90 protein-coding genes, 2 tRNA genes and 1 rRNA gene are annotated in these 90362 nt (G+C 41.4%); 52 read left to right on the top strand and 41 right to left on the bottom strand.

Annotation, left to right across the window (positions count from 1 at the left end; all coding sequences use genetic code 11):
- The 3 genes from L1272_RS10525 to rhlB all read right to left on the bottom strand — a co-directional run.
- Positions 1–225: ribosomal RNA gene (locus tag L1272_RS10525) — 16S ribosomal RNA — on the bottom strand; the annotation flags it as partial.
- A gap of 519 nt (positions 226–744) precedes the next feature.
- Entirely contained in the window at positions 745–2238 is a 1494-nt protein-coding gene (gene gppA / locus L1272_RS10520; RefSeq protein ID WP_199529894.1) for a guanosine-5'-triphosphate,3'-diphosphate diphosphatase, read from the bottom strand.
- Positions 2239–2286: 48 nt separating this feature from the next.
- Positions 2287–3561, bottom strand: a complete 1275-nt coding sequence (rhlB, locus tag L1272_RS10515) for an ATP-dependent RNA helicase RhlB (protein ID WP_054554680.1) — start codon at positions 3559–3561, stop codon at positions 2287–2289.
- 90 nt (positions 3562–3651) lie between these two features.
- On the opposite strand from rhlB, the gene trxA reads away from it, so the two are divergent.
- The 3 genes from trxA (at position 3652) to L1272_RS10500 (ending at position 6832) form a co-directional block, all read left to right on the top strand.
- A complete protein-coding gene (gene trxA / locus L1272_RS10510) occupies positions 3652–3978 on the top strand; it encodes a thioredoxin TrxA (protein WP_054554679.1) in 327 nt (108 codons plus the stop codon).
- A 181-nt stretch (positions 3979–4159) separates the two neighbouring features.
- Entirely contained in the window at positions 4160–5419 is a 1260-nt protein-coding gene (rho, locus tag L1272_RS10505; RefSeq protein WP_054554678.1) for a transcription termination factor Rho, read from the top strand.
- Positions 5420–5581: 162 nt separating this feature from the next.
- Complete coding sequence (locus L1272_RS10500) at positions 5582–6832, top strand: methyl-accepting chemotaxis protein (protein WP_138598975.1); 1251 nt, start codon at positions 5582–5584, stop codon at positions 6830–6832.
- Here L1272_RS10500 and L1272_RS10495 read toward each other — a convergent pair.
- Positions 6805–9564: a tetratricopeptide repeat protein gene (locus tag L1272_RS10495; protein ID WP_235373333.1), complete on the bottom strand. Its 2760-nt coding sequence runs from the start codon at positions 9562–9564 to the stop codon at positions 6805–6807. The two genes, L1272_RS10500 and L1272_RS10495, sit on opposite strands and share 28 nt — an antisense overlap.
- A gap of 219 nt (positions 9565–9783) precedes the next feature.
- Here L1272_RS10495 and L1272_RS10490 point away from each other — a divergent pair, with 219 nt between their 5' ends.
- Positions 9784–10365, top strand: coding sequence for a DNA-J related domain-containing protein (locus L1272_RS10490; RefSeq protein ID WP_166341463.1), 582 nt, complete (start codon positions 9784–9786; stop codon positions 10363–10365).
- 9 nt (positions 10366–10374) lie between these two features.
- On the opposite strand, the gene dbpA is transcribed toward L1272_RS10490, so the two are convergent.
- A complete protein-coding gene (dbpA, locus tag L1272_RS10485) occupies positions 10375–11763 on the bottom strand; it encodes an ATP-dependent RNA helicase DbpA (RefSeq protein WP_054554675.1) in 1389 nt (462 codons plus the stop codon).
- A 187-nt stretch (positions 11764–11950) separates the two neighbouring features.
- On the opposite strand from dbpA, the gene L1272_RS10480 reads away from it, so the two are divergent.
- Positions 11951–12907, top strand: coding sequence for a tetratricopeptide repeat protein (locus L1272_RS10480; protein ID WP_138598971.1), 957 nt, complete (start codon positions 11951–11953; stop codon positions 12905–12907).
- Positions 12908–13217: 310 nt separating this feature from the next.
- Here the strand turns inward: L1272_RS10480 and L1272_RS10475 are convergent, their stop codons facing one another.
- Together L1272_RS10475 and L1272_RS10470 are read right to left on the bottom strand one after the other, a co-directional pair.
- Positions 13218–15170 (bottom strand): alpha/beta hydrolase family protein, encoded by a 1953-nt coding sequence (locus L1272_RS10475; RefSeq protein ID WP_199529892.1) that lies wholly within the window; start codon positions 15168–15170, stop codon positions 13218–13220.
- 77 nt (positions 15171–15247) lie between these two features.
- Positions 15248–16153, bottom strand: coding sequence for a DUF808 domain-containing protein (locus tag L1272_RS10470; RefSeq protein WP_199529891.1), 906 nt, complete (start codon positions 16151–16153; stop codon positions 15248–15250).
- A 113-nt stretch (positions 16154–16266) separates the two neighbouring features.
- Between L1272_RS10470 and L1272_RS10465 the strand changes: the two genes are divergently transcribed.
- The 4 genes from L1272_RS10465 to L1272_RS10450 all read left to right on the top strand — a co-directional run bounded on the left by L1272_RS10465 (position 16267) and on the right by L1272_RS10450 (position 19469).
- On the top strand, positions 16267–16554 hold the full coding sequence (locus tag L1272_RS10465; protein WP_054554672.1) for an MliC family protein: 288 nt from the start codon (positions 16267–16269) through the stop codon (positions 16552–16554).
- Positions 16555–16639: 85 nt separating this feature from the next.
- Complete coding sequence (gene ubiD, locus L1272_RS10460; protein WP_138618737.1) at positions 16640–18106, top strand: 4-hydroxy-3-polyprenylbenzoate decarboxylase; 1467 nt, start codon at positions 16640–16642, stop codon at positions 18104–18106.
- Between the two features lie 87 nt (positions 18107–18193).
- Positions 18194–18907, top strand: coding sequence for an NAD(P)H-flavin reductase (gene fre / locus L1272_RS10455; protein ID WP_138598968.1), 714 nt, complete (start codon positions 18194–18196; stop codon positions 18905–18907).
- Positions 18908–19052: 145 nt separating this feature from the next.
- Positions 19053–19469: a CBS domain-containing protein gene (locus L1272_RS10450; RefSeq protein WP_054554669.1), complete on the top strand. Its 417-nt coding sequence runs from the start codon at positions 19053–19055 to the stop codon at positions 19467–19469.
- 9 nt (positions 19470–19478) lie between these two features.
- On the opposite strand, the gene add is transcribed toward L1272_RS10450, so the two are convergent.
- The 8 genes from add to cyaY form a co-directional block, all read right to left on the bottom strand.
- Complete coding sequence (gene add / locus L1272_RS10445; RefSeq protein WP_054554668.1) at positions 19479–20480, bottom strand: adenosine deaminase; 1002 nt, start codon at positions 20478–20480, stop codon at positions 19479–19481.
- 103 nt (positions 20481–20583) lie between these two features.
- Positions 20584–23280: a CHASE domain-containing protein gene (locus tag L1272_RS10440; RefSeq protein ID WP_199529889.1), complete on the bottom strand. Its 2697-nt coding sequence runs from the start codon at positions 23278–23280 to the stop codon at positions 20584–20586.
- Positions 23281–23310: 30 nt separating this feature from the next.
- Positions 23311–24420 carry a heme biosynthesis HemY N-terminal domain-containing protein gene (locus L1272_RS10435; protein WP_235373331.1) on the bottom strand — a complete coding sequence of 370 codons (1110 nt, stop codon included), beginning with the start codon at positions 24418–24420 and terminating at the stop codon, positions 23311–23313.
- A complete protein-coding gene (locus tag L1272_RS10430; RefSeq protein WP_235373330.1) occupies positions 24417–26237 on the bottom strand; it encodes a uroporphyrinogen-III synthase in 1821 nt (606 codons plus the stop codon). Before L1272_RS10430 ends, L1272_RS10435 begins: the two co-directional genes overlap by 4 nt.
- A 1-nt stretch (position 26238) precedes the next feature.
- On the bottom strand, positions 26239–27177 hold the full coding sequence (hemC, locus tag L1272_RS10425; RefSeq protein WP_054554664.1) for a hydroxymethylbilane synthase: 939 nt from the start codon (positions 27175–27177) through the stop codon (positions 26239–26241).
- A gap of 36 nt (positions 27178–27213) precedes the next feature.
- Positions 27214–28101 (bottom strand): DUF2914 domain-containing protein, encoded by an 888-nt coding sequence (locus L1272_RS10420; protein WP_235373329.1) that lies wholly within the window; start codon positions 28099–28101, stop codon positions 27214–27216.
- A 21-nt stretch (positions 28102–28122) separates the two neighbouring features.
- Entirely contained in the window at positions 28123–28779 is a 657-nt protein-coding gene (locus L1272_RS10415; protein WP_235373327.1) for an alpha/beta hydrolase, read from the bottom strand.
- The gene (gene cyaY / locus L1272_RS10410) at positions 28776–29099 is read right to left on the bottom strand and encodes an iron donor protein CyaY (RefSeq protein WP_054554661.1); all 324 of its coding nucleotides are present in this window, start codon (positions 29097–29099) and stop codon (positions 28776–28778) included. Before cyaY ends, L1272_RS10415 begins: the two co-directional genes overlap by 4 nt.
- A 148-nt stretch (positions 29100–29247) precedes the next feature.
- Here cyaY and lptM point away from each other — a divergent pair, with 148 nt between their 5' ends.
- The 8 genes from lptM to L1272_RS10370 all read left to right on the top strand — a co-directional run bounded on the left by lptM (position 29248) and on the right by L1272_RS10370 (position 35406).
- A complete protein-coding gene (lptM, locus tag L1272_RS10405) occupies positions 29248–29427 on the top strand; it encodes an LPS translocon maturation chaperone LptM (RefSeq protein ID WP_138598962.1) in 180 nt (59 codons plus the stop codon).
- Complete coding sequence (gene lysA, locus L1272_RS10400) at positions 29428–30681, top strand: diaminopimelate decarboxylase (RefSeq protein WP_199529883.1); 1254 nt, start codon at positions 29428–29430, stop codon at positions 30679–30681.
- A gap of 64 nt (positions 30682–30745) precedes the next feature.
- A complete protein-coding gene (gene dapF, locus L1272_RS10395; protein ID WP_054554658.1) occupies positions 30746–31576 on the top strand; it encodes a diaminopimelate epimerase in 831 nt (276 codons plus the stop codon).
- Positions 31573–32184 (top strand): DUF484 family protein, encoded by a 612-nt coding sequence (locus tag L1272_RS10390; RefSeq protein WP_063700662.1) that lies wholly within the window; start codon positions 31573–31575, stop codon positions 32182–32184. The genes dapF and L1272_RS10390 overlap by 4 nt, the downstream gene beginning before the upstream one ends.
- Positions 32181–33134, top strand: a complete 954-nt coding sequence (locus tag L1272_RS10385; RefSeq protein ID WP_119854057.1) for a tyrosine recombinase XerC — start codon at positions 32181–32183, stop codon at positions 33132–33134. Before L1272_RS10390 ends, L1272_RS10385 begins: the two co-directional genes overlap by 4 nt.
- A gap of 12 nt (positions 33135–33146) precedes the next feature.
- Positions 33147–33857, top strand: a complete 711-nt coding sequence (locus L1272_RS10380; protein WP_235373325.1) for an HAD-IA family hydrolase — start codon at positions 33147–33149, stop codon at positions 33855–33857.
- A 67-nt stretch (positions 33858–33924) separates the two neighbouring features.
- A complete protein-coding gene (locus L1272_RS10375; protein WP_235373323.1) occupies positions 33925–35037 on the top strand; it encodes a retropepsin-like aspartic protease family protein in 1113 nt (370 codons plus the stop codon).
- 9 nt (positions 35038–35046) lie between these two features.
- Positions 35047–35406, top strand: coding sequence for a HopJ type III effector protein (locus L1272_RS10370; protein ID WP_138618766.1), 360 nt, complete (start codon positions 35047–35049; stop codon positions 35404–35406).
- A gap of 14 nt (positions 35407–35420) precedes the next feature.
- On the opposite strand, the gene L1272_RS10365 is transcribed toward L1272_RS10370, so the two are convergent.
- On the bottom strand, positions 35421–35828 hold the full coding sequence (locus L1272_RS10365) for a GNAT family N-acetyltransferase (protein WP_235373322.1): 408 nt from the start codon (positions 35826–35828) through the stop codon (positions 35421–35423).
- Positions 35829–35855: 27 nt separating this feature from the next.
- Positions 35856–36161 (bottom strand): DUF6482 family protein, encoded by a 306-nt coding sequence (locus L1272_RS10360; protein ID WP_054554651.1) that lies wholly within the window; start codon positions 36159–36161, stop codon positions 35856–35858.
- Positions 36162–36241: 80 nt separating this feature from the next.
- Between L1272_RS10360 and L1272_RS10355 the strand changes: the two genes are divergently transcribed.
- The 3 genes from L1272_RS10355 to L1272_RS10345 all read left to right on the top strand — a co-directional run bounded on the left by L1272_RS10355 (position 36242) and on the right by L1272_RS10345 (position 38586).
- A complete protein-coding gene (locus L1272_RS10355; protein WP_187490998.1) occupies positions 36242–36928 on the top strand; it encodes a pseudouridine synthase in 687 nt (228 codons plus the stop codon).
- Positions 36929–36996: 68 nt separating this feature from the next.
- The gene (locus L1272_RS10350) at positions 36997–37371 is read left to right on the top strand and encodes a BlaI/MecI/CopY family transcriptional regulator (RefSeq protein WP_054554650.1); all 375 of its coding nucleotides are present in this window, start codon (positions 36997–36999) and stop codon (positions 37369–37371) included.
- A 9-nt stretch (positions 37372–37380) separates the two neighbouring features.
- Positions 37381–38586, top strand: coding sequence for a M56 family metallopeptidase (locus L1272_RS10345; protein WP_187491284.1), 1206 nt, complete (start codon positions 37381–37383; stop codon positions 38584–38586).
- A 78-nt stretch (positions 38587–38664) separates the two neighbouring features.
- On the opposite strand, the gene L1272_RS10340 is transcribed toward L1272_RS10345, so the two are convergent.
- The gene (locus L1272_RS10340) at positions 38665–39048 is read right to left on the bottom strand and encodes an MAPEG family protein (protein ID WP_166341435.1); all 384 of its coding nucleotides are present in this window, start codon (positions 39046–39048) and stop codon (positions 38665–38667) included.
- 234 nt (positions 39049–39282) lie between these two features.
- On the opposite strand from L1272_RS10340, the gene L1272_RS10335 reads away from it, so the two are divergent.
- A complete protein-coding gene (locus L1272_RS10335; protein ID WP_138598955.1) occupies positions 39283–40161 on the top strand; it encodes a DMT family transporter in 879 nt (292 codons plus the stop codon).
- A gap of 40 nt (positions 40162–40201) precedes the next feature.
- Here the strand turns inward: L1272_RS10335 and L1272_RS10330 are convergent, their stop codons facing one another.
- Together L1272_RS10330 and L1272_RS10325 are read right to left on the bottom strand one after the other, a co-directional pair.
- Positions 40202–40519, bottom strand: coding sequence for a DMT family transporter (locus L1272_RS10330; protein ID WP_054554646.1), 318 nt, complete (start codon positions 40517–40519; stop codon positions 40202–40204).
- On the bottom strand, positions 40519–42051 hold the full coding sequence (locus L1272_RS10325; RefSeq protein WP_166341431.1) for a carbon-nitrogen hydrolase family protein: 1533 nt from the start codon (positions 42049–42051) through the stop codon (positions 40519–40521). The genes L1272_RS10330 and L1272_RS10325 overlap by 1 nt, the downstream gene beginning before the upstream one ends.
- Positions 42052–42294: 243 nt before the next feature.
- Between L1272_RS10325 and L1272_RS10320 the strand changes: the two genes are divergently transcribed.
- Positions 42295–43386, top strand: a complete 1092-nt coding sequence (locus tag L1272_RS10320) for a GGDEF domain-containing protein (RefSeq protein ID WP_235373320.1) — start codon at positions 42295–42297, stop codon at positions 43384–43386.
- On the opposite strand, the gene L1272_RS10315 is transcribed toward L1272_RS10320, so the two are convergent.
- The gene (locus L1272_RS10315) at positions 43383–45665 is read right to left on the bottom strand and encodes a penicillin acylase family protein (protein ID WP_235373319.1); all 2283 of its coding nucleotides are present in this window, start codon (positions 45663–45665) and stop codon (positions 43383–43385) included. The two genes, L1272_RS10320 and L1272_RS10315, sit on opposite strands and share 4 nt — an antisense overlap.
- A 178-nt stretch (positions 45666–45843) precedes the next feature.
- Between L1272_RS10315 and L1272_RS10310 the strand changes: the two genes are divergently transcribed.
- The 6 genes from L1272_RS10310 (at position 45844) to folX (ending at position 52655) form a co-directional block, all read left to right on the top strand.
- A complete protein-coding gene (locus L1272_RS10310) occupies positions 45844–49209 on the top strand; it encodes an ATP-binding protein (protein ID WP_235373317.1) in 3366 nt (1121 codons plus the stop codon).
- 14 nt (positions 49210–49223) lie between these two features.
- Positions 49224–49850: a YceH family protein gene (locus L1272_RS10305; RefSeq protein WP_235373316.1), complete on the top strand. Its 627-nt coding sequence runs from the start codon at positions 49224–49226 to the stop codon at positions 49848–49850.
- Positions 49851–49917: 67 nt separating this feature from the next.
- Entirely contained in the window at positions 49918–50754 is an 837-nt protein-coding gene (gene nadE / locus L1272_RS10300) for an ammonia-dependent NAD(+) synthetase (RefSeq protein ID WP_054554640.1), read from the top strand.
- 246 nt (positions 50755–51000) lie between these two features.
- Positions 51001–51720: a dihydromonapterin reductase gene (folM, locus tag L1272_RS10295; RefSeq protein ID WP_199529874.1), complete on the top strand. Its 720-nt coding sequence runs from the start codon at positions 51001–51003 to the stop codon at positions 51718–51720.
- Positions 51721–51738: 18 nt separating this feature from the next.
- Complete coding sequence (gene folE / locus L1272_RS10290) at positions 51739–52293, top strand: GTP cyclohydrolase I FolE (RefSeq protein ID WP_054554638.1); 555 nt, start codon at positions 51739–51741, stop codon at positions 52291–52293.
- A 2-nt stretch (positions 52294–52295) separates the two neighbouring features.
- Complete coding sequence (folX, locus tag L1272_RS10285; RefSeq protein WP_054554637.1) at positions 52296–52655, top strand: dihydroneopterin triphosphate 2'-epimerase; 360 nt, start codon at positions 52296–52298, stop codon at positions 52653–52655.
- On the opposite strand, the gene L1272_RS10280 is transcribed toward folX, so the two are convergent.
- A complete protein-coding gene (locus tag L1272_RS10280; RefSeq protein ID WP_166341417.1) occupies positions 52652–53089 on the bottom strand; it encodes a YqaA family protein in 438 nt (145 codons plus the stop codon). The two genes, folX and L1272_RS10280, sit on opposite strands and share 4 nt — an antisense overlap.
- A gap of 57 nt (positions 53090–53146) precedes the next feature.
- Positions 53147–53518 carry a DUF4870 domain-containing protein gene (locus L1272_RS10275; RefSeq protein ID WP_054554635.1) on the bottom strand — a complete coding sequence of 124 codons (372 nt, stop codon included), beginning with the start codon at positions 53516–53518 and terminating at the stop codon, positions 53147–53149.
- Positions 53519–53723: 205 nt separating this feature from the next.
- On the opposite strand from L1272_RS10275, the gene L1272_RS10270 reads away from it, so the two are divergent.
- The 4 genes from L1272_RS10270 to L1272_RS10255 are packed head-to-tail and all read left to right on the top strand — an operon-like array spanning position 53724 to position 57398.
- Positions 53724–54425, top strand: a complete 702-nt coding sequence (locus L1272_RS10270; protein WP_235373314.1) for a spondin domain-containing protein — start codon at positions 53724–53726, stop codon at positions 54423–54425.
- A 9-nt stretch (positions 54426–54434) separates the two neighbouring features.
- Positions 54435–55139 carry a spondin domain-containing protein gene (locus L1272_RS10265; protein WP_199529872.1) on the top strand — a complete coding sequence of 235 codons (705 nt, stop codon included), beginning with the start codon at positions 54435–54437 and terminating at the stop codon, positions 55137–55139.
- Positions 55140–55197: 58 nt separating this feature from the next.
- Positions 55198–55923, top strand: coding sequence for a response regulator transcription factor (locus tag L1272_RS10260; protein WP_138618792.1), 726 nt, complete (start codon positions 55198–55200; stop codon positions 55921–55923).
- Entirely contained in the window at positions 55923–57398 is a 1476-nt protein-coding gene (locus tag L1272_RS10255; RefSeq protein WP_199529871.1) for a sensor histidine kinase, read from the top strand. Before L1272_RS10260 ends, L1272_RS10255 begins: the two co-directional genes overlap by 1 nt.
- Before the next feature lie 21 nt (positions 57399–57419).
- On the opposite strand, the gene L1272_RS10250 is transcribed toward L1272_RS10255, so the two are convergent.
- Positions 57420–59603: a S9 family peptidase gene (locus L1272_RS10250; protein WP_199529870.1), complete on the bottom strand. Its 2184-nt coding sequence runs from the start codon at positions 59601–59603 to the stop codon at positions 57420–57422.
- Positions 59604–59733: 130 nt separating this feature from the next.
- Positions 59734–63438: a S8 family serine peptidase gene (locus L1272_RS10245; RefSeq protein ID WP_235373313.1), complete on the bottom strand. Its 3705-nt coding sequence runs from the start codon at positions 63436–63438 to the stop codon at positions 59734–59736.
- Positions 63439–63664: 226 nt separating this feature from the next.
- On the opposite strand from L1272_RS10245, the gene L1272_RS10240 reads away from it, so the two are divergent.
- Entirely contained in the window at positions 63665–64135 is a 471-nt protein-coding gene (locus L1272_RS10240) for a DUF2721 domain-containing protein (RefSeq protein WP_054554628.1), read from the top strand.
- Between the two features lie 103 nt (positions 64136–64238).
- Positions 64239–64691 carry a c-type cytochrome gene (locus tag L1272_RS10235; RefSeq protein ID WP_058585373.1) on the top strand — a complete coding sequence of 151 codons (453 nt, stop codon included), beginning with the start codon at positions 64239–64241 and terminating at the stop codon, positions 64689–64691.
- 221 nt (positions 64692–64912) lie between these two features.
- Here L1272_RS10235 and L1272_RS10230 read toward each other — a convergent pair whose 3' ends face one another.
- Positions 64913–65563, bottom strand: a complete 651-nt coding sequence (locus tag L1272_RS10230; protein WP_054554626.1) for a cytochrome b/b6 domain-containing protein — start codon at positions 65561–65563, stop codon at positions 64913–64915.
- Positions 65564–65700: 137 nt separating this feature from the next.
- Between L1272_RS10230 and L1272_RS10225 the strand changes: the two genes are divergently transcribed.
- The 3 genes from L1272_RS10225 (at position 65701) to L1272_RS10215 (ending at position 67294) form a co-directional block, all read left to right on the top strand.
- On the top strand, positions 65701–66408 hold the full coding sequence (locus L1272_RS10225; protein ID WP_290440857.1) for an AzlC family ABC transporter permease: 708 nt from the start codon (positions 65701–65703) through the stop codon (positions 66406–66408).
- Positions 66405–66704, top strand: coding sequence for an AzlD domain-containing protein (locus L1272_RS10220; protein WP_235373310.1), 300 nt, complete (start codon positions 66405–66407; stop codon positions 66702–66704). The genes L1272_RS10225 and L1272_RS10220 overlap by 4 nt, the downstream gene beginning before the upstream one ends.
- 107 nt (positions 66705–66811) lie before the next feature.
- Positions 66812–67294 (top strand): glutathione peroxidase, encoded by a 483-nt coding sequence (locus L1272_RS10215; protein WP_235373308.1) that lies wholly within the window; start codon positions 66812–66814, stop codon positions 67292–67294.
- A 52-nt stretch (positions 67295–67346) separates the two neighbouring features.
- Here L1272_RS10215 and L1272_RS10210 read toward each other — a convergent pair whose 3' ends face one another.
- Positions 67347–67535, bottom strand: a complete 189-nt coding sequence (locus L1272_RS10210) for a PA3496 family putative envelope integrity protein (protein ID WP_082389337.1) — start codon at positions 67533–67535, stop codon at positions 67347–67349.
- Between the two features lie 391 nt (positions 67536–67926).
- Here L1272_RS10210 and L1272_RS10205 point away from each other — a divergent pair, with 391 nt between their 5' ends.
- A complete protein-coding gene (locus tag L1272_RS10205; protein WP_235373307.1) occupies positions 67927–68727 on the top strand; it encodes a YggN family protein in 801 nt (266 codons plus the stop codon).
- Between the two features lie 62 nt (positions 68728–68789).
- Here L1272_RS10205 and L1272_RS10200 read toward each other — a convergent pair whose 3' ends face one another.
- Positions 68790–70232: an aminotransferase-like domain-containing protein gene (locus tag L1272_RS10200; protein WP_054563711.1), complete on the bottom strand. Its 1443-nt coding sequence runs from the start codon at positions 70230–70232 to the stop codon at positions 68790–68792.
- Positions 70233–70333: 101 nt separating this feature from the next.
- Here L1272_RS10200 and L1272_RS10195 point away from each other — a divergent pair, with 101 nt between their 5' ends.
- Positions 70334–71263: a DMT family transporter gene (locus L1272_RS10195; RefSeq protein WP_235373306.1), complete on the top strand. Its 930-nt coding sequence runs from the start codon at positions 70334–70336 to the stop codon at positions 71261–71263.
- 54 nt (positions 71264–71317) lie between these two features.
- On the opposite strand, the gene L1272_RS10190 is transcribed toward L1272_RS10195, so the two are convergent.
- Positions 71318–72166: a diacylglycerol/lipid kinase family protein gene (locus tag L1272_RS10190; protein ID WP_235373305.1), complete on the bottom strand. Its 849-nt coding sequence runs from the start codon at positions 72164–72166 to the stop codon at positions 71318–71320.
- 324 nt (positions 72167–72490) lie between these two features.
- On the opposite strand from L1272_RS10190, the gene L1272_RS10185 reads away from it, so the two are divergent.
- The 5 genes from L1272_RS10185 to L1272_RS10165 all read left to right on the top strand — a co-directional run bounded on the left by L1272_RS10185 (position 72491) and on the right by L1272_RS10165 (position 74541).
- Positions 72491–72631 (top strand): hypothetical protein, encoded by a 141-nt coding sequence (locus tag L1272_RS10185; RefSeq protein ID WP_166341396.1) that lies wholly within the window; start codon positions 72491–72493, stop codon positions 72629–72631.
- A 227-nt stretch (positions 72632–72858) separates the two neighbouring features.
- A tRNA-Ser gene (locus L1272_RS10180) sits at positions 72859–72949 on the top strand.
- Positions 72950–73002: 53 nt separating this feature from the next.
- Positions 73003–73095, top strand: a tRNA-Ser gene (locus tag L1272_RS10175).
- 108 nt (positions 73096–73203) lie between these two features.
- Positions 73204–73704, top strand: coding sequence for a DUF4124 domain-containing protein (locus L1272_RS10170; RefSeq protein ID WP_235373304.1), 501 nt, complete (start codon positions 73204–73206; stop codon positions 73702–73704).
- 69 nt (positions 73705–73773) lie between these two features.
- On the top strand, positions 73774–74541 hold the full coding sequence (locus tag L1272_RS10165; RefSeq protein WP_235373303.1) for an MBL fold metallo-hydrolase: 768 nt from the start codon (positions 73774–73776) through the stop codon (positions 74539–74541).
- A 134-nt stretch (positions 74542–74675) separates the two neighbouring features.
- On the opposite strand, the gene L1272_RS10160 is transcribed toward L1272_RS10165, so the two are convergent.
- Positions 74676–75791 carry an aminotransferase class V-fold PLP-dependent enzyme gene (locus tag L1272_RS10160; protein WP_235373301.1) on the bottom strand — a complete coding sequence of 372 codons (1116 nt, stop codon included), beginning with the start codon at positions 75789–75791 and terminating at the stop codon, positions 74676–74678.
- Entirely contained in the window at positions 75791–76960 is a 1170-nt protein-coding gene (locus tag L1272_RS10155; RefSeq protein ID WP_138598932.1) for a PrnB family protein, read from the bottom strand. Before L1272_RS10155 ends, L1272_RS10160 begins: the two co-directional genes overlap by 1 nt.
- Positions 76961–77073: 113 nt before the next feature.
- Here L1272_RS10155 and L1272_RS10150 point away from each other — a divergent pair, with 113 nt between their 5' ends.
- The 3 genes from L1272_RS10150 to L1272_RS10140 all read left to right on the top strand — a co-directional run bounded on the left by L1272_RS10150 (position 77074) and on the right by L1272_RS10140 (position 80107).
- Positions 77074–77535 carry an Lrp/AsnC family transcriptional regulator gene (locus L1272_RS10150; protein ID WP_235373300.1) on the top strand — a complete coding sequence of 154 codons (462 nt, stop codon included), beginning with the start codon at positions 77074–77076 and terminating at the stop codon, positions 77533–77535.
- A 68-nt stretch (positions 77536–77603) separates the two neighbouring features.
- Positions 77604–78971 carry an alpha/beta hydrolase gene (locus L1272_RS10145; protein ID WP_235373299.1) on the top strand — a complete coding sequence of 456 codons (1368 nt, stop codon included), beginning with the start codon at positions 77604–77606 and terminating at the stop codon, positions 78969–78971.
- Positions 78968–80107 carry a GNAT family N-acetyltransferase gene (locus L1272_RS10140; RefSeq protein WP_138618816.1) on the top strand — a complete coding sequence of 380 codons (1140 nt, stop codon included), beginning with the start codon at positions 78968–78970 and terminating at the stop codon, positions 80105–80107. The genes L1272_RS10145 and L1272_RS10140 overlap by 4 nt, the downstream gene beginning before the upstream one ends.
- On the opposite strand, the gene L1272_RS10135 is transcribed toward L1272_RS10140, so the two are convergent.
- The gene (locus L1272_RS10135; protein WP_054554611.1) at positions 80084–80674 is read right to left on the bottom strand and encodes a DUF938 domain-containing protein; all 591 of its coding nucleotides are present in this window, start codon (positions 80672–80674) and stop codon (positions 80084–80086) included. The genes L1272_RS10140 and L1272_RS10135 overlap by 24 nt on opposite strands.
- Before the next feature lie 183 nt (positions 80675–80857).
- Here L1272_RS10135 and L1272_RS10130 point away from each other — a divergent pair, with 183 nt between their 5' ends.
- The 5 genes from L1272_RS10130 (at position 80858) to L1272_RS10110 (ending at position 83957) form a co-directional block, all read left to right on the top strand.
- Positions 80858–81052 carry a hypothetical protein gene (locus L1272_RS10130; RefSeq protein ID WP_054554610.1) on the top strand — a complete coding sequence of 65 codons (195 nt, stop codon included), beginning with the start codon at positions 80858–80860 and terminating at the stop codon, positions 81050–81052.
- A 144-nt stretch (positions 81053–81196) separates the two neighbouring features.
- A complete protein-coding gene (locus tag L1272_RS10125) occupies positions 81197–81523 on the top strand; it encodes a hypothetical protein (protein WP_058585360.1) in 327 nt (108 codons plus the stop codon).
- 8 nt (positions 81524–81531) lie between these two features.
- Positions 81532–82908 carry a class II fumarate hydratase gene (locus L1272_RS10120; RefSeq protein WP_138618818.1) on the top strand — a complete coding sequence of 459 codons (1377 nt, stop codon included), beginning with the start codon at positions 81532–81534 and terminating at the stop codon, positions 82906–82908.
- Between the two features lie 148 nt (positions 82909–83056).
- Entirely contained in the window at positions 83057–83542 is a 486-nt protein-coding gene (locus L1272_RS10115; RefSeq protein ID WP_138618820.1) for a hypothetical protein, read from the top strand.
- A 13-nt stretch (positions 83543–83555) separates the two neighbouring features.
- Positions 83556–83957 (top strand): hypothetical protein, encoded by a 402-nt coding sequence (locus L1272_RS10110; protein ID WP_058585357.1) that lies wholly within the window; start codon positions 83556–83558, stop codon positions 83955–83957.
- On the opposite strand, the gene L1272_RS10105 is transcribed toward L1272_RS10110, so the two are convergent.
- The 9 genes from L1272_RS10105 to L1272_RS23230 all read right to left on the bottom strand — a co-directional run bounded on the left by L1272_RS10105 (position 83950) and on the right by L1272_RS23230 (position 90347).
- Positions 83950–84135 carry a hypothetical protein gene (locus tag L1272_RS10105; protein ID WP_054554683.1) on the bottom strand — a complete coding sequence of 62 codons (186 nt, stop codon included), beginning with the start codon at positions 84133–84135 and terminating at the stop codon, positions 83950–83952. The two genes, L1272_RS10110 and L1272_RS10105, sit on opposite strands and share 8 nt — an antisense overlap.
- Before the next feature lie 65 nt (positions 84136–84200).
- Positions 84201–84518, bottom strand: coding sequence for a hypothetical protein (locus L1272_RS10100; RefSeq protein ID WP_054554605.1), 318 nt, complete (start codon positions 84516–84518; stop codon positions 84201–84203).
- The gene (locus L1272_RS10095) at positions 84515–85153 is read right to left on the bottom strand and encodes a hypothetical protein (protein ID WP_055199258.1); all 639 of its coding nucleotides are present in this window, start codon (positions 85151–85153) and stop codon (positions 84515–84517) included. The genes L1272_RS10100 and L1272_RS10095 overlap by 4 nt, the downstream gene beginning before the upstream one ends.
- A 71-nt stretch (positions 85154–85224) precedes the next feature.
- Complete coding sequence (locus L1272_RS10090) at positions 85225–85917, bottom strand: PspA/IM30 family protein (RefSeq protein ID WP_054554603.1); 693 nt, start codon at positions 85915–85917, stop codon at positions 85225–85227.
- 24 nt (positions 85918–85941) lie between these two features.
- Positions 85942–86355 carry a YjfI family protein gene (locus L1272_RS10085; protein WP_063700564.1) on the bottom strand — a complete coding sequence of 138 codons (414 nt, stop codon included), beginning with the start codon at positions 86353–86355 and terminating at the stop codon, positions 85942–85944.
- 79 nt (positions 86356–86434) lie between these two features.
- Complete coding sequence (locus L1272_RS10080) at positions 86435–88087, bottom strand: polyamine aminopropyltransferase (protein ID WP_442961827.1); 1653 nt, start codon at positions 88085–88087, stop codon at positions 86435–86437.
- Between the two features lie 73 nt (positions 88088–88160).
- The gene (locus tag L1272_RS10075; protein ID WP_199529855.1) at positions 88161–89060 is read right to left on the bottom strand and encodes a DUF350 domain-containing protein; all 900 of its coding nucleotides are present in this window, start codon (positions 89058–89060) and stop codon (positions 88161–88163) included.
- 30 nt (positions 89061–89090) lie between these two features.
- A complete protein-coding gene (locus tag L1272_RS10070) occupies positions 89091–90023 on the bottom strand; it encodes a hypothetical protein (RefSeq protein ID WP_054554600.1) in 933 nt (310 codons plus the stop codon).
- 243 nt (positions 90024–90266) lie between these two features.
- Entirely contained in the window at positions 90267–90347 is an 81-nt protein-coding gene (locus tag L1272_RS23230) for an IS3 family transposase (protein WP_366035313.1), read from the bottom strand.
- Between the last annotated feature and the right edge of the window lie 15 nt (positions 90348–90362).

The raw sequence follows: 90362 nt of genomic DNA, 5'->3' as shown, positions 1-90362 counted from the left end.
TATGGCGTGAGGCCCGAAGGTCCCCCACTTTGGTCCGTAGACATCATGCGGTATTAGCAGTCGTTTCCAACTGTTGTCCCCCACCATAAGGCATATTCCCAAGCATTACTCACCCGTCCGCCGCTCGACGCCAGAGGTGCAAGCACCTCTTCGTTTCCGCTCGACTTGCATGTGTTAGGCCTGCCGCCAGCGTTCAATCTGAGCCATGATCAAACTCTTCAATTAAAAGTTTTTTGTTTGAAGTAAACTTCAAACCATGCTCAATGAATTCTGATTGTTTGTTTCTACTTTTTAAAAAAGTAAAATCAAAACGAATTGACTATATAGTCACTCAGTTACATTTGAGACTCTAAATTTGTTTGCGTCACTTAGTAAACTAAGCTTCGCTGTTAGAACTCAATCTGTACGAGTGCCCACACAGATGATTGCTTTATATTGTTAAAGAACATTTGAGATACTTTTGCGTCTCAAGGGCTGTGCATTCTACGCAAGCCGTTATTTTTGTCAACACTTAATTTTGAGAAAAGTTTATTTTTTCAAAACTCAGTCTTACTTGACTCAACCAACTCGTCGTTTTGCTTTTTTGTAAGCAGTCCGCCGTGTCGGTGGATGCGCATTATAGGGAGATCCGAATTGAGATCAACTGTTTTTTGAAGTTTTTATGAAAAAAATGACTGTTCGCGCAAAATACGAACGAAACGCGTAAAAATAGCACTAAAAAAGGCCCCAAAGGGCCTTTTAACGTTATTTTACTATAAGCTTCCAACCTACTTTTGCTTGTAGCTTGGACTCTAGTTGTAGTTCACTGGCCATTAATGGGTGATATTTTAACCAATCGCCATCAAATGTCAGTGTGAGGGTGTTTTCATTAACACTAAGATCTATTGCTGGCAGTACATCATCTTGGCGACGCATTGATAAGATCACGGCGATCCGAACAACTCTTGTTAAACATTCTGCGAGCACTTGATGACAACCTAAGTGAGCAAAGCTGTTTTTAACAAGATCAGCACGATGCTCATTAGCAACAGCTGTGATCAGTTTATGCTCAGATTGTGAGAATCCTGGCATATCTGTGTTTTCTATAATGTAAGCTGTGTGTTTATGATAAAGCTTATACTCTATCAGTAAGCCAATCTCGTGCAGTTTTGCAACCGTTCTTAATAATGCGATTGCGTTATCATCGATTGACTGCCATTGCCCCATGACGCTTTTTGCCAATTGCTCTGCTAGTTGCGCAACACGGCACGCTTGTTTTTGATCAACATGATAGCGATTCATTAAGCCATCAACAGTTCGTTTTCGAATGTCGTGGTTATGAAGCTCTGGCACCATGCTGTATAAAACACCTTCGCGTAATGCGCCGCGAGCAAGACCCATTTGTTTTATATCTAACGATTCAAACAATGCGATCAAAATAGCGAGGCCAGAAACAAACACTAAACGGCGCTCTTCGCTCAAGCCTGCAAGCTCAAGATCAGCAATAGTGTCAAATTGTACTGATTGCTCTTTAATAGCGAGAAGTTTATCAAGCGTTAAAAGCTCATCTTGGTTTTGTGCAACCATGATTTCTTGGATCGCTTGCACTGTGCCTGACGCACCGCTCGCAATTTGCCATCCGGTTGCTTGGTATTCATCGACAATTTCTGCAACCACTTCACTTGCAGCTTTAATTGCAGCAGCAAAGTTTTCGTTACTGAGCTTTTGATCTTTGAAGTAGCGTTCTAGGAAGGTAACACAGCCCATGTGTAGGCTTTTATAATGCAGTGCATCAAAACCCTGACCGATAACAACTTCGGTACTGGCTCCGCCAATATCGATAACCAGTTGTTTACCGCTACAAGCAGAGGTGTGCGCCACGCCTTTATAGATTGTCTTAGCTTCTAACTCACCGCTGATGACATTGATTTTATGACCAAGGATCTGTTCAGCTTTATGCTTGAATACATCAGCATTAGTAGCAAGACGTAAAGTTGCGGTCGCAACAATTGTGATGTTTTTCTTTGGTATGTCTTGTAGACGTTCAGCAAACAAGGCTAGGCATTCCCAACCTCGTTGCATGGCTTCAGTGCTAAGGACGTTGTTTTCATCAAGCCCTGCAGCAAGCCTTACTTTACGTTTTACTCGACCGATCGTTTGCAGACCGCCAGCAATCGATTTAGCGATCAGCATATGAAAGCTATTTGATCCTAAGTCGATTACTGCATACACATTTTTTTGCGGTTGAAGTTGCCCCACCGTTCAAAAACCTCTAGTTACTACTAAGTCTTCAATAACGGTCGTTTATCACGACCGCGATTTCTGGTAACTATTATTTGGTCGACGTCCGTTGTTATTACGATTACGTGGGCCTGTAGAATAGTTCCGCTTTTTCTGAATAGTAGGCTTAGTTAAATCATCAAGCAATGCACTTTTATCATAATGTGATAATGGAATGCTGTGTTCTATATATTGCTCAATTTCGTGGAGATTATAGGCATACTGTTCACAGGCAAAGCTAATAGCGTGTCCTGATGCACCTGCACGTCCGGTACGACCAATACGGTGTACATAGTCTTCACAATCATCTGGCAAATCAAAATTAAATACATGACTTACTTCTGGGATATGCAAACCACGAGCTGCAACGTCTGTTGCTACTAAAAAGTCTAAATCGCCTTTGGTAAATTGAGCCAAAATTGATTGACGCTTTTTCTGGTTTACATCACCGGTTAATAAACCAACTCGGTGACCATCGGCTTTCATCCATGCATAAACATTCTCACAACTGTGTTTCGTATTTGCAAACACAATCGCTTTATCTGGCCATTCTTCTTCAATTAAAGTTAACAGTAACTTAATTTTGTCATCTTGCGATGGATGGAATAGCTCTTCTTGAATACGCTTACCTGTTTTTACATCAGGCTCGACTTGTACGTGCTCAGGGTTAGTCATATGTTCAAACGCTAATTCCTGCACACGATATGACAAGGTTGCAGAGAATAATAGGTTTAATCGCTCAGACGTTTCTGGCATACGTCTAAACATATAACGAATATCTTTTATAAAGCCTAAATCGAACATACGATCTGCTTCATCAAGCACTACAACCTCGATTTCATTGAGGGTATAACAGCCCTGCTTGTATAAATCGATAAGGCGTCCAGTAGTCCCAATTAAAATATCAACGCCTTTTTCTAGTTGTGCACGTTGTTTTTCGTAATCTTCGCCACCATATACTAATCCTAAGTTAAGATTACAGTGTGGCGCTAAAATTTTTGCATCTTTGTGTATCTGAATCGCCAGCTCCCTTGTTGGGGCCATGATCAGGGCTCTTGGATGTTTACTAGATGCTTTGCTAGATTGTAATAACCGATGGCACGTGGCGGTTAAAAACGCCAACGTTTTGCCCGTACCTGTTTGTGCTTGGCCCGCAATATCGCGGCCTTCACAAATAAAAGGTAGGCATTTTGCTTGAATGGGTGTGCAATATTCAAACCCATTTTCGGTTAAACCGGCAACCACTTCCGGTGCGATAGCAAAGTCTGAAAACTTTTTATCGGTCAAATGTGTCTTAGTCATAGCGTTTAAGCATAACGTTTAAACTTGCAATAAGAAACAAGAGTGTTTAAATACGCATTAAATATTTCGCCTAACTAATCGGAGATCGCAATGAGCGAGAAAATTATTCAATTAACTGACGATAGCTTTGAAGCTGACGTACTACAATCAGACAAACCTGTACTTGTTGATTTTTGGGCTGAATGGTGCGGACCTTGTAAAATGATCGCCCCTATTCTTGACGAAGTAGCTGGCGAGTTTGATGGCCGAGTTACCGTTGGTAAACTTAACATCGACCAGAATGCAGGCACACCACCAAAGTTCGGTATCCGTGGTATCCCTACATTACTTCTTTTCAAAGATGGCCAAGTTGCAGCAACTAAAGTTGGTGCTCTTTCTAAGACTCAATTAGTAGAGTTTTTAGAAAACAACATCTAATGAAAATATAAAAAAAGGGCTTTTTGCCCTTTTTTTAGCTTTATTTTGTTTAAAGACTGGACGCCTTGCTAGTGACCTGCTAGTTTATAAAGCCAACTAATCCTTAGTTATACCAACAAACCTCACTCATGTATCAAACGATGATTTTGAGTATGACAATTGTAATAAAGAACCCACCAATATGCATTTACGCGAATTAAAAGACAAGTCTATAAAAGAGCTTGTAAACTTAGCTGAGTCCATGGGGCTCGAAAACGTAGCCCGTTTAAGAAAACAAGACATCATTTTCGCCATCCTTAAAGCGCACGCTAAAAGCGGTGAAAACATCTATGGCGGCGGTGTACTAGAGATCTTACAAGATGGTTTTGGTTTCTTAAGATCATCAGAAGCATCTTACTTAGCCGGCCCAGATGATATTTATGTATCACCGAGTCAAATCCGTCGATTCAGCATGCGTACTGGTGACTCAATTTCAGGCCTTATTCGTCCACCTAAAGACGGGGAACGTTACTTCGCACTATTAAAAGTAAATGAAGTAAACTTCGACAAACCTGAAAACTCTCGCACAAAAATCCTATTTGAAAACCTTACCCCACTACACGCAAACGAACGTTTACGTATGGAGCGTGGTAACGGTAGCACTGAAGACATCACAGCACGTGTACTTGATTTAGCCTCTCCAATTGGTAAAGGTCAACGTGCGCTTATCGTTGCTCCGCCGAAAGCGGGTAAAACCATGCTACTGCAAAACATTGCGCAATCGATCAGCTACAACCAGCCTGATTGTGAACTGATGGTTCTTCTTATCGACGAACGTCCAGAGGAAGTTACAGAGATGCAGCGCCTTGTAAAAGGTGAAGTAGTTGCCTCAACGTTCGATGAACCAGCGAGTCGTCACGTTCAAGTTGCCGAGATGGTAATTGAAAAAGCAAAACGCCTTGTTGAGCATAAAAAAGACGTGGTTATCTTACTTGATTCAATCACACGTCTTGCTCGTGCCTACAATACGGTGATCCCATCATCAGGTAAGGTATTAACCGGTGGTGTTGATGCAAACGCATTACACAAACCAAAGCGTTTCTTTGGTGCAGCTCGTAACGTAGAAGAAGGCGGTAGCTTAACAATTATCGCAACGGCTCTTATCGATACTGGTTCGAAGATGGACGAAGTTATCTACGAAGAGTTCAAAGGTACAGGTAACATGGAATTACACTTAAATCGTAAGATTGCCGAAAAGCGTGTATTCCCAGCGATTGACTTTAACCGCTCAGGTACGCGTCGCGAAGAGTTACTTACTAAACCTGATGAACTACAGAAGATGTGGATCTTACGTAAGATCGTTCATGAGATGTCAGAAATTGACGCAATGGAATTCTTAATTGATAAGCTTTCGATGAGCAAAACCAATGATGAATTCTTTGACTCAATGAAACGACAGTAACGATTACTAAGTTTTTAAAAAATGCCTGTTTAATACAGGCATTTTCTTTGCGTAAAACTAAGGACATAACACTTTAAAAGTTATACTTTTACAGAATAAGTTTATTGGTATTTGAAGAATAATTGTTCTATAAATGATTAGATATAAAGGTAAGGATCCTCTATGTCGCATTTAAAAATTGCAATTATTCTATTTGTAGTTAGCTTAATTGGCAGTATTACCAGCTTTATCATTTTCAACTCATCTATGAAAGAAATAGTCATTTTTGGCTTAGTTTCAGTCATTCCTTGGTCGCTATTAATCATTTATCTACATAAAGATAATGACAAACAAAAGGACTACCTTAAATATTTTGTATCTTGTATAACAACGAAAGATGGCATCGACTTCACTTTTCGGTTTAATGAAAGTGACAGCCAATTACCTGAGGTCTGTCACGCATTAAATGCAAGTCTAACCATGGTCGAGCATTTACTTAGTGAAGTTTCAGCTTCATCTGCGCGGCTTCTTCCTATGGCAGATGCTCTGCGAGACACCTATGCCTCAATGACTCAGAAAGCCACAATACAAAATGCACATGGAATTGATTTAGCCAATACAATAAATCGAACGATTGAAGTGTCAAGAAAGCTTGATCATAGCTTGAAAGAAATCTTTCAATCGGTTTTGGCTGCGACAGAATCAGTTCAACAAACTCGTTCTGATTCAGATAAAAGCCAAGCAAGCCTTATTAAACTTGCTGATAATATAAATCTCACAAGCGAACAAATTTTATTACTTAAACAAGACAGTGATGCCATAGGCTCAATTATTGATGTAATAAATGGCATCGCAGATCAAACCAACCTCTTGGCATTAAACGCGGCAATTGAAGCAGCCCGCGCTGGTGAGCAAGGTCGAGGCTTTGCAGTTGTCGCAGATGAAGTAAGAAACTTAGCTGCACGAACGAGTAAATCGACCCAAGAAGTGCGTGAAATGGTAGCTAAAATTCAACACAGCACCAAACTTGCAAATCAACTGATGCAAACAGCTCTCAAGGAAGCTGAAAATACAGTACAGTTATCTGATGCAACGACAAAAGAAACAAATAAAATAGAGCAGGCTATGTTAGCTATCAGCAACTACTCAGAGGGCGTTCATGAGCAAGTCGCAATACAAAGTACTATGTCTGACGAAGCCCAGGCTAGTATTGATGCAATGGTAGAATTAAACTCAGACGCACTTTCAAGTTCGCAAATTCAAGCTGTGTCCAGTAAGGATTTAGTTAGCTTAGCTCACGCTATAGATGACAAACTGTCTTTGTTTCATATTGCTCACCCCGATATCGATACTAATCAGCGTATAAATCGCGATCGTATCCAAACTAGCGACTCTTCTAAAAATCATCAAGATGGAGAGATTGAGTTATTTTGACTTACAGCAGCACAATGTAGCTGCTCAAGCAACTGAGCAACTAGGCTAGTTAAGTCTGATAATTTTTGCTGTTTTAGTGCAGACTCAAGCGCCATTGCACTCACTGCCACCTCATCTAACGCAAACATTTTTGCAGCACCACCAATGCGGTGCGCATCCTGCTGCAAATCGAAGTATTTATCAGCAGCAAAGTGTTGTTGTATTAAGGCGCTTTCGTGCTCGAAACTTGCAATAAAACTTGCGACTAAGTCGCTCATATCATGCTGAGACTTAATTGTAACGGCGTCCTTCTTACAATGCTTAGCAAGTTGCGTGTAAAACACCTTTTTATCAATTGGCTTAGCAAGATAACCTGTAAATCCCGCTTGAAGATAACCGTCGATTTCGTGACTAATAGCATTAGCCGTTAACGCATATACGGGCTGTGTAAACCCACATTCATGTAATAGTTTAAGCGCACTTAAACCATCAAGCACTGGCATCTGAATATCAAGCAACACAACATCGGGAAACTCCTTTAAACACTGCTCAACGGCTTGCTCACCATTTTCTACAGCAATCACTTCAAGTCCCATAGATTCTAAATAGCGAGAAATTAAACGGCGGTTATCTGGATGATCTTCAGCTAGCAGCACTTTGCCAGATAAGCCATTGGCAGCATGTTGTTCGAGTTTTGCAGGCTCAATGATGTCAGAGCTTGGTATATACTCTTTACAAGGTAAGTAAAATGAGAACACGCTACCTTGGTTCAGCTCACTTTCAACACTTATATAACCACCCATCATCATTGCAAGCTGTTGCGATAAACTTAATCCAAGTCCAGTACCACCGAAACGGCGACTAATACTATTGTCACCTTGGCTAAAGCAGTCAAATATTTGCTTCAGTTGCTCGGCATTCATGCCAATACCAGTGTCGGTAACATAAAACCACACACCTTGCTCAACACGCGAAACCTTTAACTCAACTTCGCCTTGGTTTGTAAACTTAATTGCATTTGCACACAGGTTAATAAGGATTTGTTTAATGCGGGTAAAGTCGAGCAAGCTATAATATTGCTCACCAAGTTCATTATGAAATGCAAAGTTCAACCCTTTATCTTTAGCCTGACCACTAAGCATAGAATGGACATCTGTAAGCAACCGAACTAAATCCCCCTCTTTTAGGCTAAGCTCTAGCTTGTTAGCTTCAATTTTACTGATATCTAGCACGTCATTTATTAGCTCTTTTAAATGATCACTTTGTTTTTGGATAACAGCAAGTTCATCATTTAAGTGTTCTGGTTTATAATAACCATTAATTAAATTATCTGTTTGCCCTAAAATTGCAGTTAGCGGCGTACGAATTTCGTGACTAATATTTGCTAAAAATTGACTCTTTATTTCGTTAGCTCTGCGCAATTTTTCTGCTGTTTCTTCAAGTTCTTTTGTTCGTTTTGCCACCATTAAAGAAAGCTGCTCTTTAGCGCCTTTTTCAATACTACGACGGTATACAGTAATACCTGTTACCACCAGCATAACGAATAAGATGAATAGCATAATGCCCAACTGTCGTTGTTTGGACATTTCGAGATCTTGTACTTGTTGACGTTGCTTTAGTTCGATTATTTCTTGATTGAGCTGAGTTGCTTGTATCTGGCTTTGTAACTCTCCCATCGACTTTAATAATTTGGCATTTTGAACCGAGTTAAATGAACGAACAAACTTATCAAAATTCGCAACGGCTGTAGCAAAATCACCTTGACCTGCTTTAATTAAAGCCATCATTCCCATACCATCTTGAACACGTAAATCGTCTTTGTACTCCTTTGCCATCTGTACTGAAGTAGTTAAAGTGGATTCAGCTTTTGTTAATTTATTCTGTAACAATTCAATTTTTGCTTGTGACAACACGCCGGCCAACTCTAAGGCTTTGTTGTCAATTTTTTTTGCAAACTCAATTGCTTTTTCGGCATGGCTTAAGGCAAGCTCTAAATCACCGGTGCGCAAATAAACATTAGCAATGTTGCCATGGCGAGAAGACAAGAAATAGGCGTTATTTGTTTCTTGATAATAGCGCAAAGCACGCTGATAATAATGCAAAGAGAGTTGATACTGCCCAAGCTCAGAATAAGCTACCCCCATATTTCCATAGGATTGAGCGACACCATCCATATCACCTAAACTTTGGAATATATTTAATGTTTCTCTGTACATTTCAAGAGCAACTTCGTAACTTGAAAGTCGAATATATATTCCGGCAATGTTATGCAAAATATCAGCTTTATCTTGCTCACTACCATGTTGCTCATAAATATCTTTGGCCTGTTTGTAGTAATTTAAAGCTTGATTCAAATTAAACATATCAAAATAAGCGAGACCAATATTGCTCATTAAATTGGCTTTAGCTAGTGGGTCAGGCATTTTTTCAGCAAAAGGTATCGCTTTTAAGTACGCTATTAGCGCCTGTTGCATCAAACCTTGATAATAGTAGGTCACTCCTTGCATTTTTATTGCACGAAAGAAACGCTCCGGATTGGTATCAAATGATGTAGATAACTCAACTTTTTGGTAATTTTCAATTGCTTTAGAAAATAAGTCTTTCTCTAATGCTAAATCGGCTAATTGCATATAAACATCAAGAGTTTGCTCATTACTCAGTGAACCTTCTGAAATTAACTGTAACCCTAGTTGATGCTTATCTTCCCACTGTTCTTGTTGTGTGAATTGCTCAAATAATGAATTTGCAGCCAAATTGAAGGGCATAACGAAAAAACAGCAAAAAAACGCTGAACAAAGTATGCTTAAACGTGTAGGTGCGAGCATATATTTAATATCCCTAATCTTATACTTGGCTTTTTATGCTAATTTTATAATGCTAAATATTTATCTCAGAGCAACTTTGTAGTTTCAATTGTTTAGCTGTGATAGCGTACACACATTTAGATTACACCAAAGTCAGGCTTGCGAACAATGGTTAACCCACTGATTGATGAGATTTTTTACCTCCTTTTGGAACAGCCTGTTTGGAAGGTTCATACGCTTGCCAGCGCACTTAGTGAATCTGGAAAAATAGAATCATTAGACGCAGACCCACAAAAAGATCTGTTTAAACGCAACTTTTTAGTTATGAATGGCTTGTATCAACTGCAAGCACAACTTGCGCCAGAGCAACAGCTAGAGATTGCCTCTTTACATATTGAACTTATTAGTAAGCAAACAAGTAACGCATTAGAAAGTCATGACCCGCTACGGGGTTATTATTTAGATTGGCAAAACTTTGATACAACAAGCGATGAAATTGATGCGTTGTTAACTGATTTTTGGCAGCGCTTTTCGTCATTTAGCCCAAAAAAGGCCATTCACTCATTACCTCAGCAGCAGCTAATACAATTACAACAGGCGTGGCAGCTACCTACTGATTTTTCGGAAAAACAGTTACAAAAGCGTTGGCGACAACTAGCGTTAAAACACCACCCAGACCGCCAAGGCTGTGCAATTGAGTTTAAGAGAATACAACTCGAATATGAGCAACTTAAAGCTAGCTGCTCATAATTAACCAGATTACCGACTCAAACGTCGCGCACGGATCTTGCGCTTTTTAATATTACCTTCGGTCAATTTGCGTAATGCAGGTTTTGCAGCTGCTCGCTCAACAGCAATAAAGGCCACATTATCAAGTACGTTAATTTTACCTACCTGATGACCAGCAATTCCCTCTTTACCAGTTAATGCACCTAAAATATCACCGGCACGAATTTTTTGCTTCTTGCCAGCATCAATCATAATTGTCGCCATGGTTGGCTTATAAGCAGGCTTTTCGAGCAAGCTAAATGGCGGAATTGGTTCAGGGTCAAAGTCGCGCTCATAGTGGTCGCCAATTTGTGCCACTTTAAATTGCTCTGCTTCACCATAAATAGAACATGCAATACCCTTTTTACCTGCTCGACCAGTACGACCAACACGGTGTACATGGGTTTGAGGGTCATGCGCGAGGTGGTAGTTCACTACCATGTCCATATCGTTGATATCTAAGCCACGCGCAGCAACATCCGTTGCAACCAGAATACAGGCACTTTTATTAGCAAAGCGAATTAAAGTGCGCTCACGTTCACGTTGATCTAAATCACCGTGTAAGGCAACCGCACTAAACCCTTCAGCATAAAGGTCATCACAAATCTGTTGAGTTTCAACCTTGGTGTTACAAAAAACCACACAGCTTTCTGGCTGGAACTTTAATAACAACAGCTTCAATGTATTAAAGCGCTGTTTGTTGTTATCTAGCTTATAAAAGTATTGCTTGATTGTACTTTTTGTTTGCTCTTCTTCAACCTTAATCATTTCTGGATTGCTAAGCACTCGCTCAGCTATCGCAGCAATTGATTTTGGATAAGTCGCACTAAACAATAATGTTTGGCGTTGATTTGGAATACTCTCAACAATAGCATCAAGGGTATCTTGGAAACCCATATCTAGCATTTGATCAGCTTCATCTAACACCAAGGTTTCAACATCATTTAAGCGCAATGTGCCTTTGCGAATATGGTCATCAACACGACCTGGCGTGCCAACAATGATATGCGCACCATGCTCTAATGAGCCAATTTGTGGACCAATAGACACACCGCCACATAAGGTTAAAACTTTAATGTTATGAATACCACGGGCTAGCTTACGAACTTCTTCCGCTACCTGCTCTGCTAATTCTCGGGTTGGACATAAAATGAGAGACTGAATACGAAAGCGTTTCACATTTAACTTAGCCAGCACACCTAGACTAAATGCAGCCGTTTTACCCGACCCGGTTTTAGCTTGGGCAATAATATCTTTGCCTTGCAAGATCACTGGCAAGCTTTGCGCTTGCACAGGCGTCATTTGCGTATAACCTAAAGTTGATAAGTTATCGGTTAACTCTTGCGGCAAAGCCAAAGATGAAAAAGCAGTAGCGGTCACAGTAATATTCCAAACTTGATAATTGAGGGACATCCTCGAAGATGCTGTGGATCATAGCAGAGAATGTGCTGTTTCTCTAAACGAAAACATTGTTCAGCATATTTAATTCATATTTGCTTACAGTTTGGTGCTTTCTAACTCTCTGCATTTGTTCTAGTTTATTGATAGCAATATTCAGGAAGAAACGATGCTTCTATTTAATACCGCACCCGCTGATGTTTTTTATAAAAAACAAAAAACGTGTCCACATTGCCATAGTGAACATTATTCTTTAAGCAATCACAGTAAAGTTTTGCGCTTTACTATTTTGCCCATCATGCCACTTTCTATTAATTATCAAAGACAATGTGATGACTGTGGCTATGTTACTCCTGCACCTTGGTATTCATTGCCCGCCTTAGAGTTAGCGTCGTTTATAAAGTACTTTATTGGCCTATTCATCATCGCTTACCTATTAGCAAAAGCATTAATCGGGGCGAATGAACAAACTGAGAACGAGCAAACTTACCTAAACGAGCCAAAGTTGTTTGATACCTATTTTGTCTATTCAGATAAGTTTACTGGCAAACCAAAACGTATTAACAACCTAAAAGTAGCTCAGCTCGTTGAATTGGATGACAAGAACATGACTTTTAGAGTTGCTAACTACACTTACAAGTACAATAAAGACATCGAGATTGCGATGCGAACCAGCATGCTAGTTCAAGATGATTACTTTTCTAGTAAAACCCTGACTTTCAGTAAATCACAAATACAGCAGCTTTATGATGAAGGCAGCATATATAAGATTATGCGACCTGAGCTTTATAGTTTATTTGGTGGTTTTGTTATGCACCCGCCTAGACCTAAGCCTTTATATACGGGCGTTAAGCTCGATAAACATAATCAGGAGGGGATCACTTACTTCAAAGATGGCTTATACGAGGAAGCGTTGAAAAGTTTTACCCTGTCTGCGGAAGATGGTTATTCATGGGGACAATTAAACTTGGGTCAGATGTATCGCGATGGCCAAGGGACAGAAGTGAATAACGAAAAAGCAGCTTACTGGCTCAACAAAGCCACCTTACAAGGGAATCCTAAAGCAAAGGTTGAGCTCGCAGAGCTATGCTTGAGTTACGATTGTAGTAAGTTGAATACTCAATAATCTGTTACCCATAAATATCACGCAGAAGAAACCAGCCTAATAATATGACTCTCGCTATTTACTTTATTTTTGTTATGTTATAACATTTTTGTATGACACAGTATTTATATTACTTTGTTGGTTTTATAAATGCTTATTAGCAATAACAGAGTCACTCTCCTGCTCTGTTTTAAATTGCAACTAGGCTTCATTGCTTAATGAACGAATCATCTTTTGAGTTTGTACAACTTAAAGGAAGACCTTGCACACTAGCACGCTTACGTTCCCGTGCTAAATCCTTGCCGGCGAGCTTGCTCGCCGGCACTTTTCATTAAAGCTTTAAATGATCATCTAAAAAAGCCAATACTTTTTTATAGTAAAGAGTGCGGTGCTCTTCTTTATAAAAACCGTGACCTTCATCATCTAATAGCTCATAAATATAGGGATGATTCTCTTTCTTTAAAGCAGAAACTAACGACTCAGCTTGCTCGATAGGCGCCCTTCGATCTTCCCCACCATGAAAAATTAATACTGGAGCTTTTAACTTTTCTATATTGTAGCTTGGTGAAAAACGCTTTAGTTGCTCTTCATCCTCGCCTAATACCACTTTTAGAAAACGTTGCCCGCTATCACGCTCAGATACATCTCCCTCATCAAACATGAGTGGTAAATCATATACACCTACAACTCCAATCGCACACTGGAACATACCAGGTTCCAAGATCGCACTTTGTAACGCGGAATATCCACCAAAGCTGGCCCCCATAATGCAAATGTTACCTTTATCAGCAATACCGCTTGAAATAAGATATTTTACACCATCTATAATATCGTATTGTATTTCCTGTCCCCACTTGCGATGGCCGGCACGTTCAAAATTTCGTCCAAAGCCACCTGAGCCACGAAAGTTAACCTTTAGTACAGCAATTCCTCTACTCGCAAGAAGCTGAGCTGTTGAGTCATATCCCCACCAATCTCTTGGACCATGAGGACCCCCATGCGGCATTACTACTAATGGTAAGTTTTTTTCTTCAGCGTTATTTGGAATAGTTAAGTAACCGTAGATAGCTAGTCCATCACGTGCTGTAAAATTGATAGGCTTTGTAATCGCCATTTGACTAGGTTTAATCCAACTTCTGGATGAGAATAGAAAACCGAGATTATTAGTTTTAGCATCAAATAAGTAATAACTGCCAGGATTAGTGTCACTTGAGGCAAAAATGACGCTCTTATCACCATTTACGGTACTGCTGACTAATTGAACTTGCTGGCCCTCAAGCACTCTTAAAAGAGCTTTTAATTGCTGGCTTTTCTTAGTGTTATTATCTATAAAAGAATAGGTTGGGTAGCCTAACTCATGCTCGACAGCAAAAAGTTCTTTTGATACTTCATCCACCCACACCTGCTTTGGTGAAACACTTTTTTCTTTATGGATTAGATCAAATTGTTTAGTTTTAAGATTTAACTTATAAAGCCCTTTAGCTTCTCCGTTAACAGAAGCCGTCACATAAGCAGATTCATCCGTGCTATCAAAAGCATGCAACCCAACATCACTATACGAAATATCCTTTAAATTGAGCTCTTCCCACTCACCACCAGATTTAGGGCGGATATATATTTTTGGATTAATATAGTCATCAGTCGAGGCGGATACTCTTACGTTGCCTTCATGATCAGTCAGAAAACTAGCCATTCTTGAAGGTGAACGTGTGATCTTTTTTCTTGTCCCTCGATAGACATCTACTTCATACACAATCGTGTGAGGCTCTTTGGCAGCTGTCCATGGTATGGTTAAAACCAACATTTTACGCTTATTTTCTACCAATGGGTCAAGCACATAAGAGGTCCCTAATACAGGAGTTGCCTTTTTAATTCTCGTCCCAGTTTGCCTTTCACCTTGATAACCAACCAAATACTCCCCTTGACTGCCGTCTGCGTTTACACCAAACAACTCACCATGGTATTCAGGATGATCTTTCCAACCTTTTAGATACTCTTTAGCTAATACAATACGCTCTTCATTCACCCAGTAATAGTTGCCGACTTGAGCATTTTTTGGAAAGTTTATCGCATGCAATACCTTAAATGTATCAGTATCCAAAATCATTAAAGAATTCTTGCCGTTAGGCTGCGTCATTACGGCTAGGTATTTACCAGTAGGTGAAATCTTCACACTTCCAAACTCGCTAGCTTTACTGAAGGTTTCAATTGGTAAAGGTTTTGGTTTTGCATTACTAATAAAGCTAATAAGCAAACAAGATATAATTATGATTAATCTAGACATAAAATTCCCTTTTAAATTTAGAGTAAAATAAAAGGTAACAAATAACTCCCAACCAGTATACTTATAAATAACAATTGTTACCGAAAAAATCTCTTATAGATAATTGTCATTAAAACGACGATCCCCCCAGCCAAAACACCCAATAAACCATCAAATATAATCGGCGTAGCCAACTCCCCAGTTTTGCCAACTAAATCCGTTACAAACTCGATGCTACCTTGCTTGACGTGATGCAAAACAGGGATCCCATGTACCAATATGCCACCGCCAACTAAGAACATAGCAACCGTTCCTGCAAAGGCTAAAAAGCGCATTAACTTAGGCGCTGCAGCAAGTAAAAACTTACCTACAAGCTCTTTAAACTTACCGCCACTTTGCTGCGCTTTTTGCAGTAAATACAAACCAGCATCATCAAGTTTAACAATCCCAGCAACTAACCCATACACGCCAATGGTCATAATAATTGCGATTACACTGAGCACTAAAGCTTGATTAACCAGCGTTGCGCCAGCAACCGTACCTAGCGTTATCACTATAATTTCTGCAGAGAGGATAAAATCAGTACGGATTGCTCCTTTGATTTTTTGCTTTTCGTATTCTTGTAAGTCTTGTTGTTCAACCACACCTTCATCTTCTTGTTGAGCGTGACCAAACAGCTTTTCGATAATTTTCTCTGCACCTTCAAAACACAAAAACAGCCCGCCAACCATTAACAGCGGAGTGATTAACCAAGGCAACCAAACACTAATCAATAACGCTGCGGGCACTAAGATGGCTTTGTTGATAAACGAGCCTTTTGCCACAGCCCAAACCACTGGCAACTCTCTATCGGCAGTTACCCCTGTAACTTGCTGAGCATTAAGCGCGAGGTCATCACCTAACACCCCTGCTGTTTTTTTTGTTGCGACTTTACTCATCGTCGCAATGTCGTCTAAAAGTGTTGTAATATCATCAAGTAAGGTTAGTAAATTTGTGCCTGCCATGGTGGTTCCTTGCCCATTAAATACACTATCAACATAACTTATCCTGCCATTTTCACCAACGGTTAATTTTTCTTTGTTAGGCTTATAGCTCATTCAAAAATAGAGGTGTTTCTATGATTAAACCACTTCTCTCGGGGCTCGCTTTAGTTACCTTGTGCGCATGTGCTGAGCAAAGTGCACCGAGCAACTATCTGTGCGATGAGACCCTCAGCGCCAGTATCGTTGAGTACAATGATGAGGAAGCCAGACTGACATTTAAGGAGAGTGAATATTTACTCAATCGCCAAGTAAGCGGCTCTGGGGTTAAATACAGTGCCGATAATGTGCTGTTTTGGTCTAAAGGCGATGAAGCCATGCTGATTTTAAGAGGTAAAAAGTACCAATGTAGCTTAACCCAGTAATAGCAAAAGCTTTCGTGGCTAAATTAGCTTAATCAGTGGTTTTGAGTATAATAGCGACAGTTTATTCAGCGTTTAAGCGGCTATAATGAAATACAAAGATCTTCGCGAATTTATCGAGTTATTAGAACAAAAAGGTGAGTTAAAGCGGATCAAACAAGAAATTGATCCTTACCTTGAAATGACCGAAATTGCCGACCGTACGTTACGTGCAGAAGGCCCTGCTCTGTTATTCGAAAACCCTAAAGGTCACACCATTCCCGTTCTTGCTAACCTTTTTGGTACGCCCAAACGTGTAGCGATGGGTATGGGCCAAGATGATGTCAGTGAACTGCGCGAAGTTGGTAAGTTATTAGCTTTTCTAAAAGAGCCTGAGCCACCAAAAGGCATTAAAGAGGCACTAGGGCAAATCCCAGTATTCAAACAAGTACTGAATATGCCAGCTAAAGAAGTAAAAAAAGCGCCTTGTCAGCAAGTTATACTTGAAGGCGATAATGTTGACTTAACTAAGCTGCCTATCCAACATTGCTGGCCGGGTGATGCTGCTCCCTTGATCACATGGGGTCTAACGGTTACCAAAGGGCCTTATAAAAAGCGCCAAAACTTAGGCATTTACCGTCAGCAGCTATTGGGTAAAAACAAAATTATTATGCGTTGGCTATCGCACCGCGGTGGCGCATTAGATTTTCGTGAATGGTGTAAAGAGCACCCAGGCGAACCTTACCCTGTATCTGTCGCATTAGGTGCCGATCCTGCGACAATCTTAGGCGCTGTAACACCAGTACCAGACACCCTAAGCGAATATGCATTTGCTGGTTTACTACGCGGTAGTAAAACTGAAGTTGTTAAATCGGTTTCAAATGACCTACAAGTGCCTGCTACCGCAGAGTTCGTGCTTGAAGGTTATATTATGCCAGGTGAAACAGCACCAGAAGGCCCTTATGGCGACCACACAGGTTACTACAACGAAGTAGACGAGTTTCCGGTGATGACGGTCACTCACATTACACATCGTGAAAACCCAATTTATCACAGCACTTACACTGGCCGTCCACCAGATGAGCCAGCAGTACTCGGGGTTGCATTGAACGAAGTGTTCGTACCAATTCTGCAAAAGCAATTCCCTGAAATTGTAGATTTTTATCTACCACCTGAAGGCTGTTCTTATCGTATGGCTGTGGTCACGATGAAAAAACAATACCCAGGTCATGCCAAGCGCGTGATGATGGGGGTGTGGTCTTTCTTACGTCAATTCATGTATACCAAGTTCGTGATTGTTTGCGATGATGATGTAAACGCACGTGATTGGAACGACGTGATCTGGGCCATTACAACGCGTATGGACCCTGCTCGCGATACGACGATGATCGAAAACACGCCAATTGATTATTTAGATTTTGCATCGCCAGTTTCGGGCCTTGGCTCAAAAATGGGCATGGATGCAACCAATAAATGGCCAGGCGAAACAGATCGTGAATGGGGTGAGCCCATTGTTATGGATCCAAAAATCAAAGAACGTGTTGATGAATTATGGGACAGCTTAGATATTCTCTAAGCTGTGACTATGTTAAACTGCTCAAAATTTAACGGTTATGAGTGCGATTCATAACCGAATTTGCTTCTGTGCTTATAAAGGTAAACTATGCAAACATTACTCGCTGACGTTGTTGCGATCAGCCCGCTTACAGACCATGTACATAAGGTCATTTTGAAACCACAGCAACCTGTGTCATTCGAGGCAGGCCAATATATGCAACTTGTATTAGGCGAAAAAGATAAGCGTGCCTTTTCTATTGCAAGCCGCCCTTCACAAACTGACCAAATTGAACTACATATTGGTGCCGCAGGTGCTGATTCGTATGCAATGCAAGCGCTTGATCATTTACGTCAAGCACATACAGAGCAACAGCAAGTTAATGTTGAAGTGGGTTTAGGTGTATCACAGCTGCGAGTTGAGGGTGAGCGCCCAATTATTCTACTTGCTGGCGGTACTGGTTTTTCTTATGCCAAATCAATGGCTGATCACCTTGCTGAAATTGGCTGTGAGCGCCCTGTATTATTTTACTGGGGTGTTCGTGAGCAAGCTGCGCTTTATGCTCATGATGAAATGCAAGCATGGGCAAACAGCAACCCACATTTCCAATACATTCCAGTGGTTGAAAATGCGCCGCAAAGCTGGACTGGCAAAACCGGTTACGTCCACAAGGCCGTTATGGAAGATATAGTGTCTTTAGAACCATACGATATTTACATGGCAGGCCGCTTCGACATGATTGGCGTGGTTCGCGATGATTTTATTAACCATGGTGCGGTACGTGAGAACATGTACGCTGATGCATTTGCATTCATTAAATAACTAACTCATACCGGTTATTTTTAAGGCATCCAATTGGATGCCTTTTTTATTTGTTTTACCTATCGCCTTAATCCGTCTAAACGATTTCACAAACTGCATTTCCTTGACCATACTCTGTTTAGAATAACGATGGGGAGAGACCCAAATGCTAAATACAAAAGTACAAGACTTTATGCAACGTAAGTTGCCACACATTACGCCTGAAACTGAAATGACCACCGCGATTAGCGAGCTGCAAAAGTTTAAATTACTAGGCGCACCTGTATTCGATGACAACAAAAGTTTAGTTGGCTTTATTTCAGAACAAGAGCTGCTGCAACCGCTCATGCAAAACAGTTATTTCTGCGATGGCGTGGTAAAGGTAAAACAACTCATGCGCACCGATGTTGTTACCGTGAGTAGCGATCAAAATATCATTGAGTTGGCTGATGCCATGAAAACGGGTAAGCCAAAGAATTACCCAGTTATCGAGGGTGGTAAGGTTGTTGGCATGATCAGCCGAGGTGACGTGCTCAAGGCATTATATGAAAACTACGTTTCATGCCAAGAGCACCAAGTATAAGTTAGCTGCTTAACGATTAGCAGCTAACTGTTTTAAAGCCGCTTTATCTGCATCGCTTAAATAAGCAATTTCAAGCGCATTAGCTTGCGCTTTTTCCATATCGGCTTGGCTTAACCCTGCCGCAGGTGCTGCTACTTGATACTCATACGCTATTTCAATACCTTCAACGGCCGGATCATCAGTATTAATCGATGCCAAAATACCATGGTCTAAGAAGGTTTTTAGCGGGTGTTTTGCAAGCTCAGCAACAGTACTGGTTTGAATGTTACTGGTTAAGCAAGACTCAATACCAATGCGCTTATCACGTAAGTAATCCATTAGTGCAGCATCTTCAATTGCTTTTACACCATGACCAATACGCGTTGCACCAAGCTCGTTAATTGCTTGCCAAATGCTTTCGCTACCGCGTGCTTCACCGGCATGAATCGTGGCAGCTAAGTATGCATCATGAACTTGTTTAAAGTGATCAACAAATAGCTCACCCGGGAAACCAATTTCATCGCCAGCTAAATCAACCGCCACTAAATCATTTTTAAAAGCAAGTAGCGCATCAAGCTCTTGCTGACAGATTTTGGTGCCATATGTACGCGACATGATGCCGATTAAGTTAGCTTTAATTGGCGCGTTTTGGCACGCACTTTTTACACCATCAACCACCGCTTCGACAACTCCTTGCGGGTGTAAGCCTTGGCTTTGCGCCATATAATATGGACTAAAACGAAGCTCAACGTAATCGAGGTTTTGGGCAATCGCATCTTCAACGTTTTCGATAGCAATACGACGACAAGCATCGTAATCACCCAGTACTTTTACACCCCAATCAAGCTTTTGTAAAAATGCCACTAAATTTGGTTCAGGGTCGATAACCTGTACGTGCGGAATAAGCGCTTCAATGTTGTCAGCAGGTAATTCAAGATTAAACTGACGACCAAGGTCTAAGATCGTTTGTGGGCGAACATTACCATCTAGATGACGGTGAATATCAAGCAAAGGGAGTTTGTTATTGATCATAATTAGCACTCAGGTTCAGTAAATTTGCGCGGATCATACGTACCCACGGCGATATTTCAAGTTTAGATGATTTTATTTACTTTTTTGAGGTCAAATGTCTGCTTTAATGGCCGCTAGCATTATGCAAAAAATGCCACAAGGTTTTAAAAAGTTTATCAGCATCAATTGGTTTAGTTAAATAACCATTCATACCACTGGCTAAACCTTTCTTAAGATCATCATCGTGGGCATTTGCCGATAAGCCAATAATCGGTAAATCGGTGATCAGTAACTCGTTGCGAATAACCTTAGTCGCTTGTAAGCCATCCATATTCGGCATTTGAATATCCATGAGTACAAGGTCATAGCTTTTTTCACTGATCATCTTAATAGCCTCGTGGCCATCTTTAGCGATATCAGGTTGGCAACCTTTAGTTTTTAAAATCGAACTCGCCACATGTTGATTCAATGGGTTATCTTCAACCAATAGAATTGTATCGCCAGCAAATGAAACAGCTGTCACATCGATATCAGCTAACTCATCGTCGCTATGAATCACCTCTTCAAGAGGGGACTCAAATGGCAGCGAAATTGTAAACGTTGAACCTTGCCCCTCAGAGCTACTGAGGCTTATCTCGCCTCCCATCATAACAATGAGTTTTTGGCAAATACTCAAGCCTAAACCTGTGCCACCAAAGCGACGAGAGGTTGAGCTATCGGCTTGTGAGAATGGTTTAAACAGGCGCTGCTGCGCCTCTTTACTGATGCCGATGCCAGTATCAATAACACTAAAGTAAGTAAATTTACCCTGCTGCCAAATACGTAATGTAATCGTGCCTTCTTGAGTGAACTTCACCGCATTGTTTAACAGGTTTAATAATACTTGTTTTAAACGAATTGGGTCGGTGTGGATCAATAAGTGCGCAGATGCATCAAACTCAACCTTAAACTTTAAAGCACGGGAATTAAGTTCAAACTGCAATAAGTTAGTCAGTTCATTAACCAACGCATTCACATCGATGGGTTCTTGATGTAGCTCCAATCGCCCCGCTTCTATTTTAGAAAAATCTAAAACATCATTGATTACCCGTAATAGTACATTCAATGCACCATCGGCTTGATCAATATAACCACGGGCTTGTTGCCAGTCAGGCTCTTGCATTGCTAAATAATGCAAACCTTTTATACCATTAATAGGTGTGCGTATTTCATGGCTCATATTCGCCAAGAACTCACTTTTAATTTGGCTGGCTTTATCGGCTTTTAGTTTTTCTTCGCGAAGGCTTTGAGTTTGTTTCGCTACTTGCTGACGAATTTGAATATTAGTACCGGTTACTGAAATCAAAAATGTGATCAATAACCAAACAAACAGCATACCGACTATTTGCGCTAGCCAATAAGGCAGCCATGACGACTGCGCTACTGACTCCCATAATTTCACCTGCCAAACGCGCTCGCCAATAATAAAATTAAAGCTCGCAATAGCGGTTGTACCAACACGGTGTGGGCTGTAAATCTCGACAGGGTTAGTACCATCGGTAACATCAAAAAAACTGGTTTCAATCTCAGTATTTTGATTAAAATTTAGTGTTTGTGCCAGCAACTCTAAATTAACCACAGCAACAACATAACCCCGAAAGCCGACCTGATGATTAATGTCTGAATAAACAGGGTTAAAGAATAAAACGCCCTTTTCGTTACCATCACCTTGCATCAAAGTAATAGGCTCACTGACGGTGACATTTTTAATTAACCGAGAGTCAGTTAACGCTTGTTTACGTAACTCGTTTGAAGCCAAATCAAAGCCTTGCGCTGGTTCGTTCCCTACTAATGGATGAATATATTGCACCGGAAAATAGACTGCTCTCTTACTTACCGGCTGCCACTGTCCTGCAGCATTTTTTTCTTTCACGTAGTAATCAGCACCCAGTTCATCACGCAGTAGACTTTGATAGTTATTTAGTTGTGAGTGAATAACTTTAGGTGCCCACTCAAGGGCAAGGATTTCTTTGCTATATTGTAGTTGCCTTGTTGTAAAACGCTTAAATTCATCAAAATCAACCATGTCACTACTAGCAAAAAAAGTAGCTAATAAAGATAAATGCGATTTAATTTCATCAACTTGGTGTTCAAGATTAGTATGAATTGCACTGACTTTTGCTTGCTGGCGCTGTAAGTCTTTGTCTTTTTTTACACTGGCTGCACCATAAAAGCTGACACAAATAACCACATAAATTAATAACGACGGCACAATGATTTGCAGCCGTTGACGAGTGTGGTGGTAACTAAATGCCGCTAAAATTAATGGTGTGAAAATCAGCACCCCAATGCTGTCGCCAATCCACCATGCGATAAAATTATTAAGCGCCGCATAACTCGGAATAACATTATTAATGACCAATAAGCCGGTGCCAATTGATGCTGCAATCAAGCTACACAAAGGGCCGCCTATCATTAAACCAATCATACTTTGCTTTAATGACGATAACTCAATCGGGCGTTTAACTACATGAATTATAATGTAATAGGCAAGCCAAGCCTGAAATGTTGATGCACTTGTCACACCAATAGCTTGCAACATCATTTGCCAGTGAAAAATATCAGTAACTTTATCAAGGTGAATAAGGTTTACAAAGAACGCCCCTAGCAAAACTCCTAGCAGAGCACGATTTCGAAGCAGTAAGATACTGGCAAGCGCAATACCTGCAGGCGGCCACGCTGCAACCGCATAACCATCAATCGCCAGCAAAGAATTACTTAAATACCCTGTAAGAAAGTAAGCAAGTGCAATACTTATTGTCAGTGTAAATAAGTTTTTCAAGCCATTGCTCCTTTGCCGGCTGAAGTAAAATTATTGATAGAGTACCAATGCTTTTTCTGGTTGGGCACTCTTACTATAACTAAGAACCGCTTGCTGCAAATAGGCATGGCGGTTATCAGCATTAAGCGCTTTATCAAACACCCGCGCAGCTAAGTCATATTCACCATGCGCATTTGCTAAACATGCAAGGGCTAATAGTAAATCTGTATTTTCGGTATCTTTTTTTAATACATCCTGCAAACTTGATTGCAACTTGAGTGCATCGCCAGCGCTACTAGTACGTAAAATACGTGCTAAGTCTTTATGTTGCAGCGGTTTTTTTATCATTTTAATTAAGCTTAGCTCAATTTTGTTTAACTCACCTGCCTTCGCCATCGCCGTTAAATAGCTTACCTCAGCATGTGGTTTCAGGTTTTTGGCTAATTGCTCATAACGCTCAGTTAAATCTCCGTTTGATTGAGCTGCAAAGTAACTATCAAAAAGTTGTTGCCACTCTTGCTCTGAAAGTGTTTTCTTGCGCAATAAACGCGGCATAAAGTCATTCAATGACGCCCACTTTTGCTCTTTTACCAATACATGGGCATACATTTTAAGCTCTAAACTCGTGGCTTTTTTGCGCTCAGCTAACGCTTTAAGGTCAGCAAAAATGGTGCTGGTTTCACCGCTAGCAATCCATAAATTAGCCACTTTTAACTGCTTATCCTGGCTTATTTTATCAAGATAACTAACCGCTTTTTCGCTCTCATTGTTAGCTAATGCCGCTTTAGCAAGAAGCGCATAACGTATATCGCTCCACTTATCTGCAACACTATTGTTATCAAGTGTAAGCTCAAGCTGTGCATAATCGTTATTAATTAAGCTCCATACACCTTGCTCAATAGCCGCTTGTTTACGCTCTTCACTGCGCGCAAAAAAGCCATGGCGTGTATGGCTATATAAAGATATTACGTAACGGCAAAGCTTATAAAGTAAAAACAGTGCAGCGAATGCTAATATTAAAAGTGCTGTGATGCCCCAAATAGTCCCTTCAATGGTTGTTTTATTAAAGGCAATTAGTACATAACCCTTTTGATCTATAAAAAAAGGGGCAATCCCTAAGCAGACTGCTATTGCAATAATGATTAATAAAAAGCGGATCATTGTGCCCACTCCTTCACCTGCTCAGTACTTTGTAGTGACACTTTTGGACTAAAATCGAGCTGCTCTTTCGAAAGCTCAGCAAGACTTTTTAAGGCCGCTTTTGTTTGCGCATCATCTTGTTTAAAGTAATCTTTTACCAAGCTATGAGCAGCATCAACAGCACTAAAATACACACTACTTTGTTTACTTAATACCGCATCTTGCGCTTGAGCTAAATATAAACTCAGGCGCTGTTTTACTAGGTGACGCTCTTGCTCACTTAAAAATGGTGCGATAACCATATCTTCACGTGTGCGCACTTTAACAAAGAAGCCTTTAAACTGCTGCCACGACTTCGCAAGGTTTTGACGCCACTCACTGACATTTTCACTTAATTGATTTGGGTCTTCTTTAACGACCTCTTCAGGGAGTGAAATAGCATTAAATACCAGTTCATCAACTTTTTGATTAATGCCATGCAGTTTTAAATAAATTGCCTCAACAGCCACAGGTTCTATGGCATTCAAGGTTTGTAAATCTTGGTGAATTACTTGGCGAATAGCGCCTGTACCCGGGTGTTCTGCAAGCAAGCTATCTAAGCGAGATAGCACAGCAGCAGCCCCTTGGTAATCGTGCTCTGCCCACAATTTAAATTCGGCCATACGCTGCAAGCTTGTGACTTCTTGCGGATTAAGCGTGAAAGTTTGCTGCTCGGCGCGCTTTAAAGCCGCTTGTAATTGCTGCTGTGTTTGCTCAGCACTTTCGTTTAGTGCATCAGTGACCTTTTGTTCACTGTTATAAAGCGAGTGCTGCATTGTTTGTTGGGCACTTTTTAATGCATCAATTTGCTGCTGTAAGCGAAGGTTTTCATCTGTCAGTTCAGTCAATGCCACAGCCGATTGCTGATCGCTATTTAATTTTAGATAAAACTCATAGCCAACTGCACAGGCCACTAAAAGTGAAATAAGTAACGCTAAGCTACCTGTTTTGCTGATGCCTCTTTTAGCTTGTACAGGCGCTTTTGCCCCAGTATTTGCCGTTTGCGCTTTTTTCTCTGGCTGTGCAGTCACTGGCTTTGCGGGTTGTTTTGATTCTGCTTCACTCATTTTGCTACCTTGCTGATTAATGCAGGTGAACATAGCGTTGTCGCTCGCCCCTGCAGCAATATGTATCTGTGTTCTTACGACATTTTGTTGCTTTAAATAGTCAGCGATACGCTCACTGGCAACGAAAAACTGTCGCTCTTTCAACCATGCAAGCTGAGGCTCTTTTAGGCCATTAAAAATGGCATCCACCGCTGCATTACTGGTAATGACTATACCTTCTACATCAATTGTTTGCCAGTGGTCCATCCACTTGCCCGGTTCGCTCTCAATTGCGCTTCGCTTGTAAACAACCAATTGATTTAATAAAGCACCACGTTGTTTTAACGTTTTTGCTATGGTCGTGCGCCCACCTTCACCTTTCACTAAAACAATGTTACTTAGTTCAACATCTTGTAGTGTTTTTAATTCAAGCAGACCTTCTGAATCATGCTGTTTGGGCACTGCGGCTCGTCGCCCAAAGGCTTCATAAACCGCATCAGCCGTTTGCTGACCGACCGCATAAAGTTGCGCTGCTTTGTTGATTGTTGGTGTGAGTTTTAACAAGGCATGCACGGCATCTTGCGAGATAAAAATGATTTTATCGGCATTTTCTAGCGGCGCGAGCTCACTACTATTTACTGTGAGGTAATCTAAGGTAAGGACTGGGCACAGGGTTGTTTGATAACCCGCCTGCTGAAGCTCAAGAGCAAGCTCAGTGCCTTTTCCTTCTGGACGAGTTATCAAAATATGCATATTAAGCGTCTCTATATACTTCAGCTAAAATTTTATCAGCACCTTGCTCAAGTAGCTTTTCAGCAAGTGTAATACCTAACTGCTCTGCGTCAGCCACTGGGCCTGTCACTTCATCACGTAGCATTTGGCTACCATCAATAGCGCCCACTAAACCACGTAAATGCACTTGCTCACCATCGACCAATGCAAATGCACCAATAGGTACTTGGCAACCACCTTCTAAACGGCGATTCATAGCACGCTCGGCATTAACACGAATGCGTGTTTCATTATGTTCAAGTGGCGCTAACAGTGCTTTTGTTACTTCATCATCAATACGGCACTCAATACCCACAGCACCTTGACCATTTGCAGGTAATGATACCTCTGGCTCGATAAAAGCTGTAATACGCTCTGGCATTTCTAAACGAATTAGACCCGCTGCAGCTAGGATGATTGCATCATATTGACCATCATCTAGTTTTGCCAAACGCGTATTAACATTACCGCGCAAGTCACGAATGTCTAAATCAGGGCGCGCTTCGCGAATTTGGCATTGGCGGCGTAAGCTTGATGTACCAACAATAGCGCCTTGTGGTAACTCATCTAAGCTTTTGTAGTTGTTTGATACAAACGCATCGCGCGGGTCTTCACGCTCACAAATTGTGTGTAATGCTAAACCTTCAGGAAACTCAACAGGTACATCTTTCATCGAATGCACCGCAATATCTGCACGACCATCTAGCATGGCTTGCTCAAGCTCTTTTACGAATAAGCCTTTACCACCTATCTTGGCCAGTGGTGTATCAAGGATAATATCGCCTTGTGTCGACATAGGAACCAACTCTACCGTTACGTCGTCATGGAAGTGCTCTAGTTGAGCTTTTACAAATTCAGCCTGCCATAAAGCAAGTGCACTTTTACGGGTCGCGATACGAACTAGTTTTGTTGTCTGTGTCATGAAAAATCCAATTAATTATCAGGCTGATACTAAATATTACTCAGCTAAAATTCTAAATTCTTTTTGGGCCAGTAAGTTGCCATCTGCGTCAATAACTTCAACACGCCAATCACCCAGTTGCTCTGGCATGATGTTTTTCGTTGAATAAGTACGAAATCGCGGACTACTTACGGCCAATTCAATCGAAGCAAGCTGTTGGTCTTGGTAATACCATTGGTGACGAACAGTTTGTCCCTGCATATTTCTAAGCTCGCTAAAAAAGCTCAGGCTACTGCTAATTTGCGCTAATTTTACATCGTTTTTTAAAACGTTTACTGGTTCTCGATCAACAACATCGGTAGTTAATACTGCGCGGCTTACTTTATCTGTGTCTATTTTTGCGCCAATTGCAACACTGGCAATATGTGCTGACCGTGAAAACTGCTGCTGAGCATCAGGTGCTGCTGCATTTTCAACTTGCTGTTCAGTTTGTGATGCTTCTTCATCAGGAATAACGGCTAATGTTTCAGGTTGTTGCTCATCAATAACCTCTTCACTGTCGATCTCAGCCTCTACTGATGTAACGTCAGGTTCTACAATGTTTGAGCTCACGACCTCTGCTTTAGCTGTTTCTGTGTTATCAGCCAGCGGTGTTTGCTCATTCATTGGCGGTGCGACGATTTCTTTTGGCTCTTCTTGCTCAGCGTCATTCAAAGGCGCTTGTAGCTCAGCATTTGCAAACTCTGATTGCGGCTCATCTTGCGGTGATTGCTCTGCATTTACAGCGCCAATAAAGCTATACACTAATATAGCCAGCGCAACTAAGATAACACTGCTAACCATAAAGATGCGTCGCCAATGCCATTGATAAGTCACTGCCGTCGGCGCTGAATTAACTGGTTCAACGGTATTCATATTTGCTGTAATTACAAGTTTCTTTGTCATGTTGGCCTCTAAAACCAAAAATTAACTCAAGCGAGCAATTAACCACTCTCGAATAGCCATCAGTTCTTCACCACAAACTTGGTGCGCCATCGGATAGTCTTGCCAGCTTACTTCCATGTTATTTGCGCTAAGCACGTCAAATGCTTGTCTGCCTGCGCTATGCGGTACCACATCGTCAAATCGACCATGTGCCATAAAAATGTTTAACCCCTGCTGCTTGGCTTCATTGGCAAATTTTGCAGGCACACACATGTAGGTTGAAAGTGCCATTACACCCGCTAATTTAAAATCTAGACGTGGCGCTAAGTGCAGCGATACCACACCCCCTTGCGAAAAACCGGCAAGAATAATTTTGTTAGGAGCGATACCTTTTGCAATTTCTTGGTCAATAATTGCAGCCACTTTTGCAGCAGATTCACGCACTCCTTGCTCATCAGCACGCTTATCTAAATCCATCGATTTAATATCGTACCAAGAGCGCATTGCCATACCACCATTTAAGGTGACCGGTTGCACTGGCGCATGTGGAAACACAAAACGCACACCAAGCTCTTTTGGTAGAGCAAGTTGCGGTGCAACTGGGGCAAAACCATCACCTGAATCACCTAAACCATGTAGCCAGATAACCGTTGCTTTGTGATCACCTTGCGCTGGATATTCAACAAACTCTAAACTCATAGTTCAGAACGCCATTCAATTGTTTGACCTGCTTGGCGAGTTGCCGCATCACACATAAATTGCCAAAACTCTGCACCTGAGCGGTTATCAATCCACTTATCGTCGCGTAGTTCAAAATGGTGACCGTTAAATTTAGTCGCTACCCAAACTTGGTGTAATGGTGCTTGCTTGTTGATCACTATTTTACTGCGATCAGGAAAGATGATTTCTAAAATACCTGACGCTGATTCATAGTCTAAATCGGCATCACATTCATCGATTTGCTCTTCAATAGTTAGCATTAATGCATCGGCTAGTGTGTGGTATTCATGATCAGTCATTTTAGTGTCCTTTAACTGGCTTTAAGCCTAGATCTGGGGGCAGATTGTGTACATCAAGTGTAACAGGAATAAATTCATCCGCGAATAGCTGCATTTTTTAAATATTCTGTTACTCTGCGATTATAAAGCCAGCAACCGTATTAATCTAATGAAAGAGACTCATAGCCAAAAATTAAAAACCATTTTACCTCTAAGCGCCCTTCTAGTAACCCTAGCAGGTTGCGGACAAAGTGGTGCTCTTTATCTGCCAGATGATACTAAGCCGCCTGCAAAGTCTCAGCCACAAGCTGATCCATCCGAACAACCAGAGCAAAAACAGGACCAATAGATGGACTTTTTTAACTACAATAATAATCAGCTGTTCGCTGAAGACATCGCTGTCAAAGAGCTTGCCGAACAATATGGTACGCCTTGTTATATCTATTCTCGCAAAACCTTTGAACGTCATTATTTAGCATTTGCAGACGCTGCTAAGTCACATAATAGCTTGGTGTGCTATGCCGTAAAAGCCAACTCAAATATTGCCGTGCTGAATATTTTAGCGCGACTTGGCTCAGGTTTTGACATCGTTTCAAAAGGTGAGCTTGCACGCGTTATCCAAGCAGGCGGAGACGCAAGTAAGGTTGTGTTTTCTGGCGTTGCAAAAACCGCTGACGAAATTACTTATGCACTTGAATTGGGGATCAAGTGTTTTAACGTTGAGTCAGTGGCTGAGCTTGAACGAATTTCAAAAGTGGCAACGGATCTTAACTTAGTGGCACCGATTTCGATTCGCGTAAACCCAGATATAGATGCAAAAACGCACCCTTATATCTCAACCGGTTTAAAAGAGAATAAGTTTGGTATTGATATTCAAACTGCAGTGACTGTGTATCAACATGCAGCATCACTACCCGGTTTAAAAATTACCGGTGTAGATTGCCACATCGGTTCGCAGCTAACGGAAATAAAACCTTTCTTAGCAGCACTTGAAAAAGTACTGACTCTTATCGAAGAGTTAAAAGCGGTTGGCATCAAGCTAACTCACCTAGATATCGGTGGTGGTCTTGGCGTGCCTTATAATGGCGAAACGCCTCCTCATCCAAGCGAGTATGTTGATAAAATTACCGCTCGATTAGCAGACTACCAAGATTTAGAACTTATTTTTGAACCTGGTCGTGCGATTGCAGCCAACGCAGGTATTTTAGTTACTAAAGTTGAGTTTATTAAACAAAACCAAGATAAGTTCTTTGCTATTGTTGATGCTGGCATGAACGATATGTTGCGTCCATCGCTGTATCAAGCTTGGCAAAGTATTGTGCCAGTTGAACCTCGCGCAGATGATACACCTACTCACAACTACGATATTGTCGGCCCAGTTTGTGAAACCGGCGACTTTTTAGGCAAAGACCGTGAGCTTGCACTTCAAGCCGGTGACCTATTAGCGCAGCGCAGCGCTGGCGCGTATGGTTTTACCATGAGCTCAAATTACAACTCACGCCCGCGTGTTGCAGAGATTATGGTGGATGGTCAGCAAAGCCATTTAATTCGCCAACGCGAAACCTTAGAAAGCCTTTGGCAAGGTGAGAAAATTTTACCATAAACGTTTTTATAACCGCCCTGCTCTGTGGCATGATTAGCTCAGAGCAAACCCGAATTAGAGCGTTATGTTAGTTAATTTTTCAAAAATGCACGGCCTAGGTAATGACTTTGTCGTTATTGATAACATTACTCAAAATGTTTTTTTATCACGTGATCAAATAAAGAAGCTGGCAGATCGCCATTTCGGCATTGGCTTCGATCAACTGCTTATGGTTGAAGCCCCTTACTCGCCTGATCTCGATTTTCATTATCGAATTTTCAATGCCGATGGTAACGAAGTTGAACAATGCGGCAACGGCGCGCGCTGTTTCGCCCGCTTTGTACGTATGAAGGGCCTGACCAATAAGCATAAAATTTCGGTTTCAACAAAATCTGGTAACCTCACGCTTTATATAGAGAAAGATGGCCAAGTAACGGTAAATATGGGCCACCCTAATTTTGAACCGAACAAAATTCCATTAAAAGCCAGCAAGCGTGAGCTGACCTATATTCTTCGCACTGAAGAACACACAGTATTTAGTGGCGCAGTGTCGATGGGTAACCCACATTGCGTGTTAGAAGTTGATGACATTCATACCGCAGAAGTCACCACCTTAGGCCCACTCCTTGAAAATCATGAGCGTTTTCCACAACGTGCAAATGTTGGTTTTATGCAGGTAATTTCGCAAGATCACATTAAACTAAGAGTGTGGGAACGTGGCGTTAGTGAAACCTTAGCCTGTGGTACAGGTGCTTGTGCTGCGGTCGTGGTTGGACAAATTCAAAGTAAACTTGCTAATACCGTACAAGTTGACTTACCCGGCGGCAGTTTACAAGTACGTTGGCAAGGCGAAGGCCACCCTGTACGAATGACAGGCCCTGCTGAGCATGTTTTTGATGGACAAGTGGCACTATGAGCAAACTAACAGAACAACAAATTGCTGAATATTTAAAAGCACACCCTGATTTTTTTATTAAAAACCCTGATGTGCTCGCTGAAGTTGAACTACAACAGCAAACGGCTGGAGCAACGTCTTTGGTACATATTCAACAGCGCCAATTACGTGAACACAATACGTTATTAAAAAATAAGATTGAGCAGCTCGTTGAACAAGCAAAAGAAAACGAGTTAATTTACCGCTTATTTAGCGACTGTCATCGTCAGTTATGGACTAACTACGACTTTACGACACTGGCTAGCAATTTGCGCAATATTATCTGCACTAATCCATCCATTAACGAATGCCACTTAGTTAAGTACGATAAAAAGTTTGATGAATTAATTGCTCATCGCCTGCAAAACGACGGCATTTACTTGGGTCGAGTAAGCCAACAAGAAAGAGACTTACTGTTTTCAGACACGACTCAATCGACTGCCTTATATTTAATTGGTAACACAAAACACCCTGTGGCTATTTTGGCGTTTGGTAGTGATGACGTAAATCACTTCGAACCGGCAAAAGACAGCTTTTTTGTCCTTGAGTTTGTTCGCTCATTACAACTGCGCTTATTGGAACTTGCATGAGCGATGTGACGACGCCAGACATTGATGAATTAAGTGATGCTTGGCGAACACCAATCCAACTATTTGCAGACTACTTACGCTACGAAAAACAATACTCAGCGCACACAGTAAACCAATACACGAGCCAGCTAGGCTTCGCAGCTTTGTACTTTAGTAAACTATGTGAAGACTGGTTTGCTGTTCAAGGTGAGCATATTCGCCGTTACAGCATGCAAATGCGCAGCAAACAATTGAGTGGTCGCACAATCAGTTTAAAACTGAGTTGTATTCGCAGTTTATATAAATTCTTAAAAGCCAAAAATATAGCCAGTCAGGCATATTATCACAATCCGGCAGAGGCCATTAAAGGGCCAAAATTTTCCAAGCCTTTACCCAAAAATTTAGACGTAGATCAAATGGCTAAGCTACTAGAACTGCCAGATGATGAGCCTTTAGCTATTCGTGACAAAGCTATGATGGAATTAATGTACTCTTCGGGTCTGCGCATTAGCGAGTTAGTTGGCGCTAACATACAAGATATAAACCCGACTGAAGGCGAAATTTTAGTCCGTGGTAAAGGTAACAAAGAACGCTTATTACCTGTAGGCAGCAAAGCGCTCAGTGCATTAAAAGCATGGCTGAAAATTCGCCCTCAATTTGCACATCCTGATGAAATAGCCGTGTTTGTTAGCAGCCAAAAAAAGCGAATTTCCGTACGCCAAGTTCGCTTACGGATGCAAGAATGGGGCATTAAGCAAGGGATCAGCTCACAAGTGCATCCGCATAAATTGCGTCACTCATTTGCATCACATATTTTAGAATCATCAGGGGATCTGCGTGCCGTACAAGAACTGTTAGGACACAGTAGTTTGTCTGCAACTCAAGTTTATACGCATTTAGATTTTCAGCATTTAGCTAAAGTGTACGATAACACCCATCCACGCGCTAAAAAGCGCTCAACATCAGAGTAAACCCTTGTCATTATGATCCGATTTAACCGTGCCCTATCGCCAGTTTCTGTTTTAAGTTTTGATTTAGACGACACACTTTACAACAACCATCCGATCATAAAATCAGCCTTGCAAGCACAAGCTGATTACCTCGAGGCATTAGACCAATGGCCAGCCGATAGCATGAGCTACTGGTTAACATGCCGCGATAAAGCTTTAAAACATGATGCGACTTTAATTGATGACGTTACGCGCTGGCGACAAGCAGCATTACACTATGCCATGACCGATCTGGGTTTTTCAGCAGAGCAAGCTCAGTTGCATGCCGAAAATGCTTATCAGGCATTCGCTGATGCCCGCAGTCAAATAACCGTTACTGATGAAGTACTTGAATTACTTACTAATCTCAGTAAACACTACCGCCTCATCGCCATCACCAATGGTAATGTCGAAGTAGAAAAGTTTAACCTTAATGGTGTATTTGAGTTAGTTTTACAAGCAGGCCCACACGGAAAAGCGAAGCCGCACATCGCCTTGTTTGATAGCGCAGCAAAGCAGTTAGAGGTTAATCATAAAGAAATTTTGCACATTGGCGATAGCCTAGATACTGATGTACAAGGTGCCAATAATGCTGGCTGCCAAAGCGTTTGGCTTAATAACCAAGCAACGCAATATCGTTATCAAGGATTAGCAGATATTGAGATCAGTAATATCATGGCGCTCAATCATTTAGTTAAAAAGTAACGACTTTAAAAAATGTGTTTTATGCTGAGTAAGTAAATAACAAAGATTAAATGATTGGGCAAAACGGATGAATGCTTTTCTTAAATTAATATTGCTATGCTCTCTTAGCTTAAACGGATACTTTATTTGGCAACTGTTTAACCCCGCGAAGCCAAAACAAATTGAGACTGTAGCAACCACTCCCATAGTCAAGAAAAGCGCGGTTTTACCAGCCCACTTTCAACAAGCTGTTGCGCTATTTAGCAACCAATTATTCGACAAAGCGGTGGCCGAGTACACCCAATTGCTTGTTAATGAACCTCACTATGCAAGGCAACTTAAACAAATTTGGCAACAACAACTTGAGACATGGCTTTCCCATCAAAAATTCACCTTAAGTGAGCAATTTTTAACGGCTTTTTTAAATAGTCACCCTTACGATGTCACCATGCTTGAACTTGAGGCAAAGCGTTTAATAGCACAAGGTGATACCCAACAAGGTATTATCAATTTACTGGCGCTTAGCAACCAGTTAGACAGCAATGATAAGCAACAACTTAACAAACAAATAGACGAGCTAAGCAAATCCTATATTGATGAACTTATTGCAACGCAACAATGGCAAGCCCTACTTAATATTAGTCAACAATGGCTTGATTACGCGCCTGGCAACGCGCATTACTTATATAACAATGCATTAGCTAACTACCATTTAGAAGATTATGTCGCGAGCCAAATAACCCTAGATCAACTACCCGAAGATCATGACTATAAACAACAGGCTGAGCAATTACATCAGTTGATTCAACAAGCCCTCGCAGGTGTTGAAATTATAAAATTAACTGCTCGAGGTTCGCACTATTTGGTGAACAGTATTATCAACGATGATATCGAAACCGAGCTGATGATCGACACCGGCGCTAGCTTTACTGTAATTAACCAAACATTATTAAACTCGCTTAACACCCCAGCCAATTACCTTGGCACCTTACAAGTAAACACAGCTAATGGAATTGTTGAAGCAGAGCGTTATCAGCTCGAGTCGTTTCAAGTCGGTCAACAACGTATTCGTAATTTTGAAGTGCTGGTAATAGAAAATCATGCCGGGTATGGTTTACTAGGTATGAACTTTTTAGAGAATTTTGAGTTTAATATCAATCAGCAAGTGAATGAGTTAGAGTTGATAAAGAACAATTTTTAAGGACAAGCAATGACTCTTAACGAATTTCTTTCGAAATTAGCAAGCACACCGCAGCAAATTGAGTTTACCGATACCATGGCGGTCATAGACAACAATTATGACTTTACCCCAAGTGGTTTTAACAATCATGGCCTGCTAAGCGCGGCAAATGAAAATAATGGCTCGTGTAAAATTTTTGCCTTTGCTAAGCTAAATCAATTGAGTAAACAAAACACCCTAGATTGCTTTGGCGCGTTTTATCGTGATGACGTATTACACAATCCTGAAGGGCAAGACCACATGAACATCCGCACCTTTATGCTTGCCCCAGAAGCGACCCCTTTCTTAGGTGTTACTTTTACCGAGCAAGACGTGCTTAAAGCGAAGTGAGTAAAAGTTGATATTTAAAGGCTTTTTTCCATAAAATAACGGCAGCCGTCGAGTGGGTAGTTACGCATTTCATATTTAACTAGGTAGCCGTTGTTTTCGTAAAAGGGTTTAGCTTGGAAATCGAGCGTATCAAGTTGAGCAGTGCTTGCACCAAGTGCTTTAGCTTTGCTCTCTAATTCATTTAGTAATCGTGTCGCAAGTCCTTTACCACGCATATTGTCATCACACCAAAGCCAACTGATAAGCAGCCAATTGCCAAATACCTGACCATGAATACCAGCAACCACACTGTTTTGTTTATTAACGAACTTAAAACCAACGGGAATACGCTCGGCATTAAAATACGCGGCGTTGAAAGCCACAATATGTTCTCTAAGCTGGTTGTTTAAATCAGCTGAGTCATCACTTTTTAATTGATACATATACTCAGTATACGCTTATATCGTTAATCAGTATAAGTGGTTCTTACCATAGGGTACTTCAAGCATGTTGCTGGCCAGCTTTTCGGGCTGACCACACATCTCATCATAAGCACTAGTGTGGCGTAAAACCATATCACCATAACTTAGGTGATCGAGGCGCTTTTGAATGTGCAACGGGCTAATATCACGAATAAACTCACCTTGCTCATCAGTAACATAATACTCAACGTTATTGATCAGCACAGACACCTGATACAGCGCCATTTCTAATGAATGAAGGATAACCTTTTGCAGTGGTTGGTGAGCTGCAAGCTCTGATAATTTGATAGGCATGTGCATTCCTCTTTGGTGGTGGAACTATTCATACGTGATTTTGATATACTGTGATCAAATTAATTGTACAAAAATCACTCATGCCAGAAAAAGTACGACTTGCTAAATTTATTGCCCATGCGGGTGTTTGCTCTCGAAAGCAAGCATCGCGCTTGATAGATCAAGGTGAGGTAACAGTAAATGGCCGTGCCGCAAATCATATAGATCATGTTGATGAGCACGATGATGTGATTGTACTTGGCGAAAAAATTTTAGCTAAGGCACCACTCACCTACTTTGCTTATCACAAGCCTGTTGGTATAGATTGCAAATTAAATGCTGATGACCCAACAAGCCTTATTCATAGCCTGCCTAAAACCACTCGCGTTTACCCAATTGGCCGGCTCGACAAAGACTCCCGAGGTTTGTTGATTTTGACCAATGACGGTGAGTTTTGTAATCAACTGATCCACCCTGATTACCACCAACCCAAACGCTATTTAGTCACCGTTGATAAGTCCCTTGATAGCGATTTTTGTAAAAAAATGGCGGGCGGTGTGCCTGTCGATAAACAAATAACCCTCCCTTGCACGGTGACTCAAGTCAGCGAAACACAGTTTTGCATCGTCTTAAAACAAGGTTTAAATCGGCAAATACGTAAAATGGCTCGTTTTTGTGGCTACAAAGTCATCGACCTTTACCGCACAGATATCGCAAAACTGTCACTCACCACGCTGAATTTGCCCGAAGGGCAGATAGTCAGTATCAAAAAAAGTGACATTCTCTAACAAAAAAGTTTGCATTAATTGATTACACGTGTAATCTTTAATTAAAGATTACATCTGTAGGCATAAAAATGATTGAACTTTCTAAAGCTGAATTCGAAGTATTAGATGCAGTATGGCTTGGCTACCCAGCCACAGCTAGTGAAGTAATTGCGCGTTTAAGTGACGATAAAGAATGGCACGAAAAAACCATTAAAACGCTACTAAGCCGTTTAGTTAAAAAAGGCGCTCTTAGCTTCGAGAAACAAGGCCGCCAATATAACTACACCCCTTGCATCGCCCGTGAAGAATACACATTAAAAGAAAGCCAAAGCTTTATTGAACGTTTCTTTAATGGCCGTATTGCGCCACTGGTGAGTGGCTTTGCTAAATCAGAGCAACTCTCGCAACATGATATTGATGAGCTGAAAAAGGTCATTGATGATTGGGAAAAACAGCAAAAATAAGGCGTTGTTATGTTAGATGTATTTTTTAATTGGCTGTTAGATCAACAACTTTTGATCTCATCTGCAATTATGTTTTTATTGCTGTTAGAGCGAAAGTTACTAAGCCAGCTATCGGCACGCTTGGTTTATACACTCTGGGCGCTTTTACCAATTAGTTTATTGTTAGCGAACCTACCAGAGCACTTAAAGCCAATTCAAAACGACTTTATCAGTAAGCTGACTATCACGCCAAACACAGCAATAATGCCGCAGTTTACGCTCACTTGGTTTGCTATTTATGGCTTTATTAGTGCCGCACTGCTGATCACTGCCGTATATTTTCATTACCGTTTTCTAGCAAAACTGCAGTTAGCGCCAATTACGCTTGATCATCACAGCAATCAAAGTATGCGCTTATACCAAAGCAACCAAGTGAGCTCACCTATGGTTGTAGGGGTTTTAAATACCAAGCTAGTGCTGCCTACAAACTATCAAAGTCACTACGATAACCATGCTTTAGCGCTTATTTTAGAGCATGAATCAGTGCACATTAAACGCAAAGACAACCTAATTAATGCCATCGCTTTAAGTGCCACTATTTTGTTGTGGTTTAACCCTGTCGCTTGGCTTGGTTATGCAAGTCTGCGCCGTATTCAAGAGCTTTCATGTGATGAGCAAGTACTCAAAAATAAATCAACTGAACAACGAATTTTATACAGTAAGGCATTAGTGCACTGTGCAAGCTTTAGCAGAACAGGCTTAATGGCTTATTCACAATACGGAGATAAAAACACCATGTTACAACGTCTAAACCAAATAAAGCAGATCGACAACAGCTCATTTATCGCAAAAACAGCGTTAGTTATTTTTACAGCGGGCATGCTTAGCAGCTTTGCGATTGCAAAACAGCCGATGTCAGTTGAAAAGACAAAAGACTATCAAGCGGTTATGCGTGTAGAGCCGATATACCCTATTCAAGCTGCAGAGCAAGGTATTAGCGGTTCAGTCGTTTTGAAATACGATATTTTACCAAGCGGCGCCACCAGCAATGTAAGTGTGGTAAGTGCAGAGCCTGAAGGTGTTTTCAATCGAGAAGCGAAAAGAGCCTTAAAAAAATGGCAGTATGCGCCGTCTGAATCCGGCTTTAAAAACGCATTAGTACAACTCGATTTCGCCTTAGACGAAAACTACCAAGCAAAGGATTTAATAGAGAAAATTAAAGTTAGCTCTAAGTAAAAGCAATCACTTAAGACCCTAAAGCAAGCGCCTTATTTAAGCCGCTTGCTTTGTGGTTTTTGACTACTAGCTCTATCGCTAAAGACAAAGAGCAATCATAGCCACAGCACAAACATAGCCAACAAGCCAAACTAATGAACGTAAAATATCCTGGTTTATGTAGTAGAAAATACAATACAACACACGGGCAATAACATGCACAATCGCAAGGGTCTCAGTTACCTGATAGACATTATTGCTACCTATTACGACTGCCAGAGCGACAGCAAAAATAATCAGCGATTCAAAGCTATTTTGATGTGCTGCCAACGCACGAGCACCAAAGCCGGTTAGTTTAGCTTGTTGTTCGCGTGGGTGCTTATTGTCGTAGCCTGACAACTTATTTTGTGCAAAAGCCACAGGCGCTTTGGCCAAATAGGGGATGAGTACTGCGATGAGTGCGCAGATAATCAGTATGGTCATGATATTTCCTTATTTTTTAACTGTTTTAGCTTACCCTAACGCAAACAAAAAAAGCCGCTACATATAACAGCAGCGGCCAGCAATAGCATCATTGTCACTATAGTCTAAAGTCAGCATAAAAGCCCTGCGGCATATTGTCACAGCTGAGTTTTTCTCAAGTTGGTCGATAAGCTGATGCTCTAACACTTTGGTTTTGTTACTCTAAACGCCTATCCTCATTAATTTATTTTCAATATGACTTGGATTTTCTTAACTATTTTTGCGGCATTTATGCAGTCGTGGCGCAACGCTTTGCAAAGCAAACTCAGTGCAACAGTGAGTGTTGCCGGGGTAACGCTTGCTCGCTTTATCGTTGCCAGCCCAATTGCTGCCCTGTATTTATTTGCACTTTATCAATATCAAGACGCCGCACTTCCTGACTTTAATCTGGCTTTTATTGGCTACATTGTTGGCGCCAGTATCGTCCAAATTGTTGCCACAGGTTTAATGGTAAAGCTGTTTAAAATGAATAACTTTGCAGTCGGTGCAGGGCTTGCTAAAAGTGAAGCGCTAATGGCGGCCATTTTAGGTGTCATGTTCTTTGGCTCAGCACTGTCGTTACTGGGCTGGGTTGGCGTATTTATTGGTGCAATTGCGGTACTGCTATTAAGTGGCATCGCGAATGTTAAACACTTTAATTTGGGCACCGCACTGCTTGGGCTTGCTTGCGGCACTTCTTTTGCTCTCTCTTCATCATGGATCCGTGAAGCAAGTTTAAGTTCAGGGCTGACTTTTCCGCATTCTGCAGCTTGGGTGTTAGTGCTGATAATCAGTTTACAAACACTGATGCTATGCGTGTATATTGCATTCAAAGAGCGCGATACTTTTAAGAAAATGTGGCAACACAAAGGCACCACGACCGCTGTTAGTATTTGTAGCTGTTTAGGTTCTATTGGTTGGTTTAGCGCCATGAGCTTGCAGCATGTTGCTTATGTAAAAACACTGGGGCAGATAGAAGTATTTTTTACCATTATGGTATCGATTCTTTGGTTAAAACAGCCGTTAAAACGCCAAGACACGGCGGGGCTTGTGTTAATTGCACTGGCTGCCATTCTTGTAATGCTACCCAATTAGGCTTATTCCTAGTCATTAAAAAAGCGGCTATGCCGCTTTTTTAATGACTAATCTTTAGGGTTATTACACCACTAATTATCAACAGTACTCCGGCAATGCGGCCAAAAGTGGCGGCATCCCCATAAAATAAAATACCAACCAAGAAAGTGCCAGCAGCACCAATACCTGTCCATACTGCATAGGATGTCCCCATCGGTATATCCTTTTGCGCCAACCACAACATAAAGCCACTAGCGACCATAAAGGCGACGGCTATTGCAATGCCTAACCAGCGACTGTCTGCCTGTTGAGACATCTTAAGGCCTACAGGCCAGCCAATTTCTAACAGACCTGCGACAATTAAATACAACCACGCCATTATTGATCTCGCTTTTTCAAAATTACATCATATAAATCTTCACGGCGGTCTTTTAAGTTTCTTACCGTACCTTCACTGTGAAGGATTTTCAGTTTATCCATATCTAAATCACTGAATAACAACATTTCGGTATTCGGTGTTGCTTCATTCAAGGTTGCATCATGCGGGAACGAAAAGTCAGAAGGGGTAAGCACTGCTGATTGCGAATACTGTACGTCTAAGCTTTCTACTTCAGGTAAGTTCCCAACCGAGCCTGCAATCACAACATAACATTCATTTTCGATTGCACGTGCTTGCGCACAATGGCGTACACGTAAGTAACTATTTTTTGTATCTGTCCAAAATGGCACAAACAAAATATCTAACCCTTGTTTAGCGAGAATACGCGACAATTCAGGAAACTCTACATCGTAACAAATTTGAATACCGACACGACCCGCATCGGTTTCAAATACAGCAATTTTATCACCGCCTTGGATCACCCAGTCATTTTGCTCGTGAGGGGTAATATGAATTTTACGCTGCTCATCAATTTTACCGCTACGGTGGCATAAATAGCTAACATTATAAATCTTGTCGTCTTCAGCGAGTGGCATAGAACCGGTGATAATATTGGCATTATATTCAACCGCCATGCGTGACATCGCATCACGGAAGGTTTCTGTGTATTCGGCCAAATAGCGAATCGCTTCCGTTTGATTACTTTGCTCAGTAAGACCCATTAACGGGGCATTGAAAAACTCCGGAAACAGAATAAAGTCACTTTTATAATCTGATACTGTATCAACAAAATACTCCACCTGCTTGAGCAGCTCTTCAACAGACTCAACACAGCGCATTTGCCATTGTACAGCACCGACACGGACAATTGATTTAGTCGACTCAAGTACCGTATCTGTCGGCTCAAACATAATGTTATTCCACTCTAGTAAAGTGGCATAACCAACTGACTCCTGATCTTCAGGAAGGTATTTTTTAAGTAAACGTTTAACTTGGAAATCATTAGATAGCTGAAAGCTTAAAATCGGATCATACAGCTCTTTGTGGTCAACTTTTTCGATGTACTCCATCGGAGACATCTCTGCACTGTGATTGTAATAGCGCGGAATACGTCCACCCGCTAAAATAGCGCGCAAGTTATACTGACGGCACAGCTCTTTACGCGCATCGTATAAGCGACGACCCAGTCGCATCCCTCGGTGAGTTGATGAAATCACCACATCTAAACCATAAAGTGCATCACCTTCAGGATCACTAAATACACGGTCGTGACCATCAACAATATCTTCGTAGGTATGTGGGTTAGAAAAGCGCGCGTAATCAACCTGTACACTCAAGGCGATGCCTACTAAAACACCATCGTCAACAATGCCTATTTGCCCTTCCGGAAACTGGTCTATTAGCCTAAAAATAGTATGGCTTGGCCAAGCACCTCCAAGCCCTGGGTAAGCTTGATCCATGAGGGTCTTTATTTGTGGGTACTGTTCTTTAGTTAGATTACAAATCTCTAAATGCGTTTTTTCCGCCGGCATAACTACTCCTTTTTAGGCACGAAAATATTATCAAGGCAAACGGCAAGCCGATATCAATGATGGTTTGATTAGAGTGGCATTAATTCACAGTCCTGCCAAGCTTAAAGCTTAGCAAAAACGAAGTGAACTGGTGTTTAACCCGATTAAATTAAATGAATTAAAGAAACAGAAATCTCTTTAATTCTTCACAGCCTAAATTTTAATCTATACTAGTTTTTACACCTAGCTGTCTAAGAGGTCCGGTTGCTAAAACATCTCTTAAAACAACCTAAGCAATCAGAGTTACAAGAAATAGAGCATGTTAAGTTTCTTATTATTTTGAAGATTGCTTACTTTGCACTCGCAGTCCACGTTGTGCTAATTCCCGTTTTCGCTCACATTGGTGCAGTTACTTTGGCAATAGTAAATGTTCTAAGTGTGTGTGCATGGGCTGGAGGAATTTTTCTAATCAAACAAGGTTTAACCTCCTTAGCTCTTCGTGTGTTTTGTCTTGAAGTTGTTATTCACTCAACCATTGTTTGTGCAATGCTTGGCTTAGATGCAGGATTTCAATTTTATCTATGGACTGTGTCTTGCCTGTTAATGATCGACTATCAACTAACTCTAAAGCGAGCTTCTTTGTATAGCGTGTTAATGATCATTGCTTTTGCATTGTTGTATGTGTTTTTTTCAAATACAAACTACCCTTTTGCTTACTCTGAACTGCTCCCCCATATTAAAATAATTAATATAATTATTGCTGGCTTACCTATGATTTATGGTATGGGTTTTATTAGAGAGATTACTCTTTCACAACGACTAGAGTTAACGGAAATGGCAGCCCGGGATCCTCTTACAAAACTTTTCAATCGCCGCTTTGCTAAAAAGCTAATTATGAATGCACGCAAAAGTTGCATAAATAATAACACCCCTCTTTGCATGGCCATGGCAGACATCGATCAGTTTAAAAGAATCAATGATAATTACGGGCATGATAAAGGTGATACTATTTTAGTGAATATTTCACGACTCATCAGTGAATTCATGAGCGAGGATGATATTGCAGTTCGTTGGGGCGGAGAAGAGTTTTTACTAATACTTACTCAATCTAATGAACGCCAAGCCTTTGCAAAAATTGAAGCTTTGCGTACAAAAATAGCAGCATTGGAAGCTCACCCTGACTGTCCGGATTTAAAAGTAACTATGAGCTTTGGTTTAATTGAATGGCAACCCCTTACTCCCATAGAAAAAATGCTGCAGTATGCAGATTCAGCGCTGTATGAGAGCAAGCACTCTGGCCGTAATAAGACCACGATAGTGCATGCTCAAAGTACATTTTTTGAAAATGAAGATTAATTAATTGCCTCAATAGTAATGCTATGTGCAATCTCTTGCGGCAATAATGGCGTTAAACCATTACTGACATAATCGTTAAACCCAGCACGATAAAATTCTGACAATGGATGCCCAGATTGCCCACCCGGAATAGCCATAATCGCTTTATCTAAATGCCCTGGTTGAACAATAAAGCGCTGCGAAGCACCAAAACTACGCCCTTGTACTGAAGGCATAAAGGTATCACCAAACCCAGGCGCCGTAGGCATATTCAATAAGCTTTTAAGTACCGGTATTTGCTTGGCAAATGGGTGCTCAATCACTAACTCGTTGACCTTACCCCACTCCCAGCTGTGCGGGTTGTTACCGTACTGCTCGGTTAGTTTAGTGATAACGCGATCAAATGCAGCTAGCATTTGCTGATTCCAGTTTGCATACTCTGGGTTTAACCATGCTTCAGGCTGCGCTTCGATAAGTTGCCAAACAGCAGGCTCTAAGTCTCGTTTTACTGGCTTTAAGCTACTGTTGAGGGCTTTTAGCTTGTTCTCTAATGGACTAAATAAACCATTAATTACTTCACTGCGGTAACGCTTTACTAAGGTATAGCCAATTGAATCGCTACAAGCACACGCCTGCCAATTATTTAGCTCTTTTAAATACAGCGCATATTTATCGCCTGCGTTGCTGAGCTGATTGACCAGCAGTTTATGCCAAGCTGTTAAGAATCGAGCTTCATTATCATGTTGTAAGTCATAAAAATCTTGTTCGTTGAACTGTTGCTTTTCAAATAATCGATCGCGAATTTGTGCCGAGCGAGCCCCCATGGCATAAGCACCATTACCAAAGCGCTGGTCATCCTCTGCGGAAACAACGCGTGAGTTGCCCGTCCATAATCGGCCACTGTCTGGGTTTTTAACAAATGGACGCAGCGTTTCGTTTTCATGCCACGCTGCAGGATACGCTTGCTCAGCCACCGCTAATTGATGGGGCTCTTTACGGGCTGGAACGGCTCCCATATTCTTCCAAGCGGCGTTCCCTTGATCATCAACAACCATCAAGTTTTGGACAGGAATACCCACTTCAGCCGCAAGCGCTAGTGCATCATCAACCGTACTTGCTTGCTCAAGCTTAAGTAATTCCATATCAACCGCATACTCATGGTGAGCAACCCAACTTAGTGCATATGGTTTGCCATTAATTTCTTTTACTGGGCCATATTCACTCATAGTTAAAGCATAATTTTCAATGCTGCCGTCATTGAGTAAGATGGGTTCATCTATCTGCCACGTTTTCTCTTTACTCTCAAGGGCTATCCAATCGGCTGTATCTAGGTAACCATTGGTGAATCCCCACGCTATTTTATTATTGGTGCCAACTACAATTGCTGGAGCGCCAGGTAATGACACACCGGTGATTTGCTGCATTTCACCATTGAGTGGATAATTGAGCTGGGCACGGTACCAAATGATTGGCACAGCAAATGATAAGTGCATATCGTCTGACAACATTGCAGCACCAGTTTCAGTTAACTGCCCAGTAACTGCCCAGTTATTACTACCAAGCTCCTTGCGCTCTGCAATCTCAGTCATAGCCCATTGAGCGTCTTTGAGATTTGGAATACCGCCGTTATAAGGTGCTAATAGGCTGTTATCGAGCGCCGCTTGATAAAGGCTAGGCTGAGTAATAAAGTCGACCATCGCCTTACCGTAGAGATCTTCGATTTCGATCAGTGTTTTGTCGCGTTCAAAGGTAGCCGTTTGCAAATCTAAATACATACTAAAAATGATTAGTAAGCTGTCTTCACTTTGCCAAGGTTTTGCTTCAGCGCCAGTCAGTAAATATTCAAAACTATCGAAACCTACTTGCGCATGACCCTCATTAACCCCATTCGCGTAAGCTTTTAATAGCGCTTTATCTTTTGCTGGTAACTGCGCAACAGCAATCTGACTACGTTTGCGTAACTGATGAAAACGCATTTTTTTATCAAGCCCAACAGCAGCTTTACCAAATAATTCACTAAGCTCACCTGCGGCATTACGGCGCAGTAAATCCATTTGAAAGAATCGGTCCTGACCATGCGCAAAACCAAGAGCATAGGCTACATCTAAACGGTTTTCGGCATGAATAACAGCCTGCCCTAAAGTGTCTCGTTCAATCTTCACTGATTGCGAAATAGCGTCGCTTTTACCCCGGCCATCAAGAGCCGGTAAACTTAGATTTAATACACCATAAACAAGCCCTGTTGCGAGTAACACCACAACGAACAAACCTATTAATAACCATTTGATTATCTTGAACATGCCATTTACCCTTGCGCTAAAGTAACACTGTATTAACCTGCTATATTAACCTGAGTTTTGTGAAAAAATAGTGTTGCTATCCAAATATTTAAATTTAGTTTTCTTGATTAGCTGATGATTGTTAATTGCCTCAGAAATTGTCTATAGTAGGGAAATAGTTTAGAAATCAATCTTTCTCATGCCATTAGCAACTGAAACCGATAATAAAAAACTGCAAAAACTAAAGTTAGCCTTTTGGTTTTCACTTGCGCTAGTTATTGTAATTGGCTTAATCATCGATCAATTAAACTATAGCCGAGAAAAAGATGCATTCCGTGCTCAGGAGATTGCGCGAGTTAGCGCTTACCGTGCAAAGTTAGAGGCGACTCTAATCTCTAATATTCAACTTGTTCGCGGCCTTGCCGTCGCAGTTGCTGCTGAGCCAAATTTAAATCAAAGCCGCTTTTCTCAAATTGCCACGCCATTATTCGAAACCTCTTCAGAATTAAGAAATATCGGCGCTGCACCAAACATGATCATTCAGATGACTTACCCACTAAAAGGAAATGAGAAATCAATTGGTCTCAATTTTCTAGAAAACGCCGCGCAGCGAGACGATGCAATTAAGGCGCGCGATGAAAACAAAATTGTCATGGCAGGCCCCTTAGAACTAGTACAAGGCGGTCAAGCCTTAATAGCTCGCATGCCTATTTTTACACCACCAGAACAGCACTTTTGGGGATTACTTTCTGTCGTACTCGATATTGATAAAGTTTATAACAATTCGGGGCTTCTAGCTTTAAATAAGCACTACGACATAGCGTTACAGGGTCGAAACGGGTCAGGTGCTGAGGGGGAATTTTTCTACGGAAATAGCGCTATTTTAAATGACACACCACTTAATTTTGGCATTAATTTCCCTGGCGGGAATTGGCGTATGTATGCTGTTCCGAAAGCAGGTTGGCATCCACCAAAATCAGCCATTTGGCCGTTACGTATCGCCATAATTATCGTATGTATATTATTTGCGGGTGCTTGTGTGTTCTTTTTAAAAATGCTCGAGCGCCAATACAAAAGCGAGCGAATGCTCGAAACAATGAGTAGCCTAGCAAAAGTAGGTGCGTGGTCATTTAATCTCGAGACCAAAGCTGTTTATTGGTCAGATATGACTAAACAAATCTTTAAGTTGCCACTCAATAAACAACCACAATGGCCAACCAATCTCGACTATTTTAAACCCGGTTACAGCCGTGACAAAATTCGTCACTTAATCGAAAAAGCGATAAAAGAAGGTGAAAGCTTTGAAACTCAAGTGCAAATAATCACAGTATCAGGCGAAGCTATCTGGGTTTTAGCGCATGGCGAATCTGAATATAAGAATGGCCGCTGCATCAAACTATTTGGATCATTACAAAACATAGATGCTCGCAAACGTGTTGAGCTTGAAAACAATAAAATTGCCTTGCACAACGAAATACTTGCCTCATTAACTGTTCACGAAGCCGTCTTAACGGGTAATTTAAACTTATCTAAGCATGTAATTGTAAAAGCGATATGCCAAGCACTAGAGGTTGATCGAGCAAGCATTTGGTTATTTAGCGAAGACCGACAAACGCTTAACTCGTTTGCTAGTCATGATCAAAATCAATCGCGTTTTAGTCGGGCAGTGTCGTTACAGCAAATAGAACACCCTAACTATTTTGATGCCATTAACAATAACGCCGTTATAAATGCGAGTGATGCATATCACCACCCGTTTACCAAGGAGTTAGCTAGCAATTATTTTGATCGCGCTGATATTCGCTCCATGCTTACTGCAATCATTCCGACTGGGAGTAAAAGTATGGGAGTGGTGTGCGCAGAGAACAGCGCATCAAGACGACATTGGAGTAAAAACGAGGAAAGCTTTTTAATTGCAGTTGCGGCACTTATTGGTAGCTTACATGCAAGCCAACAACGTATAGAAACTGAACATCAGCTAGTTCAAGCGAAAAATGCAGCAGAACAAGCAGTAAAAATAAAAGGTGAATTTTTAGCAAGTATGAGCCATGAAATCCGCACCCCGATGAATGGGGTTATTGGCATGCTTAATATCATTAAACAAACAAAATTAGATAAACAACAAAGCCATCATCTTGAATTGGCACAGTCATCAGCAGAGTCATTACTGCATATTATCAATGATATTTTAGACTTTTCAAAAATTGAAGCTGGTAAGCTCGATATCGAAAACGTGAGTTTTAATATATCTAAACTTCTAGGCGACACCATTGAATCATTTGCTATAAAAGCAGAGCAAAACAATACCAAACTGTTACTAGATGCAACTCATATCAAACGTGAATTTATCATAAGCGACCCAAATCGTATTAGGCAAATCATCAATAACCTAATAGGTAATGCAGTTAAATTCACAAAAGACGGTGAGATAGTCGTGATAGCCAAACTTGAAACTGCTGATAACGAGTTATATCTGAATTGCTCTGTTGTTGATAATGGCTTAGGCATAAAACCAGAAAAACAAGCAACTCTTTTTGATTCTTTTACTCAAGCTGATGCTTCAACTACCCGGCAATATGGCGGCACAGGCCTTGGTCTTGCCATTGTTAAACAGCTTTGTACTCTAATGGGCGGCGATGTAAATGTTGTCAGTTCTTATGGAGAAGGCAGCACGTTCAATTTCTCAATTAAAGTAAAATTTGACTACCAAAAGCAACTGCATGAGCCAAGTCACTTAATTGATAAAAAACGCATTTTAATTGCTGACAACTGCAAGCTCAGTAGCAGCATTACTAAAAAACAATTGCAATTATGGGGAGCAAAAGTTGAAGTTATTGGCAATATGCCAAGCTTAATTAACCGTGCGGCCCACTCTCAAGAGCCACCTTGCGATGCAGTTTTTATAGATTACCAACTTTATATGCAAGCAGAACAATCAGAGCAACGAGCGTTCCAAAAATATTATAATAACAATGCATGTAAATGTATTTTAATGGCACCTATGAGCCTAACTGAAGAGCAATCTAAACAAACTTTAGAAGCGCAAAGTATTATATTTAAACCTTTAACCCCTTCAGACTTATTTAACTCTTTGGCTAACGAAAAGTACATTGAACAACAACAAGTAAATAAAGAACAAAGCATCGCTAAAATTTCCATGCCAGCTTCGAGTACATCATCTCGCGTCTTATTAGTCGAAGATAATAAAGTTAACCAAGTGGTTGCTGGCGCCTTACTCAAACAAGCAGGTATTAGTTTTGACATTGCTGAAAATGGTCTTGAGGCAATAACAAAACTAGCAAATAATGAGAATGCCCCTTACGAACTAGTGCTAATGGACTGCCAAATGCCAGAAATGGACGGCTATCAAGCAACAAAGGCAATAAGATTAGGAAAAGCTGGCGAAGCACATCAGAAAGTCAATATTGTTGCACTAACTGCCAATGCAATGCAGGGTGACAAAGAACGCTGTTTAGATGCTGGCATGGATGATTATTTAACAAAACCCCTTAACTTTGACTCATTAAATAAAAAATTAGCAATTTGGCTAAGTGCAGCACATTAAAGAGAAATAAAATCATGCAATTATCATCGATACAACAACGCGTTATTGGCTGTTTACTCGAAAAGCAAAGTACAACACCCGAACATTATCCGTTATCTTTAAACTCCCTCACTAATGCATGTAATCAAAAATCTAACCGTGAACCGGTACTGTCTCTCACTGAGGCGCAAGTACAAGATACCCTAGATGAGCTTGTTGCATCACGCTTAGTAACTCTTGATGAAGGGTTGTCAGGGCGGGTTAATAAATATGCTCACCGCTTTTGTAATACCGAATTTGGCAGTTTGCAATTTACTGAGCAGCAACGCGCCATTATTTGTTTACTGCTGCTACGCGGCCCACAAACACCGGGAGAGCTAAGAACGCGCAGCAACCGACTAGCTGAGTTTAGCAATGTCAATGAAGTTGAAGCCGCATTAAATACACTCATTGAGCAAGAACATGTTGCACGCTTAGCACGAGAGCCAGGCAAACGAGAGAGCCGCTATATGCACTTATTTGTTGACCCAGACAGCATCACTGAGGATATGGCTGCTAGTGAGCCGATGCAGGATAACAACAGTGAAGTGCAACAATTACTGAGCGAAATCGAAGATCTTAAGCAGCAAGTCAACGAAATAAAAGCGCATTTAGGTCTTTAATAAAAACCGCGCCCATAACATAATGTAAAAAACGCTGACAACCACAACGAAAAATAGGAGCTCTACCATGCGTGCCGACATTCTGGCGGAAATGAAAGTCCAACCAACTATTGATGTAAAAGCGGAAATTACCCGTCGCGTTAACTTTCTTAAAAGCCGACTTACTGCTGCGCACTCTCGCTCACTTGTATTAGGGATCAGTGGCGGTGTTGACTCATCAACCTGTGGCCGCTTATGCCAATTAGCGGTTGATGAATTAAACCAAGAACTCAACACCAACAAATATCAATTTATTGCAGTTCGCTTACCTTATGGTGTTCAAGCAGATGAAGATGAAGCACAAATGGCTGTTGATTTTATTAAGCCAAGCAAGCGTATGACGGTTAACATTAAAGCGGCTGTCGATGGCATGCATGAACAAGCAATGGCCGCGGTTGTTGGTGGTGGTGCTGAATTACCAGAGCAAGCTAAAATTGACTTTATCAAAGGCAATGTGAAGGCACGCCAGCGCATGGTTGCGCAGTATGAAATTGCTGGTTTCTGCCAAGGCTTAGTGGTTGGTACCGATCACAGTGCTGAAAACATCACGGGTTTTTACACCAAGTTTGGTGACGGTGCATGTGATTTAGCGCCGTTATTTGGTTTATCAAAGCGTCAAGTTCGTGCACTTGCTGAGCATTTGGGAGCACCAGCAGTACTGGTAAATAAAGCCCCAACGGCCGATTTAGAGTGTGATCGCCCAGGTCTGACTGACGAAGAAGCGCTAGGCCTCACTTACGATCAAATTGATGATTTCTTAGAAGGTAAAGACGTCAGCAATGAAGTCGAAGAAAAGCTAACAGCAATTTACTTACGTACTCAACATAAACGCCAAGCAATCCCAACCGTTTACGACGAGCTTTAAGGGTAGTTTAAACATTGCGAGGGCAATAATAATTGCCCTTTTCTACTCCTCCCGCCCCCCTTAGCAATATTCAGAACCTTCAATCACTGATTATCAGCTTCACAAAATGATCTGGAGCATCATGCCTGACGTAAAAGTTAGCAACATGATTGCAGTAAAGATGAAATAGTTCTGTAATTTGGTTTATAGTTGTTACAGTAAATACATTATATTTCAAATCAAAAATCTAAGGTTTTATATTAGCTTATGTCATCGCCCATCTTAATTACCGGCGCAGGCCAACGTATTGGACTCGCTCTGGCCGAGCACTTATTATCGAAAGGGCAAGAAATCATAGTCACTTATCGTACCCGCCATGCAGCAATTGATGTGCTTGCAGGCAAAGGCGCTATTTGTATCCATGCAGATTTTAATAGTGACCAAGCTATCGGGCACTTTATTGAAGAATTAAAAGCGCATACCAACCAGCTCAAGGCAATTATTCATAATGCATCTAGCTGGGATTGCGAAGCAAATAATCACGATTACGCTGACCTATTTGATAACATGATGCGTATTCATGCCAAAGCGCCCTATTTAATTAATTTAGCAGCCTCTGACTTGTTACTGCATTATCAACAAAACAGTGGCCAAGCCGCAGATATTATTCATTTAACTGACTATGTTGTTGAAAAAGGCAGTCCTAAGCACCTTGCTTATGCAGCAAGCAAAGCGGCGCTTGATAATTTAACCAAGTCGTTTGCCGCTAAATTTGCACCAGACATTAAAGTGAATGCTATCGCCCCTTCGTTAATTATTTTTAACGAACACGATAGCGACGAATACAAAGCTAAAACATTAAAGAAATCGCTAATGGGCATTGAGCCCGGCTGCGCCGAGATTATTAACAGCGTAGAACTATTACTAAGCAGTCACTACATTACAGGTCGTTCTATGCCTGTTGATGGTGGCAGACATTTAAAATAACGAATTACTGAGAAAGCTATGCACGATGATTTAAAAAACAGTTACCAACAAATAATTACCGCAGTAGGTGAAGATCCTGCTCGTGAAGGATTACTCGACACACCAAAGCGCGCTGCAAAAGCAATGGAGTACCTGACTAAAGGTTATCGTCAAACGTTAGACGAGATCACCAACAATGCGGTATTCACTTCAGACGCCGATGATATGGTATTAATCCAAGACATTGAGCTTTACTCTATGTGTGAACATCACTTATTACCGTTTGTTGGCCGCTGTCATATTGCTTATATTCCTAATGGCAAAGTACTTGGTTTATCTAAGTTTGCGCGAATTGTTGATATGTATGCGCGTCGTTTTCAAATTCAAGAACAATTAACTCATCAAATTGCTAAAGCGGTTGAAGAAGTAACTGGTGCGAAAGGTGTTGGCGTAATCGTTGAAGCAAAACACATGTGTATGATGATGCGCGGCGTTGAAAAACAAAATTCAAGCATGCGTACATCAGTTATGTTAGGTAACTTCAGAGCCGATCCAAAAACCCGTAACGAGTTTTTACAACTAGTTAGAGGGTAATGATGGCCAACGCAATTATTAATGTCACTAACCTCAGGCTACGAACCTTTATTGGTTTTAATCCTGAGGAACGTGAGAAAAAACAAGATGTAGTGATTAACTTAGAAATCCACTACCCTGCAGATCAAGCCTGTGAAACTGATGCGGTTGATAAAGCGCTAAACTACAAGACTATCACCAAAGAAGTGATCAGCCTTGTAGAGGAAGGCCACTTTTTGCTGTTAGAAAAATTGGTTGCTGAGATTTTAGCAATTTGCCACCAGCATCAAAGTGTTCACTATGCCAAAGTGCGCGTTGATAAACCGCACGCGCTGCGCTTTGCAGATTCAGTATCACTGACTCTTGATTGGCAAAAAAGCTAGAATAAGAATTTATCAAGCCCTACTGCAAAGGCAAGCACAGCTAAATAACGTGCGCCTTTGCCTAGGGTCACGAGTAACAAAAAGATTGAAAACTGAACCCTAAAAATTCCGCCAACTACCGTTAACGGGTCGCCGACAATAGGCAGCCAAGCAAACAGCAAACTGTAAATACCGTACTTATTAAATTGCTGTTCGGCTTTGTCTATCGACTTTTGTGAAACGGGAAACCATTTACGGTCTTTAAATCGCATGACTTGCGTGCCCAGCCAATAATTAACACAGCTCCCAAGCACATTGCCCACGGTTGCACTTAACCATAATAGCCAAATTAAATAGTCACCACTGGCTATCATAGCGGTCATCACTAATTCTGAAGAGCTAGGTAATAGGGTAGCTGCAATAAATGCGCTGAAAAATAACGATAAGTAGGCCATAAACATCACATAAAAAAGCTCAGCAAATGGCTGAGCTTTTAGTATATGGCAATTAGTTTACTTTATAAATTCTATCGCCATTGGATATTTAACTTCTTTACCATCGTTGGCTTTAATCGCCGATACGACCACCATAATCAATGAGAATAGCGCAACCAATGGCAGCAGAATGACACCAACGACAACAAACATCAGCATAAAGCAGACAATGTAAGCAATCATCATGGTTAATTGAAAGTTTAATGACTTGCGACCATGCTCAGCAACGAGCGGCATTTCTTCTTTTTTTACAAGCCAAACAATCAAAGGCCCAATCACTGAGCCAAACGGAAAAAGTAAACCAGCTAAGGCACTTAAGTGACAAAACATTGCCCAAGTGCGCTGGTCTTTATCTGCCACAATTATTTCAACTTTTTGATTATCATCCATTTTAAATTCCTTGTTATGGGTCTATTTGTCTCTTTACTATAAACCTTAATAGCATTTTACCCTAGCTAAATTGATTAAATTTAAAACTCTCAACCAGCAAAAAAGGCTGTAATCAATGCTGTGATAAAAATGTGATAACTTCGTGAAGGTTTTTGGATATTGCTATTCGATACTGATTTTGAATCATCAAAAACAGGAATCTCACATGAAAGCTTTACCTTTAACTTTGTTCGCTGCATGCGCAGTAACTAGCCTTACAAGCCAAGCAGCTGAGCTTGATATAAAACTGACTAACCTCACGCAAGGTTTACACTTCACCCCTATTCTCATTACGGCTCACAACAGTGACAGTAAACTCTTTAGCGTTGCTATGCCTGCTTCTACAGCACTACAGACAATGGCTGAGGGTGGTAATCTCGAGCCATTAATGAGTGAAGCCACAGCTACAAACAGTGACATGGTTGCCAACCCAGCTGAAGGCCTATTGGCGCCAGCAAGCTCAACGATGGCGAGCTTATCTACCAGCGATGGCAATAATTACTTATCGCTCACAGCCATGCTGCTGCCTACCAATGATGGCTTTGTGGGTTTAGATAGTTGGATGATCCCAACAGAAGCTGGTACCTACACTGTTTATCTCAATGCCTATGATGCAGGCACCGAAGCTAATGATGAGCTTGTTGTTGAGGGTTCAGGCATGCCGGGCACGCCAGGTATTCCAGCTGCACCGGGCGGCAATGCGGGTATGAATGGCAGTGGCGTCACTAGTAGCGAAACGAATATGATGGTGCATATTCATCCGGGTAATTTAGGTGACGACGATTTAGAAGCAGGTATGAGTGACCTTGATAACACGGTACACAGATGGTTAAACCCAGTTGCGATGCTAACAGTTACGGTTAAATAGGAGGTTATTATGCGCTTTTCAAAAAGCTTAATTATCCTCGCATTAAGTGCCGGCCTTGCGGCCTGTGGGGACTCAGATAATAACGAGGTGGAAGTAACAGATCCTGTAACGCCCGCTATGAGCTATGAATTTACTGTACATGTTACAAACTTAACCAATGCCCAACCTTTATCACCGATTGCAGCCATTGCTCACACTGAGGGTATGCTTTGGCAAATAGGCGAACCAGCCTCAGCTGCCCTCGAATTAATGGCTGAAGGAGGAGATAACAGTGAATTATTAGCGGCTGATTTTAATATGAATTCAAGCTCAGCTGAAAGCCCACTTCTTCCTGGTGAGCAAGTCACTTTAATGTTGAGCACGGAGCAGCTTGATTCATTAAAAATCAGCTTAGCGACCATGTTGGTGAATACAAATGACGCGTTTACCGGTCTGAATGCTATAGACGTGTCTTCGTTAGCGGTAAATGAGTCACTGTCACGTACTAGTTTTGCCTATGATGCAGGCACCGAAGCTAACTCTGAAGCAGCTGGGACAATCCCCGGCCCTGCTGATTCTGGCGAAGGTTACAACGAAATGCGCGACGATATTGACCGTGTTGCAATGCACCCAGGTGTGATCAGCCAAAATGATGGCCTGACAAACTCAGTGCTCACCAGTCAGCATAAGTTTGATAACCCGGTTGCTCGGTTCACCATAACGCGGACGCAATAATAATCGCACTCCTTACACCGAGGTCATAAGGATGTGCCTCTGTGATTTGGAGTGAGCAATGCGCCAAGAAAAATTATTAATCGTCGAAGATGATAGAGCAATACGCCAACTTATCAGCACACAATTACACTGCCTAAACCTACATATTGATGAAGCCTCGAGCGCTGAAGCTGCAATAAAGAAGCTTGCCAGCTCAAGTTACGGCTTGGTGCTACTCGATATCAATCTACCACAAATGGATGGCTTGAGCTTATGCCGCAAAATTAAAGAGCACTACCCAAGTATTGCCGTTATTTTACTAACTGCACTCAGTAGCGATATGGACAGAGTGATTGGCCTGGAAATGGGCGCTGATGATTACATTTGCAAGCCGTTCTTCGCCAGAGAGTTACAAGCACGAATAAAAACACAATTACGGCATAGGTCACAACTTATGGCAGCCCAATCACATCATGAAGATAGCGCTCAAGCAGTCATTCAACTTGGTGAACTCCATATTGAATTTGCCAGCCACCAAGCATTTTTAGCTGACCAAGCAATTAACTTAACCGCCACCGAATTCGATTTACTAGTCTATTTTGCTAAACACCCAAACCATGTTTTTAGCCGCCAACAGTTACTAGACCAAGTGTGGGGTTACCAACACAGCGGCTACGAGCATACGGTTAATTCCCATATAAACCGTTTACGCAGTAAATTTGAGCAGCATCACCCTACAACCTTTATCGAAACAGTCTGGGGCGTAGGCTATAAATTAAACCCTAGCCAATTGAGTGTAAACTAATGAAATCAATGACGCTTTATCAAAAATTGGCTTGGTCATTGGTGCTTATTTTTAGCCTGTTGTGTGCACTGGTTTTAAATTGGAGTAAGCAGCTAGAGCAAAGCTCTGTACACCATGCTCAGCAAAACTTGCACCTTCAATTAGCCGAACATTTAGTGCATGATAACCCACTGATCCAGCAAGGTGTGTATGACTATAAGGCACTAGAAAACTTATTTCACACGCTGATGATACTTGGTCCAGCTTTTGAGTTTTATTTTGTAGACCCAGAAGGTCATTTACTGACTTATTCAGCCAAACCGGGGCAAGTCGTAAGGCAACAAATAAACTTAAGCCCAATACAGCAGCTACTCGACAACCCCACTGCCACGCCAATTTATGGTGACGACCCGCGTAGCAAGGATGGCGTAAAAATTTTTTCGACCGCACCAGTTTATAATCAGCAACAACTGCAAGGTTATTTGTACGTGATAATTGGCGGGCAAGCTTACGATACAACCCTTAAAAACATTAAAGCCAATGATAACCTTTGGCTTGCCGCAATGTGGTTTATAGCCGCCTTAGTTGCGCTATTTATTGCGATGTTGCTGTTATTTCGTTTTTTCACCTTACCGTTAAAAAAACTCAATAAAGAGCTTAATAAAATAGAAGCGGCTAACTACAGCCTAACCAAAATGTCATTGGACTCTAGCTACACTGCTGATGATGAAATTGGCAATTTAAGCAAAGGCGTCAATGCCATGCTCGCACGTATTGATGAGCAGTTTCAGTCATTACAGCAAGCCGATAAACAACGCCGTGAGTTACTTACGCATTTATCACATGATTTACGTACGCCGCTATCTTCACTGCACGGCTTTCTTGAGGTGATCAATAAACCGGATAGCCACTTAAACGAACCTGAGCAACGTCATTACCTCAACCTTGCAATGGATAACTGCCAGCAATTAAAACATCTGATCGAACAAATTTTTGAACTTGCTAATTTAGAGTGCGGCCAAGTAAAAATTCAATCAGAGACCTTTAATTTAGGCGAGTTGATTTATGATTGCGTGGCAAAGCTTGCACTCACTGCACAATCCGCAGGAATTTCACTCAGGGTTATCCCAGAAATTTGCGACTTTACCGTGACGGCAGACATTGCAAAATTAGAGCGGGTACTAACAAACTTAATTGAGAATGCTATTCGACACACCCCAAGTGGCGGTGAAATTGCCGTCAAGGTTAGCCAACAAAGTGATCAGTTATACGTGGCAGTATCTGATACTGGGGTTGGTATTCATGAGGATGAACTCAATGCTATTTTTGAACCTCATTATCAGGCCCGTAATAGCATAAAACGAGGCTCAACAGGCTTAGGACTGGCTATTTGCAAGCAATTGCTCACCCTAATGGATAGTGAAATAAACGTCAGCAGTACCTTGGGAAAAGGCAGTGAGTTTCGTTTTAATTTAGCAATGCAGGCACCCGTTTAATCACGGATGCCTGCGTTGTTATTATTTTTCGATACCCGCTAAATCTAGCATAAATGCATAATATAAAGCGGTGTCTTGTAAGCTCTTAAAGCGCCCAGAAGCACCGCCATGACCTGCTTCCATGTCAGTTTTAAAAAGCAATAGGTTATCATCGGTTTTATATTCACGCAGCTTAGCAACCCATTTTGCTGGCTCAAAATACTGAACTTGAGAGTCATGCAAGCCGGTGGTGACTAACATATTTGGGTAAGCCTGTTTCTTAACTTGGTCGTACGGCGAATACGACAGCATATAATCGTAATAGACTTTATCGTTCGGGTTACCCCACTCGTCATACTCATTTGTTGTTAGTGGTAAGCTGTCATCTAGCATAGTCGTGACCACATCAACAAAAGGCACTGCCGCAATCACTCCTTTATAAAGTTCAGGCGCTTGATTTACAACAGCCCCCATTAGTAAGCCACCCGCACTGCCACCCATGGCAAAAACATTATCTTTATCTGCATATTTTTGAGCAGCCAATGATTTAGTCACATCAACAAAGTCATTAAAGGTGTTTTGTTTATGAAGTAACTTGCCGTCTTCGTACCAAGGACGACCCAACATCTGCGAGCCACGGATATGTGCAATTGCAAATACAAAACCACGATCGAGTAAGCTTAATCGTGAACTAGAAAAGCTTGGATCCATGGTCGCACCATACGAACCATAGCCATATTGCATAAGCGGATTAGAGCCATCTTTTTTAAACTTATCTTTTCGATAAACAAGGCTCACTGGAACATTAACACCATCTCGCGCAGTTACATATATGCGTTCAGATGTGTAATTGCTCGGGTTGAAATCACCCAATACTGTACGCTGTTTAAGCAGTGTTTTTTCGCCACTTTCGAGGTTGATATCGTAGCTACTACCTGGGGTTGTCATACTTGAATAGTAAACACGTAAATTAGGGTTATCTAACTCACTATTACCATAGCTAAAAACCATATACGTTGGATCATTAAACGCAACTATTTGCTCTTGTTGGTTGCGAAGGTCACGAATAGTGATACGGGTTTGCCCCATTTCACGTTCTTCATAAACCAAGTGATTGTTAAATAACTCAATACCCTCAAATTTAACCTTATCGCGACCAGCAATAACCGTTTGCCAATTGGTTTTATCATGGGCTTTATCACGGTGCACTTTCATCAGTTGGAAGTTAACCGCATTTAAATTGGTAACGATGTAATACCAATCACCTAATTTTTGAATATCATATTCAAGCCCAGCTTCACGTTCAATAAAACGTTTCGGCATTGCTTTAACATCATTTGCATCAATAACCGAGACACCCGACGCACTAGTACTGCCATGACTAATATAAATATCTTGTTGGTCTTTACTCTTGTAGATACCGGTGTAATAACTAGTGTTTGTCTCTTCGTAAACCAGCTCATCGTCGGCTTGCGGGGTACCTAGCGTATGGCGATATACTTGGTAGCCTAACAGCGTTTGTAGGTCTTTTTTGATGTAGTAAAAGGTTTTGTTGTCATTAGCCCACACGACATCACCTTCCGTGCCTTCAAGGCTCTCTGTGAGCATTTTACCTGTGGTTAAATCTTTAACTTTAATTGTGTAAATGCGACGACTAACTGTATCTTCACCGTAAGCAAGTAAATTGCCATTTGGACTCACAGCTAAACCGGTGACAGCAAAGTAATCATGATTTTTAGCAAGCTCATTTACATTTAAAATAACTTGCTTACCCTCTCCTTGACTATCTTGGCTACGCACATAAACCGGATATTCATCATCACCACGCGTTTGTGAGAAATAATAATAATCCCCTTTTTTTGTCGGTACGGTATCGTCATCCTTTTCAATACGTCCTTTAAGCTCTTCGAAAAGGGTGTTTTGTAGCGTTTGAGTATGTGCCAATTTGCTTTCAACATACGCATTTTCAGCATTTAAATGAGCAATAACAGCGGCATCTTTGCGCTCATCATCACGCATCCAGTAGTAGTTATCGATACGTGTGTCACCATGAATGGTCATTTCATGAGGTATTTTTTTAGCAACGGGAGCTGCTATTTGAATCGACTCAGTTGCACCCGATTGTTTTATTGTATCTTTTTTATTTGAGTCATCAGGAGCTTTATTACAGGCAGTTAAAATAGCTAAAGAGAGTGCCGCGAGACAAAGTGAGTGGCCAACTTTCATAGGGATCCTAAATTAATTTTTATTATTAAGTCCCTAATATAAGTAATTAACCGTGAATTTATAAGTAGCCTTTGTGAAGCAATGTAAAAAGGGAGCCGAAGCTCCCTTTTATCACTTATTTTTCAAATAATTACTTTTGCTTACGACGACGCATGAATGCGAACGGTGCAGCAAGTAATGTTAACCATGCTAGTGAACCTGAAGAAGATTTTTTCTTCGGTTCTTCAACGACAGGAGCTGGATCAGCAATTGTATCATTTACAACAATAGAAACACTTGTTTCTTCTGATTCCATACCTGAGCTCTCACGTACAGTATAAGTAAAGCTATCTTCACCTGCGAACTGAGCATTAGGTTTATAGTCTATGGTACCATCTTCTTTCACTGTTGCTGTACCGTTGCTTGGTGCAGAAACAACTTTAACTGTTGAAGACTCAAGGCTACCCTTAACTTTCACACCTTTGTGGACAAGGAACTCTGCATTATCTAATTCCGAAGCAGCCTTACCATCAAACGTGAATCGAGATTCACCCATATCATTTTCTAATACATTGATATTGATAGTTTGCTCTTCATCAGTAACTACAGAATCTGCCGAAGTATAGTTGCTACGGTCTTTCGCAAATGCTTGATACTGAATTTCAACTGTACCACCTTGGGTTTGCTCAACCATATAACCTTGACCAAGAGCTGTCCCTGTTGGAACTGTACTTAGTGCAACACCGACACCACCATCAGCAGATTCAGCGCCAGCCGAATAAGCAGAAGGTAACGCTGGAACATCTATGTAATTAATACGTACTTCATCCGTACCTTCTTTCAAAATAACTTGGAAAGTGTACTTATCACCTGAAGTGCTAGCGTATTCTTCAACATCATGCCACTCAATAACAATGTGACCACTTTCAAGTGTTGCTATATACAGCTCACCACCGCCAGTTGCACCACCCGCTAAGTCATAATCGGCCCATAAAGGTGCAATAACACCATTTGGCGTACGAGTATTAGGGAATGCACGCGGAGACCACGCACCACTGACGTTCACATCACTACCAACAGCAACGAAACCATTATCAGAAACTGTAAATGCTGAATATTCTTTTCCATCATAGATAAAGTCAGCATCAACGGTTACCGTAAATTCATCACAACCATTTGGGCACGCAACAGCTGTTGCTCCAGCTTCTGCTAAAGAGAACGTACCTAACAAGTTATCATCAGAAAGAGTCATAACTTTAGGGTCTAACTTACCAGTCCATGTTAGTTCTTTATTATCTTCACTAACAGTTACTTCACCGGCTCCACGTGCAACTTCCACTAAAGGTGAAGTGCCTTTAAGTAGCTCTGCATTTTCATCAAGCTTAACATTAACGGTTAATTCGTTTTCAAAGCCAGAATTAGCAAATTTAACGCCTACTTTCGCAGGTGTTGATGAGTTTAAAGAATCAGCATCAACATTAGCGGTGAAGAAACTCGCATTTGTTTCTTCATTATCGTATATAGCAAATGGAAGGTGAGCTACCTGACCTGTTTCAGAGTGCGTCCATACAACATGACCAAAATTCCAACCTTTAACACTATTGTATGTTGAGTCAATATCTAAATTAAACTCTGCAATATCGGTGCGTGTCTCAGTATTATCTTCTCCAGTCGTCACAGAACCATTCGCTTCTAGAGTGATAGTGCTAGGCGATATAGAGATTTCTGCACCATCCATGTCTGTAACTACTTTAGCTGTCCACTCTCCCGAGGTGTCACTCATATTTTGCACAGTATTTTTGAAGCTACATACGCTTAGACAGCTAGGATCAGCATAAGAACCGTGACTAAATGTAAGCGACGCATTTAATGCACTAGGTACATCTAGGCGACCAGCACCAACATCAAAAGCATCTGCTTTAGTGACAAGATCTTCTTTATGAAGTCCATCCATCTTCGATGTACTCATTAAAGCGGTTTTGATCTGTACAGCATCCCATTCTGGGTGTGCTTGCTTAATAAGTGCAGCTGCACCCGCAACATGAGGGCTAGCCATACTAGTACCAGAGATTGCCGTGAATGTTAATCCATTTCCCTCATCTGGAGAGTATGCAGACAGGATGTCTGTACCTGGAGCAGCAATATCAGGTTTTAGGAAGCTTGGTTCACCGTTTGGTCCTCGTGAACTCGAAGAATTAACTGCATCAGTGAACTTAGCTACGATAGTTCTTTGCACACTTGGATCAAGAGTCGCGATAACAGGCTCTTCTGCTTCTTTCAATAACTCAACTAAGCTTAAACCATCTTCTTGGCTAATAGCTGAAGCTGGGATTGGAGCATCATCCATAGACATCCCCATCGCACCACCTGCAGTATTATTGTGAATAATCACTGCAGAAGCACCTGCTTTAGCTGCATTTTCAGCTTTAACACTAAAAGCACAAGCACCACGAGAGATTAATGCAACAGAATCAGCAAAACTAATTCCTTCCGCAAACTCTTCGCAACCCTCAAAGTTATCTGGTGCGATAACTTGTGCAGAGATAACCGGTAAAGAAAGCGTTTCTTTTAATAGGCCATTACTACCCTCAATACTTAAATAGCTTTCGCCATCAACCTCAATTTGCTGCGAAAAAAATCGGCCTGTTTGGGTATTTGCAACTGTTAAACCAGACTCGATACATCCTGGACAGCCAATTGTTTGTGGTCCATTACCATCATTACCTGCTGCAGTAACAACAACAACACCTGCTTCTTCTGCTGCTGTAAATAAGTCGCTGTAAGCACTTGATGCAGGGTTTGCTCCTGCACCACCACCCCATGAGTTATTAATAACATCTGCGCCGTCTTTAATTGCGGCTTCTAATGCAGACATAAGCGCGGTTGTAGTACCACTGCCGCGACCATCAGCTGTATGCCATAGTGCTTTATACGCCATCAGTTGAGCTGCAGGAGCTACACCAGAAATAGACACATTGTTACCCTGGTAGGTGATTTCCATTGGGTTACCAACCGCAGTACCAGCTACGTGCGTCCCGTGACCATCATAACCTAAAGGAGAGCCAATATACTCATCTGGATGAACACTAGAAGGAGTTGGACCAAAAGCACGTGCAACAATTAACTTGTTATTACAAAAGTCAGCTTCACCACCATCCATTCGACAATAATCAGGATTTGTTGCTAAGTAAGCAGCTTCTTCTTCACTGAACTCTGGAGCCGTAAAACCTACATCTGAAAACATAGGATTTTCAGGGCGAATACCTGAGTCAATAATCGCAACCTTAACACCTTTACCAGCTTCAGATTGACCACCTAATGCTTGCCACGCTTCAACACCTTTGATTACATCAATTGATGCGTCCATTACTGTATGATATTCAGTATCTAGGAATACTTTTTTAACGCCTGGTAGTCTAGCCAGAGCTTCTCTTTGACCTTCAGCGCCCTCAATAACAACACCATTGAATAAAGTGCTAAACGTATGAGAAACAGCTCCACCACTTATAGATACAGCGTCACGAGCTACGCTCTTTTGCTTAGCTTTTAAGTAACTGCTGTACTTTAACGCTTGGTTTGAAGAAAGATTTAACTTACTCTCCCCAGTTACCTCTGCAGAGGTAGCCTGTAGGCCGATGATTCCGCCTTTATAAGTTGCAAGAGGTTCATCCTCGAGTTGAATAATATAGCGAGTTTTATTGTTAATTGTTTTATCTTGAGAGTAACTTTTTACATTAGATATTTCAGGAACATAGCCCTTGTTAAGATCAAGTGTTGCTGCTGTAACACCATAAGACATCATTGCTAACCCAATAGCCGATGATAGAGCGGTTCGCTTCATTTTACTTGGAGACATCATTTTCCCTCGGATGAGTTTTATATTATTGTATTTACTCAATTCAATGATATTAGAATTGTTCGACGACTATAAAGCTCAAAAACACAAACTAGCAACAGCTTGGTTACAACAAAGTGACCACCCTGCCAAAAGGAAACTGTAACAGACTGATTTAAATGGGTTAAATGTCAAACTTAAATTGTAAACCACTGTAAATAAAATATAACAATGAGCGGAGAGACTGATGAATTCAGAAGTTATCAACATTCTTACCATGGCAAAGGTGATTCAAACGGCTGTTGCACCCGTCTTTTTAATTACCGGTATTGCAGCAACGTTAGGCGTGCTTTCCAACCGCTTGGCGCGTATTACCGATCGAGCGCGACAGTTAGAACGCAAGCTTAAAGTCAGTACGGATGAAGACTTCAATAAGTCATTAACAACGGAGCTAAGGGCACTGTTGAAACGCTCTCGCTGCATCCATATTGCATTTAGTCTAAGTGTACTCAGTGCTTTATTAGTATGTGCTGTGGTTATGTGTCTATTTTTATCGCATATTCAATCTATCAACTTGAGCGTGACAATTGCTAGCTGCTTTGTGGCCGCTATGGCGCTGCTGATATGTGGATTTTTATCTTTACTATGCGAGGTTTTCTTAGCAACAAGAAGCATGCGCCGCGGCATGATCTTCGCTGATATTGATATAAATGATTAAATTAAACTTAAGTTAAGATTAACCGCAATACACTTGAATATTATATTGAGCTAAGATAAAACTCAGTTAGTTTACTTTTATGACATCTTAAGGGGCAAAAGGAATGAAATTAAAACAACTAGTAGTGGGTGCAATGCTATCTACAATGGCACTGGGCGCATCAGCAAATTCTGTATTTGAAGAGCCAAGCGATGCAATCGAGTATCGTCAGGCAGCATTTTCAATGATCCGCGTACAAATTGGTGACATGGGCGATATGCTAAAAGGAAAAGTACCTTTTGATGCAGAACGTTTTCAAAAGCGTGCCGACAATGCAGCAGCACTATCTAAAATGCCTTGGGAAGCTTTCGTAGCGGGTTCTGATAAGGGTGATACATCTGCACTTGCAGCTGTATGGAGCGACAACGAAACCTTTATGAAAAAAGCAGTTGCTTTCCAACAATATGCAGATGAGCTAGCAGTTGCAGCACAAAGCGGCGATAAAAAAGTAATTGGCAAAGCATTTGGCGCATGGGCTAAAGGCTGTAAAGATTGCCATAAGTCTTTCAAAGACTAGTTAAAAACTTAAACTAAAAAGGCGCTTATTAGCGCCTTTTTTAATGTCTTATACCAATTCGCTTAATTAAGTGGTCTATTTTGAGGCAATAGAACCTCGTTGATAGCAAGGCAAAAATTTCGTTATTTAGTTTGTTCTAAATCAGAAATTTTTAACGCAGGTAGCGACAGGTTTTATCCCTCAAAATGATTAAGTATTATTGCGGATTGGTATTAGATTACCTAGCCAAGCAAATAGCTGAGCGGCTCTGCACCCCAAGTCGTAAATAGCACCACTAAGCACACTGCAAAAATAACAAAAGCTATCAACGGTGATTTAGTAACAGGCTCAGTAACCGCAACTTGCTCACTATTACCCGTTAGCATAGGTTTCACTAAGTTTTTTCCCTTAATGCGGTAAATCACAATCGCTAATACATGCAACACAATGGCATACAACAAGATGTCAAAGTTTAAATGATGGAGCCAACCGGCAAACTCTACGGTATCTGAGGATACATGCGCCACCAGCGGGCCATCCGTTAAAATATCGTCACTGGTCATTAAGCCAGAGGTTAACTGTACGATGAGTAGCGCAAAAAAGGCTATCACCATATAACTACCCGCTGCGCCATGACCCGCTTTATGTTCATTGCTTGTAAATGACTTAATTGCAGCAACAGGAGAGTGAATAAGTGCAGAGAGCTTTGCCGTTTTACTACCAATAATGCCCCAAACAAGACGTGTAATAATAAGCGCTAGAGTGAAGTAGCCTGCAGTAAAATGCAGCTCCAACATACCTTCTTCAGCACTAAAATAGAGTGTTGCGATGGCGGCAACTAATAACCAATGGAAGCTTCTTATAAAGCCATCCCATACTTTAACTTTTGACATTGTAACTTTCCCTTTAAAAGATGCTAATGATTTCAGCAACAGGCTCGGCTATACATTATTGCAAACTTCAGTTATTTTGACACACCTCTATTTCAGCTGTTTTGATCTGAGCCATAACAACAAACATGAGCGATAAGATGCATAAATCAACAATAAGAGCCTTGCTAAAAGGATTTTTCGACATGCTCCCCTTATGCCTTGCGGTGTTACCTTGGGGAATTTTATGTGGCTCGTTAGCTGTTCAAAATGGCTTCAGTGCCCTAGAAACACAAGCTATGTCGTTGTTGGTATTTGCAGGTTCAGCACAGCTCGTTGCGATTGAATTAATGGCAGGCAATACGCCGCTTTTAACTATTTTATTTACCACACTCATTATTAGCTCTCGGCATTTTTTATATGGTTTAGCTATTCGCCACAAAGTCATAGATCAACCCTTTCGTTGGCGACTGCCAGTGAGTTTTGTACTAACAGATGAATTATTTGCTTTTTCGCACCATCGTAAAGCATACCGAACGAAAGTGCGCCTTATTTACGCACTCAGTGCCGGCTTTAGTTTTTATATTGCCTGGAATATCTGGACCTTACTAGGTATTGTCGCAGGAAGTCTCCTTCCCGATTTAACCCACCTTGGCCTTGATTTTGCCATCGCTGCCACGTTTATTGCTTTAGTTATTCCGGGAGTTAAGAACCTTGCAACACTGGCTACAGTGATCACCGCAGGCGTTGTTGCAACGCTATTGAAAAGTCAGGGCTTTCAACTTTGGCTTGTCACCGCGGCTCTTATCGCTATGACAGTGGGTTACCTAATTAGTCGCTGGCAAGCAAAAGAGGAGCATATACTATGATGACCACCATTTTATTAATGGCGTGTATTACCTTCTTCACACGTTACTTATTTCTGCACCGCGCATTACCATTCAAAGTCGGCCCGAAAATGCAGCAATTTTTAAGTTTTAGTGCCCCTGCCGTACTCACCGCGATTTGGGTGCCCATTGTATTTATTAATGACGAAGGGATAAATCTAGATTGGCAAAATCCCTATCTAAGCGCTGCTGTTGCGTCTGTTATCGTGGCTTATAAAACACATAACATATACTACACAACACTGGCAGGAATGGGATTATTTATAATTTTAAGTTAGCTGCGATGCTTATCCCCAAGTAAGAAAAGCCGCTGATTAAAATTTACCCTTTTAGAAAAATGCCAAGCAAGTTAGAATCAATGCAACAATAATAAAAAGTTATCACTATGAGCGAATTTCACCAACTTTCTGCTACCAGCCTACAAGGCCAAACCGTTGACTTTTCTGATTTTGAAAACAAGGTTGTACTTGTTGTAAATACAGCAAGTAAATGCGGTTTCACTCCACAATATGAAGGCTTACAAGCACTGCATGAAAAGTATCATGAACAAGGCTTAGTAATAATTGGTTTTCCTTGTAACCAATTTGGTAAACAAGAGCCTGGGGACGCGAAGGAAATTAAAGAAGGCTGCCTCATTAACTACGGCGTTATCTTTTTAATGATGAGCAAAGTCGATGTGAATGGCGAACATGCTCACCCTGTTTTTAGATACCTAAAATCAGAGTTACCGGGGTTTATCACCCGCAAAATAAAATGGAACTTCACCAAATTTTTAATTGGTAAAGATGGCAAAGCAATTAAGCGATATGCGCCACTCACAAAGCCTGAACAGCTCGAATCAGACATCGCAGCTGCACTGGGCAAATAACAAAGTCTAAAAGCAATAAAGAGGCAAATTGCCTCTTTATCTAAATTTATGCTTAGTCGTTCAAGTACTCGTCAAAGTCGTCATCGCCTAAGTTTCTACGCAAGCGTTTTTGTTCAAGATAGTCTTCCAACTTCTTCTTAACGCGTTGCTTTTTCTTGTCGTGTTGATTACGCCCGACCATTTCGTACTCGTCTTCAACAAAATCGTCATCTAGCGCGTCATAACTAAATGTCTTACCCACAACCCACTCCATAAAGTGTTTGAGACCAATTCTTGAGATTAAAATTTGCTCGATGAATTGGCAAAGATTAAAAAGCTCAGTAGTAATTTAGTATCTAAAAAACCACCAAAATAAAGCCATACACCCATGCTAAATAGGTCATATGTCAATATTGTGAATAAATAGCGCTAAATTTGATTTCTGAAAAGTGAGAGTTTTTTATCGTTTCGATAAGAGTCATTTATGCATGTGTGTTTTTTAGTTAATTTGACTAAAAAGTGGTTAAAAAATTATTGACCGCAATTTTCAAAAAATCATAAAAACACATCAAACCATTGAATTAATTGAACTTATAAATTATGGCATTCAATTTGATTATGTATTTGTGTCATTTCAAACAGGAAAGAAAAAAATGAAAAAGTTATTGTTAGTAAGTTCTTTATTTATCGCTACCAGCGCAATGGCTCATAACGATAATGATACAAATATTTCATTCAGCGGTGAGCAGTGTGATGTTGAATTTATAAATGATGTACGCATCACACCAAGCGAGTTAGAAGTATACACAGCCGATAATCGCACTATGAAAATCATCGATCAACACACTTTATATATCGATGGTCAAAGCGTGTCGCTTGATGCTTCACAACAGCAAGCAATTGCAGATTACTCAGACAGCTTACGCAGCCAACTTCCTGAAGTAGCAAATATCGCACTTGATGGTGTAAAAATAGCTGGTGTAGCCATCGAAGAAGTATCAAATGCTTTCAATATTGATGGCCTAAGCGACATTTCAGAATTAATGGACGATATCAGCGTAGAAGTACAAAACGCTTTCTATCAGCAAGGTGCGTTCACCATGGGTCAGCAAAATTTCGAAAAATTTGGCCAAAACTTTGAAGACCAATTCGATGAGCAAATCGAATCGGCTGTCGAGTCAGCCATGATGCAATCGATGGGCAGTATTTTAGTGGCGCTAGGCTCTGAACTTTTAGGTTCAGGTGGCGACATGGATGAGTTTGAGCAACGTATGGAAAACATGGGCGCACAAATCGAAGCGCGTGTAGAAACACAGGCAGCTCAACTTGAAGAGCGTGCAGATGCATTATGCGGCAGCTTTGCTGATATCGCTCATAAAGAGCAAGAGCTAGTAGTTCTAGTACCAGAGCTAAAAGAGTATCAACTATTTACTTTTAAACAGAACGCAGAGTAATGAATTAACATCCCTGAACCAAAACACTTGGTCCTTTCGCGCAGAGCTTGCTCTGCGCTTTTTTATTTTTTGGCCAGCACAGTCAGTTGCGATAACGTTTTAATCGCCTGCTCTAAGTTTTCAGACCAAGGCAAGCCATAACTTAAGCGAAAACAGCTACGGTATTTTTTACCCGCTGAGAATATCAACCCTGGAGTAATGCTGATCCCCGCCTCTAATGCCAAGTGGAATAACTTTACCGCATCATATTGGCTACCAAGGTCAACCCAGATAACACAGCCCCCTTGCGGGTTACTTATACGCGCACAACTTGGCATATATTGCTGCAGGCACCAAATCATACGCTCTTTGTTGGTACTTAAGCGCTGTCTAAGCAAACGAATGTTACGGTCGTACTCACCGCTAGCTATAAACTCATACAAGGTCCACTGGTTTATAAGTGGCGCAGAGCAACTAAGCGCGCGTTTGTGTCGCCTTGCTTGTTCTGCAAACTTACCGGCAATGATCCAACCAATGCGGTAACTAGGTGCGGCTGTTTTTGAAAACGACGCGCAGGTGATCACTAAGCCCTTTTTTGAATAAGCTTGTGCAGGCGTCGCACGCTTGGCTGTAAAATGTAAGTCGCCATAAACATCATCCTCAATAAGCACCACGTCACGCTGCTCTAAAAGTGCCACTAATTGCTCACGCTTGGCATCAGGCATAAAACTGCCAACAGGGTTATTTAATGAGGTTGAAAACACACAGGCTTTTATATCATGCTCATCGAGTGCTTGAGCCAAATCATCTAGCCATATTCCTTCATCGGGGCACAGCGGTATTTCCAGTGCCTTTAAACCTAAGCTTTCAATTAATTCGATAATGCCAAAATAACAAGGCGACTCGATAGCAATAACATCACCGGGTTTAGCGACACACTTAAGGGCAATCGCCAGTGCCTCTTGAGCACCATTGGTGATCACTAATTCATCGCTATCAACCCCAATGCCAAAATCCAGATAGCGATGAATGAGTTGTTTTTTAAGTGGTGCAAAGCCATCCATAGGGCCGTAATTAATTGCCGATGCGCCCGCTAATGTCATTACTCGGCGCATTGTTCGTGCCAGTGCTTTATCTGTAGGTGCAGCGGCTACAGGGTTGGCGATACCAAATGGCACCACATTAGCTTTATGGATAGCGCTGTAGACTTGCTCAATCAAGCCTTGCTTATTGACTGTAGTCGGCTCTCGACTGAGCCTAACTCGCTTTGGTCGTGACTGATTTAACTGTGAAGACTTTAAAAAGTAGCCTGACTTTTCTCTTGCTTCAATCAATCCTTGCCCTTCAAGTAATTGATACGCTTGTTTTACAGTAGGAATACTGATGTTGAGCTTGTCTGCCATTTTTCTGAGCGAAGGTAACTTTTCACCCGGTAATAACGAGCCTTGCAAGCAAAGATCTCTAACTAGCTGAATAACTTGTTGATATAAGAACTCACTGTTACTACGACTGATAACTTGTGACATAGCCCACCAAACTGTATAGGTTGCATTTCTAGTTTTCTGTATATGTTAAGTATACAGAAGAGGATTAAAATGAACATACTTTCAATTTTTGGGTACTAACTATGAAAAGCGCCGCTCTCTACCTTGCTACAGTACTGATCTGGGGATCGACTTGGCTAGCTATTGAGTTTCAACTAGGTGATGTCGCTGTTGAGGTCTCTTTATTTTACCGCTTTGCCATTGCAGCCATTTTAATGTGGGCCTTTGTGCTGGTAAAAAAACTCCCTATGCAATATTCACTGCGTGATCACGGAATTTTTGCATTATTGGCTTTATTTAACTTTGGTTTAAATTATTTAGTGCTGTATTGGGCGCAGAATTATCTCACCTCAGCAATGGCCTCAATAGCGTTTTCGATGTTGCTATTGATGAACATCATTAACACCCGCTTGTTCTTCGCCAAGCCAATTGCAAAACGAATTTACTTTGGCGCACTACTTGGCGTAATGGGTATTGCCAGCTTATTTTGGCCACAAATTCAGCAATTCGACTTGAGTAATGGTGCGTTGGTCGGGTTACTACTTGCGCTATCTGGAACCTTTGTGGCTTCATTAGGGAATATGGTCAGCGTTCGAAACTCTCAGCGTAATATCGGCGTACTTCAAGGCAATGCCTGGGGTATGTTATACAGCGCTTTAGGGCTAGCTGCTTATGTTTTAGTAAGTGACGTTGAGCTCACGTTGAACGCCCCAAGTAGCTATTGGGTATCGCTTTTCTACTTAGCAGTGTTTGGCACCGTAATCGCATTTGCTTGTTACTTCGCGCTACTTAAAAATATCGGCCCTGAGCGAGCAAGCTATGTAATCGTATTGTTCCCGCTGGTTGCAGTGGTTTTAAGCACCTTATTTGAAGGATTCGAATGGCAAGCGAATACCTTTATGGGATTTAGCTTGGTGTTATTCGGAAATGCTATCGTGCTAACTCCAACTCGACAAATTAAAGCATTTTTTGCTGCACGTAACCTACAGCAAAAAAGCTCCATCCCCAGTTAGAAGTGACTATGTCGCCTCTAACACCAAGCGCTGGCAAATTTTGCCGGCGCTTTTTTATGGCACATGAAAACGAAGTGCTTGTTTGTGTATCTTAACTTTAGCCGGAGTAAAACCAACGAGCTCACCATCGGCTTCTATAGCCAGTCCTTTCGTGGTGATCTCGGCAGTCGTTAACCGGGTATATTCCAGCGCGTGCAAACTATGATGCTTTACGAGCAGTAAATACAAAAAGCTGAGCAGGTTTTTCAATAAACCGCCAGCTGGCATGCAGTAGCAATCAAGCAGACCATCATTTAACTTTGCCCGAGGGGCAATCTTTAAGCCACCACCAAAGTAATGATGATTAGCAAAAATCGTCGCTAAATTACTGTAGTTGAGTGCTTTACCATTAAACTCACCCTGAAGTGATCGTGCCCGAAATGAAAATAGCTGTTTGATGCCCTGCCAAGTGTAGCCAAACGAGCTAAAACTTCCGGCTTTATTTAGTTTAGTCACTACTTCAGCGTCAAAACCTATTCCCGCCACATTAATAAAATAGCGTTGATTGATTTGTCCAACATCGATTAATTCTGTACGGCTATTAAAAACAGCCTCATACCAAGCCTGTTGTTTACACGCAAAGCCACGCGCAAAATCATTTCCTGTGCCTGCTGGAATTAACGCGATAGAACAGCGACTCGACATTAATGCATTAACAGCTAAATGCAGCGTCCCATCACCACCAATCACCACAACTTGACTCTGGTTTTTAGCCAAATGCGTAATATCAGCGCAATCATTCTCAAACTTGCCTGTGGTTAAATACAATTCAGGCTCAATCTGTCTTTTTTTACATTCTTTTAGTAGCCAATCAACACTGTTTTTATGATTTTTTTTGTCACTTGGCTTTATTATTATCAACATCAACGGTTACTTCTTTTCTTACATGGCAAAAACACCACGCTCGTTCAAATTATATTAATCTGAATAATTAGTCACTTTCTCACTCTAAAAACGCATAAATAAAAACACCAAAAGCTAAAAACCTTTATTTACTTATACTTCAACGCAAACACAATTGCATAAGCATGCAGCGCAATGTGTATTTAAAAACTTAACCCCATGTTAATAAAAGACTTTCGGATTATAAAAAGTTATCTGGCAGACTCAATTTTTATCGTTTTATTTTTGTTCAGTTTGATTGCAAAATACTCACATTTTCAACCAAACACAACCCGGAGCAAAGTAATGAACCCAATTAATACATTAAACCAAAACGCTGCAACTCATGTTGCCGTAAAACCAACAAACCGCAAAGCAAAAATGTTGGCAAAACTAAATCGCTACGGCAAAAAGTTAGCTCTTGGCGGCGCAGTACAACACAAGTAATCCCCAACCATGGTTACTTTATCGGTGCAGTAAACACCCAACCACTAACGAAGATCCTTCTTTAGCTCCTCCGTTTACTGCCCCAACCCCCTTCTTTTAAGTTAAAAACAGCAAATAATTAAACCTTTTTACAAAAAACACCCTCTTTACGCTCAAAAAACAAGCAAACAAACTTTTTCCTATTTACACAGCCGATTCAGCTAAGTATTATTCTCGCATCACGATGTGGAGAGATGGCAGAGTGGTCGAATGCACCGGTCTTGAAAACCGGCAGGGGTTTGTAGCCCCTCTAGGGTTCAAATCCCTATCTCTCCACCACTTATTTTTATTTGTTGATTTATTTCAGCAAATTACAATCAGAATTATGCGCTGGAGAGGTGGCCGAGTGGCCGAAGGCGCTCCCCTGCTAAGGGAGTATAGGGTTTGTAGCTCTATCGAGGGTTCGAATCCCTCCTTCTCCACCATTTTATTATTAAAAACCGCTTTTTAGCGGTTTTTTTATGTCCGAAAACTTGCACTCCTCATTATATTTCATGCATGCTAAGTATCTATTTGCTACACAAAGTGATGCTATGTTTCGTTTTGCATTTTTTACTCTTGCCCTATCTGCCAGCGCCAACAGTCAAGCCACTATTTATAAGTGCATGATTGACGGGGTTGCCACCTTTACAGAGCAGCCTTGTGGTAAAGATGCAGCAATAGTAAAAATTACACCACCACCCGCAAGTAACCAACCCCCAGCCACAGAGCAGCCGCCAAATCCGCAAAAGCCTGCAGACTTAAGTGTTGAAGATTATTTAAAAATCCAGAAAGCCGATCGCGAAATAGACCGCCTTCAGTTAGAGATCAAAGAACTACAAAAACAGCAGAGTGAGCGCATTGGTAAACTCAATAATATGACACAAGATGCCGCAAACAGGTTAGGCGCAGCGTCTATTGATGATGCTATTAGCAAACAAAGCGAACGTATTAATGCTTATTATAAAAGCCAAATCGCCCTCCTCGAAAAGCAAGTATCACAGCTAGAAGAAACCAAAAAACAGCTCAAAGAACGAGCCTCACAATCCAATTAGTCTAGCTTACCAAAACTGGTCAGACATGATATAACAACATTTGCTGATTAAGTTTAGGGATCAATCGTTTTGCAAATTCATACGCTCGAAGGTTATATCCAAAATATCTATTTGGTTGAATACCCAGATAAATTGATGCTACTTGATGGTTGTTGCCGTGCTGATGTTGATACTGTATTTGACTATATTACCGAACAACTCAAGCGCCCCATCACAGACTTAAAACTAATAGTAGTCACCCATATGCACCCAGATCATGCCGGTGGAGCGCATGCATTAAGAAAGTTAAGCGGTGGAAAAATAGCGACGTCGAACGCCCCAGGGCAATGGTATAGAGGCATTGATGGTTTCTTAATGCATTTAACCGATATTGCTTTGGCTTGGTGGGTCGCCGGTAGGTTAAATAAAAAACGCCACAATCTTTGGTACAGTCGCCATTTAGATGCTGACTATTACCTTGCCACTGATGCAACCCTACCCGGCTTTGACGATTGGCAAGCACTGCATAGCCCAGGCCATACCGACCGAGATATTAGTCTGTATCATATTCCTAGCGAGCGAATTTACATTGCTGATTTATTAGTAAAAGTAAAAGGGCGGCTTGTGCCACCCTTTCCTGTTTTTTACCCAAAGCTGTATTTAAACTCTTTGTTGATGCTAAAAGCGCTGCAACCAAAACGAATTATGTTTGCCCACAGTAACGAAGTTAGTATTGATGACATCGACTTTGAGCAAATTTTAGCGCTGGTCCCCGAAAAACCAATGACGCACTGGCGTTCTGCCAAAGCAAAGGCTCGACAAGCTCTTAACGTAATACCAACTCGCAATAATACTTAATCATTTTGAGGGATAAAACCTGTCGCTACCTGCGTTAAAAACTTTTCATTAAGAACAACTTAACTACGAAATTTTTGCCTTGTTATCAACAAGGCTTTATTGCCTCAAAAGAGCTCACTTAATTAAGCGTTTTGTTATAAGGCCCTTTTCACAGTTGTGATAAAAGTATCTATATCCTGCTGATCATTATAAATATGAGCAGAGACTCTTAAGCCTAAGTGACGTTCATCAACCGCAATATTCGCAGCCTCAAGCGCAGCTTTAACAGCCGCTTGTTGCTCGCCAAAATGCATAATGGCCGTTCCAGAGCATCTGTCAGCCTGTATTGGTGAACGCATATAATCAGCTAATTGATCATGAAACTGCGCGAGCATTGCTAAGTTATGAGCACGTACTTTCTCAATACCAAGATCAGCAAAGTAATTAATACTATGCGAAGCCAAAATATAAGGTGCAACTGAAGGGGTACCGCCCCAAAAGCGCAACGCGGTTTGATGATAAGCAAAGTGCTTAATATCAAACTCAAACGGATTTTGATGAGAAAACCAGCCAACATCTTGTGGCTGACAAAGTGATAGCTGCTTGCGGTTAACCCATAAATAAGCAGCACCCGGTCCACCACATAGCCATTTGACACTCGAGCCCAACATAAAATCGGCATCAAGCTTAGTTAAGTCGACCTCTAAAATGCCCGCAGACTGTGCAACATCAAGTAAGCTCAATGCGTTGTGTTGTTTCGCGATATTTATAATTTCGTGAATAGGCGCTTGCTGACCCGTGTTTGAATAAACATGGCTAATAAAGACTAAATCAATATCATTTTTCGCTAAATATGACTGCCAAACCTGAACATCGGTTAAGTCTTCATGCTTACCAATAAACACGATTTCAGCACTTTCAGGTAGAGCTTTTTGCATTGCAAAACCCATGCTTGGAAAATCACTTTCTGCCATCAACACTTTGCAATTTTCTTGTTGCAGTCGCGGGTGCGACATCAACAGCTTAGTTAAACCACTCGATAAGTTAACTTGTGGGCAAAATAGCTCACTGTGCGAGTTAAATAATTTAGCGAGACTACTCGTAAACGCCTCAACACCTTGCAGCCACTGTTGCCATGGCTCTTTATTTTCATTTTGCCAAGCGGCAAAAAACTGCTGATGAAAATGCTGCTCAGCAGATTTTAATGGTCTTCCAACAGAGTGGTTAAGCAAATAGCTGCCTTGTGGAATTACAAAATCGTTTTTGTTCATTACTTAATCCACTGTTTTAACTTAGTTAAGTCATCGAAACGGGTGCGAATATCATCCCGCTTTGCTGCCGCACGGCGATCACGCAACTGCTCTAGTGAGTTTAGTAACACATGCAAAGGCGGCCCACTGGCTGTGACTTTATCCATATGTTGTTGCTGCATTTGCTGTGAAGGCTGCGCTATGTATTTACTGACCAATTGATTATGGTGGCCAATGGCAGTATCACCATGCAGTTTACACACTTGAATGAACAGCTTTAAGTTAGTTTGTAACCATTCACTATCGCGCTCAGCTTCTGCGGCTAAGAAGTCATCCATAATACTTGTCATACGCATGCTTTCACGCAGGATCTGCTGATCTTCAGGCATCATATACAAGAATTTATCCACCAGCATTTGCGAGTAACTAGGTTCATTAGCAAAACAAAGACCAAGTAATAAATCGATGACATTTATGCCCGCAAAATCACCGGCGTTCGCACCTCGATATACCTCTTTACCTACTCGATACGGCTTGTAATACGGACGAACACAATAGAAAAAGCGGTCTGTATCGAGCTTGTTGTATAGTGTATTGTTCGACTCAATCACATCAAGCAGCGCTTGTTTTGCTACTGTGAGTAAATCAGCCGTGATAGGGTGCGATATCCCTAATGGCTGAATTTTTAATAAAGCATCTGCCGCGCGCTTATACGCTAAAATGCCCTTAGTGTTGTAATCGACAAAGATTTTCTCATCTTCAAGGTCAGTAAAGCGCTTATACAAACCATCAACCGCTTTATTGTGGGTGGTTAAATGCGCCGTTGCAAAACGCGGGGTTACACCAATAGATGCACCAATGTGCATTGCCAACGCAGAGGCTTCAACAAGCGGTGAACTTGTTTCACGAGAAGGCTCAGTGATTTCATGTCGACGGCATGCCGCCATATACAAACCAACATTACCTAATAAATCGAAGGCATTATCAAAGCCTTCATCGGTATTGCCCTCTGCCAGTAAGGCACGAATATGCTCATTACCCTCTTGCTCTAATTGACGCTTAAGGTGCTCACCGACACCCTCTACATTCGCTTTATCGTCTTGTTGCCAATATAGTTTTTCTAATTCGCTGTTGATCTCAACAAAACGGGTGCGAAGCCAGCTATCAAATGCCTTGGTGTTCTCAGTCACAGGCTCACTCCAAAATAATTATATTGCGATAATGTTAACAGAGTTCAATGAGTGCTAATCGCCAAAATATAGACTAGAATCCATCTAGATTAGTGAAAATCACTCAAATAAAAATGAAATTAGATAAAAAAGACCAACAATTACTTAATGCTTTACAAGATAATGCGAGAACTTCTGTCTCAGAGCTGGCACACTCGGTTAGCCTGTCAGATACCCCTTGCCTTCGCCGCATTAAAAAGCTCGAATCAGCAAATGTGATCAGTGGTTACCATGCTGCCATCAATCCTAAAGCCGTTGATTTAAATGTGTCTGTTTATGCCTTTGTTCGCTTAAACCAAAACTCTGTTGCCGCTGCTGAGCAATTTGAACAGCAGGTTGAGAAGCTAGAACATGTGCTTGAGTGCTCTGTTATTTCAGGCAGTTATGATTACTTGCTGAAGATCGTTGCTGCTGACTTAGAAAGCTATGAAAGCTTTGTGAAACATAAATTAGGTAGTATTGATTGTATTGCCAACATCGAATCGACAGTGGTCTTAAAACAAGCGTTCACTAAGCGTCATTTACCGCTCGCTTGACGCAGCTTGCTTGCAAATAAAACATAACTCGATAAGCTAAAAACAGGCTTTAAAAGGATGCTTAAAATATGAAATTCATCAACTTAGTTGCTATCTCTTGGGCCATCAGTGGGCTCTTTAGCAGCTCATTAATGGCGCAACAACAAACCTGCCTTACTCAGCTTGAAGACCAAGAACTGATGATGAAAAGTAAGCGCGAAGGGCTGTTTAGAGAGCCATTGCCACGCACTCATAGCACCTTTAGTTATAATATCGAGCAAGCATTTAATGACTATTTAACCGCTGCTTACCTGCAAATTAGTAGCGAAAACCCGCGTGCTAGTTTGCCATGCCCTGTTTACACAGACACCTATCAGCAACTTGTTGCACAAGGCGCTCGACCAGCTAACGCAACTGTTGCTGATTTAATAAGCCCATTTGAACTTAAACAGGCCGATAGCCGTAAAGCGGTGCTCTTGATCCACGGTTTAACCGACTCACCCTTTACCTATCACGACCTTGCACAAGTGTATTATCAACAAGGTTATACGGTACGCACAATTTTACTCCCTGGGCATGGTACCGCTCCTGCAGCACTTAGAGACATCGATGCCGATGATTGGCAAAAGGCTAGCGTGTATGCCATTGAGCGCACATTAAAAGACTTTGATCAGGTGATATTAGGGGGCTACTCAACGGGTGCTGCACTGGTTATTGATTACTTAACTCAAGGCCCGGTCGATAATAAAATTACGGCTGCTATGTTGTTTTCACCCGCAAGCGAGCCACACAATAAAAACGGTTGGCTGGCGAAATGGGTCGATGCGATTCCATTTGTGAATTGGATTGATAAAGATGCGGACCTTGATTTTGCCAAGTATGAGTCGTTTCCATTTAGTGCAGCCTCAGCTAGTCACGAAGCAATGAGCCGTATTAGCCTTGATGAGCTACGTCATCGCCACCTCCCTAATGTAGCGATATTTAGCACCTTTAGTGATGTTGACACCACAATAGATAACCAAGCGACCTTTAAAATTTTAACTAAGCTGCACGACCCAAAAACGCGCAAGAATAATCAGCTTGATCGGCTTGTATACTATGGTGATGACAATAACATTCCAGCTAGCTTTCCAGCTGATTACCAAATAATTCGTGATGACTGCGACACCGATGACTGTAAAAAAATCAAAGGAATGTCACATATTGGTATTGTTAATAAACCCAGCAACCCTTACTACGGTCGCACAGCATTGTATCGCAATTGCGGCAGCTACTTAGATGACGACACGCTTTATACAGCCTGCAAATACCAAAAAGACGTTGTGATGGGTGAACGCACAGCCGAAAATTTACAAGCGCACAAGCCCTTTGCACGACTCACGTTTAACCCTTATTTCGATAAGCTTGCTATGCATATCAACGATTTTATCAAAGATATTGAATCGGCTGCACAATGAGTAAGTTTAGCCACCGCTGGTTTAATCAAATAAGCGAGATTGATGCCACTCTATGGCAGTCATTTTTCGATGATACACCCTTTACTGATCACGCTTTTTTAGCTGCTTTAGAACAAGCAGGCTGTGTGAGTGAAGCGTCGGGCTGGCAACCCATGCACCTAGCAATTTACCAGCAAGAACAGGTTATAGCCTTACTACCCGGGTATCTAAAACACCACTCTTATGGTGAATATGTATTTGACTGGGCTTGGGCTGAAGCCTATCAACAACATGGCTTAGAGTATTACCCCAAATGGCTGTGTGGCGTACCATTCACACCTATTGCAGGGCAACGAATTAGTATAAATCACAATAAGCTCGCTGAAGTCTATGCGTACATTCAGCACATACTCACAGCAACAGCAGCGCAATTAGACTGGTCAGGTTGGCATATAAATTTTTGCCACCAGCAACAAGCGACTGCATTAACTAGCAACACCGTAATGCAACGTCATGGCGTGCAGTTTCAGTGGTTTAATGAAGGCTATAATGACTTTGAGGACTTTTTAGCTTCACTCACCGCAAGAAAGCGTAAATCGCTCAAAAAAGAACGCGCAAAAATAACTGAACAACAGATAACCGTAGAATGGCTCGAAGGTGCTGACATCAGCAAACAGCACATGCAGCAATTTAGTCATTTTTACCGCCAAACCTATTTGAAGCGCTCAGGCCACAATGGTTATTTGAATACCGCCTTTTTTGAGCTATTACAGCAAAGCATGGCCGACAAACTGGTGTTAATGTTCGCTAAATATCAAGGAGAAGTGATTGCTGCCACACTCAGCTTTAAAGATCAGAATTGTTTATATGGTCGATACTGGGGAACGAACTATGAGCTTGATAGTTTGCACTTTGAGCTTTGCTATTACCAAGGTATTGAGTACTGTATTACCAACAAACTTAAGCAGTTCCATTCTGGCGCGCAAGGTGAGCATAAAATAAGTCGCGGTTTTAAGCCCGTAAATACCTATTCACTGCATCATATTCAACACACTGAGTTTGCAGCTGCCATTAGTGATTTTATTACTAGAGAACGCCAACATATGGCGCTCTATAAAGACCAATGCGAAAGCTTACTGCCTTTTAAACAGCAATAATTGGTTATTCGCTGGCATTTGCACATCTTCAACAAAGGTTAAGCCAGCTTGCTCTGCAAGTTGGCAAATCGCTTCAAAATCACGGATTGCACTATGTGCATCTTGCTGTTTTAAAAACGCATCGAATTCAGCATTACTGGCACTGGTATACTTACCTTGGTACTTGAATGGTCCATAAATACACAATTTACCTTTAGGCGCTAAGTGCTTTGCTACACCTTGGAAAAAGCGCTCCACCAGTGGCCAGCTAATAATGTGCATTGTATTGGCAGTGAAAATAGCATTCACTGTTTCAACCGGCCAAGGATCATTAAGGTCGAGTATGAGTGGCGCATGCAAGTTAGTTAAATCAGCTTCTTGATGCCATTGTAAAATCCCCGGGTGATTAACCTCGCGATCACTACAATGCCACTGCAAATGTGCTAAATGCGTTGCAAAATGCACACTATGTTGCCCAGTACCTGAGCCGACTTCTAATACGTCCGTCACATCAGAAAAGAACGCATCTAATACGTTTAAAATAGGTAATTTGTTGTTTTCACAGGCTTGAGAGAAGGGTTTATCCATACAAATTAGTGCACCATGTTTGGTAATTAGTGCACAACAGTAAAGCAAAAATAAATAATAAAGTCGCGGTGAATTTATTAGTTAAAAATATAAAACCATTATTTTCAACTAGTTAAATTTATTGATCAATATTGGTACAGCTTATGCTATTTCTTAAGTGAATTAATCAATAGGAGCAATATTATGTATATCTCACCCTACACCGCTGTAGATGCTGCACTTGCAGCCAGCGAACGAGCTGAAAGCGAAAAAGCCGCCTTAACAAGTTGTGACGACAGAGCAACCGTGATCGATCTTCTTTCTCAATGTAACAAAGAAAATGTACAGGCGCCGAAAAAACATGAAACAGACCAGATTTTTATTCTCGGCTACAATTAATCACACACAGTTAATCCATTCAGTCTTAGCTTCATTATATAAGACTTGCACTAAAACCGATTAACTGTAATGATAACAATTATCATTACAGTTAATCGGTTTTCTATGCACTCTCACAATGCTATGCTCCATTATCAGCGGCAAATGAAATGTGTTTGCCAAAGACCTGGGTTACATGCCCCTGCGCTTGTTGCTAACTATGTTGAAGCGGGTTTAAACATTGCACGCTATTACGAAAAGCATCACAACTTTATTTTGCAAGAGCTGTATCTAAGACGCACCTTTCATGAACTACTTGAAAAGATGTGTGATTCATTAGTGCATAATGCAATTCGTAAACAATGTTTGGCTCAGCTTTATAAACCGCAACTTGCGCTAAAGCGTTACTACAAAACTCATAACTGTATTGAAAAGTATTTCAGTTTGGAGCGAGAAGCGTGCCTTCTCAGCCAAGAATTTAACCCGATTTAGGAGTGTTTATGAGCCAATTTAGAACCGAATCAGATAGCATGGGTGAGCTACAAGTCCCTGCCAATGCGTTGTATCAAGCTCAAACGCAACGCGCTATCAACAATTTTCAAATTAGTGGCTTAGCCATGCCTAAGCAATTTATCACCGCCCTCGCCTACATTAAGCAAGCTGCCGCTCAAAGTAATGCTGCTTTAGGCCATTTGAGCCAAGGTAAAGCCAAAGCCATTGAGCAAGCATGCCAAGAGGTCATTGACGGTAAACATTTTTCAGAGTTTCCTGTTGATGTATTTCAGACAGGCTCTGGCACTAGCTCAAATATGAATGCCAATGAAGTTATAGCAACGCTGGCGAGCCAGTTTGCAGGGGAAACCATTCACCCCAACGATGATGTGAACATGGGACAAAGCTCAAATGATGTGATCCCCACTGCGATTGCTGTAAGTAGCGCTATTAACATCATTTATGAGCTGTTTCCTAAACTCGATAAACTCAGTCAAAGCCTACAAAGCAAACAAGCCGAAGTAGGCCATATTGTTAAAACCGGTCGCACTCATTTAATGGATGCAATGCCTGTGAGTTTTGCACAAACACTGGCTGCATGGCAGTTACAAGTGGATCATGCAATGACTGGTATTCGCCAAGCACTCGAGCGAGTTTGTGAACTTGCACAAGGTGGCACAGCGGTTGGTACTGGTATTAATGCCGATCCAGCGTTTGCTGGTGAGTTTTGCCAACACTTGAGTGAGAATGTAGGTATTCGCTTTAGCCCAAGTAAAAACTTCTTTTATAACATCGGCTCACAAGACGCCATTGTTGCGCTGTCAGGCCAGCTAAAGGTACTTGCTGTAGCACAAATGAAAATAGCCAATGACTTACGCTGGATGAACTCTGGCCCTCTTGCAGGTCTTGGTGAAATTGAGCTTGAGGCTTTACAACCGGGCTCATCAATTATGCCGGGTAAAGTAAACCCCGTGATCCCTGAAGCTGCCGCTATGGTCAGCGCACAAGTCATTGGCAATGACGCTACCATTACAGTAGCTGGTCAAGCGGGTAACTTTGAGCTCAATGTAATGCTGCCTGTGATTGCCTTAAACATTTTGCAAAGTATCGAACTGCTGGCGAATAGCAGTGAAGCACTGGCAGATAAAGCGATTGCCAGCTTTAAAGTAAACCAAAGCAATGTTGATAAAGCGCTCGCTAAAAACCCAATTCTAGTTACCGCGCTTAATCCGGTGATCGGCTATAGCAAAGCAGCAAAAATTGCCAAATTAGCTTATCAAGAAGGTCGCCCTATTATTGATGTTGCTGCAGAGCATACGGATATTTCGCGCGAAGAACTGAGCGAGTTACTGAACCCCGCCAAACTAACCCAAGGTGGTTTGTAATACCCGCTTATTGTAAAGTGGTATAAACTTTTATCTTTTTGTAGCTCTGTGAATACAGAGCTACTTACTGAAAGAAAACGTTTTTATTGCTCCGCTTTGAGCAATGTGTATGATAGTGAGTACTTATTCAACGATTTTTAGGTATGTTATGCGCTATCCACTATTGGCAATTTTATTTCCTGTGTTATTAACTGCGTGCTCGGACGCTGCAACTAATGAGCAAGCCGAATCGACGGCTACAAGCAATAAACTTGTCGAGGCACCAAAAGCCGTTGAAATAAAAAACACTGAAAAAGTGACCAAAGCAGCCCCAGATAAAGCCACTATTAGCTCAGCCCATGAGCAACTTAAACAATTAATCGATGATCCAAGCTGTGATAGCAGCAGCCAATGTAAAGTATTACCAGTTGGTAGTCGTGCTTGTGGCGGCCCAAGTAGTTTCATTGTTTATTCAACCAAAACAGCTGACACTGCTGAGGTTGAAAAACTTGCAAAAGATATCACCGCCCTTGAAAAGCAATTTAACGCAGCAAACGACATGATGAGTATTTGTCAGCATCTAACCGCACCAGGTGCGCAGTGTTCTGAGAATACTTGTGTTAGAATCGAAGGCTCAGCGGCAAGTGTATACTAAGGAATAAGCAATAATGGTTCGTTCATCGACTTTCAAGAAACTTTTCATCACCACAACTGTGTTAGCAAGCATTGCTTTAAGCGGTTGCGAAACAACAACGTCGGGTAGCTCTGCACGCGTTGATCTAGGTGATTTAAATGATCAGCTGAACGATATCGTTAGTAATAATAGCTGTACTGCGAGCTTTCAATGTAAAGTGTTAGAAGTTGGTGAGCGGGCATGTGGTGGCCCAAGTCGCTATGTGGTTTATTCAACGTTAAACAACACACAAGAGCAAGCAGAGCAACTTGCAGAGCGAATTACAGCGGCTGAGAAGTCATCTGATCAAGCATTAACTGTTAACGATTGCTCACCAGTTCTGCCTGTACAATCGCTGTGTATTTCACAGCAGTGCCAAGCAATCGAGATTAAGTAAATAATGCAATAAGGCCGGATACTATCACCACGCTGATGATACAAATCCCGGCCTTATATATGTATTTAACCTGCATTGTATTATGCACCCAGTAAGCATAAATGTAGCGAACAAAGTAACTTGCTGCAGTGCCAAATAATGCAAAAATAACTAAATACGCAAGTAAAATAATATCCACAGTCATGCCACTTCTTTAAAACATCTAGTCTCAGTGTAAGGGCTTAAAGAAGTAAAGGCAAAACCTTAGCTTTTTTTACTGTGTTCAATGAGTAATTCAGCCACGCGCTGCTTCACAGCACGCTTATCATCGGCTGCAACGCCAAAACGCTCAGCCAATAAAGCAATCTCTTCATCATTTAAGTTAAACGATAAGCGTTGTCTGGTTTTTTTCGACTTAACGTCGAGCTCCAAAATCTTACGGATCATATCTGATGGCGTAAGCTCTTGGTCAATGGCTTGCTTCTTAATTGATTTTTGCACTTCAGAGCTTAAATCAAACGCCATTTGCGTGGCTCTAACGGCTTGCTCCTGACGCTGCCATTTGGCTTTTGCATCACTCACTTGGCATCCCCAGGAAATAAGTCAACAATATCGCTAATTGGTCTGGTTAACGTCAGTGATACCTCTGTTTCACCGCCTTCCCAAATCTCAATATTTAAACTATGCGATTCATCGTCAGAGCTTAAACAGATCATTTCACACGGCTCACCACCTTCGTCTTCATAACGAGGTAAAGGCTTATTACGGTAGTCCTTATTATGGAAATAACACACATAAGGTGCTTCTGATTGTTTGTAGCTCGAGGCTAAAAAGTGACTAAAACGCTCCGGGCTATTTTGTACATTAATTGCCGTTAATTCGTCTTCATCAAAAATACGAGCGAACTCATCAAGGGTAAAAATCTCATCAACATCGTCGCGTTGAATTTTGATCGCAAAGTTTGCCCATTGCTCACCGTCATCTGATTCAATTTGCAAAAACACCACTTGGCCAGATTCACTCTCGAGTACCAGCTCATACTCTGCACTACGTTGGTACTGATACGTTTGCACATCAATAACACGCAGTGTCTGTCCTTTTAACCAGCTTGGGTAAGCGAACGAATCAATCACAGTTAGCATATCACCAACGAGTAATTGGCTTGGATCAGTAAGCTGACGCTCTGGGGCTTTTTTAGATTTGAAAAAGTTAAACATTGGCTGACTCCTTGTTGAAGCAAAAAAGGTAACCCAGTGCGTGGGTTACCTTTTGTCTTTCCGTTAACTGATTAGCTATTTTGTTTTGCTTTAATACGCGCCAAAATATCTGCGCTTTTCGGGTTGGTATCACCAATACCCGCTTCAGCCATTTTCGCTTTTAAATCATCGCCATTAGTATCTGCTTCTAATTGCTTAGCCGCACCTAACTGATCTTGGCGGTCTTGCTGGCGTTGTTTAATACGCTCTAGAGACTCACGTGCTGATGTCATTGATGAGCTGTTCGTATTTAGCGTGCTGTTTACAGCCATTGTTGCTTGCTGCACACTTTCAGTCGTTTTAACCATTGTTAATTGACGTTGGTTTTCTTTAATCGACTTTTCAGCTTCTTTAACTTGCTGCTTTAGTTGCACAATGTGGTTACTAAAACCAGCTAACACTTCTTCGTGCTCTGCTTTTTCAGCTTCAAAATCACCGATTTTTTCAGCGATTTCTAATGCAAGAGCTTCGTTACCTTTTTCAAGTGCTTGGCCTGCATACGCTTCATGTTCAGCAATTGATGCATCTAGTGCGCTAATTTTACGCTTCGTTTGCATCTCTTTTGCCATTACTTCGGTCAGGCTTTTCTTAGCGCGTTGTAAGGCATTTTGTGCATCAGCAATTTCTTGTTCAAAGATACGGATACCGTTTGCATCAACAATTGCTTGTCCTGCTTCACGAGCGCCACCACGTACAGCTGTAAATAGTTTCTTTAAAATACTCATAATCTTAACTCCAGAAATTGCTAATTAATCGTTTAAATAAATGGTCACGGCTTCAAGTGCATCAATCGCATTGTCTGCCAGTGTTACCAACTCATGGGTAATATCATCAAACGATGAATTAACCGATAACGCGCCAAAAATAGCGTATTTATCATCAATTTTTGCAAATGCGCTTAATGGGATTGGTACATTTAAACGTAGTAACGTTTCGTTTAACTCATTACGCATATCTGCTTGTACTTCGTCTTCAGCAAACAGGTAGCTAATACACAGTAATTGCTCTTCTGTTTGAGTAACAAAGATAGGTAACTCATCATTCCCATCGACGATAACTTGTAACACATCTTGCTCACCTTCGTTGGCAATCAAGAAAGACTCAAAGCTCACACCCTCTGTTTCAAAAGAAGCCAGTTTGATTGATAGTTCATTTAATTCCATGTCTCACCTTTTTACGTTTTGACATATTATGTCTGGGTTAAGATTTGCATAGCCGACATATTATGTCAACTATAAAATATCAATTTTTGTACAATTCGGTTTCAACTTGCCACGCTTGGCGGTAATAATCATATAAGGTTCCTGAACCTAATCTATTGACTTCAATCGTGTTTACTTGTTCAAAAAAATGATTCGGAAACACAAAAGAAGCCAATAAATATTCTTTGCTTACCCAACGCGATGGCACCGGTAATTCGTTAGTTTCACGAATTCGCTGACTTGCTGATTTGCCAGCGGTAGTCGCGATAGTCCAACCCCATTGACCAAACGAAGGGATATTTTGTTGGTATTGCTCAACATAACCAAAGCCAGCAGCTTTCATTGTTTTAGCAATACTCAAAAATGCTTTCTTCGCATGATAAGGCGATGTTGATTGCACGGCCACAGCCCCGTCAGGCGCCAATAACTGACGCACATGATTGTAAAAATAGTCACTGTACATCTTATTAAGATCTGGGTGATTAGGGTCTGGTAGGTCAATTAAAATAGTGTCAAAGCGCTCGCCTTTAGCAAGCATTGCTTCGACCTCTAAAAAGGCATCTGCAATGCGAATATCAGCACGAGGATCGCTCATAGAGTGTTTATTTAACGCTGTTAAACGTGTTCTGATTTTCTCTGGCGCATCATAATCGCCAACATCATTACCAAATAAGTTTAACAACTGACCATCTAAGTCAACCAAGGTGACATACTCTACTGGCCACTTCAAAACATCACGTAATGCAAGCCCGTCACCGCCACCGATGATCAACACGCGGTCATGGCGATTTGAGGCCAACATAGCAGGATAGACAAGCATAGAATGATAAATTTGCTCATCCACACTTGAGAACTGTAAACGACCATTGAGGTAAAGATCAGTAATTGCATTGGGCTGATTGCGACTCAAACGCTCAGTTAACACCAAATGCTGATACTTAGTTGCTTGCGAGTAGATGACTTTATCTTTGTATAAAACATTGCTTAGATTTTTCATCCAGCTGGTGCCAAGCACAAGCACAAACGCAAAAAACACCAACAACAGTACATGACAAACTAACAGTAGCTTAGCGAAGCGAACATGTTGATGATAGCGCCATAGAAACACGAGACCGGCAATAATATTAAACAACGCCGTCCAAGCTGCTGCTTGCATAATTGGCATCGCAAGCATAATGCTCACCCAAATAGCAGCACCGACACCGGCACCGATATAATCCGCCCCGTAAATAGTACCCGCATTGTTCTCTAAAAAGCGCCCATAAACTTGCTGGCGAATACGCGCAATCAGCGGGATTTCCATACCAATTAATAGCCCAAGTAATAGACCAAACACATAAGGTAAGAAACGTGACCACTCTTGTAGCTTTTCAAATACATAGCCATTAAGTACAGTATCTGCTGGCAGGTTAAAAATTTCGGAGAAGATATGCGGCAGTGAATAACTGACAGCGATAACGCTCGCTATCGCTAAAATACAGCCCATGCCGACCAAAGCAATAATACTCTCTAGCCATGCGAAAGCAGTAAACGCATCTTTAAACCATCGCGCTAAAAAAGCACCGATACCCATAGCGACAATCATGGTGCCGATCATGGCATAAATGGCACTCTCGACTGAGCCTAAGACACGACCAGCATAATGAGATAGCAGGTACTCATAAATAAGGCCGCACCCAGCGAGTACGGCCATAACAGTTATTAATAGGAAATCATGCCCAAGTAGATTGGCTCTACTTGGGGCGCTTGTTGTAGTAGACACTTAATTAGGCACCTAACAAGGTTGCCATAGTCGAACCAATCGCAAATGAGATTGCTGCAGAGATTGCTGCTACACCTACGTTCTTCTGGCGGTTCACTTCATCTGAAATATCACAACCAGATAGAATGATTTTGATAGTCACTAAGTGTAGTAAAATGAAAGCCACTAAACTCACTGCTGCACTTAATGCCCAGTATCCTAAACTAGCAACAATGTTGTCAGCCGCATAAGGAGCAATACCTGATGCAGCAGTTAATGCCAATGCACTACCTACTAAAAAGCCAGCATAACGAATACCTACTGCTAAGTTACCGTCAATAACCGCTTGCTGTAAGCAATCACCACTGCGATTAGTATGCTTGAATAACTGCACGCGATATTGACTGATTAGTAGCATCGCAATGCTGCCAATGGCAAAAGCTGCGATCACAATTGGAATACCATGCCAGCCTTCGGTCGCAACCCAAAATAAAGCTGAGCGAATAACAATCGCCACACTAACAACATGGCCAAAATCAATGAGTGCAGCAGTAGCATTACCTTTTACGATTTCGTCATGCAGGCTCACTTTACGAAGCGCTACTTTGTCTTGGAAGAAGTGACCTAGCTTGATAAGCACAATCGCCATCACACCATAACCTAGCATTTGTAATGCTTCTTGTTGTAAAGTCGGTGCAAATGAGCCGCTGCTCACGCCACTAAGAACAATAGCAAGTGCCACAAGTCCTGCCGCAAAGCTAATACCAAAAGCAAAATTGTCACGCTCAGTTATTTCATCATTAGCGTGTAAGTTAGATACCCAGCCTTTGATAAATTTTAGGCTGACAAATAAAGCGATAATGATTGCAAAGTCGATTGCTAAAGCTTGCAACGACCAAGTTGTTATTCCATTAAATTCATACATGTGTTGTAACTCCGGTGGTTATTCTTTTCACTACTTACCGCGGCTAATGCCACGTGATGTTCTGCTCGAGCTGTTACGTAATGACCCAGAGCTTTTACTGTAACTACTGCTAGAAGCATAGCTACTACGTGTGCGTGGCGGCGTATAGCTGCTACGGCTTAATCCTGATGCGCCACTACGTTTCTTGGCATACGGACTAGTGAATTGTTTACCTTGGCGTTGATAAGACTGTCGAGTTCGTGTCTCTACCGTTTGTTGTGCTTTAATCTGCTTAGGGCTCGAATAACGATAACGGCCATAATCATTGTAATAGCTATACTTTCTATGACGACTCCAGCGACCATATTCAACTCGGTCGAATACATCGCCCAACATACGATACATACCGTACCAAACCCAAAAGCTGGTACCACTGCTATTCGTTTGCCACTGCCCATAGTTAGGGTTGCCAACTAACTGGTTACCAACACTTTCGCCTTCAGCAGCTTCACTAATTGCACCAACCCGTGCTAGTGACCCCTGCGACATATCAGCAAGCATATTGATAGGATCGGTAAGCGCATCTTGAAATAAAGACGGTTTGGCAGCATCACGAATGAGGTCAAGTTGATGAAGCGTATCTTCATAGGGTGGTATTAGATAAGTAGACTTCACATCTGCTAAGCGTTGTGTAAGACCTGAATAAATAGCCCCTTCACGAGTGGCATCAAGACTAATTACACGGGCGATCTCAGAAAGTTGCGGTTGCTGCTCAGCAAGCACCTTGCCGTATTGTTTAAGTATCGTCGCATTACGCAAAGAGCCATTATCAAGCGCTGTACCGAGTTGATTTAATTCAACTTCAGCTTTTTCTATGGATTGTTGTATTGTTTGTTTCAGCTGCTCTTCTTTCGACTCACAGCCCATAAGCAAGCTTACCAAACAAAACAGGCTAATAAGTTTCCAAGCTTTTATTTGAGACATTCATGTCACCTGATTGTGGTTTAAAAACGCAAATAGTTTTACATAGCTCAGGTACTAAACCAAGATTAAAATTGCAACAAAGGGTAAATTGGGTCGTGAATTGCTAGTTGCAAGGGGGAAGTTTAAAGGCCTGGCGTAGGTTGGGTAGAGCTGAGCGAAACCCAACACAGAGCTATCAGCTATCAGCTTTCAGCCGTCAGCGATCAGCCGCGTGATCTGACCCCGATAAAGTAGACACGGGGTTTAATTAACTTGTTCGTACTGCATGGGACTTTTATACCCTAGGGTGCCATGCCTTCTTACTGAGTTGTAGTATTTTTCAATATAAAAATACGTTTG

The organism is Pseudoalteromonas sp. PAST1, assembly GCF_021532515.1.
Classification (GTDB): domain Bacteria; phylum Pseudomonadota; class Gammaproteobacteria; order Enterobacterales; family Alteromonadaceae; genus Pseudoalteromonas; species Pseudoalteromonas simplex.
This window is presented reverse-complemented; position numbering and strand designations above follow the sequence as displayed.

What these genes read in the sequence shown, in the direction of transcription:
- rhlB (WP_054554680.1), bottom strand. Translation starts at nt 3,561, where the DNA reads ATGACTAAGACACATTTGACCGATAAAAAGTTTTCAGACTTTGCTATC.
- trxA (WP_054554679.1), top strand. Translation starts at nt 3,652, where the DNA reads ATGAGCGAGAAAATTATTCAATTAACTGACGATAGCTTTGAAGCTGAC.
- rho (WP_054554678.1), top strand. Translation starts at nt 4,160, where the DNA reads ATGCATTTACGCGAATTAAAAGACAAGTCTATAAAAGAGCTTGTAAAC.
- L1272_RS10500 (WP_138598975.1), top strand. Translation starts at nt 5,582, where the DNA reads ATGTCGCATTTAAAAATTGCAATTATTCTATTTGTAGTTAGCTTAATT.
- L1272_RS10490 (WP_166341463.1), top strand. Translation starts at nt 9,784, where the DNA reads ATGGTTAACCCACTGATTGATGAGATTTTTTACCTCCTTTTGGAACAG.
- L1272_RS10480 (WP_138598971.1), top strand. Translation starts at nt 11,951, where the DNA reads ATGCTTCTATTTAATACCGCACCCGCTGATGTTTTTTATAAAAAACAA.
- L1272_RS10475 (WP_199529892.1), bottom strand. Translation starts at nt 15,170, where the DNA reads ATGTCTAGATTAATCATAATTATATCTTGTTTGCTTATTAGCTTTATT.
- L1272_RS10470 (WP_199529891.1), bottom strand. Translation starts at nt 16,153, where the DNA reads ATGGCAGGCACAAATTTACTAACCTTACTTGATGATATTACAACACTT.
- L1272_RS10465 (WP_054554672.1), top strand. Translation starts at nt 16,267, where the DNA reads ATGATTAAACCACTTCTCTCGGGGCTCGCTTTAGTTACCTTGTGCGCA.
- ubiD (WP_138618737.1), top strand. Translation starts at nt 16,640, where the DNA reads ATGAAATACAAAGATCTTCGCGAATTTATCGAGTTATTAGAACAAAAA.
- fre (WP_138598968.1), top strand. Translation starts at nt 18,194, where the DNA reads ATGCAAACATTACTCGCTGACGTTGTTGCGATCAGCCCGCTTACAGAC.
- L1272_RS10450 (WP_054554669.1), top strand. Translation starts at nt 19,053, where the DNA reads ATGCTAAATACAAAAGTACAAGACTTTATGCAACGTAAGTTGCCACAC.
- add (WP_054554668.1), bottom strand. Translation starts at nt 20,480, where the DNA reads ATGATCAATAACAAACTCCCTTTGCTTGATATTCACCGTCATCTAGAT.
- L1272_RS10435 (WP_235373331.1), bottom strand. Translation starts at nt 24,420, where the DNA reads ATGATCCGCTTTTTATTAATCATTATTGCAATAGCAGTCTGCTTAGGG.
- L1272_RS10430 (WP_235373330.1), bottom strand. Translation starts at nt 26,237, where the DNA reads ATGCATATTTTGATAACTCGTCCAGAAGGAAAAGGCACTGAGCTTGCT.
- hemC (WP_054554664.1), bottom strand. Translation starts at nt 27,177, where the DNA reads ATGACACAGACAACAAAACTAGTTCGTATCGCGACCCGTAAAAGTGCA.
- L1272_RS10420 (WP_235373329.1), bottom strand. Translation starts at nt 28,101, where the DNA reads ATGACAAAGAAACTTGTAATTACAGCAAATATGAATACCGTTGAACCA.
- L1272_RS10415 (WP_235373327.1), bottom strand. Translation starts at nt 28,779, where the DNA reads ATGAGTTTAGAGTTTGTTGAATATCCAGCGCAAGGTGATCACAAAGCA.
- cyaY (WP_054554661.1), bottom strand. Translation starts at nt 29,099, where the DNA reads ATGACTGATCATGAATACCACACACTAGCCGATGCATTAATGCTAACT.
- lptM (WP_138598962.1), top strand. Translation starts at nt 29,248, where the DNA reads ATGAAAGAGACTCATAGCCAAAAATTAAAAACCATTTTACCTCTAAGC.
- lysA (WP_199529883.1), top strand. Translation starts at nt 29,428, where the DNA reads ATGGACTTTTTTAACTACAATAATAATCAGCTGTTCGCTGAAGACATC.
- dapF (WP_054554658.1), top strand. Translation starts at nt 30,746, where the DNA reads ATGTTAGTTAATTTTTCAAAAATGCACGGCCTAGGTAATGACTTTGTC.
- L1272_RS10390 (WP_063700662.1), top strand. Translation starts at nt 31,573, where the DNA reads ATGAGCAAACTAACAGAACAACAAATTGCTGAATATTTAAAAGCACAC.
- L1272_RS10385 (WP_119854057.1), top strand. Translation starts at nt 32,181, where the DNA reads ATGAGCGATGTGACGACGCCAGACATTGATGAATTAAGTGATGCTTGG.
- L1272_RS10380 (WP_235373325.1), top strand. Translation starts at nt 33,147, where the DNA reads ATGATCCGATTTAACCGTGCCCTATCGCCAGTTTCTGTTTTAAGTTTT.
- L1272_RS10375 (WP_235373323.1), top strand. Translation starts at nt 33,925, where the DNA reads ATGAATGCTTTTCTTAAATTAATATTGCTATGCTCTCTTAGCTTAAAC.
- L1272_RS10370 (WP_138618766.1), top strand. Translation starts at nt 35,047, where the DNA reads ATGACTCTTAACGAATTTCTTTCGAAATTAGCAAGCACACCGCAGCAA.
- L1272_RS10365 (WP_235373322.1), bottom strand. Translation starts at nt 35,828, where the DNA reads ATGTATCAATTAAAAAGTGATGACTCAGCTGATTTAAACAACCAGCTT.
- L1272_RS10360 (WP_054554651.1), bottom strand. Translation starts at nt 36,161, where the DNA reads ATGCCTATCAAATTATCAGAGCTTGCAGCTCACCAACCACTGCAAAAG.
- L1272_RS10355 (WP_187490998.1), top strand. Translation starts at nt 36,242, where the DNA reads ATGCCAGAAAAAGTACGACTTGCTAAATTTATTGCCCATGCGGGTGTT.
- L1272_RS10350 (WP_054554650.1), top strand. Translation starts at nt 36,997, where the DNA reads ATGATTGAACTTTCTAAAGCTGAATTCGAAGTATTAGATGCAGTATGG.
- L1272_RS10345 (WP_187491284.1), top strand. Translation starts at nt 37,381, where the DNA reads ATGTTAGATGTATTTTTTAATTGGCTGTTAGATCAACAACTTTTGATC.
- L1272_RS10340 (WP_166341435.1), bottom strand. Translation starts at nt 39,048, where the DNA reads ATGACCATACTGATTATCTGCGCACTCATCGCAGTACTCATCCCCTAT.
- L1272_RS10335 (WP_138598955.1), top strand. Translation starts at nt 39,283, where the DNA reads ATGACTTGGATTTTCTTAACTATTTTTGCGGCATTTATGCAGTCGTGG.
- L1272_RS10330 (WP_054554646.1), bottom strand. Translation starts at nt 40,519, where the DNA reads ATGGCGTGGTTGTATTTAATTGTCGCAGGTCTGTTAGAAATTGGCTGG.
- L1272_RS10325 (WP_166341431.1), bottom strand. Translation starts at nt 42,051, where the DNA reads ATGCCGGCGGAAAAAACGCATTTAGAGATTTGTAATCTAACTAAAGAA.
- L1272_RS10315 (WP_235373319.1), bottom strand. Translation starts at nt 45,665, where the DNA reads ATGTTCAAGATAATCAAATGGTTATTAATAGGTTTGTTCGTTGTGGTG.
- L1272_RS10310 (WP_235373317.1), top strand. Translation starts at nt 45,844, where the DNA reads ATGCCATTAGCAACTGAAACCGATAATAAAAAACTGCAAAAACTAAAG.
- L1272_RS10305 (WP_235373316.1), top strand. Translation starts at nt 49,224, where the DNA reads ATGCAATTATCATCGATACAACAACGCGTTATTGGCTGTTTACTCGAA.
- nadE (WP_054554640.1), top strand. Translation starts at nt 49,918, where the DNA reads ATGCGTGCCGACATTCTGGCGGAAATGAAAGTCCAACCAACTATTGAT.
- folM (WP_199529874.1), top strand. Translation starts at nt 51,001, where the DNA reads ATGTCATCGCCCATCTTAATTACCGGCGCAGGCCAACGTATTGGACTC.
- folE (WP_054554638.1), top strand. Translation starts at nt 51,739, where the DNA reads ATGCACGATGATTTAAAAAACAGTTACCAACAAATAATTACCGCAGTA.
- folX (WP_054554637.1), top strand. Translation starts at nt 52,296, where the DNA reads ATGGCCAACGCAATTATTAATGTCACTAACCTCAGGCTACGAACCTTT.
- L1272_RS10280 (WP_166341417.1), bottom strand. Translation starts at nt 53,089, where the DNA reads ATGGCCTACTTATCGTTATTTTTCAGCGCATTTATTGCAGCTACCCTA.
- L1272_RS10275 (WP_054554635.1), bottom strand. Translation starts at nt 53,518, where the DNA reads ATGGATGATAATCAAAAAGTTGAAATAATTGTGGCAGATAAAGACCAG.
- L1272_RS10270 (WP_235373314.1), top strand. Translation starts at nt 53,724, where the DNA reads ATGAAAGCTTTACCTTTAACTTTGTTCGCTGCATGCGCAGTAACTAGC.
- L1272_RS10265 (WP_199529872.1), top strand. Translation starts at nt 54,435, where the DNA reads ATGCGCTTTTCAAAAAGCTTAATTATCCTCGCATTAAGTGCCGGCCTT.
- L1272_RS10260 (WP_138618792.1), top strand. Translation starts at nt 55,198, where the DNA reads ATGCGCCAAGAAAAATTATTAATCGTCGAAGATGATAGAGCAATACGC.
- L1272_RS10255 (WP_199529871.1), top strand. Translation starts at nt 55,923, where the DNA reads ATGAAATCAATGACGCTTTATCAAAAATTGGCTTGGTCATTGGTGCTT.
- L1272_RS10250 (WP_199529870.1), bottom strand. Translation starts at nt 59,603, where the DNA reads ATGAAAGTTGGCCACTCACTTTGTCTCGCGGCACTCTCTTTAGCTATT.
- L1272_RS10245 (WP_235373313.1), bottom strand. Translation starts at nt 63,438, where the DNA reads ATGTCTCCAAGTAAAATGAAGCGAACCGCTCTATCATCGGCTATTGGG.
- L1272_RS10240 (WP_054554628.1), top strand. Translation starts at nt 63,665, where the DNA reads ATGAATTCAGAAGTTATCAACATTCTTACCATGGCAAAGGTGATTCAA.
- L1272_RS10235 (WP_058585373.1), top strand. Translation starts at nt 64,239, where the DNA reads ATGAAATTAAAACAACTAGTAGTGGGTGCAATGCTATCTACAATGGCA.
- L1272_RS10230 (WP_054554626.1), bottom strand. Translation starts at nt 65,563, where the DNA reads ATGTCAAAAGTTAAAGTATGGGATGGCTTTATAAGAAGCTTCCATTGG.
- L1272_RS10225 (WP_290440857.1), top strand. Translation starts at nt 65,701, where the DNA reads ATGCATAAATCAACAATAAGAGCCTTGCTAAAAGGATTTTTCGACATG.
- L1272_RS10220 (WP_235373310.1), top strand. Translation starts at nt 66,405, where the DNA reads ATGATGACCACCATTTTATTAATGGCGTGTATTACCTTCTTCACACGT.
- L1272_RS10215 (WP_235373308.1), top strand. Translation starts at nt 66,812, where the DNA reads ATGAGCGAATTTCACCAACTTTCTGCTACCAGCCTACAAGGCCAAACC.
- L1272_RS10205 (WP_235373307.1), top strand. Translation starts at nt 67,927, where the DNA reads ATGAAAAAGTTATTGTTAGTAAGTTCTTTATTTATCGCTACCAGCGCA.
- L1272_RS10200 (WP_054563711.1), bottom strand. Translation starts at nt 70,232, where the DNA reads ATGTCACAAGTTATCAGTCGTAGTAACAGTGAGTTCTTATATCAACAA.
- L1272_RS10195 (WP_235373306.1), top strand. Translation starts at nt 70,334, where the DNA reads ATGAAAAGCGCCGCTCTCTACCTTGCTACAGTACTGATCTGGGGATCG.
- L1272_RS10190 (WP_235373305.1), bottom strand. Translation starts at nt 72,166, where the DNA reads ATGTTGATAATAATAAAGCCAAGTGACAAAAAAAATCATAAAAACAGT.
- L1272_RS10185 (WP_166341396.1), top strand. Translation starts at nt 72,491, where the DNA reads ATGAACCCAATTAATACATTAAACCAAAACGCTGCAACTCATGTTGCC.
- L1272_RS10170 (WP_235373304.1), top strand. Translation starts at nt 73,204, where the DNA reads ATGTTTCGTTTTGCATTTTTTACTCTTGCCCTATCTGCCAGCGCCAAC.
- L1272_RS10160 (WP_235373301.1), bottom strand. Translation starts at nt 75,791, where the DNA reads ATGAACAAAAACGATTTTGTAATTCCACAAGGCAGCTATTTGCTTAAC.
- L1272_RS10150 (WP_235373300.1), top strand. Translation starts at nt 77,074, where the DNA reads ATGAAATTAGATAAAAAAGACCAACAATTACTTAATGCTTTACAAGAT.
- L1272_RS10145 (WP_235373299.1), top strand. Translation starts at nt 77,604, where the DNA reads ATGAAATTCATCAACTTAGTTGCTATCTCTTGGGCCATCAGTGGGCTC.
- L1272_RS10140 (WP_138618816.1), top strand. Translation starts at nt 78,968, where the DNA reads ATGAGTAAGTTTAGCCACCGCTGGTTTAATCAAATAAGCGAGATTGAT.
- L1272_RS10135 (WP_054554611.1), bottom strand. Translation starts at nt 80,674, where the DNA reads ATGGATAAACCCTTCTCTCAAGCCTGTGAAAACAACAAATTACCTATT.
- L1272_RS10130 (WP_054554610.1), top strand. Translation starts at nt 80,858, where the DNA reads ATGTATATCTCACCCTACACCGCTGTAGATGCTGCACTTGCAGCCAGC.
- L1272_RS10125 (WP_058585360.1), top strand. Translation starts at nt 81,197, where the DNA reads ATGAAATGTGTTTGCCAAAGACCTGGGTTACATGCCCCTGCGCTTGTT.
- L1272_RS10120 (WP_138618818.1), top strand. Translation starts at nt 81,532, where the DNA reads ATGAGCCAATTTAGAACCGAATCAGATAGCATGGGTGAGCTACAAGTC.
- L1272_RS10115 (WP_138618820.1), top strand. Translation starts at nt 83,057, where the DNA reads ATGCGCTATCCACTATTGGCAATTTTATTTCCTGTGTTATTAACTGCG.
- L1272_RS10110 (WP_058585357.1), top strand. Translation starts at nt 83,556, where the DNA reads ATGGTTCGTTCATCGACTTTCAAGAAACTTTTCATCACCACAACTGTG.
- L1272_RS10095 (WP_055199258.1), bottom strand. Translation starts at nt 85,153, where the DNA reads ATGTTTAACTTTTTCAAATCTAAAAAAGCCCCAGAGCGTCAGCTTACT.
- L1272_RS10090 (WP_054554603.1), bottom strand. Translation starts at nt 85,917, where the DNA reads ATGAGTATTTTAAAGAAACTATTTACAGCTGTACGTGGTGGCGCTCGT.
- L1272_RS10085 (WP_063700564.1), bottom strand. Translation starts at nt 86,355, where the DNA reads ATGGAATTAAATGAACTATCAATCAAACTGGCTTCTTTTGAAACAGAG.
- L1272_RS10080 (WP_442961827.1), bottom strand. Translation starts at nt 88,087, where the DNA reads ATGGCCGTACTCGCTGGGTGCGGCCTTATTTATGAGTACCTGCTATCT.
- L1272_RS10075 (WP_199529855.1), bottom strand. Translation starts at nt 89,060, where the DNA reads ATGTATGAATTTAATGGAATAACAACTTGGTCGTTGCAAGCTTTAGCA.
- L1272_RS10070 (WP_054554600.1), bottom strand. Translation starts at nt 90,023, where the DNA reads ATGTCTCAAATAAAAGCTTGGAAACTTATTAGCCTGTTTTGTTTGGTA.